Origin of the sequence: Sandaracinus amylolyticus (genome assembly GCF_000737325.1) — a bacterium.
In the GTDB taxonomy this organism is placed as follows: domain Bacteria; phylum Myxococcota_A; class Polyangia; order Polyangiales; family Sandaracinaceae; genus Sandaracinus; species Sandaracinus amylolyticus.
Genome location: NZ_CP011125.1, coordinates 2,875,028 through 2,990,370, shown reverse-complemented (window position 1 = coordinate 2,990,370; position 115,343 = coordinate 2,875,028). Strand labels below are relative to the sequence as shown.

Below are 115,343 nucleotides of genomic sequence, written 5' to 3'. Positions count from 1 at the left end.
TCCCACGGCCACACGAAGTCGTCGAAGGGCCCGTCGTCGAAGTGCGCGAGCGAGACGGTCGCGCCAGGCGGCGGCGGACGATCGAGCGTCGCGCGCGCGACGATGGTCGGCAGCCCGTCGGCGGTCTCCACGTCGATCCGCGCCTCGACGCGCGGCATCCACGCGCCGCGATGGCTCGCGCGCAGCGACGCGAGGCGCGCGTACCACGCCTCGATCAGCGCGCGCTCGTCGATCCCCGCGGCCTCGCGCAGCGTGCGCGAGAGCGGGTGCAGCCAGCCGTGCACCACCGCGCGGAAGTCGTCGGGCGGCTCGTGCCCGTAGAGCGCGCGCCCGAGCGCGAAGACCGCGTCGCGCCCGCGCTGCTCCTCGAGCACGTCGATGCCCACCGCGGCGAGCGCGCCCGCGACGCGCTCTCCCTCGCGCTGGATCGTGCGATCCCACGCGCGCAGCCGCGACGCGTCGGGCCCGCGCTCGCGCGTCGCCCACAGCGCGCGCAGCTCGATGGTCTCCGGAAGCTCGGGCTCGTCGCGACGCGGCCACCACGCGGCGATCCCATCGCGCGGCCACTCGATCGGCTCCCAGAGCGCGCGCCCGCCGGTCGCGTCGTCGATCACGAGCCCGACGAGCTCGGAGAGCAGCGCGTCCTCGTCCCACTCCGGGCCGCGGCGATAGTTCGCGCGCACGAGGATCCCGTCGTCCTCGCCGAGCGTCACGCGCTCGAACGTGGACCCGTCGAGCCGCTCCGAGAGCGCAACGCGCACCGTCGGCAGCTGCGCCCAGCCCATCGCGTCGCGCAGCGGCGGCAGCTCCCTCCTCAGGCGCGCCATGAGCGCCTCGGCATCGGGTCGCGCGTCCTCGAGGCCGTACATGATCTCGATCGGCGCATCGCCGGCGCGCAGCACGCCGCCGTCCTCCCACTCGTACGGCGGACGCTGGTTCGGCGGCGAGAGCCTCATCCACGCGATCAGGATCGCGATCACCACGATCACGAGCGTCACGCCTTCGCGCAAGCTCATGCGCTTCGCGAGCGTCTCCGCGACCGATCCCTCGCGCACCGTCGCGAGCCCGATGGCGAGGAGCGCCCATCCGGCCGCGAGCGCGAGCGTCACGAGCAGCGGCTCGACCGGCCAGCGCGTCCGCTCGAGCACGAAGTCGTCGGCGACCAGCGCGATCGGCCCGAAGCGCGACACCTCGAGCTCGGTCCCGTTGGCGACGAGCGCGAACGCGACGCCGATCGCGATGTAGAGCGGCACGCGCAGCCGGCCGAGCATGCCCATCGCGGTGAACCAGCACATGCCGAAGAGCGCGTACGTCGCGGTCCGCGCCGCGATGATCGCGACGAACCGCGCGTCGATCGCTTCGCGCGTGATGGCGAGCACGAGCGTCGCGCCGAGCGAGCCGAGCGCGAGCGCCTCGATCACGAGAACGCCGAGCGCGAGCTTCACGAGGATCACGTCGGCGCGCCCGAGCGGCAGCGACTCGAGGAAGCGCTGGGTGCGCCCGTGGTACTCGGCGACCACGAGCCGATTGCCGAGCGCGAGCCCCGCGACGGGCAGGAAGAAGCGCATCAGCGAGGCGTGCACCTCGAGGTACGTCACGGTCGCGGGCTGCGCGAGGACGATCAGCGAGAGCAGCGCCCACGCGACGCCCATGAAGAGCACGAGCATCGCGAGCGCGACCGCGTGCTCCGCGAGGTCCTTGAGCGCGAGCGCGGCGATGCGCTTCATGCGCGTCGCCGCACCATCGCGATGAACACCTCTTCGAGTGGCAGGAGCTCGATCACCGCGTCCGGGATCGTCGGCGCGAGCGCATCGAAGCGCGCGGGATCGTCGCTCTCGACGACGATGCGGCGCTCGCCCTCGCGCACCTCCTCGTGGCGCACCGCGAGCTGAAGCTCCGCGATCGCCGCGTGCAGCGGCGCGGGATCGGCGAGCTCGCTCGCGCGCACGACGCGCACGCGCTGCACGAGGTCGTCGATGGTGCCCTCGTAGCGCGTCCTGCCTTCGTCGACGACGCCGACGCGGTTGGCGACCAGCTCGATCTCGTCGACGAGGTGGCTCGAGAAGAACGTGGTGCGCCCGCTGTGCTCCGCCTCGTGCCGCACGATCTCGAGGAACTCGCGCCGCGCGACGGGATCGAGCCCCGCGGTCGGCTCGTCGAGCAGCAAGAGCGGCGGCCGGTGCGCGAGGGCGAGCGCGAGCGCGAGCTTCACCTTCGTGCCGCCCGAGAACGTGCCGATGCGTCGCGCGCTCGGCACGTCGAGCACGCGCAAGAGGCGCGTGTACTCGGCGTCGTCCCACCGCGGGAAGAACGCGCGCACGAACCGCGCGATCGAGACGGGCGTCATCCAGCCGTAGAACGACTGCTCCTGCGCGACGTACCCGATGCGCTGTCGCCACGACACGAGGTCGTGCCCGCCCGGCTCGCCGAACATCCGCACCGAGCCTCCGCTCGGCCGCGTGATGCCCATCAGGATCCGGATGGTCGTCGACTTCCCCGCGCCGTTGCGTCCGAGGAACCCGTAGACGTCACCGGGCCGCACCGTGAGATCCAGCCCGCGCAGCGCCTCGACGGCGCCGTAGCGCTTCGCCAGCCCGCGCACCTCGATCACGTCGGGATCCACGCGCCCGGCGTTCTACCACGGGCCGCTGCGTCACCTCTTGTTGTAGCGAGCGAGGTAGTGCGCGAACGCGTCGTCGAGCACGCGATCGAGCCGCGACTGCTCGCGCGGATCACGCAGCTGCTTGCCGACGATGTCGCGGAAGTGCTTCGCGATCTCGCGCGCGGCGGCGGCGCGTTTCTCGGGCGGCATCGCGCCGATGCTGTCGGCGGTCGTCGCGTGCTCGACCTGCCACGCGCGCACCGCCATGAGCCAGAAGCCGCGGCACGGGAACGGATCGAGCCCGATCTTCGGCCCGACCAGGTTCCCGAGATCCTTCACGAGCGCTTCCTGCGCGGGCTGGAGCTGGATGCTCTCGTAGGCCTTCGCTGCATCTCGAACGGCGCCGGAGTCGAACTCGAACATGCAGTGTCCCCTCTCTGCCGTCAGGATATCCGAGGCCGGCGTACCCGCGATACGGAGCCCGCGCACGTGCTACGCCGTGCGGTCATGCTCGACCGCCGCATCGCCCTCGGAGCCGCGCTCGCCCTCGCCGCGTGCGTGCCCGAGCCATCGCTCGCCACCGAGCCCGTCGTCTACGGCGAGGACGGCCGGCGCGAGGCCTACGAGGTCGACGCGACGCTGCGCGCGCTCGCGCTCGGGAGCTCGGCCGCGATCTTCGATCCCGAGAACCTCGACGTGCGCGACCCGAGCGCGATCGTCCCCTCGGGCCGGCGCCTCCAGAGCGACGAGGACCTCTGCGACGATCAGCGCTTCCTCGATCAGCCCACCGCCGCATCGTGCTCGGGCACGCTGATCGACGACGACCTGTACCTCACGGCCGGGCACTGCGTGGAGACCGAGGAGGAGTGCCGCGGGCTGCGCTTCGTCTTCGACTACGCGTACGCGAGCGACGGCGTGCTCGAGACGATCGGCGAGGACGACGTGTACGCGTGTCGCCGCCTCGTCGCGCATCGCGACCAGGACGCGCCGTGGCGCGATCACTCGATCATCCAGCTCGATCGTCCGGTGGTGGGACGTACGCCCGCCACGCTGCGCCGCGGCGCGCTCACGCCGGGCGAGCCGCTCGTGCTGATCGGGTACCCGGACACGATCCCGATGAAGATCGACGCGAGCGGGCACGTGAACGACGCGCGCGCCGAGGTGCTCGATCGCTTCTACGCGAGCGTCGACGCGTTCGGCGGCAACTCGGGCTCCGGCGTGCTCGACGCGGAGGGCCGCCTCGTCGGCGTGCTCTCGGGCGGCGAGGACGACTACGTGCGCCGCGGCGACTGCAGCGTGGTGAACGTGCTCGACGACGCGTGCCCCGGCGGCGACTGCACGCGCCACGGCGAGTACGTCGGCTACGCGCAGAACGCGATCGACGACCTCTGCGCGAGCGGCTGGCCCAGCGCGCGCTTGTGCGACCGCGCCGCGACGTGCGGCGACGGATTCTGCAGCGGCACCGAGACCAGCGAGACGTGCGCCGACGACTGCGACGCGCCGCGCTGCGGAGACGACGTGTGCGATCGCGGCGAGAGCGCGACGTGCGAGGCCGACTGCGGCCGCGTCGTGCCCGACGCGTGGACGTGCGAGGTCCGCTGGTACGCGGCGCTCGACGACTGCGACTGCGCGTGCGGCGCGCCCGATCCCGACTGCGAGAGCGGGCGCCTCCGCGTCGTGAACTGCGAGCGCGGCGAGACGTGCGTCGAGGGCGTGTGCGCGCCCGCGCCCGACGCCGGCACCACGCCGCGCGATGCCGGCGGCGCCGCGCGCGACGACGCATCGATCTCCACCGACGCCGCGACGACGCGCGACGCGGGCCCGGTGATCGTCCCGGCGCGCGACGAAGGCTGCGCGTGCGGTGTCGCGCCGCGCCGCGCGCCGTCGGCCGCGCTCGTCGCCCTGCTCGCGCTCGTCGCGCTCGCGATCCGCGCGCGCCGTTCCTGATCGCCCGGACCTTCACCCCTTGCGACCTGTGGTATGGAGCACGTCCGGCCCGGCTCGCGGCGCCGGAGGGGGATCGACATGACGCGCCATCTGCTCGCGATCGATCAGGGCACGACCGGCAGCACCGTCCTGGTGCTGGACACCGAGGCTCGCGTGCTGGGTCGAGCCACCCGCGAGTTCCCGCAACACTTCCCCACGCCGGGCCAGGTCGAGCACGACGCCGAGGAGATCTGGGCGTCGGTCGAGCACGCGATCGAAGGCGCGTATCGCGAGGCGGGCGTCGACCCGAAGCAGTGCGCGGGCATCGGCATCACGAACCAGCGCGAGACCACGATGCTGTGGGATCGCAAGACGGGCGCGGCCGTGCACCGCGCGATCGTCTGGCAGGATCGCCGCACCGCCGCGCGCTGTCGCGGAATGGAAGCGGAGGGCCTCCTCCCGCTCTACCGCAAGAAGACGGGCCTCGTCCTCGATCCGTACTTCAGCGGCACGAAGCTCGAGTGGCTGCTCGACAACGTCGACGGCGTACGGAAGCGCGCAGAGAGCGGCGAGCTCGCGTTCGGCACGGTCGACTCGTTCCTCGTGTGGCGCCTCAGCGGCGGCGCCGTGCACGTGACGGACGTGACCAACGCGTCGCGCACGCTGCTCTTCGACATCCATCGCCTCGCGTGGGACGACGAGCTCTGCCGTCACCTCCACGTGCCGCGCGCGGTGCTTCCCGCGGTGAAGAGCTCGAGCGAGGTCTACGCGCGCACCAAGGGCCTGCGCGTGCTCCCCGACGGCATCCCGATCGCGGGCATCGCCGGCGATCAGCAGGCCGCGCTCTTCGGCCAGACGTGCTTCGAGGTCGGCGACGCGAAGTGCACCTACGGCACCGGCGCGTTCCTCCTCGTCAACACCGGCGATCAGGCGCCCGAGTCGAAGAACGGCCTGGTCACCACGGTCGCGTGGAAGGTCGGCGATCAGGTCCGCTACGCGCTCGAGGGCTCGGCGTTCGTCGCGGGCGCCGCGGTGCAGTGGCTGCGCGATCAGCTGGGCATCATCAAGAACAGCGTCGAGATCGAGGCGCTCGCCGCGAAGGTCCCGACCAGCGGCGGCGTGGTGTTCGTGCCCGCGCTCTCGGGCCTCGGCGCGCCGCACTGGGACCCCGACGCGCGCGGCACGCTCTTCGGGCTCACCCGCGGCTCGAGCGCCGCGCACATCGCGCGCGCCACGCTCGAGGGCATCGCGTTCCAGGTCGCCGAGCTCGGCCGCGCGATGGAGGCCGACATGGGCCGCCGCATCGCGCGCCTGCGCGTCGACGGGGGCGCGTCGCAGAACGAGCTGCTGATGCAGTTCCAGTCCGACGTGCTCGACGTCGCGATCGAGCGCCCTGCGAACACCGAGACGACCGCGCTCGGCGCGGCGTACCTCGCGGGCCTCGCGGTGGGCGTGTTCCCCGATCTCTCGGCCATCGAGCGCGCGCATCGCATCGCGCGGCGCATCGAGCCGGCGATGCGCGACAGTGAGCGGCGCGAGCACCTCGCGCGCTGGACCGACGGCGTGCGACGCGCGCGCGGGAAGCTCGCATGAGCGCCGCGCGCACGCGAAACCGCCTCGCAGGTGGGGTTGTCCGAGCCCGCGGCGGGGACGAACAATTGAACGAGGGGCCGGACGCCACTCACCCGGCGGCCTCGTTCGGGGTACGATGCGGATCGAGCGCGTGATGAGCCGGGACGACCACGACACCCGAGACGAGAAACCCGCGACGGCCGTCGCGCCTGGTACGCCGATCCGTCAGGTCCCGATCGCGTGGGAAGCGCTGGAGGACGCGTTCGAGAACAACGCGCCCGAGGTCCACAGCTACCTGCACCTCGAGACCGGCGAGGTCATCCGCATCGTCGACGGCATCGCCGATCCGCAGATGCACCAGCGCGTGATGAACGACACGACCTATCTGCGGGTCGAGCCGGTGAGCTCGCGCGAGCAGTACCGCTGGATGGAGCGCTTCATCGCGACGGTCGAGGAGAGCGAGTTCCGCGACAAGCTCGTCCAGGCGATCGACGGCAAGGGCGCGTTCCGCCGCTTCAAGGACGTGCTGATGAGCTACCCGGTGGATCGCGAGCGCTGGTTCGCGTTCCGCAGCGAGCGCCTGCGCGCCTGCATGGAGGGCTGGCTCCAGGCGCACGCGATCGAAGCGGTGCAGCGCCAGCAGTGGCGCGTGCCCACGGCCGATGAGGTGCGTCCCGCGGCCGAGGAGAGCGACAAGCCCGCGCGCCGCAACCGTGCCGCGATCGCCGAAGCGCACCGCCGTCGTCTCCACGAGCTCGCGGATCAGCTCCCGGCGCGCGAGCTCGACGCGGCCGTCGCGTTCCTCGAGTTCCTGCGCGAGCGCAAGCACCTGCCGCGTCCGAAGGCGAAGGGCGAAGGCACGGTCGAGGCCGGCGCCGACACCACCGCGTCGAGCGAGACCTCGCTCGACCTCGCGTCCGAGCCGCCCCCTCGCGGGCCGAACGGCGCGAACGACGAACGTGCGGACGAGCCGCAGGCCTGACGCGATCCGCGCCCTCCTCGCCGCGAGCGCGCTGCTGCTGCACGCGCTCGCGGTCGTGCTCCCGGCGCGCGCGCAGAGCGGCGAGACCGCCCGCGCGATCGACGGCATCGTCGCGATCGTCGGCGGCCACGCGCCCTCGCCCACGACCGACGTCGTGCTGCGCAGCGACGTCGAGCTGCGCGCCGTGCTCGCGCTCGCCGCGCGCACCCACGATCCCGCGCCCGACGAGCTCCCGCCCGAGCTCCTCGCCGCGACGCTCCAGGAGATCGTCGGCGAGCTCGTCATCGCGCGCGAGGCCACGCGCCTTCACGCGCCCGAGCCCACCGAGACGCAGGTCGAGCGCCACCGCGAGGAGCTCGTGCGATCGGTCGGCGGCGAGGATCGCTTCGCGCGACTGCTCGAGCGCCACGCCGTCGCGGCCTCCGAGATCGACAGCATCGCGCGCCGCCGCGCGCTCGTCGACGCGTTCCTCCGCGCGAACCTCGAGGGCAGCACGCTGATCTCCGACGCGCGCGTCGAAGAGACCTACGCGAGCGGCGATCATCCGTTCACCGATCGCCCGCTCGACGAAGTGCGCGAGCCGCTCCGCGCGTGGCTCGCGCAGAGCGCGCTGCAGCGCGACGTGCGCCGCTGGGTCGAGGTCCTTCGCAGTCGCACGCCGGTGCGCGTCGTCGTACCTTTCGCCGCCCTCTTCGAAGAAGACGCTGCGGATCGCGGCGTCGAGGAGGCGGAGGAACGAGGAGATGTCGGCTCCGAGCGGTGAAGGCGACAGCCTTCGCGTGGTCATCGCAGCGCTGATCGGCAACCTGCTCATCGCGATCAGCAAATTCGTCGCGGCGTTCTTCTCGGGCAGCGCGGCGACGCTCGCGGAGGCGGTGCACAGCGTCGCCGACACCGTGAACCAAGTGCTGCTGATGGTCGGCCTGCGCCGCGCCGCGCGTCGCCCGACGTTGCTGCATCCGTTCGGGCACGCCGTCGAGAGCTACTTCTGGCCGTTCCTCGTCTCGATCATGATCTTCCTCCTCGGCGGCGCGTTCGCGATCTACGAGGGCATCGAGGATCTCCACGCGCTCTACGCGGGCCACCCCGAGGAGCCGCACGGCTCGCGCCTCTGGAGCTACGCGGTCCTCGGCACCTCCTTCGCGTTCGAGAGCTACTCGTGCTTCGTCGCGGCGCGCGAGTTCCAGAAGATGCGCAAGGGCCGCAGCGTGTGGGAGACGCTGATGCACGCGAAGGATCCGACGATCCCCGTCGTGCTCATGGAGGACACCGCCGCGCTCCTCGGCCTGGGCATCGCGCTCGCCGCGGTCGCGCTGAGCCACGTCACCGGCTGGACCGGCTTCGACGCGATCGGCTCCCTCCTGATCGGCTGCGTGCTCGGCGGCGTCGCGTGGGTGCTCGCTCGCCGCACGCACTCGCTGCTCCTCGGTGAAGCGGCGAGCCCCGAGGATCGCGAGCAGGTCGAGATCATCGCGCGCGAGGTCCCGGGCGTGAACGCGATCACGCAGATGCTCTCGATGCACCTCGGCCCGCAGCACGTGCTGCTCGCGCTGAAGGTCGACTTCGATCGCGGCCTCGCGATCGACGGAGTCGAGGCCGCGATCGATGCGCTCGAGTCGCGCATCCGCGAGGTGCTGCCGCACATGCGCTTCATCTTCGTCGAGCCCGACTCGGACTATCTGCTCGAGCGCGATCCCGAGCGCCCGGTGCCGGTCCGCGGCTTCACCAAGTGATCCTGCTCGAGGAGATGCGCGCGCGTGACCTCGACGAGGTCGCGGAGGTCGCGCGCAGCGGCTTCGAGCACGCGTGGACGCGCGACGCGTTCGCGGACGAGCTCGCGCGGGACGTCGCGCGCTGCCGGGTCGCGCGCACCGAGCACGGCGGTCCGATCCGCGCATACGCCGTCTGGTGGCTCGTCGCCGGCGAGCAGAGCTTGCTCACCGTCGCGACCGCGCCCGATGCGCGACGACACGGCCTCGCCCGCGCGCTGCTGCGCGAGATGCTCGACGAGGGACGCGCGCGCGGCGCCGATGCGTGCTTCCTCGAGGTGCGCCCTTCGAACGCGCCTGCGATCGCGCTGTATCGGAGCCTCGGCTTCGAGCGCTTCGACGTCCGAGCGCGCTACTACGACGACGGCGAGGACGCGTGGATCCTGCGCGCTCCGATCGCGGACCCGCGTTGAGCGGCGCGCGAGCGAGCGCGTGACGGCATGCCTCGCATGAGACGAATCGCCGCGACGCGGGACTCCGGTGGGGACACCAGGCAATCCGTCGCGGGCGTGAGATTCCGCCTTTGGTCAAAACGGCACATCCGTTGCTGAACGGGAGCCCGCGACCGCGATCGTCGCGTCTGCCGGGGGGCTGACGCGCGAGCGCGGGCCGCGCGTCGTGCTCGCGGAGCTCGCTCGTCCGAGCACGCGAGCACGACGCGCGCGCTCGCCGTGGGAGCCGCGGCGAGGCGCGGACCTCTGCGTCGCCCCTCGAAGGACCGAGCATGAACGCGAGCCTCGCCGTCCCCGATCATCCCGCGCGCATCGGGCCGTTCCCGGTCGTCGCGCGTCTCGCGTGCGGCGGCATGGCGGAGATCTTCCTGGCGCGCCGCACGTGCGTCGGCGGCTTCGAGCGACGCGTCGTGGTGAAGCGCATGCTCCCGCACCTCGCGCGCGATCCGTTCCTCGCGCACGCGCTCTCCGACGAGGCCCGCATCATGGCGCGGCTGCGTCATCCGAACGTCGTCGCGGTCGAAGAGCTCGGCCACGACGGTGCGTCGCTCTATCTCGTGATGGAGCACCTCGTCGGCGCGAGCCTCTCCGCGATCGCGCGCGCGCTGCGCGCCGAGAAGCAGCGCATGCACCCCGCGCTCGCGATGCACGTCGTCGCCGAGCTGTGCGCGGGCCTGCACGCCGCGCACGCGCTGCGCGACGAGCGCGGTCGCTGGCTCGGCCTCGTCCACCGCGACGTCTCGCCGCACAACGTGTTCGTCACGACGTTCGGCGAGGTGAAGCTGCTCGATTTCGGCATCGCGTACTCGAAGGAGTCGCGCCAGCACGCGCAGGGCGGCGTCGCGCCGGGCAAGCTCGGCTACATGGCGCCCGAGCAGCTCACGGAGGCGCGCCCCGATCGTCGCACCGACGTCTACGCGGCGGGCGTCGTGCTGCACGAGCTGCTGACCGGAGAGCGCCTCTTCGGGCGGTCCAGCGACGCGGAGATCGTGAACGCGGTGCTCGAGGAGCGCGTGCCTCGCCCGAGCGAGCGCGTGCCCGGCCTCGCGATCTCGCGCGAGGTCGAGGACATCTGCATGTGCGCGCTCGCGCGCGATCCCGCGCACCGCTTCGCGACCGCGGAGCAGATGCGCGACGCGCTGCGCGCGCACCTCGGTCCCGTCCCGCCCGAGCTGCGCGATGCGCTCGGGCAGCTCGCGATCGCGCACGGTCCGCCCGAGCTCGCGCGCACCGCACCGCGCGCGAAGGAGAGCGCGACGGTGCCCGCGGCGCGCAGCCGAGGCGACGCGCCGCCGCACTCGGGGATCCGCGCCGTGATGCGCGAGCCCGAAGCGGTCACCGTCCCGCCGGCGACGACGCGCGCGCCTCGTCGCGGTCGGTGGCTCGCCGCCGCGGTGGCGCTGGCCGCGCTGATCGCGGGCGCCGTCACGCTGCTCGCACCGCGGCCTGCGCCGGGGCGCGTGCACGTCGTGATCGAGAGCGTCCCTTCCGCGGTCGAGGTGCGCGTGGACGATCACGTCGTCGGTCGCACGCCGCTCGCGCTCGAGCTCGAGCGCGACGACGCGCCGCTCGTGCTCGCGCTGGAGAGCGCCGATCACCTCGTCGTGAGCACGCCGTTCGTGGCCGACGCCGATCGCACGATCCGCATCGAGATGCCGCGCGCGACGACGATCACGCCGCACTGATCAGAGCGGCGCTGATCACAGCGGCGCTGATCAGAGCGGTGCTTCGGGCGCGGGCGACATCAGCACCGCGACGACGAGCGCGAGGAACAGCGCGAGCAACACGCCCGCCGCGATCCCGAGCGGCCGGAAGCCGCGCACCCCGAGCTTGTCCGCGAGCGCCATCCCGCCGAACGCGCCGAGCAGGAACGCGACGAACGTCGTGGGCACCGTGGGATATCCCTCGCCGACCACGAGGAACCCGACGTAGTTGAGCAGCAGCCCGAGCGCGCCGCCCGCGATCCAGCCGAAGACGGTCGTCAGCCGCTTGCGCCGATCGTCCCCATCGTTCGCCGACATCGCGCCGACCCTAGCGCGCGCCGCGGGTCACGTCATCGCCGCTCGCGCCCATCGCGTGGGACGGAGCGTTCACGCACGCGGGGCGCGATGCACCACGTTCGTGCTTGCCACCAGAACGCGACGGGACCAGAAAGCGGGCTCCGATCCACCGTCGTCCAGCGTTTTTCCCCTCAGGGAGGTGATTCGATGACCGTTCGCGTGCAGAAGCCGGCGCCCGACTTCCAGGCAGAGGGCGTTCGCGGCCTCGAGTTCGTCGACGTGAAGCTCTCGGACTACAAGGCGGGCGGCAAGCTCGGCGGCAAGGACGGCAAGTACGTCGTCCTCTTCTTCTACCCGCTCGACTTCACGTTCGTGTGCCCCACCGAGATCATCTCGTTCGACGAGAAGCTCGAGGAGTACAAGAAGCGCAACGCCGAGGTCATCGGCGTGTCGGTGGACTCGAAGTTCTCGCACCTCGCGTGGCAGAAGGTTCCGCGCGCGCAGGGCGGTCTCGGCAACGTGCGCTACACGCTCGTCGCGGACATCACGAAGTCGATCTCGCGCGACTACGGCGTGCTCTTCGAGGACGGCGGCGACGCGGGCGTCGCGGCGCGCGGCACGTTCGTGATCGACAAGCAGGGCAACGTCCGCCACGTGACGATCAACGACCTGCCGCTCGGCCGCAACATCGACGAGCCGCTGCGCCTGATCGACGCCATCGAGTTCTTCGAGAAGCACGGCGAGGTGTGCCCCGCGAACTGGCAGGCCGGCCAGGAGGGCATGAAGGCCGACCCGACGGGCTCGCAGGAGTACTTCAAGAAGCACGGCTGAGCCGATCGGGCAGGGTCGAGCACACGGATCGGAGGGCGTCGGTGACGAGCCGACGCCCTCGTCGTTTCCGTCGGGTCGACTCATCGCTCTCCAAGGACTGGCGAGACCCCCGGGTCTTCTCACGGCGCGCGTGCTTTCCCGGCGCGGGCCTGTGCTAGGGTGCCGGCTTTCGTTGGGGATGGGCTTCCGCGCCGAGAGGTCGAGGACGTGAGCCAGAACAAGACCGAGGACCAGGACTTCGACGAGAGCGCGCTCGCCGCGCTCGTGCGCCCCTCGCTCGCCCCGTCGCCGACGAACGACGAGCAGGACGACGACGGGAAGATCGACCTTCGCGCGCTCGTCGCGTCGACGCCCCCGCCCGCGCCCGACGAGCCCGTCGTCGCCGCGGCCGAGCCGGCGAAGAAGAGCGAAGCGACGAAGGCGGCAGAGCCCGCGCCGGCGAAGGCCGCGAAGAGCGCCGCGCCGAAGAAGAAGGCGGCGAGCGTCGAGGCGGCCCCGGTCGCCGAGGTCGCGCAGCCGGTCGAGCCCGCGCCCGCGAAGAGCGGCGGCAACGGGCTGTGGATCGGCCTCGGCATCGGCGCCGCAGCGTGCGTCGGCCTCTACGTCTTCATGAGCTCGCAGACCGCGCAGCCCACCGCGCAGGCCGCGACGCCGTCGACGACGACGAGCATCGTCGAGACCGCCAGCGCGCCGAGCGCCGCGGAGCCCGACGAGCCCGCGCCGGCCGTCGAGCCCGCCGCCGAGCCCGAGGTCGCGGCCGCGGAGCCCACGCCCGCCGAGGTCGCGGCCGCGGAGCCCGCGCCCGCGGCCGAGCCCACGCCCGCCGCCGAGCCGACGCCCGCCGTCGCCGCCGCGGAGCCCGCGGCCGCCGCTCAGCCTGCCGACGATCGTCGCGGCGCCCGCACCCGTGAGCGCACCACCACGACGACCGCGACCGCGAGCGCCACGACGACCGCGAGCGCGCCCGTCGCCGCCGCGACCCCGACGCCCGCCCGCGAAGAGCGCACCGCGCCCGCGGCCGAGCCCGCCCCGACCGCCACCGCCACGGCGACCGCGTCGACCAGCGCCCGCGGCGGCGCCGCGCTCGACTCGGTGCTCGATCAGGCGCTCGGCGGTCGCCCCGACCGCAGCGGCACCCGCACCGTCCCGACGACGACCGCGAGCGCGCCGCCCACCGCGGCCGCCGCCGCGCCGCGCGGCGATCTCCCGGAGACGCCGAGCCAGACCGACGTGCGCCGCATCCTCGGCGGCCTGATGCCCCGCATCCGCGAGTGCGCGGGCGAGCAGGCGGGCATGGCGGTCGCGACGATCATGGTCCGCAACGACGGGACCGTGGCGAGCGTCGCGATCGGCGGCAGCCCGTTCGGCGGTACGCCCCAGGGTCAGTGCATGGAAGGCGCGCTCCGCGGCGCGCAGTTCCCCGCGTTCCGCCAGACGCAGTTCCGGGTGCAGTACCCGATGTCGATCCGTCCGACGCCCTGAGCCGTACGTTCGACGTGCATCCGCGACGACAGCCCGCGCGCGCTCCGGCGCCGCGGGCTGTTTCGTTCTTGGCGCCCGAGCGCCCACGTGCTCTACGTTCGCGCGACATGGCTCCGCGCGCCGCGCTCGCGCTCGTCCTCCTCGTCGCCGCGTGCAGCGGACCAGGCGCTGCGGCGCCGGCGCGCCCCACGACACCGCTCGTCATGCCGACCGAGATCGCGGCGCGCCACGCCGCGATGGACGCGTTCGGCGCGCGCCTCTTCGCCGCCCTCGCCGCCGGTCGCCCCGCGGACGTGATGCTCGGCGACGACGAGCTCCGCGTGCTCCTCGAGAGCGACGCCGCGACGCGCATCGGCGCCCACCGCGCGACCGTCGCGATGCGGCTCGGGGCCGACGTCGGGCGCGTCCCGCTCGGCCTCGACGGCTCGCACTACCTCGGCGTGTGCCTCCAGGACGCGCGTGACGAGCCCGCCGACGGCCCGCTCGGCCTGCGCGCCGACGGATGGACCTTCCGCCGCGTCCTCGTCGCCGCCGAGCGCCCGGGGGGCCGCCGCGTCGCGCTCTGGGTCGACGGCCTCTTCGTGTTCACCGACGCCGGCTTCGGCGCGCTCGACCTCGAGCGGGTCGAGAGCCCCCGCCCCGAGCACTCGGACCTCGAGATCGCCCCCTGCGACATGGCGACTCGCCTCCGGTAGCGGCTGCGGTAGCGACCGGGATCCACCACCACGGGTTGTGGTGGTCACCTAAGGACCCCCACCAGGAATCGCACAAGATAATTGCGATCGCCGAACCACGATCGTACAAGGGTCCGCCTCGGGCGATCACGCTCGACACCGGGGGTAGGGGCGGCGATGAAGATCAAGAAAGTCGAGATCTGCGGCTTCAAGTCGTTCGTGGACCGCACCGTCGTCCTCTTCGATCACGACGTCACCGCCATCGTCGGCCCGAACGGCTGCGGCAAGTCGAACGTCGTCGACGCCATCCGTTGGACGATGGGCGAGCAGTCCGCGAAGAACCTCCGCGGCAAGTCGATGGACGACGTCATCTTCAACGGCAGCGAGACGCGGGGGCCGCACTCGTTCGCCGAGGTGACGCTCACCTTCGACAACACCGACGGCCTCGCCTCCCCCGAGTACCGCGCGTACGCCGAGATCGCGGTCACGCGCCGCCTCGATCGCCAGGGCAACAGCGACTACTTCATCAACAAGACGCCGGTCCGCCTGATGGACGTGACCGAGCTCTTCCTCGGCACCGGCATCGGCGCGAAGGCCTACTCGATCATCGAGCAGGGCAAGATCGGCTACATCGTCAGCGCGAAGCCCGAGGACCGTCGTGGCCTCATCGAAGAGGCCGCGGGCATCACGAAGTTCAAGGCGAAGAAGAAGGCCGCCGAGCGCAAGATGGACGCGACGCGGCAGAACCTGCTGCGCATCGGCGACATCGTCGCGGAGATCGAGAAGAACCTCGCGAGCCTCAAGCGCCAGGCGCAGAAGGCCGAGCGCTACAAGGCGTACCGCGCCGAGATCCGCGACCTCGAGCTGCTCGTCGCGTCGCACCGCTGGATGGAGCTCACGGTCACGCGCCGCGTGATCGACGAGGAGCTCACCCAGGCGAGCGGCGCGCTCGAGGGTCATCGCTACGCGCTGCGCGTCCGCGAGGCCGAGCTCGAGGGCGAGCGGCTCGCGGTGCAGCGCGCGGAGAGCGAGGTCGAGCGCGCGCAGCGCGTCTCGTACGAGCTCGACAACTCGGTGCGCATGCTCGAGGGCAAGGTCGAGCAGCACAAGGAGCGCCTCCAGGGCCTGCGCGACAGCGAGCGCCTCGCCGAGCGCGAGCTCGAGGCGCTGAGCGCGCGGCGCGCGGTGCTCGCGCAGGAGCGCGATGGCCTCCTCTCGACCATCGCGGAGCTCGAGGAGATCGAGCGGACCGAGCAGGACGAGCTCGAGCGCGAGGTCGCGATCCTCGACGAGCGCAAGCTCGCGGCGCAGGAAGCGGAGCAGACCGTGAGCTCGGCGCGCTCGCGCGTGAGCGAGTCGGCGCAGCGCATCGCGCGCGCGGAGGCGGTGCTCAAGGGCTACGAGCGTCGCCGCGACGAGGCGCGCACGCGCCTCGATCGGATGCGCAGCGAGCGCGAGGAGCTCGAGGGCCGCCTCGTCGAGCTCGCGCAGGAAGCGGACGAGCTCCGCACGCGCCTCGAGGGCCTGCGCGAGGGCAAGAACACGACGGCCGAGCGCAAGGAGCAGCTCGAGACCGAGCTCAAGGATCTGCGCGCGCAGATCACCGAGAGCGAGCGCACCGTCGACAAGCTGCGCAGCGAGCTCGCCGAGAAGCGCTCGCGCCTGCGCTCGCTCGAGGAGATCACGAAGAAGTTCGAGGGCGTCGGCGCGGGCGTGCGCAGCGTGATGACGCGCTTCGGCAACACCGACGAGGAGCGCGCGCAGAAGGGCGTGCTCGGCCTCGTCGCCGATCGCATCGAGTGCCCCGAGGCGTACACCCAGGCGCTCGCGGGCGCGCTCGGCGAGCGCCTCCAGCACGTCGTGGTGAGCGACGTCGACGCGGGCCTTCGCGTGCTCGAGTTCCTCGAGCAGGGCGACCGTGGCCGCGCGACCGCGATCCCGCGCACGCCGCGTCGCGTGGTCGCGCCGCTCGCCGTGCTTCCGCAGGACGAAGGCATCGTCGGGTGGCTCGCCGATCTCGTGCGCGGTGAGCGCGAGACGCAGCAGGACGAGGCCCTGGTGCGCCACCTCCTCGAGGGCGTGCTCGTCGTGCGCGACCTCGCGTCGGCGAAGCGCCTCTACGACGCGGGCGTGCAGGCCTCGACGTTCGTGACCGAGCGCGGCGAGGTGCTCGGCGCCGGCGGTGTGATCACCGGCGGGCGCGGCGAGCAGGTCGGCGCGCACATGATCGCGGTGAAGCGCGAGATCCGTGACCTCCACGGCATCGTCGCCAAGCTCGACGCGGAGATGACCGCGGCGGTCGCGCGCCACGGCGAGCTGCGCAACGGCATCGCGTCGCGCCAGGCCGCGCTCGACTCCGCGCGCAACGAGGCGCACGACGCGGAGATCGCGATCGTGAAGGCGGACAAGGATCTCCGCCGCGCCGAGGACGAGCTGAATCGCACGCGCCAGCGCGTCGAGAAGGTCGCGATGGACGCGGACGACCTCGCGATGCAGCTCGCCGACGCGCAGGGCGAGGGCAACGACGCGCAGGCGGAGATCGAGTCGGCGAGCAAGGCGAAGCACGACGCCGAGGGCGCGCTCGAGTCGAACGAGATGATCTACGAGGAGCGCCGCTCGCTCGTCGAGGCGCAGAGCGCGCGCGTGACCGACGTGCGCGTCCGCGCGGCGCAGGCGCGCCAGCGCGCCGAGGGTGATCGCCAGGCGCTCGATCGCCTGGACAAGTCGGTGCAGGAGCTCGGCGAGCGCGAGAAGCGCCTGCGCGGCGACCTCGAGCGCGGCGCGAAGCAGCAGGGCGAGACGGCGGGCGCGCTCGTCGTCACGAAGGAAGAGCTCGTCGACAAGGTCGAGCGCGCGATGAAGGCGCACGAGGTGCTCGGCGCGGCCCGCGAGAAGTACGACGTCGCGAAGCTCGAGCTCGGCACGCGCGAGGCGGACCTCAAGGAGATCCGCAGCAAGATCGACGAGGGCTCGCGCCGCGTCTCGTCGCTCACGATCGAAGAGCGCGAGCTCGCGATGGCGATCGAGCACCTGCTCGATCAGGTCAACGAGCGCCACCGCGTCGACCTGCGGCGCGTGCTCGGCGACTACCACTTCCGCGACCTGCCCGACGACTCGGTGAAGACGCGCATCGACGAGCTGCTGCGCCTCGTCGAGCGCATGGGCGAGATCAACCTCACCGCGATCGAGGAGTACGAGGAGCAGAGCAAGCGCTTCGAGTACCTCAACGGCCAGAAGCTCGATCTCGAGCAGGCGCTCGATCAGCTCGACAAGGCGATCAAGCAGATGAACCGGGAGAGCAAGAAGCTCTTCCGCGAGGCGTTCGACGCGATCAACGAGCGCTTCCAGCAGGTCTTCCCGCGCCTCTTCGGCGGCGGTAAGGCGGAGCTGAAGCTCACGAACGCCGACGACCTGCTCGAGACCGGCATCGACATCCTCGCGCAGCCGCCGGGCAAGAAGATCGGCTCGATCGAGCTGATGAGCGGCGGTGAGAAGGCGCTGACCGCGGTCTCGCTGATCTTCTCGATCTTCCAGTACAAGCCGAGCCCGTTCTGTCTCCTCGACGAGGTCGACGCGCCGCTCGACGAGGCGAACATCGGCCGTTACTGCGAGGCCATCCGCGCGATGACCAAGCACTCGCAGTTCATCGTCATCACGCACAGCAAGAAGACCATGCAGATGGCCGACGTGCTGTACGGCGTGACGATGGAGACGCCCGGCATCTCGAAGCTCGTCAGCGTCGAGCTGCGCCAGAAGCAGCGCCAGGCCGCGCCCGACGCGTCGCACGCCGTGGCGTGATGGGTTCGTAGCGCCCTCGCCGTCGTCGATCGGCGCGGGCGCTGCGCAATCTCGACGGGCGCGCCGCGAGCACGCCGCGTGAGCGCGCGTTGCGCTCGCCGCCGCGCGTGACAGGTTCGGCGGTGCGCCGCTCGCGCGGCGCGATCATGGCTTGACGTCTCTCTCCACCCGTTCGCCGGCGCTGCGCCCTCCGCGTCGAGGGCGCGCGACCCCGTGTGCGTGAGATGAACGTCCGCCGCCGCGCGATGTGCGCGGCGCGCGCTTCCATTCGCCAGAGGAGCATCGACGATGCCCGAGCCCGGATCCATGCGCCCCGTTCGACATCCCGCCGCGCTCGTGAACGTCCTACCGACCCCGCCGCCCGGAACCGTGCTCGCCGACGTGTACGCGCACCTCGCGAGCGCCGGCGCGCCGCCGTACCGCTATCACCAGCTCGTCCTCGCGCTGCAGCGTGGCGCCCAGCGCTTCGACGACGTGAGCGAGCTGCCGCGATCGCTTCGCGACGCGCTCACCGCGCGCTTCGGCCCGACCGTGCTGCCGCTCGAGCTCGTCGCAGTGCGCTCCGCGGAGCAGGTGGAGAAGGTGCTGTTCGAGACGCGGTCGGGCGCGCGGCTCGAGACGGTGCGCTCGCGCTATCGCGCCGGGTGGTCCTCGGTCTGCGTGTCGACGCAGGCAGGCTGCGGGCTCGGCTGCTCGTTCTGCGCGACCGGCGCGATCGGCCTCGCGCGCAACCTCACCGCCGACGAGATCTGCGCGCAGGTCGTCCACCGTCGCTGGGCGGCGCCCGACAGCGTGGCGTTCATGGGGATGGGCGAGGCGCTCGCGAACCCGCACGTGTTCACCGCGCTCGAGCTGCTCACGACGCCCGGCTACGGCGGGCTCTCGCCGCGGCGGATCACCGTGTCGACCGTCGGGTTCGCGCCGAGCCTCGAGCGCCTCACCCGGGAGCATCCGCAGGTGACGATCACGCTCTCGGTGCACTCGCCCTTCCCCGCGCAGCGCGCCGAGCTCGTCCCGCTCGAGCGCCGGTTCTCGCTCGCCGAGAACCTCGCGATCCTCGATCGCCACGTCGTCGCGGTCCGGCGGAAGGTCTATCTCGCGTACCTGCTGATCGCGGGTGTGAACGACTCCGAGGATCACCTGCGCGCGCTCGCGCAGCTCGTGACGTCGCGCGCGCGGCCCGAGCTCTTCCACGTCAGCGTCATCCGCTACAACGACGCGTCCGGCGCCGACCCGTCGCATCGCGCGCCGAGCGCCCAGCGCGTGGACGACTTCGTCGCGCAGCTCCGCGCCCTCGGTGTTCGCGCGACGCGCCGGCAGCAGTTCGGCGCATCGATCGACGCCGCGTGCGGACAGCTCCACGCGCGCTCGCTGCTCCGCAATCGCCGGCCGAGCTGACTCGTCTCGAAGCGCGCTCGGATCGCTCGCCGGCGACTCCACGGGGAGCTCGGATGACCGAAGTCATCCGTTTCCGGATTTCAGGTCCAGGGCGACACGATTGCGATCGTCGTTCCTGGATTTCAAGTCCAGAGGAGCACGACCGAAGTTGTCGCGACTGGATTTGAAATCCAGAGGACGACAACTCCAGTTGCGGAACCGGATTTCAAATCCAGGGCAGGGCAATTCGAGTTGTCCGAGCTGGATTTCAAATCCAGGGCAGGACGATCGCGGTCACCGATCCTGGATTTCAGGTCCAGCTCCGATCATTCGAATCGTCCCGCTGTGCCGATTCGGCTCGTTTCGTCGTTGCACGTTCACATCCGCGCGCGTCGTCGGCACGAGATCGCATCGCAATCGCCGCGGCACGCTCTCTGCTGAGCCGGCCGCATCCCGCGCTTTGCTCCAGCCTCGTTCGCGTTGGTCGCGCTGCTCCTGACGGCGCCGGAGGCGCTCGCGCAGCGTGCGGAGCCTCCGCCGACCGAGCGCCGCGCCCTCCCCCACGTCCCAGGCGGCTCGATCGCGGTCGAGCTCGGCGAGGGCGAGGAGCTGCACGCCGCGACCTGCGGGCTCGCCGACGCCGCGTTCACCGGCGACACCACGCTCGCCCTGATCGCGCCGGACGGACAGCGCGTCGCGTTCAACGACGACGCGTGCTTCTCGCTCGGCTCGTCGCTGCGCTTCGTCGTCCCACCGGGGCGGAGCGGGCGCTACGTCCTCCAGACCGAGTGCTACGGCGGGAGCCAGGACTGTGGCGGGACGCTCGCCCTCCAGGTCGGCCCGCAGTCCGCCGAGACCCGCGTGCCGCGCGTCCGCGCCGCCGGGGCCATGCGCGGCGTGATCGGGCTCGAGGGCGAGCAGGGCGCGCTCGTGGGCGACGTGATGGCCGAAGCGCGCCCGCTCGGCCCGCTGCTCGTGCGGTTCGGCGGCACGCCGCTCGGCATCGGTGGCGGCGATCGAGGCGGCCTCGCGGGCGGCTCGCTCTCGCTCGCCGTCGGCTTCGACGAGGGCCTCGTCGCCGTCGCCGCCGGTGCGGGCATCTCGGTGCTCGCGACCCGCCTCGACGGCCAGCGCGCGCAGGAGACGCCGATCTTCGTCACGTTCGCGCGGCTCGGGCGGCTCCACATGTTCCACTTCGAGGCGCAGCTCGCGATCTGGTCGTTCGGCGACGCGCTCGAGGTGCTCTCGTTCCACGCGATCGCGCGCCTGCCGCTCGGGCCCGTCGAGCTCTTCGTGCGCGGCGCGGGCGGCCACGACGGCATCGCGCTCGGCGAGGTCGGCGCCGTCGTGTGGAGCGGCGACGACCGCACGGTCGGGATCTCGGTGCACGCGGGCGGAGCCGGCGTCTTCCATCAGCCGCTCTGCCGCTTCGACGTCCCGTGTCGGGACCAGCGCTGGATCGCGGGGCCCTCGCTCGGGCTCGGCGTCGAGCTCAGGCCGTGGTGAGCGTCTCTTCCCTTGGGAGCACAGAGGAGAGCCGGATGCGATCGATCGAACGACGACAGGCCAGGACGCGCGCCACGCTGGCGCTCGTCGCGACGTTCGGCACCGCCGCGTGCGGTCTCAACGCGAACGATCCGTACCGCGACGCGCCGGTGGTGAGCCTCGACGTCGCGCCTCCGCCGATCAGCGGCGGCACGCTCGCGGCGAGCGCCGACGGGCGCATCGCGGTCGCTGCCGATCCCGATCGCGATCGCGTGCTCGTGGTCGATCTCGAGACGCACGACGTCCGCGCGATCGACACCGCGCCCGGCGCGGATCCCGGGCGCGTCGCGCTCGCGCCCGAGGGGCGCGCGTTCGTCGCGCTGCGGCGCACCGGGGCCGTGCTCGAGATCGACGTCGAGCGCGCCGCGATCGTCGCAGAGCACGCCGTCTGCTCGAGCCCGCGCGGGCTCGCCGCCGCGCCCGGGCGTCTCCACGTCGCGTGCGCCGATGGCGCGCTGGTGACGCTCGAGCGCGCGCATTCGGGCGAGGTGCTCGGCGAGCTCGCGCGCGTACGGCTCGAGCCCGATCTGCGCGACGTCGTCGTCACGCACGAGGGCCTGCTCGTGAGCCGCTTCCGTCGCGCCGAGCTCGTCCTCCTCGACGACGCCGGCACCGCGCACGTGCGACCGCTGCCCGAGGCGCACCTCGAGGGCATCACCGCCGACGGCGCGCGCTCCGGCCTCGAGCAGCGCTACGAGCCGGGCGTCGCGGTGCGCACGACGAGCGCGCCGGGCGGGCGCGCGATCGTGCTCCACCAGCGCGCGCGCATCGGCACCGAGGCCGTCTTCGTCGACGCGCCGCGTCCGTCGACCGGCTACACGTACTCGAACGAGCCGGTCGAGAACGATCAGGGCGACGTCTGGCGCGACCCCTGCGGCAACGCGGTCGTGCACGCCGCCGCGACGCTCGTCGGCGCGGGCGGCATCGCGCTCCACACCGCGCCGTCGATCGCGCGCGGCGTGGTGCCGGTCGACGTCGCGGTCTCGGAGGGCGGTCGCGTCGCGATCGCGTTCGCGGGCGAGCCCGGCGGCGAGTTCCGGCTCGGGCCGCAGGTCGTGACGAGCTCGCTCGCGGTCGCCGAGCGTGACGACCCGCAGGGCTGCCTCGGTTCGAACGACGATCGACGCTACGCCGGCCAGGTGATCGCCGTCGCGTTCGCCGGCGAGCGCGAGGTGGTCCAGCTGCGCGAGCCCGCGCGCCTCGTCGTCGACGGGGCGGAGATCGAGCTCGGCGGCGCGAGCGTGCGCGACACCGGACACGACGTCTTCCACCTCGACACCGGCGGCGCGATCGCGTGCGCGTCGTGTCATCCCGAGGGCGGCGACGACGGCCACGTGTGGACGTTCTCCGCGACCGGCTCGGTGCGCACGCAGTCGCTCGAGGGCGCGGTCGGGCTCGCGCCGTACCACCGCCGCGGCGACATGCCGAGCTTCCCGGTGCTGATCGACAGGCTGCAGGAGCAGATGGCGGGACCGCGCCTCGCGCCCGAGGTCGTGAGCGCGGCCGAGCGCTGGCTCGCGCGCCTGCCCGCGCCTCCCGCGGGGCCCTCCTTCGATCACGACGCGGTCGAGCGCGGCCGCGCGATCTTCGAGCGCGCCGACGTCGGATGCGCGAGCTGTCACGCCGGCGACCTCGGCACCGACGGGCTCTCGCACACGATCGGCGCGGACGTCTGGCAGACCCCGCCCCTCCGCGGCGTCGCGCTCCGCGCGCCCTATCTCCACGACGGCCGCGCGAGCGATCTCCGCGCGGCGCTGGTCACCCACGCGCGCATCGAGCACCTCGAGGTCACCGAGCTCGACGACCTCGAGGCGTACGTCCGCGCGCGCTGATCACCCGCGGTGCTCGGAGACGATCTCGATCGCGCCGACGATCGCGTCGTTCAGCGCGTCGAGCTCCTCCGCGGGGATCCACAGCTCGGTGTGGTGCCGCGCGCCGACGGTCTGCACGTCGTACCTCGCGATCGCATCGGTGCGCACCGCGAAGCGCGTCACGAAGCCGCCGCCGCTCTCGGGCACGTTCCAGCGCTCCGCGATCTCGCGCGCGTAGCGCTCGTTCGTGACCGGGTAGAAGATCGGCTGCTCGGGCAGGCGCGGCGGCCAGCGCTTCATCCCGCTCGCGCGCACGAGCGCCATCTCCTTGGGCCCGGTGGGCCGATACAGCCAGACGACGTCCACTCCGTCGATCGATCCGTGCTCGAGCTGCATCACCCGCCTCGTTCGTGTCGTTGCCGCTCGCGCGCGCGCAGCACTACGGCGTGCACACCGGCGTCGGCTCGATCGACGTGATCTATCGCCGAACGGGGTCTCTTCGCGAGCTCCGCGTTGGCGCAGCATCACGCGGGGCCCAGATCGCGCCGCTCGTCCTCTTGACGATCGGGTGACCTGAGGTCACCTCATAACCGACCCACGGTCATCTAACACCGCCGGAGCGAGAGCCTCATGGACCAGTCGATCGATCACGAGATCCAGCGCGTCTTCTCCGCCCAGCGCGCGCGACGCTGGCACGTCGCGCAGACGAGCGCGGCCGACCGCATCGCGAAGCTCCGCACGCTCAAAGAGGCGATCCTCTCGCGCCGCGACGAGCTCGCGGCCGCCGTCCACAAGGACTTCCGCAAGAGCAAGGCGGAGTTCGAGCTCACCGAGATCCACCCGGTCGTCGACGAGATCAACCACGCGATCGAGCACCTCGCGGACTGGATGAAGCCCGAGAGCGTCACCACGCCGCTCGTGCTCGCCGGCGCGAAGAGCACCATCCGCTACGAGCCGCGCGGCGTCGTGCTGATCGTCTCGCCGTGGAACTACCCGTTCAACCTCCTCGCGGCGCCGCTCGTCGGCGCGATCGCCGCGGGCAACTGCGTCGTGCTCAAGCCGTCGAGCAAGACGGCGCACCTCGCCGAGGCGGTCGCGGAGCTGATCCGCTCCGTGTTCCGCGAGGACGAGGTCGCGATCTTCACCGGCAGCCACCAGGTCGCGGACTCGCTGCTCGCCCTGCCCTTCGATCACGTGCTCTTCACGGGCAGCACGAACGTCGGCAAGAAGGTGATGCACGCCGCCGCGGATCACCTCGCGACGATCACGCTCGAGCTCGGCGGCAAGTCGCCCGTGATCATCGATCGCTCGGCCGACGTCGAGGGCGCGGCCAAGCGGATCATGTGGGGCAAGTGCGTGAACGCGGGCCAGACCTGCATCGCGCCCGATCACGCGTTCGTGCACCGCGACGTCCTCGATCGCTTCGTCGCCGCGTCGCGCGCGACGGTCGAGCGCTTCTACGGCGCGACCGAGGACGCTCGGAAGGCGAGCGAGGACTTCCCGCGCCTCATCGACGACGCGGCGTTCCGCCGCGTGAGCACGCTGCTCGAGAAGAGCATCGCGATGGGCGCGAGGCCCGCCTTCGGCGGCGTCACCGACGCGAGCGAGCGCTACGTCGCGCCGACGCTGCTCACGAACGTCACGCACGACATGCCGATCATGGGCGAGGAGATCTTCGGGCCGATCCTGCCGGTGCTCCCGATCGACTCGGTCGAGGAGGCGTGCACGAAGATCCAGGCGGGCGACAAGCCGCTCGCGCTCTACCTCTTCGCGAGCGATCGCGCGGTGATCGATCGAGTGTTCTCGAGCACGACGTCGGGCGGCGCGGTGCTCAACGACGTGTTCCTCCACGTCGCGAACCCGTACCTGCCCTTCGGCGGCGTGGGCGCGAGCGGCATGGGCCACTACCACGGGCACCACGGCTTCAAGACGTTCTCGCACGCGCGCGCGGTCGTCGATCGCATCGCGTCGGCGCTCCCGCTCTTCTATCCGCCGTACGACGAGGCGCGCCCGAAGGTCGCCGCGCAGCTGCTGCGCGTCCTCGAGTAGAGAAACCCGAGCAGTCACCCGCGCGGCCACGTACGCTGCGCGGGTGACCACGATCCAACGCGTCCTCCTGATCGCCGCGATGGGCGGGCTCATGGAGGCGGTGCGCTCGGTCGCCGTCGCGGGCAGCGGCGATCGCGTTCGCGCCGCCGCCACCGTGCTCGGGATCGGCTTCGTGCTGATCGTCTCGCACCTCGTCGGCAAGCTCTTCGCGCAGATCCGGCTGCCCAAGCTGACCGGCTATCTCGCCGCGGGAATCGTCAGCGGCCCCGCGGTGCTCGCCTACCTCGACGGCGACGTCGTGGGCGACATGAAGCTCGTCAACGGCGTCGCGATCGCGCTCATCGCGCTCACCGCGGGCAGCGAGATCGACTTCCGCGCGATGCGCCCGCTCTTCCGATCGGTCGCGTGGATCAGCGCCATCGCGGTGTGCGGCACCGCGCTCGCGCTCTCGCTCGCGGCGCTGCTGCTGCGCCCGTTCCTGCCCTTCCTCGCCGCGATGCCGATCGACGCGACGATCGCGGTGTGCGCCGTGATCGGCGTGGTCGTCGTCGCGCAGTCGCCCGCGGTGGTCGTCGCGATCCGCTCGGAGACCGGCGCGGACGGACCGGTCGCGCAGACGGTGCTCGCGGTCGTCGTGCTCGCGGACCTGCTCGTGATCGTGCTCTTCGCGATCACGTCGTCGATCGCGACCGCGGTGATCGCGGGATCGTTCGACGCGGGCGCGGCGCTCACGCGGCTGCTCTGGGAGCTCTTCGGGTCGCTGGGGATCGGCGCGATGATCGGCGTGCTGCTCGCGCTGTGGCAGCGCGCGGTGAAGCGCGGGCTCGATCTGTTCGTGCTGACCGTGTGCTTCGTCGCCGCGGAGGTCGGGCAGCGGCTGCACCTCGACCCGCTGCTGATGATGCTCGCCGCCGGGATGTTCGTGGAGAACGTGATGCACTCGGGGCACGAGCTGCGTCGCGAGTTCGAGGCGGCGTCGCTGCCGGTCTACGTGCTCTTCTTCACGGTCGCGGGCGCGTCGATCCACCTCGACGCGATCCCGACGTTCCTCGTGCCGACCGCGGTGCTCGTGCTGGTGCGCGGCCTCGGGCTCCTCTTCGGGACGCGCGTCGCGGCGCGCGTGGCGGACGCGCCCGAGAAGGTGGTGAAGTGGGCGGGCTTCGGTCTGCTGCCGCAGGCAGGCCTCGCGATCGCGCTCGCGCTGCTCTTCGCGCGGACGTTCCCGACGTTCGGCGCGGAGGCGGGCACGCTGGTGCTCGGCATCGTCGCGATCAACGAGCTCGTCGCGCCGGCGCTGCTGCGCTGGGCGTACGTGCGCAGCGGCGAAGCCGAGAGCGAGCGGACCGCGAGCGAGGCGACCGCACCGCCCGTCCCCGCGACACGCTGAGCGACACGACCTGCGCGCGGCGCTCCCGAGCGCTTCGAGTGTGCGAAACGACTCGGGAATTCGCGCATGCCCGCGAACGTGGACGTTACGGGCCGATCAGGTCCCAGCGGCCGCCGTAGAGGTCCTCGAACACCGCGACGGTCCCGTAGGGCTCGTGCCGCGGCGCCTCGACGAACCGCACGCCGCGCGCGAGGAACGCCGCGTGGTCGCGCGCGAAGTCGTCGGTGTGGAGGAACCACGTCACGCGACCACCGCCCTGCTGGCCGACGGTCGCGCGCTGCGCGTCGGTCGTCGCGCGCGCGAGCAGGAGCTCGGTGCCTCCGCCCGGCGGCGCGACGCGCACCCAGCGCTTGCCGCCGCCGAGGTCGCGATCCTCGACGAGCACGAACCCGAGCGATCGAGTGAACCACTCGATCGCGCGGTCGTACTCGTCGACCAGGAACGCGACGTGCGCGAGGTGCGCGCCCACGTCAGCGGCCGACGATCGGCTCGAGGCAGCGCGCGTGCGCGTCGGCGAGCTGCGCGACCGGCACCTCGAGGCACTCCTCGATCCTCACCGTGTCGCCGCCGACCTCGCCGATCACCTCGAAGGGCACGCCGTGCTGCGCGCAGAGGCGCTCGACCTCGGCGCGCTGCTCCTTCGCGAAGCTCACGATCACGCGGGTCGGCTCCTCGGAGAAGAGGCGCGCCGCCTTCGCGATCGCCGCGTGGCCGGGGAGCGTGACGCGGCAGCCGCGGCCGCCCGCGATCGCGCTCTCGGTGAGCGCCACCGCGAAGCCGCCGTCGCTCAGGTCGTGCGCCGAGCGCAGCACGTGCGCGCGCGCCAGCGCGAGCACGCACTGCTGGAGCTTCACCTCGGCGTCGAGGTCGATCCCGACGGGATCACCGCCGACCACGCCGGTCTTGCGGGTGCGGAACTCCGAGCCGCCGAGCGCGCCGCGCGAGCCGGTGCCGAGGTGCGCGATCAGGTCGCCGTCGCTCGCGAACGCGAGGCGCAGCCGATCCTCGACCGACGCGAGCTGGCCGACGATCGCGACCGTCGGCGTCGGCAGGATCGGGCGTCCCTCGGTCTCGTTGTAGAGCGAGACGTTGCCGCTCACGACCGGCACGCCGAGCGCGGTGCACGCGTCGCGCAGGCCCTCGATCGCGCGCGCGAAGCGCCACATCGTCTGGGGCTTCTGGGGGCTCGCGAAGTTGAGGCAGTCGGTGAGGCCGAGCGGCTCGCCGCCCGAGCACACGATGTTGCGCGCGCACTCCGCGACCGCCATCGCCGCGCCGTCGTGCGGGTCGAGCAGCACGTGGCGCCCGTTGCAGTCGCTCGAGAGCGCGAGGTACTTCACCTTCGCGCCTTCGAACGACGGATCGCCGTCCTTGCCGCAGAAGACGCGGACCACCGCGGCGTCGCTCTCGCCCGGCCGGAAGACCGAGCCCGCGCGCACGATGTGATCGTACTGGCGCCAGATCCACGCGCGCGATCCGATGTTCGGCGAGCCCACGAGCTCGACGAGCTCGCGCGCGAGATCGAGCCCGCTGAGATCGCCGAGCGCGGGGCCGCCCGCATCACCCACCGGCGGCGGCGCTTCCTGCGGGCGATCGTAGAGCGGCGCCTCGTCGGCGAGCGGACCGATCGGGATGTCGACCACGACCTGCGGGCTCTTCGGCGCGCTCTTCGGATCGAGCGGGTCGTGCCCCGGCGTCGCCTTGCACACGAAGCGACCGGTGTCGGTCACGCGCCCGACGACCGCGAAGTCGAGATCCCACTTGCGGCAGATCTCGAAGACTTCTTCTTCGCGCCCCGCCTCCGAGACCATGAGCATGCGCTCCTGGGACTCGCTGAGGAGCATCTCGTACGGCGTGAGGCCGTAGGTGCGGCGCGGGATCGCGTCGAGGTCGAGCTCGAGCCCGTTGCCGGCGCGCGCCGCCATCTCGACGCTCGACGAGGTGAGCCCCGCCGCGCCCATGTCCTGGATGCCGACGAGGCAGCCCTTCGCGAAGATCTCGAGGCACGCCTCGAGCAGCAGCTTCTCGCGGAAGGGATCGCCGACCTGCACCGTCGGGAGCTTCTTCTCGCTCTCGGCGTCGAACTCGGCGCTCGCCATCGTCGCGCCGTGGATGCCGTCGCGACCGGTGCGCGAGCCCACGTAGATCACCGGGTTGCCCAGGCCCTCGGCCTTGCCGAAGAAGAGCCCCTCGCTGCGCGCGATGCCGACGGTGAACGCGTTGACGAGGATGTTCCCGTCGTAGCTCGCGTCGAACTGCACCTCGCCGCCGACCGTGGGCACGCCGATCGAGTTGCCGTACCCGCCGATGCCCGCGACGACGCCGCGCAGCAGCTCGGGGGTGCGCGGGTGATCGGGGCGACCGAAGCGAAGCGAGTTGAGGTTCGCGACCGGCCGCGCGCCCATCGTGAACACGTCGCGGAGGATGCCGCCGACGCCCGTCGCCGCGCCCTGGTAGGGCTCGATGTACGAGGGATGGTTGTGCGACTCCATCTTGAACACGGCGCAGTAGCCGTCGCCGATGTCGACCGCGCCCGCGTTCTCGCCGGGGCCCTGCACGACCTTCGGGCCCTTGGTGGGCAGCTTGCGGAGGTGGATGCGCGAGCTCTTGTACGAGCAGTGCTCGCTCCACATCACGCTGAACACGCCGAGCTCGGCGTACGTAGGCTCGCGCCCCAGCGCCTTCAGGATGCGCTGCCACTCGCTCTGATCGACGCCCATCGTCGCGGCGAGCTGCGCGCTCACCTGGGGCTCGCCGGGGAACGGCACGGGCGCGCCGGGCAGCGTCGTCTCGGATTGCGTGCTCACGCCGCCACCACCTTTCCGCCCTCGAGGTGCTGCTTCAGCGACTCGAAGATCCCGCGCCCATCGGCGTTGCCGAGGATCGCCTCCGACGCGCGCTCGGGGTGCGGCATCAGGCCCATCACGTTGCGCCGCGCGCTGTAGATGCCGGCGATGTCGTTCACCGAGCCGTTCGGCGTGGTCTCGCCGCAGGGCGCGCCGGTGGGATCGACGTAGCGCAGCGCGACGAGCCCCTCGCCCTCGAGGCGCGTCAGCGTCTCGGGATCGCACTCGTAGCGGCCCTCGCCGTGCGCGACCGGGAGGCGGATGACGTTGCCGGTCGGGATCGCGCCGGTCCACGCGCCGTGATTCTCGACCTTCAGCCACACGTCGCGGCACTCGAAGCGCAGGTGCGCGTTGCGCGAGAGCGCGCCCGGAAGAAGGTGCATCTCGGTGAGGATCTGGAAGCCGTTGCAGATGCCGAGCACCGGCCCGCCGCGCTCCGCGAACGCACGCAGCGCGTCGCTGATGGGCGAGAAGCGCGCGATCGCGCCGCACCGCAGGTAGTCGCCGTAGGAGAAGCCGCCGGGGACGATCACGGCGTCCACCGGGCCGAGCTCGCGCTCCTTGTGGAACACGTACTTCGCGTCCGCGCCGAGCACGTCGCGCGCGGCGTGCAGCGCGTCCCAGTCGGCGTTGCTGCCGGGGAAGACGACGACCGCGACCTTCATCCGCTCTCCCTTTCGTGCGCGCGAGCAGGCAGGGGGGCCCTCAGCGCGCGCGGAGGATACGGACGGAGGTGGGGTGCGGCAACGCCGCGAACGGGCGGGCGTGAGGTTAGGGAGTTCTTAGAATCGACAGCGCGTCACACGAGTGTCGGAATCGCCCTTCGAGGAGAACGCGAGCGATGGCCGACGGCAGTGGGACCCCTGCGCACAGGAGCGCGACGAGCCGCACGAGGAAGGTGCTGATCGCGATCGCCGTGGTGGTCGGCGCGCTGGTGGTGGGGGCCGCCGGGTTGGTCGGGTGGGCCTACACGAGCGTGGGATCGCGGCTCGAGCGCACGTGGGACGTCGCGGTGCCGGCGCTCGAGCTGCCGAGCGACGCGGCGTCGCTCGCGCGCGGCGAGCACCTGCTGCGTCACGTGTGCGCGTGCGTCGAGTGCCACGGGGACGACCTCGGGGGACGCGCGTTCGTCGACGAGCCCGCGCTCGGGCGCGTGATGGGCTCGAACCTGACGACGGGGCGCGGCGGCGTCGGCGGCGCGCTCGACGCGGACGACTGGGCGCGCGCGATCCTGCACGGCGTCGGGAGCGACCATCGCTCGCTCGTGATCATGCCCTCGGAGGACTACACGCACCTCTCGGCGCCCGACCTCGCGGCGCTGATCGCGTACGCGCGCACCGTGCCCCCGGTCGATCGCGAGACGACGATCGAGCTCACGCCCCTCGCGCAGGTGCTGATCGCGACGGGCGAGCTGCCGGCCGTGAGCGCGGAGCTGATCGATCACGACGTGACGCTGCCCGCGGCGGTCGCGCCCGGCCCGACGCTCGAGCACGGCGAGTACCTCGCGCGCATGTGCACCGGCTGCCACGGGCGCGACTTCCAGGGCCAGGTGATGGCAGCCGCGCCGCCGGGCACGCCGCCGGTGCCGGGGATCGGTCGTCGCGGCATGACGGGCTGGACGCAGGCGGACTTCGAGCGCGCGCTGCGCCGCGGGCAGAAGCCGGGCGGCGTCGCGATGCACCCGTTCATGCCGTCCCGCTACTACGCGGGCATGACCGACGACGAGGTCACGGCGCTCTGGACCTACCTGCAGACCGTGGAGTGACGCTCGCCAGCGACGGCCGATGTCGGGTACCGTCGAGGCGATCGGGGGGTCTCACCGTTTGAGCGAGAGCGGCACGCACGTACGCGCGCGCAGCGGCTCGGCGGCCGGCGAGCCGAGCCGCGATCAGGGCGATCCGTACCTGCGCGTGTCGAAGGCGCGGCTCGGCAAGACCGTGCGCCGCAAGTGGCGGCTCGATGCGCTGCTCGGCGTGGGCGGGATGGCCGCGGTGTACGCAGCGACGCACCGCAACGGGAGCCGCGTCGCGATCAAGATGCTGCACCCGCTGGTCGCGACCGAGGAGGCGAAGCGGCGCTTCCTGCGCGAGGGCTACCTCGCGAACTCGGTCGGGCACCCCGGCGTGGTGCGCGTGCTCGACGACGACGAGGCCGAGGACGGCGCGATCTTCCTGGTGATGGAGCTGCTCGACGGCGAGAGCCTCGAGAGCTTCGCGACGCGCCGCGTGCAGCTCGGCGCGCCGGAGACGCTCGCGGTCGCGGAGCAGGTGCTCGAGGTGCTCGCGGTCGCGCACGCGAAGGGGATCGTGCACCGCGACGTGAAGCCCGAGAACGTCTTCTTGTGCGTCGACGGGCGCGTGAAGCTGCTCGACTTCGGGATCGCGCGGCTGCTCGAGGTCTCGCGCGGATCGGCGGCGACGCACCACGGGTTCCTGCTCGGGACGCCGGCGTACATGGCGCCGGAGCAAGCGCGCGGAGACTGGGAGCTCGTCGACGCACGCACGGACGTGTGGGCCGCGGGCGCGTCGATGTTCCGCGTGCTCACCGGGCACACGGTGCACCGCGGGAGCACGCACCTCGAGCTCCTGATGAAGGCGACGCGCGAGCCCGCGCCGAAGGTGCGCGACGTCGCGCCCGCGGTGCCCGAGCTCGTCGCGTCGCTGGTCGATCGTGCGCTCGCGTTCCGCAAGGAGGATCGCTGGGCCTCGGCGGACGAGATGCTCGAGAGCCTGCGCGAGGTGCACCGCGCGCTGCGCTACACCGACGCGCCGAAGCTGCGCGCGCGCATCGCCGCGACGTCGACGGTGCGCATCGAGCTGCCCGCGCCGCCGGCCGTGTCGGCGGAGTTCGATCGCGCGTCCGCGCTCGAGAGCGATCCGATCGGCGACACGGACGACGACGCGCCGACGCAGATCGAAGCGATGAGCCTGACCCATCGCGAGCAGCTGCGGTCGATCGTCATCGAGGTGCCGATGGAGCCCGACGCGGCGACGCCGGTGCTGCCGTCCATCTTCGACGAGACCGGCGAGACGCGCGCGGGCGGGACGCCGCTCGCGCCCCCGACGCCGCGCGCGAAGCCCGAGCCGCCGCCTCGCACGATGCCGCTGACGCGCGGCGTCATCGCGTGGTGGATCGTCGCCGCGCTCGCCGTGCTGGTGTTCGCGATCACCCTCGCGACGCGCTGACGCATGGGGCGTAACTGCGCGCAATTACGCAGCTTCGGCGTCCGTGTGCCGCGCTCTTGACGCGTCGCGTCATGGCGCTTACGCATTGCGTCATCATGATTGCCGACCCGAACCTCTGGAGCCTGGCCGGGACTGGGATGCTGCTGATCGCGGCGAGCGTCGTCTGGCTCGCGCCGGTGCTGCTCGCCGGCCTGGTCACGTGGATCAGCGAGAGCCTCCGCGCGGCGCGCCGCGCGCGACGTTTCTCGCGACGGCTGGTGCCTCGTCGTGTGCCGCGCGGCCGGCTCGCGGCGCTCGGGGCGCGTCGAGCCGCGACCTCGACGGCGCCGTGACGTGCGTCTAGAACGCGGCGTCGTGACCTACGACGCGCTGCTCGTCCTCTCGTTCGGCGGCCCGGAGGGCGACGCCGACGTGATGCCCTTCCTCGAGAACGTCACGCGAGGTCGCGGCATCCCGCGCGAGCGCCTGCTCGAGGTCGCCGAGCACTACCATCACTTCGGCGGTGTCTCGCCCATCAACGGCCAGGTGCGCGCGCTGATCGACGCGCTCGAGCGCGAGCTCCGCGCGCACGGCATCACGCTCCCGGTCTACTGGGGCAACCGCAACTGGCACCCGATGCTCGAGGACACCGTGCGTCGCATGAAGGACGACGGAGTCCGGCGCGCGCTCGCGCTCGTCACTTCGGCGTTCGGCAGCTACTCGGGGTGCCGTCAGTATCGCGAGGACATCGAGCGCGCGCGGGCGAGCGTCGGCGAGGGCGCGCCGGAGATCGAGAAGCTGCGGCTCTACTTCGATCATCCGGGCTTCGCCGACGCGCAGATCGCGCGGGTGCGCGACGCGCTCGGGACGATCGACGGCGAGCGCGCGCGCCTGCTCTTCACCGCGCACTCGATCCCGATGTCGATGGCGCGCACGTCGCCGTACGAAGCGCAGCTGCGCGCGATGTGCGAGCTCGTCGCGCGCGGCGTGGCGCACGACACGTGGGAGCTGTGCTGGCAGAGCCGCAGCGGTCCGCCGCAGGTGCCGTGGCTCGAGCCCGACGTGCTCGACGTGCTGGCGCGTCTGGCGAGCGAGGATCGCGCGCAGCCGGTGGTGGTGATCCCGATCGGCTTCACGTCGGACCACATGGAGGTGGTCTGGGATCTCGATCACGAAGCGAAGGCGCGCGCCGGCGAGCTCGGTCTACGGCTCGTGCGCGCCGGGACGGTGGGCACGCATCCCGCGTTCGTCGCCGCGATGCGCGAGCTCGTGCAGGAGAAGCTCGCGGCCGCGCCGAAGCGCGCGCTGACGACGCTGGGGAACGATCACGATCCTTGCGCGGCGTCGTGTTGCCCCGCGCCCCAACGTCCCTCGCGCTGATCGCGCGCGCGGGCGCGATGGCGACGCGCGAGCGGCAGCGCGAACCACGTCCCGACCGCCGCGACCATCACGACGAGCGCGGCGATCGCACCGAGCGCGCGCTCGTACACGAACGAGCCGACGACGAACATCGACGCGGAGAGCGCGATCGCGAGGAGCCCCAGCGCCCCGATCGTCTGCCGGCTGGCGGTGCGGACGAGCCCGTGTTTGTCGTAGGGATGGCCGCGCAGGCGGTGGTACGCGCTGACTCCGACGAGCAGCACGATGGCGAGCCCCGACGTGAGGAACGCGCTGAAGAAGAACGCGCGCTCGAGCTGCGGCAGCTCGTCCCAGCGATCCGCGAACGGGACCGTGAGCAGGAACGCGAAGAGCACCGTGGCGCCGGGCAGCACGACGCGGAGCTCGCCGACGAGCTCGTGCAGCTCGCGGTCGTCGCGCTCCTGTCGGCTCTCGGTGCGCATGCCCGAGCACATAGTCACGCGAGCCGGCCGACGCCGGGCACGAAGCGTCCGACGCGGCGCGCGTAGGCGCGGTACGCCTCGCCGTGCACGCGCGCGAGGTAGGGCTCCTCGACGATGCGCACCTGGAGCTCGAGCGCGACGAGCAGCGCGATCGGCGCGACCAGCCCGAGCACGCTCGGGCACGCGAGCGCGAGGCCGACGCTCGCGAGGATCATCGCGGAGAAGATCGGGTTGCGCACGAGGCGGAACGGGCCGCGCGTGACGAGCTCGGTGCGCGCGCTCGGGTCGACGCCGATGCGCCACGACTCGCGCATGACGAGCTGCGCGTGCAGCGTCGCGACCGTGCCGAGCGCGATCAGCGCGCCGCCGGGGATCGCGATCGCGTCATCGCGGAGCAGCAGCACGTCCAGCGAGAGCGACACGGCGATCGGCGCGAGCAGCGACGCGAGGAACGCGAGCACCATCAGCACGCCCGCGAAGCGCTCGAGCGCGCTGGCGCCAGGACGAAGACCGACGAAGCCGCTCTCGCCGGTCGCGCGGATCTGCATCCACGTGCGCAGCCCGAACGCGATCCCGACGTAGACGATCCACCCGATCAGCGCGATCCCCGGCATGGCCACCTCCTCGACGAGAGGAAGAATCCGAGCAATTGCTCGGATCGACGACTCGGATCCGGAGGCACGATGACGCGCGCGCCCGCAGCACGATTTCGCCCGAGAAAAGCGCCGGTCCAGCGGCGCTCGACGCAGACCGTCGAGGCGATCCTCGGCGCGGCTGCTCGGATCCTGGTGAGCCGCGGGTGGAGCGAGCTGACGACGAACCACGTCGCGAAGCGCGCGGGCGTGTCGATCGGGACGCTCTACGAGTACTTCCCGGGCAAGGAAGCGCTGGTGACCGCGCTCGTCGAGCGTCACCTCGAGCGCGCGGAGGCGCTGCTCGCGTCGCGCGCGAGCGAGCTCGCGATGGGATGCCCGAGCGTCGACGCGCTCTCACGCGCGATCGTGGAGACGATGGTCGCGCTGCACGAGGACGCGCCGCGGCTCCATCGCGCGCTCTTCGAGGAGGTGCCGCACCCGCCCGCGATCCGCGCGCGGGTCCGCGCGATCGAAGCGCGGCACACCGACGCGCTCGCGATGCTGCTGACGTCGATGCGCGACGTCGACGTGCCCGACGCCCACGTCGCGGCGCGCATCGTCGTCGACGTGCTGGAGTCCGCGGTGCACCGCTGGGCGTGTGATCCCTCGGGCGATCCGATCCCGCGCGAGCAGCTGATCGACGAGCTCGCGCGGTTGGTGAAGCGGTATCTGTCGCGCGGCTGAGCGTCAGCTCAGCATGCGCCAGAGCGCGTCGAACCCCGCCTTCGAGTGCTCGTCCGCGTGGTCCGGATGCTGGAGCATGAAGTCCATGGTGGTCTCGGCGACCGCGGTCATGATGGCGGACACGAGCACCATCGGCGTGTCCTTCATCGGCCCCTTCGCTCGAGCGCGCTCGAGCAGCGCGGCGATGAACGCCATCTCCTTGTGCGATGCCGCGCGCGTCTCCGGCGTGATGTCGCCGGAGACCTGGAGCAGCATCAACGCGCGCCGCTTGTCGGGGTTGGACGTCGCCCAGTGGGTCCAGTTCGACCAGACGCGCGCGAACTGATCGCGCAGCGACTCCTTCGCCGAGAAGCCGTCGAGCGCCGCGGTCGCCATCCCGGCCTTCAGCTCGAGGTAGAGCTGATTGAAGAGCTCGGTCTTCGTCTCGAAGTACGTGAAGAGCGATCCGTTCGAGATGCCCGCCTCTCGCGCGATCGCGGCGGTCGGCGCGCTCAGGCCCTGGGCCACGATCACGCGCACCGCGGCCGCGAGGATCGCGTTGCGCCGGTCGTCGCTCTTCGGCCTCGCCACGTCGCGTATCTATCGGCGAGCGTCTAGACGGTCAACGTCGGGCCGAGCCGGGCGACGTCGGCGAACGTGATGCCCGAGAGCTGCTCGGACACGCGCCAGAGACGCTCGGCCGCAGCCCTGTCCTGCGCCTGCGGCGGGATCGCGGCGGGGGCCGGATAGCCGCGCATCTCGCGCAGCTTGTGGGGCCCGTAGTAGGCGCCGGGCGCAGCGTCCGGTGAGGTCGCGGCGAAGAGCGTCGGCAGTGCGCCCTGCGAGGCGGGCTGGAAGAGGAACCACAGGAGGCTCCGGACGACGCCGACGAGGCTCCAACGACCGGGCGCGTTGTGCAGGAGATCGGTGCGCGAGATGCCGGGATGCGCCGCGATGCTGGTGATCCCCCAGCGACCTGCGTCGCTGCGACGCTGCAGCTCGAGCGCGAACATCAGGCACGCGAGCTTCGACTGGCTGTACGCGCGCATCGGCACGTAGCGAGTCGTCTCCTGGAGATCGTCGAACGCGAGCTTGCCGTCGCGGCTCGCGACGCTCGACAGCGTGATCACGCGCGGCTGCTGGCCCTTGCGGAGGAGCGGCAGGAGGTGCGCGGTCAGCGCGAAGTGCCCGAGATAGTTGGTGCCGAACTGCAGCTCGAGCCCGTCGGAGGTCTCCTGACGCGTCGGCGGGACCATGACCGCCGCGTTGTTGACGAGCAGGTCGAGGCTGTCGCGCTGGCTCCGCAGTCGGGCCGCGAAGTCCGCGACCGACGCGAGGCTGGCGAGGTCGAGCACCTCGAACCGCACGTTCGCGGCGGGCACCTGCGCACGGATCTTCGCGACGGCGTCGGCGCCCTTCTGCGGGTTGCGTCCGGCGATGATGACCTCCCCACCCGCGCGCGCGAGCTCGAGCGCGTCCTCGAGCCCGAGCCCGCCGGTTCCGGTGATGACGGCCGAGCGGCCGTGCTGACGAGGCATGTCGGCGGTGGTCCAGTGAGCCATGTCGTCCTCCTTGCGCAGAATAACCAACTGTCTAGACGCTCATTGATTCGGGCACGCGATAATGTGCACGACCAACGAACGCAGCGACGTTAGCATGAGCGTCTAGTCAGTCAACTATTCGACGCACCGAGACGTCGCCCGGGCGCGTCGCCAGGAGCTCGGCTCGAGACCGGAGACGCCTCGTCCGCGGCGCCTTCTCAGCGCCAGGGCACGACGAGCGCGTCCGCGAGCGCGCGTGCTTCGACGATGTTGTCCTCGATGCTGCAGTAGGTCCACGACCCGTAGCGGCCGATCGAGTACACGCCGCGCGACTCGAGGATGCGCTTCTTCGCCGCGACGTCCTTCAGCGATGCGCGCGTGATGTGCACGTACGCGGGGTCCATCACGACCGAGTGCGACGCCACGAGGCGATGGTCGGTGACGATCCCCGCTTCGACGAGATCCTCGATCACGTGCGCGCGCGCGCTCTCGATCGCGGCCGCGTCGATCGTCGTGTCCTTCGGGTGACCGATCTCGACGTAGAGGCTCATGCGATCGGTGCCGAAGATGTTGTCGTAGAAGCCGATCCGATAGAACGAGAGCTCGCGCTGCGGGAAGTACATCCAGTGCACGCGCTCGGGGCCCTTGCGATCGAACCCGAGGTTGAACACGAGGACCTTGTTCCACGTGTACGTGCTCCGCTCGTGCGGCAGCCCGCTCATGTCGAGCAGCCTCACGAAGGGCGCCGAGCTCACGAGGTACTCGAACGCGATCTCGCGGCCCTTCGACGTGGTCGCGACCTTGCCCCGCAGATCGATGCGCTCGACGCGCTCCGAGAGTGCGATGCGCGCGGGATCGACGCCGCTCGCGATCGCGTGCACGTACTGGATCGCGCCGCCCTCGGGGTACGTGAACGTCGAGTTGTACGAGGCGTTGTCGGGCTGCGTGAAGTTGCGGAGGATCTCGTCCTCGTCGGCGTACGGGAAGAAGCGCCCCATCGCGTCGACGTCGAGCGTCGCGAGGTCCGTCGCGTAGAGCTTCTCGTTGTACGGAACGAGGAACTTCTCCGCGATGCCGCGCCCGAACTTCGCGTAGAGCATGTCGCGGAAGCTCGCGGGCTTGGCGCTGCAATCACGGAAGTGGAGATCGTGCAGGCACTCGAGGAACTCCTCGCGCGGCAGCTGGTGGATGTTCTTCTGGAACGGGAAGTCGATCCACGTGCCGTCCTTCCAGAAGATCCGCGAGTCCTTCTGCACGCGCAGGATGCGCTGGCCGTGCATGCGCGTGACGAGGTCGTGCTCGATGTCGGCGTGCTTGAAGTGGAAGAAGTGCCCGGAGTAGTCCCAGGTGAAGCCGTCCTGCACGACGGTCTTGCAGTAGCCGCCGATCTCCGCGTCGGCCTCGAGCACGAGGTAGTCCTCGTCCTTGCCGAGGCGATCGGCGTACGCGAGCCCCGACATCCCTGCGCCGACGATCAGATGACGAACGCGCTCCATGAGTTCTCCAGCGGAAAGGCCGAGAGAATAGCGCCTTGACGCACGCGCGGCTGCGCGGGAAATACCGCGCGCCCGCATGGCCAGCCCGCACGTCAGCATCGTCATCCCGGTCTACAACGAGGAGCCGATCCTCCAGTCCGCAGTGATCGACCTGATCGATCGCCTGCGCGAGTTCCCCTGGGACTACGAGCTGATCATCGCGGAGAACGGCTCGCGCGACGCGACCGTCGAGCTCGCGGAGAAGCTCTCGCAGCGCTTCCCCCAGGTGCGCTCGTTCAGCTTCGGGCAGCCGAATTACGGCGGCGCGCTCAAGCGCGGCATCCTCGAGGCGCGCGGCGAGTACGTCATCTGCGACGAGATCGATCTCTGCGACACCGACTTCTATCGTCGCGCGCTCGCGGTGCTCGACAGCGGCGAGGCGGACCTCGTCGTCGGCAGCAAGGCGATGCGCGGCGCGAGCGACGAGCGCCCGTTCGTGCGCCGGCTCGGCACCCAGGTGATCAACGGCATGCTGCGCGCGTCGCTCGGCTTCACCGGGACCGACACCCACGGCCTCAAGGCGTTCCGCCGCGAGAAGCTCGTCCCGATCGCGCGCGCGTGCATCGTCGACAAGGACCTCTTCGCGAGCGAGTTCGTCATCCGCGCGGAGCGCGCGAAGCTCGCGGTGGTGGAGATCCCGGTGCGCGTGCTCGAGAAGCGCGTGCCCACGATCGGCCTCTTCCGCCGCGTGCCGAACGTGATGAAGAACCTCGGCAAGCTGGTCTGGGCGATCCGCATCCAGGGCTGAGCGCGTGAAGCTCGCTGCGATCAGCGTCGATCTCGACGAGATCCCCTGTTACGCGGCGATCCACGGGCTCGACGTGCCCTCGGGCAGCGAGCACGCGATCTACGATCGCGCAGTGCCGCGCCTCGCCGCGCTCTTCGCGCGCGAGGACGTGCCCGCGACGTTCTTCGCGATCGGGCGCGACCTCGATCGCGAGGAGAACCGCGCGAAGGTGCGCTCGCTCGCGCAGTCGGGGCACGAGATCGCGAACCACTCGTGGCAGCACTTCTACGACCTCACGAAGCGCCCGCGCGGCGAGGTGCTCGAGGAGATCGCGAAGGGCGGCGAGGCGATCGTGCGCGCGACCGGCGTCGCGCCGGTCGGGTTCCGCGCGCCCGGCTACACGATCGACGACGACGTGTTCGAGGTGCTCGAGGAGCTCGGGTACGCGTACGACTCGAGCGTGTTCCCCTGCCCCGCGTACTACAGCGCGAAGACGCTCGCGATCGGCGCGATCCGCGCGCGCGGCCGGCAGAGCCACAGCATCGTCGACGATCCGCGCGTGCTGATCGCGCCCGCGGATCCGTATCGACGCGGCCATCCGTACTGGACGCGCGGCAAGGGCCTGCTCGAGCTGCCGATCGGCGTCACGCGCGACGGCACCGGGCGCATGCCGTACATCGGAACGAGTGTCGTGCTCAGCGGCGAAGCGGGCGCGCGCGTGCTCACCGAGATGATCGCGGGGCGCCCGTTCGTGAACCTCGAGCTCCACGGGATCGATCTCGCCGACGCCGACGAGGACGGGCTCACCTGGCTGAAGCCGCACCAGCCCGACGTGCGACGCACGGCGCGCGCGAAGGGAGCCGCGCTCGAGAGCGCGATCCGCACCCTGCGCCGGCACGGGTATCAGCTGGTCACGATCGCGGAAGCGGCGCGCCGCTTCGGATGAGACCGGGCGAGCTCGCGATCTTCGTGCGCACCTGATGGATGCGCGCGTCGAGCGCGCGTCGCTCGCGACGCACGTCGTGCGCCCACCGCAGCCCGGGCACCGCGAGGCCGACGCCCGCGGCCCCGAGCACCGCCGAGATCTCGAGGCAGCGCACCTCGACGAGCGGCGCCACGGACGCGACGATCAGCGCGACGACACCGAGCGCGATCAATACGCGCGGCGGGTGATCGTCGAGGCGTGCGCGGGTGCGCTGAAGGAGCTCGAGCGTCGCGCTCGGCGACGCGATCGGCATCGTCTCGTCGTCGGCGTCGCTGGGCCCGGCGCGGCGCGCCGAGTCGATCAACGCAGCGAGCGCGGTGGCGGCGAGCACGGACAGCGAGAGCAGCTCGAGACGCACCGAGTCCTCCTCGACGCGCCCTCGCAGCATCCCTCGTGCCCGCGCGAAAACCGCGCGTTCTCAGCGATCACGACGCGCCGTCGTGCAGCGCGCTGCACACCCGCTACGCGCCGACCTGCATGATCGGGCGGACCACGACCGCGCGCTTCACGTGCGTGAGCGGGATCGGCGTCGCGCGCGTCGCGTCCCAGCGCACGCGGCGCGGCACGAGCGGCAGCTCGCGCAGGTCGATCCCGAGGGCGAGCCGATCGCGACGATCGAACGCGACGAAGCGCAGCCCCGCGCAGTACCCGGGATCGCCCTCGCGCTCGCCGCGCACGATGCGCACGACCTCGGTCTCCGCGTCGAACACGAGCTCGCTGCGCGGCACCGGGTACGACACGAAGACGCGCTGCCCGAGCTCCACGCGCTCGTCGCACGCGACGAGCACGCCCTCGCCCGACGCATCGAGCACGCGATCGCCGATCAGCTGATGACCGTCGAGCGACATCGCGCGGCCGTGGGACCCGACGACGTAGCGATCCAGACGACGAAAGCGGCTCATCCGAGACCTCCGACGCGCATGGTAGGGCGATGTCCTACATGCGCGCCAGAATCGCGATCACGGCCGCTTCTTTTCCATCCATCCGCTCGTGCGGCGCCCGCTCACCGCGTCGCGCGCGAGCTCGTCGGCGCGCTCGTTCCCCGCGAACCCCGAGTGCCCGGGCACGTAGATGAGGTGCACGTCGGGCACGCCCGCGAGCGCCTTCTTCACCTGCGCGACGAGCTCGGTGTTCGCCTTCGCCTTCCAGCCCTTCGCGAGCACGCCGATCGAGTACTGGCTGTCGGTGCGGATCTCGACCGGCCGCGCGTCACCCTGGTAGCGCTCGGCGACGCGCAGGATCGCCGTGAGCTCGGCGACATTGTTGGTCGCCTGACCAAGATACTCGCTGAGCTCGCGACGCGTGCCGCCGTCGTCGATCACCACGCCGAGCCCCGCGGGCCCCGGATTGCCGCTGCACGCGCCGTCGGCGTACGCGACGACCGCACCATCGCGCGCCTTCTGCTCGCCGGCCGCGATCGCCGCGGTCTTGCGCGGTCCGGCCTTCGACGCACCGCCCGCGCTCTTCGTCGTCGTCGTCGTGGTCTTCGCCGCCGCACCGCTCTTCGGCGCGTCCTCGGCGGGCGCGCAGTGGTCGTCGGGCAGCACCTCGGCGTCGTCGATCGCCTCGAGGTTCGCGGGCAGCGCGCGGTACGCGCGGCCGTCGTTCGGCTTGTAGCGGATCTCGACGCGGCCGCTCTCGGCCTGCGGCGTGCCCGCCTCGTCGCACCGCACGAGCACCTTCTGCCCGCGCAGACGCATCGTCGTCCACGGCATGGCCGCGACGTGTAGCACAGGAGGTGGGTAGACTCGCCGGCCATGCGTGCTCAAGAGGTGTCTCGAAACCGGACCGAGCTCCGCCAGGAGACGGGCCCGAACGCAAGGCGCGACGACGAGTCGGGCCCGAGGCCCGGCGAGGAGGAGCAACGCCGCGATCGGGCCCGGATCTGCAGAGGAGCGACGGGAGGTTTCGAGACGCCTCTTCAGCTCTCGTGCTCGCTCGTGCTCGTGCTCGTGCTCTGTGTCGCGTGCGGTGACGACGACGCGGCTCCGCCCGACGCGGGCCAACCCGTCGTCGACGCCGGCCCGCCCGATGCGGGTCCACCGCCCGACGACTCGCCGCTCAAGGGACCGTGGACGCTGCGGCCCGACGTCGATCGCATCGTCGTGCGGTGGGAGTCGCGCCTCGCGCCCGAGCCCGCGGCAGTCGAGGTGCACGCCGAGGGCAGCGAGGAGATCACGACGCACGAGGGCACGTCGCGCGAGACGATCGTGCAGCTCTCGTACGGCGTCGGAAGCGCCGTGGTGCGCGAGCCCGACTACCCCGGCACGTACTTCGTCAACGACGTCGAGATCACCGGGCTGACCCCGGCGACCTGCTACGCGTACTCGATCGTCGGATATCCCGAGGAAGGCGGGCGCTTCTGCACGATGCACGCGCCCGACGATCACACGACGCCGATCACGTTCTACGCGATCGGCGACACGTCCCCCGCGGTGATGGGCACGGTGCGGCTGATCACGAGCGAAGATCCCGCGCAGGCCGAGTTCACCGTGCACGTCGGCGACATCCAGTACTACTCGACCGTGATCGAGACGCACCAGGCGTGGTTCCGCCTGATGCAGCCGCTGCTCCGCGCGAACGCGTTCCTGCCCTGCGTCGGCAACCACGAGGTCGACGAGGTCCCGCACGAGTACGACGACTACTACCTTCGTCTCTTCTCGCCCGCGGGGCGCGACGGAACGAACGAGTGGTACCACTACCAGACCGGCGGCGTTCACTTCTTCTCGCTCTCGAGCGAGCACGATCTCGATCTCGGATCGACGCAGATCGACTGGCTCGAGGAAGAGCTCGCCGAGGCCGAAGCGGACCCGAATTACCGCTTCTCGATCGTCTACCTGCATCGCCCGCTCTACTCGGTGGGCGACTACCGGCCGCGCGAGAACCAGCGCGCGTCGCTGCTGCCGATCATCGACGCGCACCGCGTCCCGCTCGTGCTCGCCGGGCACATGCACGGCTACGAGCGCTTCGAGGTCGGCGACGTCACGTACATCACGACGGGCGCGGGCGGGTTCGTCGACGGGAACATCGACGAGCTCGTGGAGGAGCTCCCCGAGGACGCCGCGCTGCGCGTCGCGTCGGGGTCGTTCCTGCAGGCGATGTTCGTCGAGATCGTGCAGGACGCGGAGGGCAACGACGTGATCCGCGGGCGCGTGGTCGACGACGTGGGCGTGGAGCGCGACACGTTCGAGCACGTGGTGGCGCCGTGAAGCGCGCGCTGGTGCTCGCCGCGCTGCTCGGCGCGTGCGGCGGACACGACGACGCGCCCCGGGATGCGTCGACGAGCTTCTTCGATCACCCGACGTTCGACGCCGGGCCCGCCGATGCGCCCGGTCGCGCGGTGTCGTGGACCGAGAGCGACGCGCCGCTGCTCGGCCCCGAGCGCGGCTTCTATCGCTACGTCGACATCGCGAGCGACCGCGACTTCGCGTTCGTGCGCGAGGGCGGCGACACGCTCGTCTACAGCTACGTGCGGCTCGACGCGTACCGCGACGGGCCGATCGCGGAGAGATCGCTCGACGACGTGCAGGACGGGCTCGATGCGGCGCGCGACGCAGGCATCAAGGTGATCCTCCGCTTCGCGTACAACGAGGGCCCCTACCCCGACTCCGAGCCCGACGCGCCGCTCGAGCGCGTGCTCGCGCACATCACGCAGGTCACGCCGCTGCTGCGCGCGAACGAAGACGTGATCGCGCTCGTGCAGGCAGGCTTCGTCGGCGCGTGGGGCGAGTGGCACACGTCGACGAACGGCCTCGACGACGATCCCGACGCGCGACGCGCGATCCTCGAAGCGCTGCTCGACGCGCTGCCCGCGAGCCGCAGCACGCAGCTTCGTTATCCCGCGTACAAAGAGGCGATCTACGGCGAGCCGCTCGAGGCGCGCGACGCGAGCGACGAGTCGCGCGTCGGGCACCACAACGACTGCTTCGTCGCCAGCGACAGCGACATGGGCACGTACCCCGAGGGCGAGCGCGATCGGTGGGTCGCGTACGTCGGCGCCGACACGCGCTTCGTGCCGATGGGCGGCGAGACGTGCGCGGTGTTCCCGTCGCGCTCGACGTGCGCGTTCGTGCCCGGCGAGATGGAGCGATTGCACTTCTCGTTCATCAACCGCGACTACCACCCCGAGGTCGTCGCGTCGTGGGCGAGCGGCGGGTGCGAGGACGAGATCGAGGCGCGCCTCGGCTATCGCTTCGTGCTCGTCGACGGCGAGCTGCCCGAGGCGGTGCGCCCCGGCGGCTCCTTCCGGCTGCGCGTGAGCGTGCGCAACGAGGGCTATGCCGCGCCCTTCAACCCGCGCCCGGTGTGGCTCGCCCTCGACGGGGTCGGCGCGGTCGCGATCCCGGAGAGCGACGTGCGCCGCTGGGCCGCGGGCGAGACCAGCGAGCTCGACGTGAGGGTCCGACTGCCCGCATCGGTGCCCGCGGGCGAGCACGCGATCGCGCTGTGGATGCCCGATGCGAGCGAGCGGATCGCGGCGCGCCCCGAGTACGCGATCCGCACCGCGAACGAAGGAACGTGGGACGCCGAGCACGGGTGGAACGTCCTCGGGACGATCCGGATCGACGATGGGGCGCAGGGCGGATCGGATGCTGGCGCGACGGCGCTCACGATCCTGGAGTGAACGACCGAACCGCCGTGCTCGTGCTCGGCGGTTTCCCGCTTCGTGAAATACGCCGCCCGGGGCCCCCGTAGGGACCCCGGACATGATCGCGCTCACCGCTCCCTTGCCCTCGCTCCCGCGCGCGGCAACCTCGGCTCGGTCGGGGAGAGGCACCATCGAAGACTCGCTCGAAGGCCGCGCGTCGCGCGGCGATCGTCGCGCGCTCGAGGCGCTCCTGCGCGAGCACGCGCGGGCGGTGCACGACCTCTGCCGCTACCTCGCCGGTCCGACCGAGGGGCGCGACGCCGCGCAGGAGTCGCTCGAGAAGATCGTCACCTCGATCGCGCGCTTCGATCCCACCAAGGGCTCGTTCCGCGGCTGGGCGCTCACCCTCGCGCGCAACGTGTGCCGCGATCGCCTGCGCCGCCGCGGGCTCGAGCGTCGCACCTTCGTCGGCGAGGGCGACGAGGTCACCGCGACCACCGCGAGCGAGGCGCCCGACGTCGAGCGCGTCGCGCTCGCGCGCATCGAGAGCCGCCGCCTCGCCGCCGCGCTCGAGACGCTTCCAGAGGGGATGAGGCTCGCGATCGTCCTCTTCCACGTGCACGATTCGACGTACGAGGAGATCGCGACGGCCCTCGAGATCCCGATCGGGACGGTGATGACCTGGCTCCATCGCGGCAGGAAGCGCTTGCGTGTCGCGCTCGAGAGCGACACCACGACGGGAGGCGAGCCGTGAGCGAAGATCGTCGTCCCACCGAGCTCGAGCTCGAAGCGCTCGCGCACGGCCGTCGTGATCTGGTGCGCGAGGAGATCGCGCGCACGGTGGACGAAGACGCGTCGCTCGCCGCGTGGATCGAGCGCGAGCGCGAGGACGCCCGCGAGACCTCGGTCGCGCTCAAGCGCGCGGCCCCCGAGATCGACGACTTCGACGCGCTGATCGCCGGCGCGATGAAGCACGCGCCCACCGAGGGCACGAGCCCGTCACGCGCGAGCCTCTGGACCGGCGCCGCGATCGGCACCGCGGTCGCGCTCGTCTCGGGCCTCGCGTCGGTGCTCGCGAGCGCGGAGCCCACCGTGGTCGCGCGCGAGGCGTGGTCCGACCTCACCGCGCTCGCGCGCCTCGGCGTGACGCTCGCGACCGCGCTCGATCGCATCGCCGCGATGCTGCCCGGTGGCTGGGCGGCGATCGCGGCGATCGGGCTCGCGCTCTTCGCCGTGCTCGCGCTGCCGCTGCGCGCGATCGCAGGGGGCGGATGGTCGCGCGCGCCGTCGTCGGCGGCGCTGGTGCTCGCGGTGCTCGGCGCCTCGAGCAGCGCGCACGCCTACGACCTCGAGGGCGCGTGGCCCGAGCCCGACGTCACGGTGTCGGTCGACGTCGAGCGCACGCCGCTCTCCGAGGCGCTGCGCCAGGCGCTCGCGTCCGCGCAGCTCGGGCTCGCGTACACGCTGCCCGAAGATCCGCTGATCACGCTCCACGTGCGCGACGCGCCGCTGCGCGAGGTGCTCGACGCGCTGCTCGCCGACATGCCGGCGCGCGTGCGCCACAGCGGTCACCTGCTCGTGGTGCGCCCCCCCGCGGCCGAGCCGCAGGCGATCGCCGCGACGGCACCTCCTGCGATCGACACCCCGCCGCCGCCCGTCGTGCTCCCGCCGCCGCCGCCGATGCCCGGCGCGCCTCCCGTGCCGCCTCCGCCCGGCGAAGCGCTGCGCGACCTCGTCACGTTCGGCGGCGACGCGCGCGTGCTGCCCGATCAGCGCGTGCGCGACGTGATCACGATGGGCGGCAACGCGCGCGTCGAGGGCCAGGCGTTCGGCAGCGTCGTCACGATGGGCGGCGACGCCGACGTGCGCGGCACCGTCGTGGGCGACGTGGTCACGATGGGCGGCAACATCCGCATCGCGCGGGGCGGTCACGTGCACGGCCAGCTCAACGCGATGGGCGGGAACATCGCGGTCGACGAGCCGACGCGCGATCAGGGGACCATCTCGGTCGCGGTGACGAGCACGCCGAGCCCGCCGCGCGCGTCCTCGCACCACGACGACGAGGACGAGGCACGCGGCTGGATCGGCGAGACGCTCGAGGCCGCGATGCGGCACGCGCTGCTCTTCCTGCTCGGCCTCGTGTTCATGGGGCTCGCGCCGGCGCGCCTCTCGCTGCTGCAGAGCACGCTCGTGAAGCAGCCGCTGCGCGTGCTCGCGTCGGGCTTCCTCGGCGTGATCGCGGGGGCGGTGCTGACGCTGGTGCTCGTGATCACGATCCTCGGCATCCCCGCGGCGATCGTGCTCGCGCTCGGGCTCTTCCTCGGCGCGTATCTCGGGCTCGCGACGACGGCGTCGGTCATCGGCGCGGCGCTGCCGATCCCGGCGCTGAAGGATCGACCGGTGATGCAGCTCGCGGTCGGCGTCGTGATCTTGTTCGTGGTCTCGCGCGTGCCGGTGATCGGCGGGCTGCTGGTCGTCGGCGCGACGCTCGCGGGGCTCGGGGCCGTGATCCTCACGCGCGGGGGAGCGCGCGCGATCGTCGGCGAGGCACCGATCGTGCGGTGAGGACCTGCGCTCGCCGGCCCTCGGAGGCCCGATCGCCGGGCGTCCGAGCTGGCCTCGCCGGGTCTCGGAGCCTCGGTCGGGGCCTTCGAGAGGCTCGGTCGGGGCCTTCGAGAGGCTCGATCCTGTACCCCAATCACGGACGCTCGCAGGTGCGCGATTTCGTTACTGTTTTCGCGGCGCCGGTCCGCGAATCGGCGTAGGAGCGATCGAAATCGCGGCGGATCGCGCGCGGCGCGCATCGAATTGCGTGCTCGACGGCGCGAGAGCGACGTGCGACGAGCGTCGCTGATGCCGAAGAAGGCCTCGAACGCTCCGGTTCTGTCGCGACGCGCGGTCGGTCGCGCGACGCTCGCGCGCCAGATGCTCCTCGCGCGCGAGAAGACGAGCTCGCTCGACGCGATCGAGCGCTTGATCGGCGTGCAGGCGCAGCTCCCGCGGCCGCCGTTCGTCGGGCTGTGGTCGCGCGTCGAGGGCTTTCGTCGCGAGGAGCTCGCCGAGCTGCTGCGACGACGTGAGGTGGTGCGCGCGACCTCGCTGCGCACGACGCTGCACCTGATGAGCGCGCGCGACTACGTCGCGCTGCGCGGCGTGCTCGCGCCGGTGCTCGCGCGCGCGCTCGCGTCGATCACGAAGGCGCGCGGCGCGACGCTCGACGTCGATCAGCTGGTCGCCGAGGCGCGCCCGTTCTTCGCGGCGCAGCCGCGCGACTTCGAGGCGGTGCGCGCGCACCTCGCGGCGCTGCATCCCGACGCCGACGATCGCGCGATGGGCTACGCGATCCGAACGTCGCTGCCGCTGGTGCAGGTGCCGACCGACGATGCGTGGTCGTTCCCGGCGCAGGCCGACTTCGCGCTCGCGGACGCGTGGCTCGGCACGACGATCGACGCGCGCGAGACCGCGCCGGACGCGCTGGTGCGCCGCTACCTCGCGGCGTACGGCCCGGCGAGCGTCGCCGACGCGCAGGCGTGGACGGGGCTCGGCGGTCTGCGCCCGACGTTCGACGCGATGCAGGACGAGCTGCGCGTCTTCGCCGACGAGCGCGGCCGCGAGCTCTTCGACCTCGAGGGCGCGCCGCACCCCGGCGAGGATGCGAGCGCGCCGCTGCGCTTCCTGCCCGAGTGGGACGGCGCGATCGTCGCGCGCGCCGACGAGCGCTTCGTCGCGGCGGAGCACCGCCAGCACGTCTTCCTGAGCGCGCTCCGCGTCGCGCCGACGGTGCTGATCGACGGCACGGTCGCGGCGACGTGGAAGATCGATCGCAAGAAGACCGGCGCGACGCTGACGGTCACGCCGTTCGACACGATCGCGAAGAAGGTGCGCGCGGAGCTCGAGCAGGAGGCCGACGCGCTCCTCGCGTTCCACGAGCCCGACGCGCCGAAGCGCGCGCTCAAGATCGCCGGCGCCTGAGGCGCGTCGCTCCGCTGAGGAGAGCAGGAGCCACGGGAGAGAAGCAGCGCTCTTCGAGAGTGCGGTGGGCCCGTTCGCATCGGGGCGAGGCCGAAGGCGAGCCCGGACCCGGTTCGTGCGATCCCGCTCTGCGGGATCGCGCGAACCGCTACGCCCCCAGCGAGAAGGGACGTTCTCTCTGCGTGCCGAAGCCGTGCCGCAGGGCGCGTGGCACCGTGTCCGAGCGATTCCGCAGCGACCCACCCGAGGCCGACCACGTTCGTGTCCGCTCGTCGCACGCGCGCGCAGCGCGCACGCGACGACGACCCCGCGTCCCGACGTCTCAGCGCCCGCGCGAGCCGGTCGCGAGGACTAGCGAGGACACGGTGCCACGCGCCCGCTGCCGAAGCGCCTCCGTCATTCCACCACCGAGATCGCCCAGAACGTCCCGACGCCCGTCCCCAGCCACCCGACGAGCTGCGCCGCGAGCAGCCACACGCAGAGCGCGAGCGTCGCCGCGACGAGCATCGACGAGCGACGCGCCCGCTCGGTGCGCACCAGCCCGAGCGCCTCGAGCGCCGCGGGGATCGACGTCACGAGCTGCAGCGCGATCACCGTGAGCCCGAGCGCGTGGAGCACGAGCACCTCGGGACGACCGAGCGCGTGCGTGAGCGTGACCCACTGCGCGACGAGATCCGCGCCCGCGAGCTTCGGCGCCCACATCGTCGCGACGTGGATCACGAGGAACACGATCGACGCGAGCGATGCGAACGGCGCGAGCCGTCCGATCGCGCGCACGATGCCCGCGTCGTCCTCGCGCGCCGCGCCGGGCAGCGGCTCGCGCCGCACCAATGCGCGCACGGTGAGCGCGGCCCACGCGACGAGCGCGGCGATCACGACGAGCTCGATCGCGATCGCGAGCGGTCCGCGCGACGTCGACGCCATGCGCGCGATCCACGCGTCGCGCCCGCCGAACACGCTCCACTGCTCCCAGAGATGGAAGACGAGCCACAGCGCGAGCGGCAGCGCGGCGACGAGAGCGTGAGCGCGCGGGGACGGACGCACGAAGGCCGCGCCGAGCATAGAGCTGGGCGCGGCCTCCGGTCGAGATCGGCGCGATCACTCGTCGAGCGTCGCGCGGAGCATCCAGGCGGTCTTCTCGTGCTCCTCGGCGCGCCCGATCAGCATGTCGTGGGTCACGCCGTCGCCGCTCTCCTCCGCGATCTCCGCGGCGCGTCGCGTGTCGCGCGCGAGGTGCTCGTGACCGCGGAGCAGGATCTCGACCATCCCGCGCGCACCGGGCGCGCCGTGATCGAGCGGGATGCGCGCGATGCTCGCGATCTGCCCGAGCGAGGTCGGCGCCAGCGCGCCGAGCGCGCGCACGCGCTCCGCGAGCTCGTCGACCGCCTCGGCGAGCTGGTCGTACTGCTCCTCGAACATCTTGTGGAGCGCGTGGAAGTGCGGGCCGCGCACGTTCCAGTGGAACGACTGGGTCTGGAAATAGAGCACGTAGGTGTCGGCCATCACGTGCGTGACGATCTCGCTGATCTCGCGGCGTCCGGTCTCCGCCGTGGAGCGGCGGCCGTCGTCGATACCGATTCGGGGTTCCATCGTTCGTCCTCCCTGTGCCGCGTGCGCGGCGTGTCGTGGGCTCGCCGACCCGGTGCTGCTGAGGCGGTGATCGCGTTCTCGAGCGGAGAGTACTTCGACCCGCGCCCCCTCGTCGTCGAGGGGGCTGCGGGCGAAAATCGCGATCACGTGGAGAGCGCGACCGCGACGCCGTGGACCGTCGCGGCGATGCGGACGGCGTCGTGGATCGCGGCCTCGGTGACGCCGCCCTTCGTCAGCACGTCCTCGTGCGAGCGGATGCACGTCTCGCAGTTGCCGATCGCAGAGACCGCGAGGCAGAAGAGCTCGAAGTCGAGCTTCGGTCCCTTCGTGCGCGCGATGCGCTGCATGCGCAGCCGCGCCGGCATCTGCGAGTACGACTCCTTCGCGACGAGGTGTCGGAAGCGGTAGTAGACGTTGTTCATGCCCATGAGCGCCGCGGCGGCGCGCGCGTCGTCGATCGCGGGATCGAGGAGCGCGGGCTCGACGTGGGCCCGAGCGGTGGTGATCAGCGCGCGCACGAGATCGCTCTCGCGCGATGCGTAGGCGCACGCGATCGCGACGCCGTAGCGCTGCACCGGCGTGAGCGCGCCGTCTCCGAGCACGCTCTGCAGGTTCAGGCGCAGATCCGAGGCGGCCTCGGGGAGCGCGTCACGGATGCGCTCCACGTCGATCGTCGCGGCCTCGGCGGTCGGCGAGAGCGGGCTCACGCGGCCTCCTTCTTCGGCGTGAGGGTCTCGTCGCCCTTCTTCCAGTTGCACGGGCAGAGCTCGTCGGTCTGCAGCGCGTCGAGCACGCGCAGCACCTCGTCGACGCTGCGGCCGACCGAGAGGTCGTTCACCGAGGCCCAGCGGATGATGCCGTCGGGATCGACGATGAACGTCGCGCGGAGCGGCACGCCGTCCTGCTTGTGCAGGATGCCGAGCGCCTGGCTGAGCTCGCGCTTGGTGTCGGCGAGCATCGGGAAGGGCAGCGCGCGCAGATCGGGGTGCTGCTTGCGCCACGCGAGGTGGACGTAGTGGGTGTCGGTGCTCGCGCCGAGGATCACCGCGTCGCGATCGGTGAAGTCGCGATGACGGCGACCGAACTCGGCGATCTCGGTCGGGCAGATGAACGTGAAGTCCATCGGCCAGAAGAAGAGCACCTGCCAGCGTCCGGCGTGGCTGCGCTCGCTGAGGGTCTCGAACTCGCGGCCCTCGTCGAGCGAGACGACGGACTGGAGCGAGAAGGCGGGAAGCTTGTCTCCGACGGTCAACATTTCGGGTCTCTCCTGTGTGGTTCGACCGGGGCTCATTGCGCGCCGCGTGCCAGGGAAAAACGCATCAAATTCTGCGATCGCGCACGACTGTCACCGATATCACGGTGCTCGGCCGCACCGACTGGCGGGTGACGCGCCAGGCATCGACATTTCGGTGGACCGGTGCCACAACTCTCGGCGTGCCGGACTCCACGCTCGATCTCACCCGCGATCTCGCCGACCTCGCGACCCTCGCCGCGAGCGAAGAGGCCGACGTCGACGACCTGCTGCGACGCGGGCTCGACTGGCTCGCGAAGCTCGCTCCGTACGACCTCGCGTGCGTGTTCGAGCTCGAGGGAGAGCAGCTCGTCGTGCGCGCGATGCGCGGTCCGCTGGCGCGCGCGGAGGTGCGCTCGCATCGCCTCGACCTCGACGCGTTCCCGACGATCCGCGAGGCGCTCGAGACGCGCCGCGCGCGCGCGTACACCGAGGACGATCACGCGCACGGCGACGGCGATCCCTTCGACGGCGTGATCGATCTGCCGGCGGGCCACGCCTGCATGGTCGTGCCGCTCGCGGCGGGGGAGCGCCCGTTCGGCGTGCTCTCGCTCGATCGGCGCGAGTGCGTGACCTACCCGCAGAGCGTCGTCGACCTCGTCGAGATCTACGGGCGCATCCTCGCGCTCGCGATCCGCAGCGCGGAGCAGAGCGCGTCGCTGGCGCGGCTGGGCGCGCAGAGCCGCGAGCACGCGCGCCTGCTCGAGGAACGGCTCGAGGGCGGCGAACAAGGCGGTGTGCTCGAGACGAGCGCGAGCCCCGCGGTGCGCGAGCTCGCCCGCAAGGCGCGACAGGTCGCGGGCACGAGCACGCCGGTGCTGATCCTCGGCGAGACCGGCACCGGCAAGGAGCGCCTCGCGCACGCGATCCATCGCTGGAGCGCGCGGCGCGAGCGGCCCTTCGTCGTGGTGAACTGCGCGGCGATCCCCGAGGGGCTGCTCGAGAGCGAGCTCTTCGGGCACGACCGCGGCGCGTTCACCGGCGCGACGCGCGAGCGCAGCGGGCGCTTCCGCACCGCGAACGGCGGGACGCTGTTCCTCGACGAGATCGGCGAGCTGCCGCTCGAGCTGCAGGCGAAGCTGCTGCGCGTGCTGCAGACCGGCGAGCTCCAGGCGGTCGGCAGCGATCGCACGATCAAGGTCGACGTGCGCATCGTCGCCGCGACGCACGTCGACCTCGCGCGCGCGGTGCAGGAAGGCCGCTTCCGCGAGGACCTGTACTACCGGCTGGACGTGTTCCCGCTGCGACTGCCCGCGCTGCGCGAGCGGCTCGAGGATCTGCCCGCGCTCTGCGACCACTTGCTCTCGGAGCAGCGTGCGCGCACCTCGCGTCGCGGCGTGCACGTGACGAGCGAGGGCATCGAGGCGCTCGCGCGGCATCGCTGGCCCGGCAACATCCGCGAGCTCGCGAACGTGCTCGAGCGCGCGGCGATCCTCAGCGCGAGCGGCGCGCTCGGGCCGGTCGATCTCGGGATGAGCGAGCGGGCGCCGGTGAGCACGAAGAAGACGCGCGGCGGCGACGGAGAGCTCGTGTCGCTCGCGGAGAACGAGCGGCGTCACATCGCCGCGGTGCTGCGCGCGACCGAAGGGCGCATCTACGGCGAGCGGGGCGCGGCGAAGATCCTCGGCGTGCCTCCGAGCACGCTGCAGTCGCGCATGAAGAAGCTCGGGATGGATCCGGCGAGCGCGCGTTAGGCGCGCTACAAGGGCCGGATGAGCTTCGGAAAGAACCCTCACGTCGCGAAGGCGGAGGCCGCTGAGCAGAAGGCGGAAGCGGCGCGCGACGGCGATGCGCGCAAGCGCGCGTACCTCGAGGCCGCGCACCTCTGGGAGCGGGCGGCAGAGCGCGAGAAACCGGGCAAGAAGCGCGACGAGTACCTCGCGAACGCGGAGCGCGATCGCGGTCTCGCGGAGGGCGCGGAGCAGGAGCGCGACGAGGCGGACGTCGAGACGGCGAAGGTGATCCCGTTCCGTCCGCGCTCGAGCGACTGAGCCCGGAGCGAGCTGCTAGCGCGCGGCCGAGAGCGCCCAGAGCGCGAGGCCGGTCGCGTGCGGATGGCAGCGCGTGTCGTGATCGGAGGGGAAGCAGCCTTCGGGCTGTTGCGCATCGAGCAGCGCGTCGATCCACGCCGGCTCGAGTGTGTCTCCGATCGCGACGAGCATCGCCAGGCGCTCGGCGTAGAGATCGTCGACCCGCGCCGCGGCGGCGAGCTCCGCGCGCAGCCGCGCGGCGAGCGCGGCGCGGCGAGCGTCCACGTCGATGTCGAGCGTGCACTCGCGCGCGTGCGCGACCACGAGGACGAACGCCTGGTGGGTGAGCGCGTAGCCGCGCTGGTCGTCGGCGGCGACGTAGGCGCGGCACGCGTCGTCGAGCCGGCACTCGCGCGCGTCGAGCGAGCAGCGCTGCGCGAGCTCGCCCGCCTCGTCGTCCGACGGTCCGCGCGATGCCGAGGCGATCGGAGCGCGCGGTGGCGCGGAGAACGGGCGGATCTCGAGATCGAGGAGCTCGCCGTATCGCTCGACCTCGCGGGCGGGCATGCGCGTCAGCCGGTGCTGCACCATCGGCTCGACGCGCGCGTCGCCGGTCCGCGCGCCGTACGCGCGCGCCGCGAGCAGCACGTCGACGCCGAGCTCGTGATCGGTGTCGTGCAGGTACACGAGCGCGCGGTCGATCGCGCGCGAGACGCGCTCGGCGCGAGGGACCTCTCCGCCCCCGCAGCCGACCGCGACGAGGAGCGCCGCCACGCCGGCGGCGCCGCGCGTCAGCAGTTGTGACCCTCGAGCGTCAGCGTCCAGTTCGAGCACGACGAGCCGCTGTGGTAGCGCACCTCGATCCAGTACGTGATGCCGTCGTCGCCGTTGCTGTCGTCGGACTCGCGGAACGTCACGGTGTCGGTCGCGCCGGTGCCCGCCGTCGAGCTCCCGATCAGCGCACCGCCGCACGCGCGATAGACGTAGAGGTCGTAGTCGACGCCCGCCGGCGAGACGAGCCTCACGCGGTGCTCGATGTCCGCGTCGCACGAGGAGTCCTCGACGCTGCGCGCGCGGAACCACGCGCTCGAGCGGCCGCTCTGCGACGAGAACTGATCCCACGAGCCGTTGCCGCCGCAGATCGTGCCGCACGAGAGATCGCCGTCGTACGCGCCGAGATCGATCGCGCCGCCGCAGCTCGCGGAGCCGCGGTGCGAGACCTCGCAGCCGTTCGCGCCGTTCGCGTCGCAGCTCGCGTAGCCGGAGTCGCAGGTGCCGAGCGTGCACGTGCCGGTGCTGCAGCTCTCGGAGGCGTTCGCGAGCGAGCAGGTCATGCCGCAGCCGCCGCAGTGCGCGAGCGAGCGGAGATCGGCCTCGCAGCCGTTCGCCGCGTTGCCGTCGCAGTTGCCGAAGTTGGGGTTGCAGGTGAGCACGCACGAGCCGGTCGCACAGCTCGCCGACGCGTTCGCGCCGCCGCACGCCACGCCGCACGCGCCGCAGTTCGCGAGCGTGTTGAGCTGCGCCTCGCAGCCGTCGGTCGCCGAGTCGTTGCAGTCGGCGTAGTTCGACTGGCAGCTGCTGACGCGACACGTCCCGGTCGAGCAGTCACCCGTGCCACGCGACGGCGCGCACGCGACGTTGCACCCGCCGCAGTGCGCGTTGGTCGTCGTCGACGTCTCGCAGCCGTTGGTCGGCTGGCTGTCGCAGTTGCCGAACGTCGGCTGGCACCCGACGACCGCGCACGTGCCCGTCGAGCACGAGGTCATCGCGTTCGGGCGCGCGCAGGTCACGCCGCACGCGCCGCACGAGTCGAGCGTGTTGAGCTCGGTCTCGCAGCCGTCCGCGTCCATCCCGTTGCAGTCGCCCCACCCCGCGTCGCACGCGCCGATCTCGCACGTGCCCGACGCGCACGTCGCGGTCGCGTGAGGCAACGCGCACGGCATGCCGCACGAGCCGCAGTCGGTCGTGGTGCGCACCGAGGTCTCGCAGCCGTCCGCGGCCGCGTCGCAGTCGTCCCAGCCCTCTTCGCACATCGCGATCTCGCACGTGCCCGTCGTGCAGATCGCGGTCGCGACGTGCGCGCCGCGCACGCAGAGCGCCGACGCATCGCCGTCGTCCGCGGTGCCGTCGCAGTCGTCGTCGGTCGCGTTGCACGTCTCGGTCGCGCCGGGGTTCGTCGTCGCGGTCGCGTCGTCGCAGTCGGCGCCGTCGCATCCGACGCCCTGACCGTAGTGATCGCCGTCGCCGTCGACGCAGCAGCGCTCACCGACGGGCACGCAGACGGGCTCGGGCAGCTCGGTGGTCAGGAGCTCTTCGACGCAGTCGAAGCCCGTCGCGCAGTCGGGCAGATCGGGCTCGCACACGCGGAGGCACACGCCCTCGCCGCCGCCGAGCTCGATGCAGTGGCTGCCGGGCGCGCAGTCGCCCTCGGCCTCGCACGCCTCGCACTCGAGGCCCTCGCCGGGGCCCGCGTCGCCCTCGGGCGGGCCCGCGTCGGTGCCCGCGTCGGCAGTGCTCCCGCCGCCGTCCTGGCCGGCATCGCCCGACCCCGAGGCGTCCATGCCTTGCCCTCTGCCGCCGTCGCCGGGACGACCGCTCGAGCCACCGTCGGCGCACCCCGCGGTGACCGAGCCGAAGACGAGAAGAAGCGAGCAGATGACTGGAGCCAAGCTGAGTGCGCGCACGAATCCTCCGCGGCCGGAAACGCGATGGTAACCGAAGCGGTCACGTTTTTCGCGCGAGAGCGGAACGTGGCTCAGCCGCGGGCGCGGCAGGGCACCGGGAGCAGCCAGATCGCGCGGCCCGCTGCGCCGTCGAGCGCGCGCTCGAAGGGACACGCGGCGTGCGCGAACGGGCACGCGAATCCGGCGGGGACGACGCCGGTGCGCGCGACCTCGCGGGCGATCGCGTGCGCGCGGCAGATGTGGAAGCTGCGATGCACGAGGAAGAAGCTCACGTCCTCGTGCGAGTTGACGTACTCGTTGAGATCGCGGGTCCACATCGCGTTCTCGCGGTGCGTCTCGGGATCGACGAAGTACCCGCGCAGCTGGATCGGCAGCTCGTGCCACTCGGTCTTCCCGCGCGCGTCGACGGTCGCGTAGTACGCGGTGTCGTCGGAGCGCGCGTCCCAGAGCCGCTCGAACTCGTCGCGCGCATCGTCGTCGAGATCGGCCCACCAGGCCTCGACGGTGTCGCGCTGCGGCGCGCTGAGCGTGGCAGTCACTCCGGAGGGCAGCGATCTCGTCGACATCGATCGCGAGCGTAGCGAGGGAGCGCGCGGCATGCTCGCACGATGGATTTCCTGCCACTTCCACGTGGCGCGACGGGCTTTCGCCACGTGCGCGACGAGCCGCTGCCCCGCGTCGCGCTCGATGATGCACGTCGTGCGATCGCGACGATGCTCGCGCGGTCGGGCTCGATCTCGTTCGAGCCCGCTCCCGATCCGTCGAGCATCAAGAGCTTCCACGATCTCCGGGTGCGGCTGCGCACGTCCACGCTGCGCGCGCTGGTCCACCGCACGCATCCGTGGATCGTGTTCGCGAAGCCGGCGCCCGATCGCGGGTCGATGGATCTACGCTTCGTCGCGCCGCCACCGGAGGCGCTCGACCCGCCCGAGCCCTTCGTCGTCGTGCCGCTCGGCGTGCTCGCGCATCCAGCGGATCCCGGAGCGCTCGAGCGTCTCGCTCGCGCCGAGATGGCTCAGATCCATTACTGGGCGCCGCGCACCATCGGCGAGGTCGTCTTCCAGCACTGGGACTGAGTCAGAGCGTGTGGAGCACGTGGTTCGCGGGGATCTCGAGCTGCGTCACCCGCTCGAGCGCTCCGGCGCCCGTGTGCTCGTCGACGTCGGCGCGCAGCACCTCGAGCACCTCGCCGTTGCGACGCACCACCACGATCGCGCCCTGCCCTGCCCACCAACAACGCGCGCGCAGCAGCGCGCCGTCGCTCGCCTCGTCGTTGAAGCACGCGCCGACCTCGGTGCCGATCGCGACGGTGCGGATGGGCTCGTCCTCGCAGATCAGCGCGAGCGCGATCGCGGTGCGCGGCATCTCCTCGTCGCTCGTCTGCGCCACCTCGGGCTCGGCGAAACGCAACGCCGCCGTGCACTCTCGTCGCGGCGCGTCGACGGGTGTCGTGCTGCCCGCGTTCGTCGCGCCGCCGCACGCCACGAGCAGCGCGGCGGACGCGATCACACACTTTCGCGCGATCACTCGTCCCCCGCGGCGATGCCGTAGCCGCGCAGCTTTCGCTGCAGCGTGCGACGATCGATGCCGAGGCTCGTCGCCGCCTTCGTGATGTTGCCGCCCATGCGCGCGAGCGTCCGCTCGATGTGCGTCCGCTCGAGCTCCGCGAGGCTCATCTCCTCGTCGCTCGACGACGGCGCGCTCGGCGCGAGCACGCGCGCGACCGGCGTCGATGCGCGCGCCATCGTCGCGCTGGGATGCGCGAAGACGCTCGCCGCGATCATCCGCCGCACGAGCTCTCCGTCGAGCACCTCGCCGGTCGCGAAGAGCGACGCGCGGCGCAGCACGTTGAGCAGCTCGCGCACGTTGCCCGGCCACTCGTAGCTCGTCAGCGCCTTGATCGCGTCGGGCGCGAGGCGACGCGGCGCGCCCCCGATGCGCTCGAGCAGGTGCACCGCGAGCTCGGGCACGTCCTCGACACGCTCGCGCAGCGGAGGCAGGCGCAGCGGGAACACCTGCAGGCGGAAGTAGAGGTCCTCGCGGAACCGTCCCGCCTGGACCTCGCTCCACAGATCGCGGTTCGTCGCGGCGACGATGCGCACGTCGACCGGGATCTCGCGCGCCTCGCCGACGCCGCGCACCTTCCGCTCCTCGAGCGCTCGCAGCAGCTTCGCTTGCGACTCGAGCGGCAGCTCGCCGAGCTCGTCGATGAAGAGCGTGCCGCCGTTCGCCTCGCGGAAGAGCCCGAGGCGATCGCCCGTCGCGCCGGTGAACGCGCCCTTCTTGTGCCCGAACAGCTCGCTCTCGAAGAGGTCGCGCGGCACGCACGCGGCGTTGAGCGCGACGAAGCGCCCGCTCTCGCGCGGCGAGCGCAGGTGCAGGTGACGCGCGACGACTTCCTTGCCGGTGCCAGTCTCGCCGTAGAGCGCGACCGTCTCGTCGGTCGGCCCGACGCGCGCGACGAACGAGCGCACCTCCTCCATCTCCGCGCTCGTGCCGACGAGCGGCGGCGCGAAGTCGCTCGCCGCGCTGCCCGCCGACGCCGCGCCGCGACCGCGACGCGCCTCGGCGATCGCCTGATCGAGCAGCGGCTGGAGGATGTCGGCGTCGACCGGCTTCTCGAGGAACGAGAACGCGCCGAGCTTCATCGCCTGCACGGCCGCGTCCACCGTGCCGTGCCCGGTGAGCACGACGAACTTCGTCGGCACGCGCGAGCACCGGCGCAGCACCTCGAGCCCGTCGAGATCGTCCATGCGCAGATCGAGCAGCGCCGCGTCCGGCGGATCGCCGACCTCGAGCTTGCGCACGCCCTCGTGCCCGCCCGCCGCTTCGTCGACGCGATAGCCGAGGCGACCGAGCGCCTTGCGCATCGCGAAGCGGAACGCCGCGTCGTCGTCGACGACCAGCACGCGCCCATCGCTCGTGCTCACGCCGAGACCTCCCGACCCGCGCCCTCGCGCGGCGCGCTGCTCGTCGTGCGGATCGCGCCGGCGCGCGCGGCGGGCAGCACCACGCGCGCCCGCGTACCGCCACCCTCGCGCGGCACGAGCTCGATGGTTCCCTGCATGGCGCGCACGAGCATGTACGAGGTGTAGAGCCCGAGACCCGTGCCCTGTCCAGGCGGCTTCGTCGTCGCGAACGGCTCGAACAAGCGCTGTCGGAATTCGTCGGAGATCCCGGGCCCGTCGTCGTCGATCGCGAGCTCGACGCGCGCCTCTTCTTCGTCGTAGCGGGCGGACACGTAGACGCGTCCGTCGTCCTGCTCGCGCACCGCGTCGTACGCGTTCTGCAGCAGGTTCACGATCACCTGCACCAGCCGATCGCGATCCGCGACCACGCCGAGCCGATCGACGCCCTCGCCGATCTCGACCGGCGGCGCGCGACGCATGCCCGCGAACACCAGCGCGCGCGCGCGCTCGACCACCGCGGCGAGCGGCACCTCGCCCTGCATCTCGGCGCGCACGACGTCACCGCCGGTCAGCAGGCCCTGCGTGATGCGGCCGAGCCGCCGCGTCTCGTCCTGCACGATCGCCGCGCTCTCCGCCGCGTCGGCGATCAAGCGCGAGCGCGTCTCGGCGGCGCTCTCGTGCTCGAGATCGCGCAGCACCTTCTGCATGTCCGCGGCGAGCGTCCGGATCGTCGCGAGCGGCGTGTTGAGCTCGTGCGCGACGCCGGTGGTCACCCGGCCGAGGCTCGCGAGGCGCTCCGCGAGGATCAGCCCGCGCTCGTCGATCACGCTGCTCGTGCGATCGAGGTAGAGGTTCATCGCGCGTCGCGGACCGCCCTTGCGCGCGCCCGCGCTCGCGAGCGGGAACACGAGCATCTCGTACACGTGCTCGACGCCCTCGACCGTCGCGGCGAAGCGACAGCGCCCGGGCTCGGACGCCGCGAGCGCGCGCCGCACCGGACACTCGCCCTCGATCTTGCCCTCGCACGGCCGGTGCTCGCCGGGACAGCTCCAGATGCCGCCCGCCTGCGCGTACGGAGAGAGCTCGGCCGCGCGCTTGTTGCGCCAGAGCACGGTGCCGTCTCCGTCGACGACCTCGAGGCCCGCGTCGAGCTCGCTGAGCGTGTTCGAGAGCACCTCGTACTCGAGCGCGACCGCGTCGCCGATGCGCGCCAGTGCGAGCTCGCGCTCGCGCAGCTCGCGCACCGCGTGCGACACGATGTACGCGACCGCGCCGAGCACGCCGCCGAACGCGACGAGCTCGCTGATCAGATCCCACGGCGCGACGGGATCCCACGTCGCGATGCGCAGCGCGGAGACGTGCTCGGTCGCCCACAGCGCACCGCTCGCGAGCAGCGCGACGCCGGCCGCGATGAACGTCGCGCGCGCGCCACCGAGGATGCCGACGATCGCGACGTGGAAGATGTAGTTCGCGATGAACGGCGTGTGGACGCCGCCCGAGGCCCACAGGACCGCGGTGAGGATCGCCATGTCGACGATCGCGTGCACGATGCCGGCGCGCGGATGATGGGTGCGGCGGATCGCGAGGATCGTGTTGTAGCCCGCGGCGACGATCGCGATGCACGCGAGCATCGGCCCGTGGAGCCCCGGGAAGAGCCCCGCCCACGAGAAGATCGCGCCCAGCGCGATGAACGTGATCGCGCCCCAGCGCAGGCGGATCAGCCAGCGCACGCGCGAGTCGCGGAAGTCGTCGGGCTCGGTGGCGAAGGCGCCGCTGTCGGCGCCGCCCTCGGCTCCGTGGAGCAGGGCATGCCACTGCGACGCGGACGACATCGCCGGGATCTCGGGCCGTTCGGCGGGGCCGAAAAGAGGGTTCGGCGAGGACGGCATTCTTCTTCCGAATCATGACACCGCGGGACGGGCGGCGCGCGCCGTGATGCACCGCGTGCATACCCGGGCCCACCTCCATGCACGGAGCGAATGGGAGCGTTGCGCCGGCGAGCGCGGCCCGGGCACGCTCGCGCGGTGAGTCGATGGGACCACGCCCGTGAGCGAGCGCGCTTCGCGATCGCGGTGGTGATCACCAGCGCGCTCGCGGCCGGCGTGGCGGTCGTGGTGCGCGGAGGCATCGAGCGCACGAGCGAGCTGCTCTTCGGAGAGCGCGAGGTCGTCGCGGCGTTCCGCACGCTGCCCGCGTGGGCGGCCCTCGTCGCGCCGGCGCTCGGCGCGCTGCTCGGTGGCCTGATCGCGTCGGCCGCGGCCGCGCGCCTCCCCGCGTCGCACGGCGTCGGCGACGTGATGGAGAGCGTGGTGCTCGGGCGCGGCCGCGTGTCGCTGCGCGCCGCGCTCGCGAAGACGATCTCGTCGATGTGCGCGATCGTCTCGGGCGGCTCGCTCGGTCGAGAAGGTCCGCTGATCCAGGTGGGCGCCGCGCTCGGCGGCGCATGCGGCGGCGTGCTCGGGATGTCGCCGTCGCGCACGCGCATCCTGCTCGCGACGGGCACCGCCGCGGGCTTCGCGGCCGCGTACAACACGCCGATCGCAGCGACGCTCTTCGTGATCGAGATCGTCACCGGCGTCGTCGCGCTCGAGGTCGTGGTGCCGGTCGTGGTCGGCGCCGCGCTCGCGACCGCGATCTCGCGCATCACGCTCGGCGAGATGCCGTTCTACGGGCTGCGCGATTACGCGCTCGTGACGCCCCAGCAGCTCGCGAGCTCGATCGTGCTCGGTCCGCTCGGCGGGCTCGCGGGCGTGCTCTTCATGCAGATGCTGAGCGGCGGCGAGGCGCTCTTCGCGCGCGTGAAGCTGCCGCGGGCGCTGCGCGCGGGGCTCGGTGGGCTGATCGTCGGCGTGATCGCGATCGAGCTGCCCGCGGTCACCGGCAACGGCGCGGAGGCGATCCGCGAGCTGCTCGACGGACGCGTCGTCGGGCTCGCGCTGCTCGCGCTGCTGGTCGCGAAGCCGCTCGCGACGACCGCGTCGGTGTCGTCGGGGAGCGCGGGCGGTGTGTTCACGCCGTCGATGTTCCTCGGCGCGTCGCTGGGCGCGGTGATCGCGTCGCTGCTCGCGACGGGCGGGATCGACGCGGAGCGCGAGGCGTTCGTGGGATCGTTCGCGCTGATCGGCATGGCCGCGGTGGTCGCCGCGACGACGCACGCGCCGCTGATGGCGACGGTGCTCGCGTTCGAGATGAGCGGCGACTACGCGCTCGTGCTCCCGCTGCTCGCAGCGACGTCGCTCGCGACCGCGACCGCGCGCGTGATGCGTCGCGAGTCGATCTACGCGGCGGAGATGCGGCGCAAGGGCGTGCCGTGGGACGGCTCGCTCGCACATCGGCTCGCGCGCGCCGTGCACGCGCGCGACGTGCTGGAGCAGGCGCTGGTGCTGCCGCGCGAGATGCCGCTCTCCGAGGTCCACGCCGAGCTCTCGGCGCGCGCGGCGCGCGTCGCGTACGCGACGGTCGACGAGGGGCACGTGGTCGCGGTCGACTTCCGCACGCTCGCGAGCGCCGACACGCGGAGCGGGACGCTCGGTGAAGCGGGCGCGAAGGTCGATCCGATCACGCCCGACGACGATCTGCCGCGCATGAGCGAGCGCCTCTGGGACGCGGAGTGGGGCGAGCTCCCGGTCGTCGACGCGCGCGGCGAGGTCCTCGGGATCGTGACGCGACGCGGCCTGCTCGGCGCGATGGATCGCGAGCTCTTGCAGCGCGATCTCTTGCTGACGCGCATGACGTGGTCCGACGCCGAGCCCGGGCGCCTGATCGAGCTGCCGCGCGGGCATCGGATCGGCGCGATCGACGCGCCCGAGGAGCTCGTGGGGCACGTGCTCGATCCGATCGCGGTGCGCCGCGACCTCGGCCTCTGGGTGGTCGCGGTGCGAACCGGCGGGGCGCGCGCGCCGTGGCGCGACTCGTACGAGAGCGGCGCGGTCGTGGCGGGCGACCGCTGGCTCGCGATGGGCCCGCGCGAGGCGTTCGAGCAGCTCGGTCAGCGCACGACGAGGCTCCCCGCGGCGTGAGGAGCGCGCGGATGTATCAAGCGCGACGAACACGCCCCGCTCGAGCCCTTCGAGCGCGTTTCGCACGACGAGAGAACGCCTCTCGAGATCCTCGCGAGCCTTCTGCACGACGAGAGAAAGCCTCTCGAGATCCCCGGGCGACCTTCCGCACGACGAGAGAAAGCCTCTCGAGATCCTCGCGACCCTTTCGCACGACGAGAGAAGGCCTCTCGAGATCCTCGCGAGCCTTCCGCACGACGAGAGAAAGCCTCTCGAGATGCTCGGGAGCTTTCTGCACGACGAGAGAAAACCTCTCGAGCTCCGCGACACCCTCGCGCACGACGAGAGAGAGCCTCTCGAGCTCCCGCCGCGGCGTTCCGCACGACGAGAGAGGCCCGCGCGCTCCTTCCGCCGTCGAAGCACGCCGGGGCCCGACACCGTGCGCCCGATCGCGTGGAAGACGGCAGAGCCGCGCGTCCATCGCGCGGCGGGAGACGGGGGCTCAGCGGCGTCCGGTGGCGAACACGGCGCGGAGCGGACTTCGGTCCGTGAGCACCGCGCGCAGACGGCGGGCGACGATCAGCCCCCGTATCGCGCCGCGTCCTTCCCGGTGGCTCCCCCGGCCTGCGTTCACCGCGAAGCGCTCAGGATGCGGGCGGCGCGGACGCTGAGCGAGTACGCGAGCTGCGCGCGGCTGTCGGTGCGGGGGTCGGTCACGCCCCACGCGTGCATGCGCGACAGCGCGTTGCGGTGCATCGAGAGCGCGGCGTAGGTGCGCTCCGAGCAGCTGCGCTCGGGGATCGGCGTCACCGACGACGAGTCCGCGGTGCCGATCGAGCGCCCACAGCGAGCCGTCGCGAGCTCCGCGATGGCGAGCGCGTCCGCCACGCGACCGGTCTGCTCGTAGGCGCGCGCCAGACGATGTGCGACAGCCGGGTCGGCCTGCACCGGCGCCGCGGCGGTGCTCAGGGTCGCGACGGCGAGGTCGGGGCGATCGAGATCGAGGTAGGCGTCGGCGAGGCGCTCGGCCAACGCGGGGTCCTCGCGATCGCGGGCGAAGCGATCCTCGATGTCCGCGAGATCACGGGTGAGCTCGTCGTGTGGATCCATCGCGGAGGAGGGCTCGGCCAGGGTCAGCGACGCCCACGCGAGCGCCAGCGTGCAGAGGATCCCGACGTTGAGCTTCGCCTCCATCCGCCCTCTCCTCCCGCGTTGGACTCCGACGTGCGAGGAGGCTTGGACACCGCTCCTCGGCGAAAGTTCCCGCCGGTTCTCGTACCCGGCTCGCTCTCGCGTTCTCCCTCGGGCCCGAACGGCGAGCGTGCCACGCGGAGCGGATGCGGTCATCCTCGGGGCGGCGTGGCGATCGTCTACTTCGTCGTGTTGGTCGGCGTGCTCATCTTCGTGCACGAGCTCGGCCACTTCGCGTGGGCGAAGTTCTTCGGGGTGAAGGTCCTGAAGTTCTCGCTGGGCTTCGGGCCGCGCATCGCCGGCATCCAGCGCGGCGACACCGAGTACGTCATCGCCGCGTTCCCGCTCGGCGGCTACGTCCGCATGCTCGGCGAGACGCCGAACGACACCGTCGCGCCCGAGGACGCAGGGCGCTCGTTCGCGGAGCAGCCGCTCTGGAAGCGCTTCGTGATCGTGCTCGCCGGGCCGGCGATGAACCTCGCGTTCCCGGTGCTGCTCTACTTCGTCGTCGCGTACGTCGGGCCCAACGAGCACATCCCCGCGACGATCGGCACCGTGTTCCCCGATCGCCCCGCGGCCGAGCACCTCCTGCCCGGCGATCGCATCGTCGCGATCGACGGCGACGAGATCTCGACGTGGATCGAGCTCAACGCGATCGTGACGCCGAGCGCGGGGCGTCCGCTGGTCTTCACCATCGAGCGCGACGGCCAGCAGATCGAGCGCTCGATCACGCCGACGTGGAGCGAGGAGGAGCGACCGCTCGATCTGCGCGCGCGCGTCGGGCGCATCGGCGTCTCGTACTCGCACCCGCTCGCGGTGATCGGCATCACGTCGCCCTCGCAGCCCGCCGCCGCGGCGGGGCTGCGCACGTTCGATCGCGTGGTCGCGGCGGGCGGTCGCCCGATCGAGCGATGGATCGATCTGCAGGCGGTGCTCGAGCGCAACCGCGGCTCGATGTTGCCCATCACGTACCTGCGCCCGCAGCGGCTCACGGACGCGCTCTCGGGCCTCGCCGATCTCGATCTCTACGAGCCGCACGTCGCGACGCTCACGCCCGAGGGCGGCTCGGGGAGCGGCATCGATCGCGCGGGGCTCGAGAGCAGCGATCTGTACGTCGCGCGTGTCGTCGCGGGCTCGGCCGAGCACCGCGCCGGGCTGCTCCCGGGGGATCGCCTGATCTCGATCGACGGCCAGCCCATCCTGCTGTGGCCGCAGTTCCTCGAGAACGTGCGCGCGCACGCGGGCGAAGAGCGCACGCTGGTCTGGAAGCGCAACGACCAGGAGATCGCGCGGCGGATCCAGCTGACCTGCGAGCGCACCGTCGAGGGCGGCGTCATCTCGTATCGCTACGGGTTCGAGCACTTCGCGCCGACGACGACGGACCCGCTGGTGCCGCACCCGGCGCCCTTCGGCTACGCGCTGCGCGAGTCGCTCAGCGCGACGTGGATGATGATCGAGCTGACCGGCGTGTCGCTGGTGCGTCTCTTCCAGGGACGCGTCTCGCCCACCGAGGTGGGCGGCCCGCTGGAGATCGCGCGTCAGGCGCAGATCGCGGCGCGCGGCGGCTCGCTCTCGTTCCTGCAGCTCATGGCGTTCATCTCGATCAACCTCGGGCTGCTCAACCTGCTGCCGATCCCGGTGCTCGACGGTGGGCACCTCTTCTTCTTCGCGGTCGAGGGCATCTCGCGCCGCCCGGTGAGCCGAAGGCTGCGCGAGCTCGCGTCGCTCACCGGGCTCGCGATGCTCGTCATCGTGATGGTGCTCGTGTTCACGAACGACGTCGCGCGGCAGTGGCCGGACATCGTGGCGGCGTTCGAAGCGCTGGAGTGATTCGGTGGTCGCGCCTGCTTCTCCTGCGCGCGTCGTGGCGACGCGCGTGCTGCACCGGATCGCCACCGAGGGCGCGTGGGCCTCGCCCGCGCTCGACGCGGAGATCGAGCGCGCCGGGCTCGACGCGCGCGACGCCGCGCTCGCGACCGAGATCGTCTACGGCACGCTGCGCACGCTGCCCTCGATCGATCGCGCGCTCGCGTCGAAGCAGACGAAGAAGGGCGAGCTCGAGCCGCTCACGCGCGCGACGCTGCGCGCGGCGCAGTACCAGCTCGCGCACCTCTCGGGGGCGCCCTCGCACGCGGTGGTCTCCGACGCGGTGTCGATCGTCCGCGCGCAGCGCGGCGAAGGGCTCTCGCGCTTCGCGAACGCGGTGCTGCGCGCCCTCGCGCGCGAGCGTCCGTCATCACCCGAGCGCGCGACGAGGCTCGAGGTCCCGAAGTGGCTCGAGGGCGAGATGACGCGCGGGCTCGGAGCCGAGCGCGCCGAGGCGTTCCTCCGCGCGCGCCCGCTCCCCCCGCCGATCGCGCTGCGCGTGGAGCTCACGCGCACGACGCGCGAGGCGCTCGCGACGCGCATCCGCGAGGCGCGCCCGAGCGGCACGGTGCGCGAGGGCGTGCTCTCTCCGCGCGCGCTGCTCGTCAGCGGGGTGGGCGATCCGCGCGCGCTGCCGGGATGGGACGAGGGGCTCTTCGCGGTGCAGGACGAGGGCTCGCAGGTCGTCGCCGCGCTGCTCGATGCGCGCGCGGGCGAGTCGATCGCGGACGCGTGCGCCGGCCGCGGCGGAAAGACCGCGCTGCTCGTGTCGCAGGTCGGCGCGAGCGGCAGCGTGACCGCGATCGATCTCCACGAGCGCAAGCTCGAGCAGATCGACGGCGAGCTCGCGCGCCTCGGCCTGCCGCGGGATCACGCGCGCATCGAGGCGCGTGATCTGTCGGTCGGCGTCGGCGGGCTCGAGCGCGCGTTCGATCGCGTGCTCGTCGACGCGCCGTGCACCGGGCTCGGCACGATCCACCGACGCCCCGAGCTGCTCCTGCGCCTCACGCCCGCCGATCCCGCGCGCATGGGCGCGCTGCAGCTCGCGATCGCGCGCAACGCCGCGAAGATGGTGAAGCCCGGCGGCGTGCTCGCGTTCGCGGTGTGCTCGCCGACGCGCGCCGAAGGGCCCGAGGTCGCGGCGCGGATGGAGCGCGAGATCCCCGGTCTCACGCGGCTCGTCGATCACGTCGAGGGCGTCCCGCTCGCGCCCGACGACGACGGCGTGTGGCGCATCGGTCCGTTCGGCATCGCGAGCGACGAAGGGCCCGACGCGTATCAGGTCGTGCGCTTCGGGATCACGTCCTGACGACGCCGCGCCCCTGGTTCTTCGCGCGGAACAGCGCTTCGTCCGCAGCGCGCAGCAGCGTGAACACCTCGTCGCCCTGCGCGGGCCCGAGCGCGACGCCCGCCGACGCGCCGACGCCGAGCCGCTCGCCCAGATGCATCACGCGCATCGCCGCGATCGCGTCGAGCACGCGCTGCGCGAGCGCCTCGATCGCCGGCAGATCCGCGCCCGGCAGCGCGACCGCGAATTCGTCGCCCCCGAGCCGGCACGCGAACGCGGGCGACACGACCGTCGCGCCGATCACGCGGCCGACCTCGGTGATCACGCGCGCGCCCACGAGGTGCCCGTGCAGGTCGTTGATCTGCTTGAGCCGATCGAGATCGATCACCGCGAGCCCGATCGCCGGGCCTGCGTTCGCGCGCGCTGCGTCGAGCCGCGCGCCCACCTCGAGCTCGAGCTTGCGGCGCGACATCAGCCCGGTGAGATCGTCGCGCCAGAGGCGCTCCTCGACCGCCGCGTCGAACGCCTGCTCCACCGCGCCGTGCAGCTCGAAGCGCAGCACGGTCGCGCCGATCTGGATGCGATCCGCGGCCGACAAGAGCAGCTTCGCCACGCGCATCCCGTCGACCTCGACGCCGTGCTGACCGAGGTCGACGACGCTCCAGCCGTCGGGCCCGGGCTCGATGCGCGCGTGCCGCCACGCGATGCCGGGATCGCGCAGCGGGAGATCACACGACGGGTCGCGGCCGATCTCGATCGCGGTCTCGTCGAGCGCGAGGCGATGACCGATCTGCGGCCCGTTGAGCACGACCAGCACCGGCCTCGGTGCCGCCCCGTCCGTGCCGTTCCGGGGTGCGCCATCGACGTCGGTCTCGGGCAGCGTCGCCCGACCTCGCGGCGGCAAGCTCACGGGCCGATCCTAGCAGGTCGCCTTCTCGCGCGACGCTTTCGTTCGGCGCGCGACACGCGCCCGACGCTGGCGGGACGGCACCGCGCGCCCCAGGATCGCCGGCTCCCGATGCACGACCCGCTCGCCGCACATCGCGCGCTCGTCGCGAAGGTCGACACGTTCGAGGCCGCGGTGCGCGCGCGCCGTGACGCGTCGATGGCGTGCCGCGCGGGCTGCAGCGCGTGCTGCCACACCGAGCTCTCGGTGTGCGACGTCGAGGCCGCGCTCGTGCGCGACGGTCTCGCCGTGCTCGACGCCGCCGGACGCGCGCGCGTCGCCTCGCGCGCCGACGTGCACGACGGTCGCTGCGTGATGCTCGACGACGAGGGTCGCTGCGCGATCTACGACGCACGTCCGCTGGTGTGCCGCACCCAGGGCCTGCCGCTGCGCTACCCCGACGGCGTGATCCCCGAGGCGGCGATCATGGCGCGCGGCAAGGGCCCGCGCGGCGGCGCGCTCACCTGGTGCCCGCTGAACTTCCAGGGCGAGGATCACGCACCGCGCGCCGAGGACGTGCTCGACGCGGAGCGCGTCGACGCGATGCTCGCGCTCTCGAACCGCGAGCACGTCGCACACACCGGAGGCGACCCGACGCGGCGCACGTCGCTGCGCGCGCTCGCGCGCGAGATCACGGCCGAATTGAACGAGGGAAACGCACTGTGCTAGCGTGCCGGCCCCGATGCGGATGGGCTCCGAGGAAGGCAGCGTGATGGCGAGCGAGGGCGATGCGGCACCTTCTTCCGGCCGCGCCCAGATGAGCGCCCCCCGCGCCGGAGCTGCGCGCGCCGAGCTCACGCTGCGCGACGGAGCGCGCGTCGCGATCGAGGTGCTCGACCACGACGACGCGGACCGCCTCGCGAACCGCGGGCTCGCGGCGGCGACCACGGAGATCGAGCGCGCGCTCGGTCACCGCGAGGAGCCGGTCACGCACCACCCGAAGATCGTCGGGCGCAGCGCGCCGATGCTCGCGCTCTTCCGCATGCTCGAGCGCATCCGGAACAGCGACGCGACGGTGCTCGTGCTCGGCGAGAACGGCACCGGCAAGGAGCTCGTCGCGCGCTCGATCCACGATCAGAGCCGCCGCGGCAACAAGCCCTTCGTCGCGACGAACTGCAGCGCGTTCAACGACAACCTGCTCGAGAGCGAGCTCTTCGGACACAAGCGCGGCGCGTTCACCGGCGCGGTGAACGACAAGCCGGGCCTCTTCGAGGTCGCGAACGGCGGCACGTTCTTCATGGACGAGGTCGGCGACATGTCGCCGGGCATGCAGGTGAAGCTCCTGCGCGTCCTCCAGGAGGGCGTGTTCATGCCCGTCGGCGGCACCGAGCCCAAGCACGTCGACGTGCGCATCATCGCGGCGACGAACCGCGATCTCGCGTCGATGGTGCGCCAGGGCACGTTCCGCGAGGACCTCTACTACCGCCTCCACGTCGTGTCGGTGCGCGTGCCGCCGCTGCGCGAGCGTCGCGACGACGTGCCGGTGCTCGTCACGCACTTCCTCACGAAGCTCGGCAAGCGCGACAAGCGCGAGAAGCTGCTCACGCCGCGCACCCTCGAGCGCCTCGTCGCGCACGAGTGGCCGGGCAACGTGCGCGAGCTCGAGAACGAGATGGAGCGCCTCTGGGTGCTCTCGGGCGACGACCGCGTCATCGACGAGGATCTGCTCAGCCCCGCGATCGGCAAGCGCCGCGCGCCCGTCGCGCCGCCGCCCAGCGCGGAGCCCACGACGCAGATCGCGACGAGCGCCGAGCCGGTGAGCGCCGGCCCGCCGCCCTCGCTGCCCGACGCGGTCGAGACGCTCGAGCGCCGCATGATCACCGAGGAGCTGCGCCGCGCGCGCGGCAACAAGACGAAGGCCGCGGAGGCGCTCGGCATCAGCCGCCGCAACCTGATCCGCAAGGTGCAGGCATACGGGCTCGAGGACGCGGGCAAGTCCCGCCCCGGCCCGCGCCCCTGAACGACGGAGAGGCGCTCGCCCGTGAACGCGCTCGTCCTCATCGCAGAGCCGGATCCCTTCAACCTCCGGCTCCTGCAGGAGGTCTGCGAGGCCGCGGGCCACGAGGTCGTCACCGCGCTCGAAGGCGGCGCCGCGCTCGATCTCGTCGCGCGCAAGCGCCCCGATCTCGCGCTGATCGACGTCGGCCTGCCGATGCACGCGCCGCTGCCGACGCCGGTCGTGCCCGGCGACGATTCGCTCGGTGGGCTCGAGGTGCTCCGCGTGCTGAAGGCGGATCCCGAGCTCAAGGCGATCCCGGTGCTCGTCACCACGCCCGCCGACGACGTCGAGAGCCGTCGCGCGTCGATCGTGCTCGGCGCCGAGGACTACGTCGCGCGCCCGTATCGCGTGTTCGAGATCCAGCAGCGCATCCGCAACGCGCTGCGGCGCGTGATCGCCGAGCGCCGTCTGCTCTCGCTCGGCGACGAGGAGCTGCTCGATCCGCTGACGCGCGCCGGCAGCGCGGCGCAGATGCAGATCAGCATCGAGTACGAGATGACGCGCGCGGTGCGCTACGGACATCCGCTCTCGTGCGTGAGCCTGCGCGTCGCGGGGCTCGGTCGCGTCATCGCGGAGCACGGGCGCGAGGCGGGCGACGGCGTGCTCGTGCAGCTCACGCAAGGCGTGCGCGGGTGCATCCGGGCGATCGATCACCTGTTCCGCGCGGATCGCGACGAGCTCGTCGTGCTGCTTCCCGAGACGAGCGCGGGCGACGCGAAGACCGTCGTGCGCCGGCTGCGCGAGCGCGAAGAGAGCGGCGGGCTCGCGGGCGCGGCGACCGGCGCGCCGCTCGGGCTCGAGATCGGCGTCGCGGGGCGGCCCGAGTCGCGCGCGACCGACGGCCCCGCGCTCCTCGCCGCCGCGCGGTCGAGCCGGCGTCCGCTCGCGAAGGTCTGACGGGCTACGGAGCTCGTCGCGCGCTCACGGGCACGTGAGCCCCATCCCCGCGAGCTGCTCGCGCACGCTCGAGATCGCCGGGTGATCGGGTGCGATCTGGCAGAAGCGCTGGTAGTCGCGGATCGCGTCGGCGCGCCGCCCGGCGCGCAGCTCGCAGTCGGCGCGGCGCTTGATCGCGAAGGGCGTCGCGCCGCGACCGATCAGCTCGTCGAGGATCGTGACGCAGAGGTTCGGATCACCCTCGGCGAGCGCGCGCGACGCGAGCTCGAGCGGATCGAGCACCGTCGGCTGCTCGGGCTCGGGCTCGGCGGGCTCGGGCTCCGCCGTCGCAGCACGCTCGCGACGCGCGCGACGCGACGTCGGGCGCGCGACCTCTTCGTCCTCCGGCACGTCGGGCGCGACGGGGAGCTCGCTCGCCTCCGGCTCGGGCGCTGCGGGCACAGCGGGCACGTCGGGCGCGGGCGTCGTCGGGCTCGGCGCGGGCGCGCTCGTCGTCGACGTCGTCGACGGAGCGGGCGGAGGCGGCGCCGACTCCGGCGTGCGCATGTAGTGGAGCGCCGCGACCGCGAGCGCCGCGCTGATCGCGCCCGCGAGCAGGCCCGCGACGATCAGCAGCACGCGCCCCAGCATCGGGCTCGACGGCGGCGGCGCGGGCGCGGGCGCGTCCCACCCGCTCGAGCTCGCGGGCGAGGGCGCCTGCTCGCGCCACGAGTCCGACGCGCCGCGCTGCGCTCGCGGCTCGCTCGGCGCGACCTCGGGCCGCGCCGCCGCCGGCGGCGGCACCGGCGCATCCGCGCTCGCCATCACCAGCGTCGCGGGCGCGGCTTTCGGAGGGCTCGGCAGCGACGCGCGCAGCTCCGTCTCGTCGATCACGCCGAACGCGCTGAACGTGCCCGGTCGCAGCGCGTCCGACGACGCACCGGCGCGCGGCGCCGGGCTCGGCACCATCGCGCTCGCGGGCGCGGGATGCGCGGGCTGCGGCGGCGGAGGCACGCTCCCTCCGCCCACGAGCCCGGCCCCGCCGAGCGCCTGCGTGCGCAGCACCTTCTTCGGCAGCGCGCGCGCCCGCGACGTCGCGCCCGCCGCGTCGAGGAACGCGTCGGCGAGATCGGTCGCGCTCGCCCAGCGCGCTTCTCTCGCGCGCGCCATCGCGCGCATCACCACCGCCTCGATCGCCGCCGTGAGATCGGGACGCAGCGAGCGCAGCGGCGCGACCTTCCCGTGCAGGATCGCGACGATCAGATCCGTCGGCGTCGACGCGAGGAACGGCGGCTTCGCCGCCATCGCCTCGTAGAGGATCACGCCCAGCGCGTAGACGTCGGCGCGCGCATCGATGTCGGGCTCCGCGCCGAGCTGCTCGGGCGACATGTAGCGCGGCGTCCCGAGCACCTCGCCCGTGTACGTCAGGCGATCGCCCCCGAACACCTTCGAGATGCCGAAGTCGAGCAGCTTCACCTGCGGCTCGCCCGCGGCGCCGCTCGCGAGCGGCACGAGGAACACGTTGTCCGGCTTGAGGTCGCGATGGACGATGCCCTTCGCGTGCGCCGCCGCCAGCGCCGCGCACGTGCCCGCGACGACCGGCGCGAGCTCGAGCGGCTGCATCGGCCCGCGCCGCATGCGGGCTCCGAGCGTCTCGCCCTCGAGCAGCTCCATGGCGACGAACACCGCGTCGTTGTCGAGCTGCCCGTACGTCTCGACGCGCACGATCGCGGGGTGCGAGAGCGCGCTCAGCACCTCGCCCTCGCGCTTCAGGCGCTGCATCGCCTCGGCGCTCGCCGCGATCTGCGGTCGCAGCAGCTTCAGCGCGACCGGGCGCTGCGTCGCGAGATCCTGCGCGCGCCACACGTCCGCCATGCCGCCCGATCCGAGCGGCAGCTCGAGGCGGAATCGGCCCGCGACCACCGCGCCCGGCGCGACGTTCACCACGGGGCCTTCGCGCGAGCGGGACGGACGTTCATCGACGAGCCGACATGATCGAAGCGACGCCCCACGCCGTCAACCGTGATGCGCCGAGCGCGCGCGCCCGGGCGAGCACCACGCGGTGCCGCCCGGGCGCGTCCCATCAGCCGCGGCGGCGCCGCATCGCGACCACGAGCCCGATCGCGGCGAGCAGCGCGATCGCGGCCGTTCCGTCGCGTCGACCCCGCGCGCCCGCAGCGCGGCAGTCGCAGCCGTCGTCGTCGCCGTCGGCGGGCCCACCGCCATCGGCTGCGCCTCCGTCGCGACGGCCCGCGTCGGTGCCCACCGCCGCGTCGTCGGTCACCGCCGCGTCCTCGTCGGTCGCCGCGTCGAGCGGGCCGGCGTCGCACGTGTCGTCGGGCGTGCCCACGCACATCCCCTCGGCGTCGCACGCGTCGCCGGTGGTGCAGCCGTTCCCGTCGTCGCACGCGACGCCCGCGGCGACCGGCTCGCTGGTGCAGCCCGTCGCGGCGTCACACGCGTTCGTCGTGCAGGGGTTCGCGTCCTCGCAGTCGAGCGGCGTCGCGTCGGCGCACGCGCCCGAGGCGTCGCACGTCTCCGCGCCGTCGCACACGTCCTCGTCCGCGCAGCTCGTGCCCGCTGCCGCGGGCGGGTTCGTGCACGCGCCCGTCGCCGCCGTGCACACGTCTTCGGTGCAGGGGTCGTCGTCGCTGCAGTCGACCGGCGTGCCCGTCGCGCACGCGCCCGCGGCGTCGCACGTCTCCGCGCCGTCGCAGAGATCGTCGTCGGCGCACGCCGTCCCCGCCGCGACCGGATCGTTCGCGCAGCCCGTCGCCGCGTCGCACGAGTCGGCGGTGCACGGGTTCGCGTCGTCGCAGTCGAGCGGCATCGCCGCCGCGAGGCAGTTCCCCGTCGCGTCGCAGGTCTCCTCGCCGTCGCAGAGATCCTCGTCGGGGCACGCCGTGCCCGCCGCCCTCACCTCGCAGGTGAAGAGCGCCGCGCACTCGTAGCAGCCCCCGCACGACGCGGGCTCCGCGCGATCACACGCGCCGACCAGCGCCGAGAAGTCCGCGTCGGCGTTGTCGGTGTCGCGCGTCGCGGGACCGCGGATCGCCACCTGGCCTTCGGCGGGCGCCGGGTCGAGCGCGGTCACGCCGAGCGCGCTCGACGTGCCCCACGTGACGACGTCGACGATCGTGTCGCGCGCGTCGACGATCAGGATCTCGTCCCCGCCGTTGCCGAGCCCCGCCTGTCCCGGCGTGCCGGTGAACCACGCGAGATAGGGCGTGAGCTCGGGGACCGCCGGATCGCTCGCCTCGAGCTCGTAGTCCGGCGACGCACCGAAGCTCATCGCGAACACCATCGCGCGCCGCGCGATGACGATCGTGTCCCCCGCCGCGATCATCGCGCCCGCCGGGAACGCCAGCATCCCCTCGGCGCCGGCGCCCGGGCGGATCGTCTCCTCGTCGCCGACCTTCACGCCCTCGAGCGAGAGCCCCGACGCGGTCTGGTTGTGGATCGCGAACCACTCGTCGGGCTCCGCCGAGCCCGCCGTGTTCGGCGCGATGCGCGCGACGAGCAGCGGCGCGATCACCTCGCCGCTCGTCGTGTCGAAGAACACGTCGACGTGATGATCGACGTCGCCGTCCATCACGTCGTCCCACGTGTTCCCCGCGCGCCCCGGCCCGCCGTAGTTCGTCAGCGCGTCGAGCGCGTTCGAGATCGACGGATCGCCCACCGCGCGCGTGTTGCCGTTGCTCGCGTCCTCGCGGAACGTCGCGACCGTCAGGCGCATCACCGCGGGCGGCCCGGTGCGCGAGAGCGCGGCCCACGGGATCGAGATCTCCATCGCGCCGGTCGCCGCCTGCGCGATCGTCCCGGTGCCGACCTGCGCGAACGCCGTGCTCAGCACGCGCACGCTCGGAGCGCCGCCGGTGTGCTGCGTCTGGACCAGGAATTCCCACTCCGCGTCGGCCGGGACCGTCGTGTCCGCGAACCCGCCGAGGTTCGCCTCGCCGCTGCCGCTCGTGCGATCGAGGTCGATCGCGATCTGCACCTGCGCGGGATCCCCGCCGATCGGCCTCGGCCCGAGCACCACGAGGAAGTGCAGCCCGCTCGCCGAGCTCGTCACCGCGAACCGCTGCAGATCCGCCGCGAGCTCGGGCCCCGGCGCCGACAGATCGGTGCGCGTGTCGCCCGCCGCGTCGCTCCACACGAGCTCGCCGGTCGGATCGATCGTGCGCACCACGAGCGCGACGTTCGTCGGGACCGTGCGCGACGACCACTCCGCCGGGCTGCCGTCGACCATCACGTCGTGGGCGCGCGCGGCCGCGGGGATCGCGGCCATCGCCGCGAGGATCGAGACGAAGCACGAGCAATCTCTGGCTCTCACGCAAGACCTCCCCGTGGGGCCTTCGCGAAGAGCGACGCGCGCCGTGATCGCGCGCCTACTTCGCCTCGCCCCAGCTCCGCCCGACGCCGATCTCCACCACCAGTGGAGCCCGCAGCTCGGACCACGGGCGCTGCATCTCGCCACGGATGACCTCGCTCGCAAGCTCCACCTCCGCGGGCGGCGCCTCGAACACGAGCTCGTCGTGCACCTGCAGCAGCATGCGCGTCCTCGGCGCGACCTCGGGCAGTCGCCGCGCGATCGCGAGCATCGCGAGCTTGCAGAGGTCCGCCGCCGAGCCCTGGATCGGCGTGTTCGCCGCGATGCGCTCGCCGGTCGCGCGATCCGTCGAGTTCAGGCTCGACAGCTCCGGGATGTAGCGGCGCCGACCGAGCAGCGTCTCGACGTAGCCGGTCTCGTGCGCCCTCGCGATGGTGCGATCGAGCCACGCGCGCACGCCCGCGTAGTGCTCGAAGTACTGCTCGATGTAGCGCTGCGCGTCCTTGCGCGGGATGCCGAGGATCTGGCCGAGCGCGGTCGCGCCCTGCCCGTAGATCGTCGCGAAGTTCACCGTCTTGCCGGTGTTGCGCTGCTCGGGCGTGACGTCCTCGGGCGCGACCGAGAAGAGCAGCGACGCGGTGCGGCGATGCAGGTCGAGGTTCTCGCGGAACGCCTCGAGCAGCCGCGCGTCGTCCGAGAAGTGCGCGAGCACGCGCAGCTCGATCTGGCTCCAGTCCGCGGCGATCAGCACCGTGCCTTCGGGCGCGACGAACGCCTTGCGGATGCGCTTGCCCTCGGGCGTGCGCACCGGCGTGCGCTGCAGATCGGGATCGGTCGTGATGAGCCGCCCCGACACGCCGGTCGTCTGCAGGAAGCTCGCGTGCACGCGCCCCGTCTCGGGCGACACCGCCTCGCGCAGCACGTCGGTGTACGTGTTGATCAGCTTCGCGAGCTCGCGCTGCTGGAGGATCAGCTGCGCGATCTCGTGCTTCGGCGCGAGCCGCTCGAGCACCTCGGCGTCGGTGCTGTACCCGGTCTTCGTCTTCTTCACGACGGGCAGCTTCAGCTCCTCGAAGAGCACGTCCGCGAGCTGCTTCGTCGAGCCGATGTTGAACTCGCGACCCGCGAGCGCGTAGATGCGCTGCTCGATCTCGGCCTTGCGCGCCTTGAACTCCTCGCTCATCGCGCCGAGGTCGTCCTGGTCGACGCGGATGCCCGCGATCTCCATCGACGCGAGCACGCTCGAGAGCGGGCGCTCCACGCCGTCGTACACGCCGCGTTGTCCTTCTTTCTCGAGCCGCTCGCGCAGCACCGGCGCGAGCGCGAGCACCACGTCGGCGAGCTGTCCCGCCCACGACGCGGCTTCCTCGCAGGTCGCCTCGCTCGGCTTGCGCTCCTTCTGCCCGCTGCCGACCAGCGACTTCAGCGGCGGCACGCCGCGCTGCACGTACTCCTTCGCGACCTGATCGAGCCGGTGCGGGATGCACTTGTTCGGCTCGACGAGGAACGACGCGAGCATCGTGTCGAACACGTCGCCGCGCAGCGTGATGTCGTCCTCGCTCGGACCAAACGCGCGGCGCAGCAGGATCTCGAGCTGCTTCGCGTCGTGCACCGCCTTGGGGCGCGACGCGTCCTCGAAGAACGCGCGCACCAGCGCGAGCCCTTCGTCGCCGAGGCAGTCGCCCTGCCCGGTCAGCGGCAGATAGAACGGATCGCCCGCGGTCGCGCCGAACGCGATGCCCACGAGATCGCCGCGCACGACGTGCGCGATCGGCTCGAACACCGGCACCACCGCGACGTCCCGATCGCGCGGCAGCGCGTCCATCGCGGCGCGCGCCGCGTCGATCGTCCCGAGGCAGCGCACCGCGCTCGTCGTGGTGTCGCTCGCGCGCGCCTCGTCGCCGCCCGAGAGCAGCGAGTAGAACTCGAGCTCGCGGTAGAGCGCGTCGAGCTCGGTGCGATCGGGCGGCGCGATGATCAGCGCGTCGAGCGACACGTCGAGCGGCACGTCGGGATCGATCGTCGCGAGCTCGCGATAGAGCTTCACCTCCTCGGCGTGCTCGATCAGCGCGGCCTTCTGCTTGCCCTTCAGCTGCTCGACGTTCGCGAGGATCCCGTCGAGCGACCCGTAGGTCTCGAGCAGCGTCGCCGCGCCCTTCTGACCGATCCCGGGCACGCCCGGGATGTTGTCGACGTTGTCGCCCATCAGCGCGAGCAGGTCGGGGATGCGCTGCGGGGGCACGCCCCACTTCTTCCGCACGAGCTCGGCGTCGTAGACGACGTCCTTCATCGTGTCCTGCATGCGGATCCCGTCGCGCACCATCTGGGCGAGGTCCTTGTCGCCCGCGACGATCACGACCTCCATGCCCATCTCGAGCCCGCGCTTCGCGAGCGTCGCGATGACGTCGTCGGCCTCGTAGCCGGGCACGCGCAGCATCGGGAAGTGGTTCGCGGAGACGACGCGATCGATCCACGCCAGCTGCTCGCGCAGCTCGCCCGCGATCGGCGGACGCTGCGCCTTGTACTGGGGGAACTTCTCCTCGCGCACCGTCGCGCCGGGCGCGTCGAACACCACGGCGCCGCGATCGGGCATGCGTCCCGAGAAGAGCTTCCGGAACATCGTCGCGAACCCGAAGGTCGCGTTGGTGTGGAGCCCGGTGCGCGTCGCGAGATTGGACGGGAGGCCGAAGAAGGCGCGGAAGACGAGCCAGCTGCCGTCGACGAGGACGAGGCGTTCTGTACGAGCCATTTGAGGCGCGAGTGTAGTCGAGTGGAGGGGGCCGAGGCCGCGCGCGGAGGAGGCTTCGGCAGGGGCGCGGTGCGGGGGTCCGTGCTCGGGCAGTCCTCGAGGATCGCGTGCGGTGCGCGATGAGGTAGCTGGCGAGGTGGTGTCGTGCGCGCGAGCGCTGCGCGCTCGCGTGCACTGTCTCGCGCTGCGCTCTGGATGGCGGGTGGGCCTCTGCGGAATCTGCGCGCGGACCCCCGCACCGCGCCCCGGCTGGTGAGGCTTCGGCCGCGCGGGGAGGGAGAGCGCGCCTTCTTTCTTTGGTGGGCGAAGAGCGAGACGCACGAGCCCGCTCTGCGGGCTCGTACGTCTCGCGGACCGGCTCGCGCTTCGCGCATCGCGCCGGATCGTTCGGGCTCGCGCTTCGCGCATCGCGCCGGATCGCTCGGCTTGCGCTTCGCGCTCCGCGCGATGCCGCGCGCTACCCGCCATCGCCGCCGCACCCGCCGCCGCACCCGCCGTCGCCGCCGCACCCGCCGTCGCCGCCGCACCCGCCGTCGCCGCCGCACCCGCCGTCGCCGCCGCACCCGCCGTCGCACGCTCACGCTCACGCTCACGCGCACGCTCACGCTCACGCGCACGCTCACGCTCACGCGCACGCTCACTCGCCTCAGCGCGGCGCCCGGATCGCCAGTCCCTTCTCCACGATCTCCACCTCGACCGGCGTCATCCCGATCACGTCGCCATCGACCAGCACGTGCTGCGGCGGGTCCGCGACGATCCTCGCCTTCCGGCATCGCGCCCATCCCACGTGCGGCCCCGTCGCCTCCGCGCCGACGATCGTCGACGCCACCAGCTCGATGCCCGCGGCCACCGCGCCGAGCGCGGTCTCGGCGCTCACCAGCGTCAGGTCGAGCCAGCCGTCGTCGGCGACCAGCTCGGGCGCGCCGCGCGCGAAGATCGTCTCGGGCGGCGCGATGTTCGCGACCGTCAGCGCCATCGCGCGCAGGCTCGCGCTGCCGAGCTCGGTCTCGATGCGCGCGTCGAAGCTCTCGAACTCGCCGAGGTGCGCGAGGCCGCGCATCACGTACGCGAGCTTGCCGAGCGCGCTCTTGGCCTCGCTGCTCGTCGACTCGATCGTGTTCGCGTGGAAGCCGATCGACGCGAGCAGCACCATCGCGTGCTCGCCCACGCGCGCCGCGTCGATCCACCGCGGCGCGCCGCTCGCGATCACCTCGCACGCGCCCTCGACGTCGGTCGGCAGTCCGAGCGCGCGCGCGATCGAGTTGCTGGTCCCGCACGGCACGATCGCGAGCTCGGCGCGCGTCCCGAGCACCGCGCTCGCGCAGCTCGAGACCGTCCCGTCTCCGCCCGCCGCGACGATCACGTCCACGCCGCGCGCGATCGCCTCGCGCGCGGCGGGCGTGGCCGACGCGCCCTCCTCCAGCTCGTGGATCTCGAGCTCGAGCGCGCGCCCGAGCAGCGACACGATCTCCTCGCGACGCGCGTCGTCCTGCGCGCCGGCGCGTGCGTTCCAGACCAAGAGGCCGCGCTGCATGCATCCCGGCACATAGTCACGGAAGGCACGGCGCATGCGGCAGCGGCTCGACGTCGCGCCGCAGCTCCTCCGCCGTCGGCAGCTCGTCGCAGGCCGGCATGCCGTACCCCGGCACCATGGGACAATCCTCGCGCGTGAGCGCCACGCTCGGCGCGACGTACTCGAGCTCCGGCCCCTCGGGCGCGCGCAGCCGCCGCGGCCCGAAGCTGCGCCCCTCGAAGCGCTCGGGCATCGCGACGCCGAGCGCCTCGAGCACGGTCGGCGCGAGGTCGCGCGTGCTCACCACGTCGTCGCTCGCGGGCGGCCGCGCCGGACCGACGAAGAGCAGCGGCACGTCGAGCAGCTCCTCGTGCTCTTCATTCAGCAGGACGCCGGTGCCCAGGAGCCCTCCCTCACCCAGCAGCGCGCCGTGGTCCGCGGTGATCACCACCAGCGTCGAGGCGCCCAGGCCCAGCGCGTCGAGCTGCTCGAAGAACCGCGCGAGCGCCGCGTCCACCGCACGCACGGCCTCCGCGTAGCGCGCCCGCAGCGTGGCGATCTCGGCCTCGATCGGCGGCCGGCCGCGCTCGAGGACCGACGACGCGAGCTCGACGACCGCGCGGTACGGATCGATCAGCTGCGCGTGCACGAAGAAGCGCCGCGTGGTGTGCAGGGCCATCCACGCCAGCGCGTCGTCGAGCACGCGATCCGCGGCGACCGACCCGCCGGCGCGCACGTAGTTGACGTGGCGGTCCCAGCCCTGATCGAAGCCGAAGGGATCGGACAGCAACCCGTTCGAGATGAAGCTCGCCGTCTCGAAGCCCTCGCAGCGCAGCACCTCGGGCAGGGTCCACGCCGCCGGTGACAAGGTCGCCGAGACGTCGGTCAGGTGGTGCCGGTCGGGGTCGAGCGAGGTCAGCATCGACGCGACCGCGGGCATGCACCACGTCGCGGCGCTGCGCGCGCGGAACACCGTGCCGCGCTCGGCGAGCCGCGCGAAGGTCGGCGTCTCGCGAGGATCGGCGACCGTGTCGGCGCGCAGCGAGTCGACCACGATCCACACGACGTTCTCGGCGCGCGTCGCTTCGCGCGGCGGCGGTGGAAGCGCGCGCATCGGCTCGTGCACCTGCTCCCCGCATGCGGCGAGCATCGCGGCGACGAGCACGAGCCGGATGCGCGCGGTGATCACTTCTTCTTCTTGCGCGGCGGTGCCTCCACTTCGAAGAGCGCGGCGTGCAGACCGGGCGCGCCGTCGTCCTCCGCGCTCTTGGCCCCGCGCTTCACCGCGCTGAACGCCTTCTCCCAGCGGGTGCCGATCGCGTCGCGCGCCGCGATCGCCGACGCCTTCGCGCGCTCCAACCCCGTCAGCGGCGCGATGGCCGCGAGCACCTTCTCCGCCGCCGCGCGCGCCGCAGCCGCGGCCTTCTTCACCCGCGCGTCGGGGTGCTTCGCGCACTTCCCGGCGAGCGCGATCACCGCGCGCGCCTGCTTCTCCTGGGGCAGCTTCGCCAGCGCCGCCGGCGTCAGGTCGGAGTAGCCCTGGAACGGCTTCGCGCGCGGCGCGCCCGCGCCCACCAGCGCGCTCGCGAGCGCCTCGACGCCGGCGTCCTGCGCGTCGTCGGCCTCGCCCACCTTGCGCTCCTGCGCGGTGTGCGAGGCGATCGCCTTCTGCGCTCCCGCGTGCGCCTTCGAGAGCTCGCGCTGCAGCTTCGCGAACGCGTCGAGGCGCTTCTTGACCGGCGTCGTCGGCGTCGCCTTGGCGCGGTCGAGAAGCAAGTCGCCCGCCTTCACACGCTGTCCGGGTGAGTCTCCACTCTGAAGTGTCGCCATCTGATCGTGTCCTCCGAGCCCGGGAGGGAACCACGAGCGCGCGAGGCGGCGCAACGACGGGGCTGGACGTTGCGACGCGCCCGCGCCGGCGTGAGCGTGGGCCGGAGCGTGAGCGTGCGCCGGAGCGTGAGCGTGCGCCGGAGCGTGAGCGTGCGCCGGAGCGTGCGCGTGCGCCGGAGCGTGCGCGTGCGCGGGAGCGTGGGCCGGAGCGTGAGCGTGAGCGTGGGCGGGAGCGTGGGCGGGAGCGTGGGCGGGAGCGCGGGCGGGAGCGTGCGCGTGCGCGGGAGCGTGGGCCGGAGCGTGGGCCGGAGCGGGAGCGTGAGGGTGTCGCGGAGCGGCAGCGGCAGCAGGAGCGGGAGCGGGAGCGAGCGCGCCGCACCGCGCCGCGGAAATGGCCCACCGGAACGTCCGGCGCCGCACCGCGCCGCGGAAATGGCCCACCGGAACGTCCGGCGCCGCACCGCGCCGCGGAAATGGCCCACCGGAACGTTCGGCGCGGCAGCGCGGCGCGGAAATGGCCCACCGGAACGTCCGGCGCGGCACCGCGCCGCGGAAATGGCCCACCGGAACGTCCGGCGCCGCACCGCGCCGCGGAAATGGCCCACCGGAACGTCCGGCGCCGCAGCGCCGCGCGGAAATGGCCCGCCGGAACGTCCGGCGCGGCGGCGCCGCGTGGAACTGGCGCACCGATCACCCGAGGTGCGGCGCGGCGGGCGTCGCGTCCGACGCCCGCCGCGCTCGTCTCACCGCGGTCCGCGCGCGACGCGCACGGTCACGCCGACCACGTGGCTCAGCTCCGCGCGCAGGCTCGGATCCACGTCGCGCACGTATCCGAGGTCTTCAGCGCAATCGAGGCAACCGAGCACCTCGTTCGCGCTGCCCGCGGCGTTCCAGTAGCGGGCGTTTCGGTTCCGCCCCTGCGACTGCGATCCTTCGCGCAGGTTGAGCAGCACCGACGTCGCGGCGCGTCGCATCTGTCGCGCGAGATCTCCGTCGTGCTTCTCGATCAGGCTCGCAATCGCGCCGATCCGCCGGAGTGCCTGTCGTGCGACCGTGTAGACCTTCAGCATCGTGACCTCCTCGCCCGTTCGGGCGCCCCACCCCCGCCACGGCGCGCAGGGCGGGTCGGGGACGCGGAGCGAGGACGAGCTCCGCTCGCCCGCAGCGCAGCGCCGCGCGGAGCAGCGCGCAGCCACGCGCAGCGCAGCGAGCATGGCGAGCACTGCGAGCACGGCGGTCGCGGAGCGACCGTCCTCGACGCGTCCGAGCACCGCGGCAAGCTGAGGATCCCGAGCGGCTCTCTCCCGCGCGCGTCGGAGGCGGCAGATCGCTCACGCCCACGCGACACGCTCACGCTCACGCCCACGCTCACGCGACACGCTCACGCTCACGCTCACGCGACACGCTCACGCTCACGCTCACGCTCACGCCCACGCTCACGCTCACGCTCACGCCCCCACGCCGACACGCTCACCCCGGCCCCGCCGCCCCCGCCCCCACCCGCGCCCGCACGCTCGCGAGCCACCCCGCGATCCTCCTCCGCGCCGCGATCCCCAGCCCAGCCACGAACATCCCCGACATCCCGACCGGCCCCCACGCGCTCGTCTCGAGCCACCCCAGCGCGACCGCCAACACCGCTGCGCCCAACACCGCGCTCGCCGCCAGCGCAGCCACGCCGCGCCTCGTCGTCGTCGCGCGCTGCGCGCTCGCGGCCACCCGATACGTCGCGAGCTCCACCATCCCCGCCTCGCCCTGCTCGGGCACCACGATCACGCCGCTCCGCGCCATCACGACGCCCAGCAGCCCGACCCACACGAGCAGCGCGCCGACGATCCCGAGCAGCCACCCGAGCGCGACGCCCGCGCCCGACGCGTACGCGATCGACACGCTCGGCGCGCGCCCTTCGCGCTCGACGAACAGCCCCTCGAGCACGATGCGCTCGCCGCCCTGCATCGCGATCCCGTGCACGAACGGCGCCTCGCCGACCGCCGGCTCGCGCGAGCGCACCGCGAGCTCGCTCGAGGGCGCGCTCCACCGCGCTCCGTCGGGCAGCAGCACCTCCCACCGCGTGCGCGCCGCGATCGCCTCGGGGCGCGCCAGCGGCAGCGCGAGGCGACCCAGCGCGCCGAGCCGCGCGATCGGCGTCGCGTAGACGATCTCCACCGGGAACGCGCCCTCCGCGCGCACCACGCCGATCATCAACACGTCGCCCGCGATCGCCGGCGTCTCGGCGCGGCCTCCGACCCGCGCCGACCACAGCTCGGATCCCGCGGGCAGCGCGACGCGCAGGAACTGCTCGCGCTCGTTGCGCACCATCCACGTCGCGACCGTCACCGCGAGCCCGTCGCTCGTGACCAGCGTGCGGTAGGTCGCGTCGTCGATCGCGGCCTCGCGCAGCTCGGCGCGGCGATGACGCGCGACGCGCAGCGCGAGGCGCGGCGCCGGCGACGCGTGGGCCCATCGATACGCGAGCAGCACCGGGCTCTCGCTGCGCACCACGAGCTCCTCGGGCAGCTCCGAGACCTCGACCGGCGAGAGCCCCTCGGCGCGCGCGGGCTCGACCTCGACCGCGGCGGTCGCCTCGATCGCGACGCGGCCCTGCTCGACGTCGGCGCCCTCGACGTGCGCCATCGGCGCGTCGAGCTCGGTCTCGCCCGCGGCGACGATGCGCTCCCAGCGCAGCTCGACGTGCACGTCGCCCTCCATCTCCTGGGTGAACGAGAGCCGCACCCGCGAGCCCTCGAGGCGGTGCTCGCGCAGCGAGGGCGCGACGACGTCGAGCAGGCTCGCCCCCTCGGGCAGCGCGACGACGAGCTCGGAGAGGCTGCCCGACTTCACGCGCACGTCGATCGCGGCCCACGCGGTCGTCGACGCGTCGCCGAGCGAGACCAGCGCGTCGAGGCGCGCGTCGAAGCGCGCGGCCTCGCGGGGGCGCGTCGCGGTGGTGGCGCGCAGCGCGGGCGGGGCGTCGGACCACCGGAACACGTGCGCGATCGTCGCGTCGATGCGGGCGCGGATCGCGGCGGGGAGCTGGTTCTCGCCGACCCGCACGAGGCCCTCCTCGGAGGCGGGCTCGAGCACGAGGTCGCGCGTCGCGAGCAGCGCCGCGAGCCCGCGCTGGCGCCGCACGCCGCGCGCCTCGAGCAGCGGCACCTCGAAGGGCCCGGCGCGACCGAGCAGCACCTCGTAGTCGATCTCGAGCGCGACGACGTCCTGCGCCAGCGTCGGTCCGAACGCGCGATCGAGGAACACGGTGAGCACGCGCTCGCGCTCGCCGGCGACGCGGAAGTCGGCGACCTCGGCGGCGTCGGCGCGCACCGCGTCGACCTCGACGCCGTGGGGCACGCGCAGCTCGAGGCGCGACGCGCTGCCGCGCGCGAGCTGGTACTCGACGTGCGCGGTCGCGCGCAGCAGGCCCTCCTCGGCGCGCACCACGTGCACCAGCGTCGCGGCGGCGCGCAGCTCGGGCGCGCCTTCCGCGGTCTCGGGCAGCGCCTCGGGCCAGGCGAGCTGCACCTCGCTGCGCATCGGCACGTGGAAGCTGACGAGCGTGCTCGCGCCGCGTCGAGTGCGATGGACCGCGACGGCGGGCTCGACGCGCACGTCCTTGTCGCCCGGGATCGCGAGCTCGAAGCGCGAGACCGGCACCTCGGGGATCGGCACGCGCGCGCCGGGCAGGCCGCGCTCCGAGGTGATGGGCACCTCGAACGTCGCGTGCAGCACGTGGCGCCCGCGGCCGCGCACCAGCGCGGCGAGGCGGCCGTCGTCGGTGGTGCGGATGGGCGCGGCGGTGCGATCGACCTCGAGCACCGCGAGCGCGACGTCGCGCGGGAAGAGCGGCACCAGCACGGCCTCGTCATGCGCGAGCTCGACGTCGAGCTCGGCCTCGAAGCGCACCGCGCCAGAGGCGAGCTCGCCGCGATAGAGCGCGCGGCTCGGCGCGGGGGTCGTCGTGGCCTCGAGGGTGCGCCACGCGAGCAGCGCGCCGCTGCCGCCGGGGACGATGGCTTCGAGCACACCGTCTTCGAAGTGCGGGTTGATCGCGGGGACGAAGCTGGCCGACGCGGCATCGGCGGGGAGCACGGCGCTCACCTGCACCGAGGGCGCGAGCGGGAGCGGGATGCCGATCGACGCGCCGTCATCGGCGCGGGCGCCGGGCACGTCGTAGACGAGCTCGAGCGAGTGCGACCCGGCGGTCTCGACGATCCACACCAGGCCGTCGCGGGTGGGCGCGAGATCGATCGGCGCGCCGTTCGCGCTGGCCTCGCGCAGCACGACGCCGGGTGGGAGCACGAGCGCCTCGGCGCCGGCCTCGCGGGCGCGGATCGCGACGCTCGCGCGCACCGTCGCGACGAGCTCGTCGTCGACGGAGATCATCACGCGGGTGACGCCGATGGACGCGCGGGGCGCGGTGGGCGCCGCGGACGCGAGCTGCTGCCACGTCGCGAGCGGCACGCGCACGGTGCCTTCCTGCGCGAGCGCCGTGCCGTGGTGGAAGAGCGACGACGAGAGGACGGACGCCGACAGCGCGGCGGCCGCGACGAAGCGGGCCAGCGACATGAGGACCTCGTGTTCGAAAGGGCTACAGCGCGTCGGGGACGACGACGTGGCGGCGCGACGCGTAGCGGAGCGACGCGGCGAGGAGCTCGGAGGGCGATGCGAGCGCGACGTCGACGCGATCGAGCAGCGCGCGCTCGGCGAGCAGCGCGGGCGCGAGCCCGGCGTGCGCGGTGGTAGCGTCGTCGAGGCGCGCGCGGGCCTGCGCGGCGCGGTCGCGCGCGGCAGCGTGGTCGCCGCGCTCGAGGTGATCGGCGACCTCGTCGAGCGCGCGCGCGATCTCGGTCGCGACGAGGCGCGCGAGGACGCGCAGCTCGGCGGGGCCGCGCTCGGGACGGCCGCGGGCGATCGAGAGCGCGCCGGTCGCGCGCCCGTTGCGGAGGCGGACGAGATCCTTGAACCGCACGTCCGCCTCGAGGAGCGGGCCCGGGCCGGAGACGAGGAGATCGAGGAGCACCGCGTGCGACGCGCCGGCGTGGAACGCGGGGACGTAGATCACGACGCCCTCGCCGGCGTCGTCGCGGTCGGCGGTGATGCCGAGGCTCGACGCGAGCTCGCGATCGACGGTGCGCTCGGACTCGCGGGCGCGCGCGGTGTGCTCGGCGTCGAGCGGTCGCGAGCCGACGACGTCGACGAGCTGCACGCCCTCGGCGAGGCGCAGCTCGATGCGCACCGCGCGCGCGACGACGCGCGAGGCGATCTCGAGCTCGTCGCGCACCGCGCGCTCGGCGTCGTCGGCGAGCGCGCGACGGCGGCCGTGCCCGGCGAGCGCGATGCGATCGAGCGCGGCGAGCGACGCGGCGTCGTCGATGGCGATGGCCGTGGTCGAGATGCCCGCGAGCGCGCCGGCGTGCACGACGGACTCGCTCTCGGCGTCGAGCGCGGCATCGGGGGTGAGGAGCAGGACGAGACCCGCGCCCTCGCCTCCGCCCGCGGCGCGCATCGCGGCGCCGAGCGCGTCGGCGAGCGAGACGTCGGGCTCGTCGGCGGTGAGCACGCCGAGAGCACGCAGCGCGACCTCGACCTCGCCGTGGCGCAGCGCGCCCAGCGCGACGAGCTCGCCGCCGCCCTCGCCCGCAGCGTGCAGCGCGACCCGATCGCGGGCGCCGCGCGCGGCGCCGAGCGCGCCGAGGAGCGCGCGGACGCGACGCTCCGCGTCCTCGTCGAGCCCGCGGCGCGCGTCGAGCACCACCGCGACGTTCATGGGATCGCGGCGCCCGGCGGGGCGCTCGATGCCGCGCAGCGCGACCTCGACGCGGACGCGTCGCTCGCCTTCGGTCGCGCGCACGTCGGCGTGGACCCCGAGCGCGAGCGCGGCGTCGCGGGGCGCGGCGAGCGCGGGCGTGGTGGGCGCGGCGAGCTCGGCGAGCGCGAGCGCGTCGGGGCGCGACGCGACGCGCGCGTGGAGGACCCGCAGCGCGGGATCGCCGGGCACGTACGTGTTCTCCCACCAGCCGGCGCGCGGCTGCGTCGGCACGTCGACCCGATCGAGCGAGGCGAGCCAATCGTCGTCGCGCGTCGTCGTGGTGGCCGTGAGGAGGTCCTGCGCGTCGTCGGCGACGAGCCCGGCGATCGGCGGCTGACCGACGACGACCGCGCTGGCGCGCGGTGCGCGCGTCACGACGGTCTGCTCTCGCGGCGCTGCGAGCGCGTCGCCCCCGCACGTCCCGCTGAAGTACCCGAGCGCTCGGAGCTGCGCGCAGGTCTCGGCGTCGATCGTCGCGGCCGCGCCGCGCGCCTCGTCGAGCATCGTGGCGAACCGTCCGTCGACGTCGCGATCGTTCCACGCCCGTTCGGTCTCGTCCCCGCCTTCGTCGAGCGGGCCACGAAGCGCCTCACCCTCTCCGCCGAGGTCGCCGTCGCTCACGATCCCGTCGTCGGCCTCGGGCAGCGCGGCGACCGTCGTGTCGGCGTGGGTCACGAGCTCCACGCGCGCGGTGCGCACGGTCAGGAGCGCGACCGCCGCCGCACCGAGCGCGCTCGCGCCGAGGGCCAGCCCTGCGCGCTTCGGGGTCGCGAGCCAGCGCAGCAGCGCGAACGGCGCCTGCACGAGCGCGATCAGCGCCGCGACGAGCGCCGCGATCGCGAGGCGCCCCGCGGGGAGCGGCGCATTCGCGCGATCGATGGTGGCGCGCACCAGCGCGGGCGGCGCGCTGCGCTCGGGCATCGCCGCGAGCGCGGCGTCGATCTCCACGAGCGAGGCCGCGATCGCGCGGCACGCGTCACACGTCGCGAGGTGCGCGGCGAGGTCGCCCTCGGCGAGCGGCTCGCCGTCGGCGATGCGGTCGCGCACGTCGTCGCACGGGAGGCTCATCGTGCGCCCTCCTCTCTCTCTTCGCGCAGCGCTCGGCGGGCGCGCGCTTCGGCGAGCGCGAGGCGCGCGCGGCGCACCCGCGTCTTCACGGTGTCGACCGGCACGCCGAGCGCTTCGGCGGCGTCGCGCAGCTCGAGCCCGTGCACGGTGCACAGGAGGAGCGCCTCGCGCTGCTCGAGCGGCAGGCGCGCGATCTGCGCCTCGACCCACGCGGTCGTCTCGCGCATCACGAGCGCGCCCTCGGGGCTCGGCGCGTGATCGGCGGTGGCGTCGCCCGCGTCGTCGCGCAGCGACACCACGGCGCGCACCTTCTGCTTGCGGAAGTGGCTGCGCACCGCGTTGACCGCGATCGCGAAGATCCACGGGCCGAGCGGGCCGCGCGGGAGCCCGTCGGTGCCCTCGGCGCCGCGGAGCGCGCCGTGCACGCGCAGGAAGACCTCTTGGAAGAGATCGTCGCGCTCCGGCGCGGCGACGCCGGAGCGCGCGAGGTAGCCGTGGATCGGCGCCTGCCAGGTCTCGATCAGCTCCGCGAACGCCGCGGGGTCGCCGCCGCGATGTCGCTCGAGGAGCGCCCGCTCGTGCGGGGATGGAGCAGAGAGCGCGACCACGCGCGCGCCCTGCTCGCCCTCGTCCAGGACTGCGTCCGTCCTCGCCAAAGCCCCCCGCATCGTCGCTCTCCCGGGTAGAACGCGCGACGCGAACCGGCGGGTTCACGATTTTTCGATCACGAGGCGCGGGCGTACGAGGCCGTGCTGGCCGGCAGCGCCTTCGACTGCTGCCAGGTGTCGACGGCCTGCTTCGCGGCGTCGAGGTTGCCGGGGATCTCGAGGAAGCCGCCGCGCACCGCGAGCGACAGGCGCACCTCGCCCGCCTCGAGCGTGAGCTTCTTCTTCGCGAAGAGCCCGCTCACCTTGAGCTGCTGCACCTGGCTCCACGCGACGCTCTTGACCTCTTCCATGCGGTCGCCGGTGACCCAGCCGCGCTTGTGTCGCACCAGGACCGCGCGCTGGTTGGTGACGAGCACGAGATAGTGGCTCGCGAGCATCGGGATGCCCATCGACCACCACGGCACGTCCAGGCCGCTGGCGCGCGCCACGAGGCGCTCACCGGGCGCGAGCAGCGCCTTCGAGAGGGTGTCGACGTAGAGATCGCTGAAGAAGATCGCCATGGGATGTCCGTCCTCGTTCGTGCGGGCGACGACGTGCCGCCCTCGTTGCGCGACGAAGTACCGGGCCCGTGCGATCGCCCCTCCCTCAAAGACGATCAAACGCGATCAAAGAACGGAAGTACGCTCGGCGCGCATGGAGGAGAGCGCTCCCACCTTCCCGGTCTGCACGTTCAAGCGCGTGTTCGACACCGAGCCGCTGTCGGAGGTGCTCACGCTGTCGGAGCTCGCGGCGTGCTTCCGGCGCTTCGAGCTCAAGCCGCAGCTGCACCAGAAGATCGCGCGCGAGATGGCGCGCATCGATCGCGCGCTCGATCAGGCCCTCGCGGGCGAGCCCGCGGTGGGCGAGCGGCTCGTCGCGATCCTCGAGGCGGGCGCGAAGGCGCGCGCCGGAGGCCACGACCCGATGCCCGCGATGCGCGCGCGCGCCGAGGAGATGCGCTTCCACGCGCGCGCATCGGCGAAGCGCGATCTGCGCCTGTGGTCGCCCGCGGTGTACCGCGAGGGATGGAAGGAGCGCGGCAGCGAGGGCGTGACGCACGTGTCCTGTCTGGTGCTCGACTACGACAAGGGCGTGCGCATCCCCGACGCGATCGCGCTCTGGCAGGACTGGTTCCACCTCGTGCACACGACGTGGTCGCACACGCCGGAGCACCCGAAGTTCCGCGTGATCCTGCCGCTCGCAGTGCCGGTGCCGGCGGCGAAGTGGGAGTCGGTCTGGGCGTGGGCGGAGCGCCAGGCGGCGGGCGAGATCGATCCGTCGATGAAGGGCGTCGCCGCGACGTACGCGCTGCCCGCGGTGCCGCACGTCGAGCACCCGCGCGAGGCGCTCACGCGTGCCGCGCCGCTGCTCGATCCGCGCGAGCTCGGCGTCGACGTCGGCGAGGTGCTGCGCCTTCCGGTCCGCCACGCGGCGATCTCTCCGATGCTCGGCGATCCCGAGAAGGAGTACGTCACGCACGAGACGACCGAGACGGTCTACGTCTACGACGATCCGACCGACGACGCGGCGTGGTACGGCGACGCGCAGCCCGCGCACGCGCACGAGGTCGAGCCGCCGCCCGCGTGGCTGCCCGAGCCGACGCCGCCCGAGCCGGCGAAGCGCGAGCGCAAGCCGCGCAAGAAGCGGAAGCGCGACACGGTGTGCGTTGACTTCGACGGCGTCCTGCACAGCTACACGTCGGGCTGGAAGGGCGGGACGGTGATCCCCGATCCGCCGGTGCCGGGCGCGATCGAGTGGCTCGCGAAGCTCTACGAGTCGTTCGAGATCGCGATCCTCTCGACGCGCACGCGCGAGCCGGGCGCGACCGACGCGATGCGCGAGTGGCTGCGCGCGCACGGGCTCGCGCCGGAGATCGTCGATCGCGTCTCGATCCCGCGCAGCAAGCCGCCGGCACGCGTCTACATCGACGATCGCGGCTGGCGCTTCGAGGGCACGTTCCCGAAGATCGAAGACATCGAGCGCTTCGAGCCGTGGAACAAGCGCACGCGCTGAGCGAGCCACGCGAGCGCGATCACGAGCAACCCCAGCGGCATCGCGCGCGGGCCGCGCCCGGCGGCCGAGCACGAGCAGCCCGGAGGCGCGTCCGCGCCGGCGCCGGCATCCGCGCCGATGCCCGCGTCGGGCCGGGGGTGCGCCGCGAGCAGCCGCTCGAGCGCCGCGCCCGGATCGACGACGCCGAAGCCGTAGATCGGATCGTGCCCGTTCTCGTCGGGCGTCGCGTAGGGCGCGCGGCGCGCGGTCGCGATGAGCGCGTCGTGCACCTCCTGCGCGCTCGCTTCCGGCGCCGCCGCGAAGAGGAGCGCGGCGACCCCCGAGACCACTGGCGCCGCCGCCGAAGTGCCGCCGAAGAGCGCGGTGTAGTCGCTCTCGTCGTTCCCGTCGGCGCCGGTCACGTCGGTCGTGACGGTGCCCGTCGGCGCGCTGAGATCGACGCTCGCGCCGCGGTTGGTGAACGACGTCGCCTCGTCACGGCTGCGCAGCGCGCCGACGGTGATCACGCCGCGCACCGCGGTGAGCTCCTCGTCGCCGAGCTCGCGATCGTCGTTGCCCGCGGCGAACACGACGAGCGCGCCGCGCCCGCCGCGCCCTTCGGTGAACGCGGCTTCCACGACCTCGGCGAGCGGCGCGGGCACCGGGATGCGCTCGACGAAGCCCCAGCTGTTCGACACGACGCTGTCGCCGCGATCGATCGCGAGCTGGAACGCCTCGACGTCCGCGGAGAGCGGGATCTCGCTCTCGTCCGGCGCGAGCAGGCGCACGCAGCGCAGCGAGCACTCGGGGCACGCGCCCGCGATCCCGATCCCGTCGTCGCCGCGCGCGCCCGCGATCCCTGCGCACGCGGTGCCGTGCTCGTTGCCCTGCGCGAGCGGCACGTGCGAGGGATCGTCGTCGCCGTCGAGCACGTCGCGACCGGGCAGGAGCTGCGGCGCGAGATCGGGGTGCGCGAGATCGCACCCGTTGTCGACGATCGTGATGGTGACGCTCGGATCGCCGGTCTCGATGCGCCACGCGCGCTCGATGTCGATGCGCCCGAGGTACCACTGCGCGCCGTAGCGCGGATCGTCGGGCGGCACGTCGATCGCGGCGACGCGACGGCGCAGATGCAGATCGGGCACCGCGTAGCGCAGCTCGCGACCGACGTGCGGGCCGAGGCGCGACGCGAGCGCGATCCCGTCCTCGTCGCGGCGCGAGCGCACGAGCGCGACGCCGCGTCGCTCGCTCAGCACGCGCACCACGTCGACGGCGAGCGCATCGAGCGACGAGAGCGCGCCCGCGACGATCGCCTCGGCGGAGGCACGCGCGACGAACGAGCGGCCCTCGGTGGTGACCGTCACCCTGCCATCGCCGCGCGGATGGGCGACCAGCACGCGCTCGCCGTCACGCCACGCGCGCGGCGCGCCGCCGTCGACCGCGGGATCGGGCGCGAGCTGCGCCGACGCGACGGGTGCGCCCGCGAAGCACGCGAGCGCGAGGACGAGCCGGACGATCGTGCGCATGCGCGGAGAATACCTCACGTTGACTTTGAGAACCGTTCTCGACAATCTGAGCCCGAGACGGAGCTCGAAGACGTGATGAAGTCGATCCAGATGTGCTCGTTCTTGCTCTCGATCCTGGCGCTCGCGGCCGGATGCGGTGACGACGACGGCGGACCCACTCCAGCGGACGACGACGGGGGCGTCGAGGACGCGGGCTCGGACGCCGGCGGACCGGCGCCCCAGTGCACCGCGCACGACGTGCGCTGCCAGGAGGCCTCGATCACCGAGCTGCGCCTCTTCGAGCCCCCGGCGACCGCGGGTCTGATCACCGAAGAAGGCACGACCGCGGGCGAGTTCACGACCCACGTCGACGCGACCGCGATGCCCGTGGGCGGCACCTCGCCGACGACCTCGTACGTCTACGCGCGCTTCACCGACGACGGGCTCGAGCAGGTCGACGTCGGCGACGAGGACGCGCTCCTCTCGACCGACTGGGACATCGCGTTCCGCCGCTACGTCATCCGCCTCAACAGCGGCATCTCGGGCCCGTCGTGCGTCACCGGCGCGCGACTTCCGCCGACCGCCGAGGGCGAGCCGCCGGCGTTCGAGAGCGTCACCGAGGTGCCCGCGGAGCTCGAGCTCTTCGAGGAGGAGTACTTCACCGAGGCGAGCCCTGGTGAGTGCACGCTCGTGAGCGACGGAAGCGGCCTTCCCGGCGCGCCCGACACGATCCTCGCGGGCTACTGGCGGTACTCTCCGACGATGTGCCTGCAGATGACGGGCAACGTCTACGTGCTGCAGCTGCGCGGAGGACGTCACGTGAAGCTCGAGGTCATCTCGTACTACTCGCCGGAGAACCAGGAAGCGTGCAACGCGGGCGGCAGCCCGACGTCGCCGACCGGCTCGGCGAACATGCGCGTGCGCTGGGCCTTCCTGGATTGATCATGCGCCTCCACGCGGTCGCGCTCGCGGTGATCGTCGCGTCGTGCGCTCCACCGATCGCGGGGAGCGCCGAGATCGCGCTGCGCCCCGACGACGTGCGCGCGACCGCGCCCCGCTTCGACGAGGGCGACGAGGTCGAGCGCTTCGACTCGCCGGGCGGCGCGTTCGCGATCCACTTCACGCGCGCGGGCACGCACACGGTGCCGCTCGCCGACGCAGACGCCGACGGCGTGCCCGACTTCGTGCAGGAGGTCGCGGCGACGTACGACGAGGCGCTCGCGTTCTACGTCTCGCTCGGGCTGCGCGCGCCGCTCGGCGACGAGGGCGTGCCCGAGGGCGACGGCGGCGACGGGCGCCTCGACGTGTACCTCGTGAACTTCGGCGGTGGCTCGACCGGCGCGTTCCGCCGCGACGTGTGCACGACGACGTGCATCGGGCACGTCGTGCAGGAGAACGACTTCGCGGGCTACGGGTTCGCGAGCCGCCGCAGCGCGGTCCGCATCCTCGCGAGCCACGAGCTCTTCCACGCGGTGCAGGCGGCGTACGACGCCGATCAGTCGGCGGTGCTCGGCGAAGGCAGCGCGGTGTGGGCGAGCGAGGCGTTCGATCCGACCCTCGAGGATCTCGAGGCGTTCTCCGACTCGTACCTCGGTGCGACCGATCGCTCGATCGAGCAGTCCGCGACCGGGCCCGTCGATCCGTACACGTACGGCGCGGGCGTGTTCTTCGAGTTCCTCGCGGAGCGCTACGGGCCCGAGCTGGTCGTGGGCGTGGTGCGCGACGTGGAGGACGGCGCGCGCGGGGTCGCGGATCCGCGGTGGATCGACGTGCTCTCGAGCGCGCTCGAGCGCGATCACGCGACGACGTTCGAGGCGGCGTGGCTCGACCACGCGCGATGGAACCTGCGCACCGGGCGCCGCGCCGATCCCGAGGCGAGCTACGAGCGCGGCGCGATGCTCGCGGAGCTCGCGATCGAGGCGCTCCCGGTGCCGTACGCCGACACGCGGGTGCGCATGCTGCGCGGCTCGTCGCGCTCGTATCGCGTGACGCTCGGATCGCGCGCGCGGGTCGGCGTCGACCTGCTCGAGCCGATGGGTCGCGAGGGCGCGACCGAGGGCTTGTTCGTGCTCGTCACGCCCGAGACCGATGGCGTGATCGGCGCGACGCGCACCGCACCCGCGAGCGAAGGCCCGCACTGGATCGACGCATCGGAGGGCGAGAGCGCGATCGTGACGATCGTGCGCGCGCTCGACGAGGACGACGGCGCGGGGCGCGCGCCCGCGATGTGCATCGGCAGCGAGGTCGAGCTCGCGGGGTGCCGCGACGTGATGACGATGGTCGATGCGGGCACGCCGGTCGACGACGCCGGCATGGTCACGGACGCGGGGATCGCGCCCCCGACGTCGAGCTCGGGATGCGACTGCACCGTCGCGCGCGGAGGCTCGTCGCGCGGGTGGCTCCTCGCGCTCGTGCTCGTCGCCGCGCTGCGCCGGCGCGTCTAGCCGATCGGGCGCACCAGCGTCGCGAGGTGCGGCTCGAGCTTCGTCGCGAGCTCGCGCACGATCTGCGCGGGATCGGGCGACTCGAGCGTCGGCAGGCGCACCTGCGGCACGCGCGCCAGCTCCTTGCCGAGCGCCGCGCTCAGGCGATCGCCCGCGCGCTTGCGCACCTGGAACTCGTGCTCGACCTGCGACATCGCCTCGGCGAGCGGAGGCCATCCCGGCGCCTCGGCGCGCAGCGCGGCGATCCACTCGGGCTCGCGCTCGTCGCTGCGGTTGAGCAGCAGCGCGGTGGGCTCGTGGTTCAGGCGCGCGAGCCGCTTGCCGAGGAACGACACGTCCGCCTGCGCCGAGCCCGTCGGCGCCGACACGAGCAAGTAGCGCGTGCGCTCGCCGAGCAGCATGCGCTCGCTCATCCGCGCGAAGCGCGCGAAGCGATCCTTGATCAGCGCGAGGTCCGCGAAGAGCTGCGCGAGATCCTTCAGCACGCGCGGGTTCAGGATGCGCCCGAACATCGCCTCGACGCGCTTCTCCATCGACGCGAAGAGCCCGGGGCCGCGATCGTTCTCCTCGGGCGAGCGCTGCGCCACGTTCGACGCGAGGTTCCCCAGCCACGCGACGGCGCGCCCCTCGAACAGCACCGCGAGCCGCCCCGGGTACGACACGAAGTCGAGCGCGTTCCGCGACGGCGCGGTGTCGATCACCAGGTAGTCGTAGTCGCCCTCGTCGACCGCCTTCGCGACGAGGATGAGCGACACGATCTCGTGCATGCCCGCCGCGGCGTCCGCCATCGTCAGGTACACCGGGTTCTTCATCACGCGCGCGAGATCGTCGGGGCGCCCTTCGTAGAGCACCTTCGCGAACGTCGGCGTCGAGCGACGCGGCTCGGGCATGAGCGCGAAGAGCTTGCCCTCGACCGCCGGCTCGACGTGCGCGGGCTGGATCTCCTCCGTGACCTCCACGCCCATCGCGTGCGCGAGGCGGCGCGCGGGATCGACGGTCACGATCAGCGTCTTCTTGCCGGTGCGCGCGAGCGCGACCGCGAGCGCCGCCGACGACGTGGTCTTCCCGACGCCGCCGCCGCCCGCGCAGACGATCGTCACCGGAACCTTGGTGGCCATCAGGCCGCGCCCTCGGACGTCAGCCACGCGGCGACGTCGGTCGCGCTCGGATCCTCCATCTGCTCGCGGAGGATCAGCGGGCGCGTGTGCAGGCTCGTCTTCACCGCGCTGCCGAGGATCTCGAGCGCCTCGCGCTGTGCCTCGCGACGCGCGTCGAGCATGCGCAGGAGCTGCTGCGCCGCGGGCGCGCTCTCGCCGCCGCGCGCCGCGATCGCGCGCGCCGAGTCCCACGCCTCCGCGGGCAGATCGCGCGGGAAGCGGTTCACCACGAGGCGCGCGGGCGGAAGGCCCACCTCGACCTCGAGCGCGCGGCAGAGCTCGATCGTCTCCGAGAGCACGAGCCGCTCCGGCAGCGTCACCACCACGACCGAGCAGCGCGACGGCGAGACCAGCCGATCGATCAAGCGCTGCGCGAGATCGTGGATCGGCCCCGACGCGAACATGTCGCGCATCTGCACGGGCAGGCGCAGCCACGCGAGCCCGTGCCCGGTCGCCGGCATGTCGACGACGACGCGCGCGCCCGGGTGCTCCTCCGCGTAGATGCGCACGACCTCGAGCATCGCGAGCTCGCGCATCGCGGGCGCGGCGCGCAGCATCGGGCGCACCGCGAAGTTGCCGATGAAGAGGCGCGCGAGGATCGTCGAGCCGAGGATGTTCGCGACCGCGCGCTCCATCGCGTCGCGCGGATCCACGACACGATGCGCGACCTTGCTGCGCGGACCGAGCACGCGCTTGCCGCTCTCGCCGTCGCCGAACTCGATCAGCACCGCGCGCCCTTCGCGCGCCGCCGCCGCTTCGGCGATGCCCGCTGCGAGCGTCGTCTTGCCGACTCCACCCTTGCCGGTGACGAGCACGACGGCCCCGAGGGGCGGGAGCGCGCCGCGAGGCGAGAGCGTGTCCGAGGGAGCCGAGGCCATGCGGGCGAGCTGGCTCGGAGTCGTAGCAGAATTGCGGTGACCGTCGAAAGTGCCGTCTTCTGCTCACGGGTGCGCGGCGCGCGGCTCGTGGTGCCGCACCAGGCGCTGCGCGGTCGCGATCAGCTCGTCGGGCTCGACCGGCTTCGCGAGGTACGCCTGGAACCCCGACGACAGCACGCGCAGTCGATCGGTCGCGCGCGCGTGCGCCGTGAGCGCGATCGCGGGCGTCGCGCCGCCCTGCGCGACCGGCAGCGCGCGCACGCGCGCGAGCAGCTCGTAGCCGTCGGCCTCCGGCATCGCGAGATCGGACACGAGCAAGCTCGGCCGGAACGCCTTCACGATCGGCAGCGCGGCCGCAGCCGACCCCGCGGTGCGGACCTCCGCGCCCGCGACGCTGAGCAGCTCGCGCAGCATCTCGAGGCTGTCCGCCTCGTCGTCGACGACGAGCACGCGCGCGCCGCGCAGCGGGCTGTCGTTCGCCGGGCGCGACGCCCGCGCGTCGCTCAGCGCGGGCGTGTCGCGCGCGGGCAGCTCGGCCACCGCGGCCTCGAGCGGCGGGAACCAACACGTGAAGCGCGAGCCCTTCCCCGGCCCCTCGCTGTGCGCCGCGATCGATCCGCCGTGCAGCTCGACGAGGTGACGCACGATCGCGAGGCCGAGCCCGAGCCCCGCGTGCTTGCGCGTCATGCCGCCGTCCTGCTGGCGGAACCGATCGAACACGTGCGGCAGGAACTCCGGCGCGATCCCCTGGCCCGTGTCCTCCACCTCGATCGCGAGCTGTCCCGCGCGCTGCTCCACCGACACGCGGATGCGCCCCGCGATCGGCGTGAACTTCACGGCGTTCGACAGCAGGTTGACGACGATCTGCTTGAGCCGCTCGGGATCGCCCGCGACGAGATCGGGCCCGGGATCGAAGCGCCGCTCGATGCGGATCTGCTTCTCCGCCGCGGTCGGCCCGACGGTGTCGATCGCGCTCTGCGCCACCGCGCCGAGCGACACGCGACGCCGCTCGAGCCGCAGCTTGCCCGAGATCATGCGCGAGACGTCGAGCAGATCCTCGATGAGCTTCGCCTGCGAGCGCGCGTTGCGCTCGATGATCGCGATCGCGCGCGCGGTCTTCGTCGCGTCGAGCGCGCCCGAGCGCAGCATCGTGAGCCAGCCGAGCATCGCGTTGAGCGGCGTGCGCAGCTCGTGCGAGACCGTCGCGAGGAACTCGTCCTTCGCGCGGTTCGCCGCCTCCGCCTCGGCGCGCGCCTTCTTCTCCGACTCGAGCAGCCGCTGCAGCTCGCTCTCCGCGTGCATGCGCGCCGTGACGTCGGTGAACATCGCGAGCGCGCCGACGACGCGGCCGCGCGCGTCGGGGATCGGCGCGGTCGACACGTGCGCCCAGATCTCGCGGCCGTCGGTGCGCCGCAGCCGCAGCTCGAACGCCGTGCGATCGCCCGCGAGGATCGCGCCGAAGCGCCGCACGTTCTCGCCGCGGTCCTCGAGGAAGACGAACTCGCGCGCGTTGCGACCGATCAGCTCGGGCAGCGGCACGCCGAGCATCTCCGACATGCTCGCGTTGGCGAACGTCACGCGGCCGCGCGCGTCGAGCGTCCAGATGCCCTCGGTGGCCGTCTCGAGGATCCGTCGGTGCGCCTCCTCGCGCTCCTTGAGCTCCGCGGCGTGGCGATCGGAGCGCCCGCGCGCCACGACGATCGCCTCGTTGAGCGCCGAGATCGCGACGCCGGTGCCGACGAAGATCCCGAGCTCGAGCCGATCGCGCGGCGCGTCGATCCACAGCGAGTGCGTGGGGTGCAGCCACAGGAAGTCGGCGCACAGCGCGCTCCACGCCGTCGCGACGAGCCCCGGCCCGATCCCGCCGTACCAGCCCGCCAGCATCACCGCGACGGTGAACGGCAGCAGCGGCGCGTTCACGCCGAGCAGCGGATCGAAGAGCAAGCGCGCCGCGACGACGATCCCGACGACGACCATCGCGACGCCGTATCGGAGCAGCGGCGACCTCGACGGCAGGACCGCGGTGTGCCGCGGGATGGCGCTCGCGCTGCGCACAGCTTCTCTCGGTCGACGTAGACGCCGCGGGGTCACCTTCGAGCCCCCCTTCCGAGCAGGTCCGGCCCGAGGCATTTCTCCTCATGAAATCCAAGCGACGGTGCGCAATGCTGCGCGGCGATGACTCGCTGGATCGTCGCGCTCGCGATCGTGCTCTCGACGTGCTCCGTGCTCGCTCCATCGCGCGTGCACGCGCAGGCCTACGACGACTCGTACCAGACGTGGCTCTCCGTCGCGGTGCAGGGGAACGTCACGCCCGACTGGACCCTCTACATCGATCTGAACTGGCGCTTCTGGGACGACTTCGGGCCCTACCAGCAGCTCTATCGCCCCGCGGTCGCGTATCGCGTCGCGCCGGGCATGCACGTCTGGCTCGGCTACGGGTGGACTCCGTCGTGGAGCCGCGACGAGGTGCTCACCGACGAGCATCGCATCTGGGAGCAATGGACGTGGGATCTGCAGGGCCTCGAGGGAGGGCTGAAGATCTTCTTCCGCTCGCGCCTCGAGCAGCGCTTCCGCCCCGAGATCTCGTCGGACGTGGGCATCCGCTTCCGTCAGTTCGCGCGCGTGCTCGTGCCGTTCGCGCGCGACTTCCCGGTGCACCTGTCGCTCTGGGACGAGGTGTTCATCGGCTTGAACGACGCAGGGCTCTCGGCGGGCGGGCTCTGGCAGCGGCTCGGCTTCGATCAGAACCGGCTCTTCGTCGGTGTCGGCTGGAACGTGGTGCCCGGCCAGCTGCGGCTCGAGGCGGGCTACATGAACCACTGGATCGTGCGGCCGACGCAGGACGAGGTGCACCACGTCGCGATGCTGAACGGCTTCGTGACGATCCAGTGATCGACCGACCGTGTGCTCGAGACGACACGAGGAGCCGGGCGCGAGCGCCGGCTCCTCGTCGGTCGTGCCGGGGTCAGGTCGCGGTCGGCTCGGTCGGGGCCGGCTCTTCGGGCTCGTCCGGCTCGTCCTCGTCCTCGGGGCGCGAGCCGGCGACCAGGCGCGCGAGCGCGCCGAGCGACGGCGCCGTGATCGCGGCGCCGTCCTGCTGCGCGTCGTGCAGCGGCCACCAGATCGCGCGCATGATCGCCAGCACGATGCCGTCCTGACGATCGAGCGCGCGCTGATCCGTGCGCTGCGGCGGGGTGAGGTCGGCGCCCGCGCGGTCGAGGCGCTCGGTCTCGTCGGCGATGCTCGTGAGCTCCGCGACGAAGGCCTCGTCGTAGCCGTAGCGCTCGAGCACCAGCGCGAGCGACGGATCCGCCCGGAGCTCGCCGAGGATGCGCGCGACGGTGCGCACGCTCGCCGCCGCCACCGCGGGCGTCGGCGCCTTGCTCGCGGCGCGCGCGAGCTCCGCGCGCACCTTCGAGCCGTGCGGGAGCACGTGGCGGTTGAGCGTCAGCACCACGCTGCGGCGCACCCGCAGCGCGCGCGAGGTCGCGGCCTTGAGCTGCTCGCGCCGCCCGGTGATCTCGCTCGCCACGTCGCGGCGCTGCTGCTCGAACGCGACGTTCACGCGCTGCAGCTCGCGCGTCTCGCGCACCAGCAACGGCAGCAGCTCGATCGCGAGCCCGGCGGGAGGCTTGCCGAGCGCGCGCACCGCGAACATCGCGCCCGCCGCGAACCCCGGCGCGACCGCGAGGATCTGCTCGGTGCGGAACCCCGCGCCGAGCGCGATCAGCCCCTCGTTGGACTGCGCGCGGATCAGCGACTCCTTGATCAGCGCGAGGTCCTCGTCGCGCACCGGAGGCAGGTGCGGATCGAGCTCCTCGAGCGACCAAGCGCGGCTCGTGTCGAGGGAGGTGGAGCCCGCCGCGGGGCGGCGAGGTGACGGTGTCTTCTTGGTGTGGTTCTTCTTGGCGGTCGCCATGCGGCGGACAGTAGGAGGGCCGAGATCGCGGTGTAAATCGTCCGCCGTCGAGCGTCCGCGCGCGAGGACGTAGTCGGGCGAGCCTGCGTCGCGACGCGGGAAGCGCTGCCTCGCGACGAGGTGGAGCGCTCTCGCGACGGGAATTCCGGTCTCGCGACGGGAATTCTCGTCTCGCGACGGGAATTCTCGTCTCGCGACGGGAATTCGGGTCTCGCGACGAGAATTCTGGTCTCGCGACGAGAATTTCGGTCTCGCGACGAGGTGGACCCGTCTCGTGACGAGAATTCTCGTCGCGAGACGCGCTGCGAGGTCTCGCGACGAGGTCGAACGGTCTCGCGACGGCTCCAGCGCTCTCGCGACGCGCTGCGAGGTCTCGTGACGCGCTGCGCGGTCTCGCGACGCGCCGCGAGGTCTCGTGACGCGCTGCGAGGCTTCGCGACGCGCAGGATCGGGTCAGCTCGTCGCGGACGCTTCCGCGTCCTCGCCGGGCCCTTCGCGCGTGAGCGTGAACGTGATCTCCGCGCCGCCGCGGCGCGACTCGCCGATCTCCAGCGTGCCGCCGTGCTCGCTCACGATGCGATCGACGATCGACAGGCCGAGCCCGGTGCCGCGCGCCTTCGTCGTGTAGTACGGCTCGAGCACGCGCGCGCGCTCTTCGAGCGGGATGCCCGGGCCGTCGTCGCTCACCGTGACGCGCACGCCGCCGTCGCTCGTCGGCGCGACCTCGACCTCGACGTGCCCTTGGTCGCCGCGCTTGCTCTGCGCCGCGTCGAGCGCGTTCTGCACGAGGTTCACCAGCACCTGCGTGAGCTGATCGCGATCCGCGCGCACGCGCGGCGCGTCGTCCGCGAGCGTCATCTTGATCGGCAGGCGCGGCGACGTGTCGGTGATCGTCGCGTCGCCGCCCGGCGCGTGGAGCTGCACGACCTGGGCGACGACCTCGCGCACGTCGAGCGCCGTCGGCTGCGGGCGCGGCAGGCGCGCGAAGCGCGAGAACTCGGTGACGATGCGCTCGAGGCGCTCGACCTCCTCGAGCACGGTGCGCGTCGACTCGTCGAAGATCTCGTCGAAGTCCGGATGCTGGCGCTGCTTGGTCCGCCGCATCGTCTCGATCGACATGCGGATCGGCGTGAGCGGGTTCTTGATCTCGTGCGCGATGCGTCGCGCGATGTCGCGCCACGCCGCGACGCGCTCGGCGCGCTTGGCGCGGCTCTGCGCGCTGCGCAGCTCCTCGGCCATGCGGTTGAACGCGGAGAACGTCGCGCCCGCGCTGCCCGACGCGCGATCGATCTTCACGTCGAGCTCGCCGCGCCCGATGCGCTGCGCCGCCTTCTCGAGCTCGCCGAGCGGACGCGTGAGGCGCCCGCCGATGAGCAAGCCGAGCAGCAGCGCGAGCACGACCGTCGCGAGCGCGAGCACCTGGACGTTGAGCTCGAGCGAGGCCTGCTCGCGATGGCCGACGGTCGCAGGCGGGATCGTCACCGCGACGACGAGCGCGTCGCGCCCCGAGGCGTCGCGGAACGTGCGCACGATGCGGCGATCCGCGCCCTCGGGCGGCGGCGCGTCGGGCGCGAGCAGCGAGATCTCTGCCGCGTCGCGGGTCGATGCACGGAGCAGGAACGCGCTCGCGTGGAACGCCCCGAGCACGTCGTGATCACCGCAGCGCCACGCGCGACCGAGGTACTCGCGACCGCGCGCGCCGGGCAGCTCGATGCGCGTCCAGTCGGCGCGCATCGCGGTGCGCGCGGCATCGGACAGCGCGAGCAACGGGCGCGCGCCCGCGCCCGCCCACGCGGGCGAGTCCAGCACGAACGCGACCTGCAGCGACGGCGCGCCGGTGGGCGCGTCGACGCGCGCCGCACGCAAGAGCCCCTCGGCGGCGGCGGCTTGATCACGGCACGCGATCTCGAGCGCGTGCGCGAGCTCGCCGAGCTCGTCGTCGACGTACGCGCGCGCCTCGTTCGCGATCGCGTCCGCGCGCTCCTCGCGCGCTTCGCGCGCGATCGCCTCGTTGGCCTCGCGGGTCCAGTCGACCACCAGCGCGAAGGGGACGAACGCGACGACCGCGAGCAGCAGCGCGAGCCCGAGGCGGAGCCTCACGGCGCGCTCCTCGTGCGCGCGACGGACGCGCCACGATCTCGGCGCTGATCGCCGGCCTCGGCCTGCGCGCGGTCCTCACGTGGATCCACCACGCTCCGGTCCGTGCTCGGCCTCGTCCGGCGCTGAGCACCGATCTCGCGGCGCGCACTCGCGGAGACGGTGGAGCGGCGCATCACGGCGCGAGCACCTGCTCGGGCGCCGGCGCGTCACCGCCGCCGAACTGCTCCATCAGGAACGCGCTGGGATCGAGCACGCCCGCCTCGCGCGCCACCTCGCTCGGCGCGGTGCCCTCGAGGAACACCTCGTCGATCGCGTCCTGCTGCCCTTCGTACGCGAGCTGTCCGCTGCGCGGATCGATGCGCACCGTGACGACGCCGGAGGGCACCGGGAAGTCGATCACCGGCCTGCCCTCCTCGGCGACCCGCATCACCTCCATCCAGATCGGCAGCGCCGCGCGCGCCCCGCTCTCGCGACGACCGAGCGAGCGATGATCGTCGTAGCCGACCCACACGACCGCGACGAGATCGGCGCTGTACCCCGCGAACCACGCGTCGCGCGCCTCGTTGCTCGTGCCGGTCTTGCCCGCGATGGGACGGCGCAGTCGCTGCGCGGCCTGCGCGGTGCCGCTCTGCACGACGCTCGTGAGCATGCTCGTCACGACGTACGCCTCGGCCTGCGTGAGCACGTCGCGCGGCGGCTCGGTCTCGGGCAGCGGCACGTCACGACCGTCCGGCCCGACGATCCGCGTCACGACGCGCGGCGCGGCCCAGCGCCCGCCCGCCGCGAACGTCGCGTACGCGTTCGCGAGCTCGATGGGGCGCACCTCGCTCGCACCGAGCGCGAGCGCGAGCGAAGGATCGAGCTCCGACGTGACCCCGAGGTGCTGCGCGAACGAGACGACCTCGGCCGGCGTGAGGTCCTCGATGAGCCGCACCGCGACCTGGTTCACCGAATTCGCGAGCGCGTCGCGCAGGCGCATCTCGCCCGCGAAGCTCCACGTCTCGAAGTTCTGCGGCATCCACTGGTCGTACACGCCGGGCGCGTCGATCACGATCGACGCGGGCGTGTAGCGGCGCGAGCGGATCCCGAGCGCGTACACGAACGGCTTGAACGTCGAGCCGGGCTGGCGCTGCGCGAGGCGCGCGCGATCGAACCCGCTCTCCGCCTCGTAGCCCCCGACGAGCGCGAGCACCTCGCGCGAGCGCGGGTCGATCAGCACCACCGCGCCCTGCGGACCGAGCTCGAGCCGCGCCCTCGCGCGCGCGCCCTCGACGCCTTCTTCCGCGAGCGCGACGATCGACGCGCGCAGCCGCGCGCCCTCGTCGACGAAGCGCGAGGGCGGGAGCTCCTCGGGGTTCCATCGCGCCAGATCGGCGATGCGCGCGGTCGCCGGATGGCCCGCGACCTCGAGCGCGATGGTGCCGGTCTCGTCGTCGCGGCTCGTGACCACTGCGTCGTAGGTGCCGCCGACGCGCAGCTCGGGCGCGCGATCGATCTCGGGCATGCGCTCGCCGCGACGCACCCGCGCGCGGCGGATCGGCGGGCGCATGCCCGAGCGCTGATCGATCGCGCGCAGCCCGGTGCGCAGCGCCTCGCGCGTGGCGAGCTGCAGCTCGCGATCGACGCTCGTGTGCACGACGTAGCCGCCGCGCTGCGCGGCCTCTTCGCCGACGCGCTCGGTGAGCACGCGGCGCGCGACGTCCATGATCTCCGGCGCGCTCTGGCGCGACTCGGGCAGCGGCGCGAGCTCGACGTGCGCCTCGCGCGCGGCGCGGATGTCCTCGACGGTGAGATCGGGCCAGTACTCCTCGCGCTTGCGCTCGAGCTGATCGAGCACGAAGCGCTGGCGCCGCCGCGACGCCTCGGGGTGGGTGCGCGGCGAGAGGTGCGTCGGCGACTGCGGGATCCCCGCGAGGAGCGACGCCTCGGCGAGCGTGAGCTCCGAGACGTCCTTGCCGAAGTAGAACTGCGACGCTTCCTGCACGCCGTAGCGGCCGTGCCCGAAGTTGATGTGGTTGAGGTAGAGCCCGAGGATCTCGTCCTTGCTGAGCTCCTCCTCGACGTGGCGCGCGAGGATCAGCTCGCGGATCTTCCGCTCCCAGCTGCGCTCGGGCCCGAGCAGCAGGTTCTTCACGAGCTGCTGCGTGATCGTGGAGGTGCCGCGGAAGTTCCCGCCGTCGAGCACGCCGCGCACGACGGCGCGGAAGAGCCCGGCGTAGTCGAGCCCTTCGTGGCGGTAGAAGTCCGCGTCCTCCGCGGCGAGCACCGAGAGCACGAGCACGCGCGGCACGCGCTCGAGCGGCACGACGGTGCGTCGCTCGGTGAAGATCTCGCCGACGAGCGCGCCGTCGCGATCGACGACGCGCGTCACCTGCGGCTCCTGGAACGTGCGCAGCGACGCGACGTCGGGCAGGTCGCGCGAGTAGTACGCGATGACGCTCGCGAACCCGAGCACCGCGACGATCACGAGCACGAGCAGCGCGATCAGCCCGCGACCGATCCAGCGCCACACGCCGGGCCGTCCACGCCGCGCGCGCGAGTGCTCGCGCACGCTCGCGAGCGGCCGGCGCGTGCGGAGGCTCGGGCTCGTGCGATCGCGCGACGCTTTGGGGCTCGTCACGACATCACCCGATCAGCGAGGGCGCCGCGGCGAGGAGGTGCTTCAGGTCCGCCATTCGAGGCCGCGACGACGATGCCCCGGGGCGGCCGATCGAGCAACGTTTCCGGACGGTCCCGCGATTCCTCGGGCGCAGCGCGCCGCCCGATTGGCGAGGGACGTGCGATGCTCCGCGCGCATGGCCGGACGTCGCACGCCTCAGATCGCGCCCGAGTGCTCGAAGGAGCTACTCGCACAGGTCCGCCGTGCGTTGCGCGGGATCCCCCCTGATGGCGCAACCGGCGTGAAGACGGTCCTCAGCGTGTACAGACGGCCCAGCGGTTACCAAGCGCACGCGGTCGTGGGATGGCTCCCGCCGCGCGCGAAACGGGTCCGTGCTCGACACGAGAGCGCCACTGGCGACAGCGCCGACGCGGCGCTGCGCCGCGTGCTCGAGGCGCTCGCGATCCGAGCACAATGATGCCCGACACCCGCTCTCACCGCGGCGCCGCGCCGAAAGACGAGTCGCTCTTCGACGAGCACGCGCTGCCCGCGCTGCGCGACGCGGTGGTCGAGCTCTCGTGGCTGCTCACGCGCGGGTACTCCGACACCAGCGCGCTCGCGCTCGTCGGCAACCGCCACTCGCTCACCGCGCGCCAGCGCACCGCGGTGATGCGCTGCGCGTGCACCGACGCGCAGCGGGAGCAGCGGCGCGCGCGCGCGCTCCCGCTCGACGCGATCCGCGATCGCGACGTCGAGATCGACGGCTTCAACGCGCTGATCGTCGGCGAGAGCGCGCTCTCGGGCGGGCTGGTGCTGGTCGGCCGTGATCGCGCGCACCGGGACCTCGCGAGCGTGCACGGCACGTGGCGTCGCGTGTCGGAGACGTCGCAGGTGATCGTCGCGATCGGCGAAGCGCTCGCGCGCGCCGCGCCGCGCTCGATCCGCTGGCACCTCGATCGCCCGGTGGGCAACAGCGGGCGGCTGCGCGCGCTGCTCGCCGAGATCGCGGAGGCGCACGGCTGGTCGTGGGCGACCGATCTCGACGACGCGCCCGATCGCGTGCTCGCCGCGTCCTCGTCGATCATCGCGACCGGCGACGGCTGGATCCTCGATCGCGCGAGCGGGTGGATCGATCTGCCCGCCGCGGTGATCGCCGCGCATCCCGGCGCGTGGATCGTCGATCTCGCGCCCTAGACGCGCTCTTTCACGACGCGCTCGGCGTCGCGCACCGTCGCGAGCAGGAAGCGCGCGCGGATCTCGTCGCGCGCGGCTTCGTCGAGATCGCCGTGCCGCCCGCGCGACGCGACGTAGAGCGTGATCGCCGACGCGACGCTCACGTTGAGGCTCTCGACGAAGCCTTCCATCGGGATGCGATACACGCCGTCGACGCGCGCGCGCACCTCGGGCGAGGCGCCCTTGTGCTCGTTGCCGAACACGATCGCGACCTTGGGCTTCTTCGCGAGCTCCTCGGGCCCGATGTCGCCGTCCATCGCCGCGACGAACACCTCGTACCCGCGCGCGTGCAGGTGATCCATGCACGCGACCGGGCCCTCGTGGCGCACGAGATCGAGCCAGCGGTGCGTGCCGCGCGTCACGCGGTGCGACACCGCGAAGCGATGACGGCCCTCGACGACGTGCACCTCCTGGCACCCGAACGCGTCGGCCGAGCGCATCACGGCCGCGCCGTTGTGCGGGTCCGCGAGATCCTCGAGCACCGGCACCAGCGAGCGCGTGCGCCGCGACACCACGGCCTCGATGCGCGCCCAGCGCTGCGGCGTCACGAGCGGCGAGAGCACGCGCACGATCTCCGCGGCCGGCTTGGGCAGCGGAGCGAGCCCGGCGAGCTCGATCACCTCGGGAAGGTCGCGCTTCATCGCGCGCAAAAATGACGGGGCGCGCGCGCGCCGCAACCGTCATCCACGCGATTTGCGGCCGGCGTCGATCTCCGAGTACTGGAAGCTGTCGCTGATCTCCGTCGGATCGTCGGGGCCCTGCACCACCGAGATCGTGAGATCGGAGAGCGTGTGATCCGAGGGCTGCGGCGCGAGCGGGGCGCGCGCGTCCGGCAGCGAGCGGAACGGGCGATCCGAGGAGCGCTGCGGCTTGCCGCGCACCGAGCGGATCGCGGCGAGCATCTCGTCCGCAGTCTGGAAGCGACGCAGCGGATCGAACGAGAGCGCCTTCAGGATCACGTTCTCGAGCGCGTCGGGCAGGTGCGGACGCAGCGAGCGCGGCGGCGCCGGGCGCGTGTTGAGGATCTTCGCCATCAGCGCGTTGTAGTTGTCGGCGCGGAACGGCAGCGATCCCGTGAGGGCCTCGTAGAGCACGATGCCCATCGCCCAGATGTCGACGCGGTGATCGACGCCGCGCTCGCCGCGCGCCTGCTCGGGCGCGAGGTAGTACGGCGTGCCCACGACGACGCCGGTCTGCGTGAGCGAGAGCGTGTGATCGTTGAGCAGCGACTTCGAGACGCCGAAGTCGAGCAGCTTCGCGATCACGGTGTGCGCGCGCTCGTGCAGGAAGACGTTCTCTGGCTTGAGGTCGCGGTGGACGATCCCGCGCTCGTGCGCGGCCTCCAGGGCGCTCAGCACCTGCTCGGCGTGATCGAGCACCTCGTCGATCGGCAGCGCGCCCTCGTGACGGATGCGCGCGGCGAGCGTCGCGCCCTCGAGCAGCTCCATCACCTGGTACGGCGCGCCGTTCTCGAGCGTCCCGAGGTCGAACACCTCGACGATGTTCGGGTGACCGATCGACCCCGCGATGCGCGCCTCGCGCAGGAAGCGACGCTCGCTCTCGCCGCCCTTGGCGTACCCGCGCAGCAAGATCTTGATCGCGACCTGCTTGCCGATGCGCGTGTTCTCGGCGCGATAGACGACGCCCATGCCGCCACGCCCGAGCGGCTCGGCGATGAGGTACTTGCCCTCGAGCACCTGCCCGGTGAGCGAGCCCATCGAGCGCGTCGCCTCGGGATCCGCGTCGCTGGGATCCGAGTACGGATGGACGCTGTGGGCCCACTGGTACCCCGGGCCCGCGACCTTCGGCGGCGGCGCGGAGACGCGCTTGCGCTGCTCCGGGACCAGCTGCTTGCCGGTCACGGGACACGAGGTGGCCTGCGCCTCGTGCGGCATGCCGCAGTGCTTGCAGCGGATGAAGCGTTGCGCGCTCACGATCGCCCGGCCGTCACGTTACCGGCATGCGAGTTCCCATACAAGCGCATCGAAGAGCGACCGTGGTGAGCGAACGCAGCCGCGCGCCGATCTCTCCGCGATCACCCGCGCTTAGCGCTCAGCGCGCCGCCGGACGCTGCCCGATGCGCACGCCGATCACGAGCGTCCCGCCCTGCCAGTTCTGCCCGGCGACGAAGAACGGATCGCCCGGCGACGCGACGATCTGGAGCAGGGGGAGGTAGTCCGTCTGGCCCGGCGTGTTGATCGAGACGCGCACGCGGTAGCGGCCGTCCTCGGTCGGCCGCTCGAGCTCGACGCGCAGCTGTCGCCCGTTGGGCAGGCGCACCTCGATCGGCTGCTCGGCCGAGAGATGCGACGTCGTGCGCGAGAGCACCTCCATCGTGTGGAAGGCGTTGAACGGCGGGCGCCGCAGCGCGGGGATCTCGGAGAGCGCGGGGTCGATCGTCCCCTCGGTCTCGCTCGCGAGCACCACGAAGACCTCGCTGCGAACCGCTGCCGCCGTCGCGCCGGTGCCGGCGTTCGGCGGCCCGGTGCGCGCCGTGGTCGCGCCCGCTTGAGCGAGCGCGCGCGGGCACACCGCGATCGAGAGCGCCGCGACGAGCGCGAGCGCGAAGAGCTTCGTCCCGCTGCTCATCATTGCTCCGGCGTGATCTCTTCGGGGGGCGGCTCGATCGCGTCGACCGGCGGCTTCGGCTGCACGTCCGCGAGCCACACCACCGCGTAGCGCTCTCCGTCGTCGCCCTCGACCGCGAACACCGCGCCCGAGTTCGATCCGAAGTCGACCTCGAGCACCTCGGTCTGGAACACGAGCTCTTCCGCGTCGGGCTCGCTCGCGCCGAGATCGATCGCGTCGTCCTCGCGGCCCGGCTGCTCGCCCTGCGCGATCGGCCGACCGTCGGTGCCCGGCGGCGGCTCACCCGGGCGCAGCACGAGCAGCAGCACCGCGGCAGCGAGCGCGAGCCCCGCGATCACCACGCCGGCGATGCGACGCTGGCGCGCGGGATCGTGCGCCTTCGGCGTGCGGGCGCGTTCCTCGGAGCGCCCGCCCTCGACCGCGCGCAGCGCGGGCTGCGGCGCCGCCGCCGGCTTCTCCGCGATCCGCGACTCGATGCGCGCCCAGAGGTCGTCGCTCGGCACGTCGTCGAGCTCGTCCGCGACCGACGCGCGCACCACCGCGCGCACCTCGCGGAGACCGTCGAGCTTCGCGCGCAGCGCGGGCTCGGTCTCGACGAGGCGGCGCACCTCGGACGCCTCCTCCGGCGAGAGCTCGCCGTCGAAGTACCGATGCAGCCGATCGTCTGCGAAACGCTGATCCCCCACGGCGTTCACTCCTCGACCTCGAGGTCGCCTCCTTCGACGAAGTCCTGGAGAGCCACCTGCATCTTCCGGCGCGCGTGGAAGAGGCGGCTCATGATCGTTCCCTTGGGCACCTCGAGGACCTCTGCCATCTCTTCGTAGCTGAGGCCTTCGATCTCGCGCAGGACGATCACCTGGCGGTGGTACTCGGGCAGCGTCGCGAGCGCCTCCTCGACGCGCTGCATGAGCTCGCGGCGGATCACCGTGCGGCGCGGGTTCGCGTCGAGCATGCGCGGCAGCACGTGCTCGTCGGCGAGCGCACCTTCGCGATCGATCGCGTCGTCGTACTCGACGGGGCGCGCCGTCTTCTTGCGGCGGAGCTGGTCGATCGCGAGGTTCATGACGATCCGGTAGAGCCAGGTGTAGAAGCTCGAGCTGCCCTGGAACCCGTCGAGGTGCCGGTGGACCTTGACGAACGACTCCTGCACGACGTCCAGCGCGTCGTGCTTGTTCTTGAGGACGCCGAACGCGACCGCGTACGCGCGCTTGTGATAGCGGTCGAAGAGCTCGCGGAAGGCGCGCTGATCGCCCTGCTGAGCACGCCGCACCAGCTCGCGATCGCGCTCGCGATCCTCGGGCGCGCGCGCAGCGGGAGGGAGCTCGTCGCCGAGCTTCTCCAGGGCTGCGGCATCGAGAGTCTCGGCGGCATCGCGATCGGGGCTCGCATCGTCCGGGTCAGACGCGCCCGATGCCTCGGGATTCACCGCCGCGTCGAGGTTCTCGTCGGCCGCGTTCTCGTCCGAAGCGAGGCGCGACGCCTCGGACTCGCCCGAGACGTCGTGATCGTCGTCGGACGCGCGCGGCCCGGCCGGAGACTTGGCCGCCGAGGGCCGCGTCCCCGCGCCGCTCGCAGGGAGCTCGGCGTCCCGCCTGGCGCGCGTCATCTCGCGGATCCGTAGCACGGACGCCCGCGGGGTTGGAACACGGCGTCGCCGTCGGGTATGAGCGACGGCTCGCATGGCCATCGACCTCTCGACCCTGAACCCGCCCCAGCGCGACGCGGTCCTGCACGGCGATGCGCCGCTCGTGGTCTTCGCGGGCGCGGGAAGCGGCAAGACGCGCGTGATCACGCACCGGGTCGCGAACCTCGTCGCGGAGCGGGGGATCCCGCCGTGGCGGATCCTGGCGGTCACGTTCACGAACAAGGCCGCGCAGGAGATGCGCGAGCGCCTCGAGCACCTCGTGCCGGGCGCCGCGCGCGATCTACAGGTCGGCACGTTCCACGCGACGTGCGCGCGCCTGCTCCGCCGCTACCACGATCGCATCGGCCTGCGGCGCGACTTCACGATCTACGACGAGGCCGATCAGCGCGCGATGATCACGCGCGTCCTGCGCGACCTGAAGATGGACGAGAAGCGCTTCCCGCCGAAGTCGATCGCGGGGCGCATCGAGCGCGCGAAGCAGGAGATGGTCGAGCCCTCGGAGATCGACGCCGGGGTCGTCGACACGCCGCACGTGCGCGCGATCGTGACCGAGTACGAGAAGCGCATGGCCGCGGCGAGCGCGCTCGACTTCGGCGATCTCATCTACCGCATGGTGCGCGCGCTCGAGAACGACGAGGTGCTGCGCAAAGAGCTCGCGACGCGCTTCCAGCACATCCTGGTCGACGAGTTCCAGGACACGAACCACTCGCAGCTGCGCATGGTGCTCGCGCTCGCGAGCGTGCACCGCGCGCTCTGCGTGGTCGGCGACGACGACCAGAGCATCTATCGATGGCGCGGCGCGGATCGCCGCAACATCCTCGATTTCCGGCGGCATTTCCCGGACGCGCACGTCGTCAAGCTCGAGCAGAACTACCGCTCGACCAAGCGCATCCTCCGCGCGTCGCACGCGGTGATCTCGCGCGCGTTCGATCGCGAGCCCAAGGAGCTCTGGACCGACAACGACGAGGGCGCGAAGGTCGAGGTGCACCGGCTCAACACCGAGCGTGAAGAGGCGAACCTCGTCGTCACCACCGCGCGCGCGCTGAAGAACGAGGGCAAGTCGCTCGCGGATCTCGCGATCTTCTATCGCATCCACGCGCAGTCGCGCGTGCTCGAAGAAGCGCTGCGCGCGGCGTCGCTGCCCTATCGCGTCGTCGGGGGCGTGCGCTTCTACGATCGCGCCGAGGTGAAGGATCTGCTCGCGTACCTGCGCGTGCTCTCGGTGCCCGAGGACGACGTCTCGCTGCTGCGCATCATCAACGTGCCGGCGCGCGGCATCGGCAAGACGACGATCGATCGACTGCTCGATCGCGCCGCGGCCGCGGGCAACGGCGTGTGGGAGGCGTGCAAGGCGCAGTCGGAGGAGCGCGGCGGGAACAAGCTCGGGGACTTCGTCGGGCTGATCGAGTCGCTGCGCGCGAAGGTCGCGGACCTCGACCTTCCGGGGCTCGCGCGCACGGTGCTCGACGAGACGGGATACGTGCAGGCGCTGCAGGCCGAGAACACGCCGGAAGCCGACGCACGCCTCGAGAACCTCGCCGAGCTCGTGGGCTCGATGGAGCAGTTCGTCGCGGAAGCGGAAGAGCCGACGCTCACCGCGTTCCTCGAGCGCGTGACGCTGCAGACCGACGCCGAGGGCGGCGACAGCAAGGGCGAGAACGAGATCGTCACGCTGATGACCGTGCACGCCGCGAAGGGGCTCGAGTTCCCGGTCGTGATCGTCGCGGGCATGGAGGAGCAGCTGTTCCCGTTCCGCGGGCTCGAGCAGGACGCGGATCCCGAGGAGCTCGAAGAAGAGCGTCGCCTCGCGTACGTCGCGTTCACACGCGCGCGAGAGCGGCTGATCCTCTCGTGGGCGAGCACGCGCTACTTCTTCGGCAACCTGCGCGACTGCACGCGCTCGCGCTTCATCGACGAGCTGCCCGGGTCCGACGTGAAGTTCGTCGGTGGCACCGGGGATCGCCCGAGCTTCGGGCGCGCGAACGCAGGGTGGATCGAGGATCGCGGCAGCACGCGCGTGGAGCGCTTCGATGCGCGCCCGTCGCGCGTGCTCTCGACCACCGCGGGCCCGATCGAGGCCAAGGTCACGCGCAAGAGCGGCGGCCAGGTCTCGCTGCGCGTCGGGCAGAGCGTCAAGCACGTGCGCTACGGCCAGGGCAAGGTGGTGCGCTTCGGCACCGGCGATCCGCCGAACGTCGACGTCGAGTTCCCCGGGCACGGGAAGAAGACGATCCGCGCCGACTTCCTCGACCCCGCGTGATCGGTCACGCGCGACGGCGCTCGGGCGGACAGCGCTGCCCGTACGCCTCGTAGAGCAGCACCGCCGATGCGACCGCGGCGTTGAGCGAGTCCATCGCGGTCGCCATCGGAATGCGCACCGCGAGATCACACGCGTCGATCATCGCGTCGCTCGCGCCTTGGCGCTCGGAGCCGAGCACGAGCGCGGTCGCGCCCCGATAGCTCACCGCGCGATAGTCGTGACGCGCGCGCGGCACGGCCGCGACGAGACGCGTCCCGGTGCGCGACGCGAACGCGCGCAGCGACGCGACGTCGGCGTCGATCACGGTCGTGCTCACGATCGCGCCCATCGACGCGCGAGCGCAGGCGGGATCGAACGGATCCGCCGCGCCCTCGCGACCTCCGCGCAGCATGACGACACCGTCGACGCCTGTCGCGTGGGCGGTCCGCAGCGCGGTGCCGAGGTTGCCCGGCGAGCGCACTCCGTCGATCACGAGCCACAGCGCGCGCGGTGGTGGGCGGATCGCCTCGATGCTCACGCGCCGCTGGCGCAACACGAGGAGCACGCCCTGCGGCTCGCGCGCGCTCGCGAGGTCCGCCGGCTCGCTCTCGCTCACGCGCAGCTCCGGCACGCCGCGCTGTCGCATTCGGCGCGTCATCATCTGCGCCATCGTCGTGCGCAGCGCACCGGGCGCGACGACGGTCGCGACGACCTCGGCGCGCGCATCCACGGCCGCGACCGCGAACCGCGCGCCTTCGACGACGTAGAGCCCGGTCGCCTCTCGTGTCGCGCGCTCGCGCAGGGCACGCACCAGGGCGACGTCGATCGGGCTCACGTCCGGGGGCGCCCTCGTCCTCTCCTCGAGTGGGCGCCCGACCCTACGAACACGTGATGGATCAATGGCTCGTCGCAGCGCGCACCGCAGCGTGGTGCGCGAGGACGAGCGCGAGCATGCGCCGCCGCGCTGCTCGCGTCCATCTCAGGGCGCCGGCGGGAACGTCCACCAGAGCACGAACGCCGCATCGGGCGGCGATGCGGGCCCGCAGATCGTGTGGTTCGCGCGCAGGAGCCGCGCCGTCGCGAACGAGCCGGGCACGCTCGCGGTCTCGCCCTCGCTCAGTCGAACCGTCCCGCCCTCGCCGTGATCCCAGCCCGCGGCGCGCGCGTCGACGGTCACCTGCCCCGTGTATCCGACCACGCGGCACCCGTCGTCCGCGAGCTCGTCGCACGAGGGCTCGGCGCTCCACGTCACGCCGTCGACGGCGAAGCTCGGTCCTTCGAGCGCACCGTCGTGCGCGTAGAGCGCGAGCTCGTAGTACGCGCCCGCCTCGCCGCCCTGATGCGTCGCGACGAGGACGATACTGCTCGCGCCGACGTGCGCCTCGAACGGTCCTCGGTCGAGCAGCGACACCGACGCGAGATCGGCACCGACACCGCCGACGTGGAGCACGCACCGGCAGTCCGCATCGGCGTCGGGGCACAGATCGAGCGCGAGCCGCACGCCGTCGATCTCGGGCGCGGCTTCGGGCGGCGCGCTCATGCTCCCGCGGAGCACCTGACCCTCGCAGGGATGCGTCCCGAGGGGCTCGCGCACCACCGTCACCCGCGCTGTCGATGCACCGCACAGCGCGCCCGCATCGCTCGGCCCCGCGTCGATCGCGAGCGTCGCGTCGCGGCGCATCGCTGCATCGCGTGGCAGCGACGCGTCCGGACCGCGCTCCAAGCCGTGATCGGCGTAACA

At 72.7% G+C, this 115,343-nt stretch carries 96 protein-coding genes (2 of these 96 running past the window's edge); 43 read left to right on the top strand and 53 right to left on the bottom strand.

Going from position 1 to position 115,343, the window contains the following annotated elements; genetic code table 11:
* The 3 genes in view from DB32_RS46650 to DB32_RS12500 are tightly spaced (at most 30 nt apart) and all read right to left on the bottom strand, a layout consistent with a single transcriptional unit that may run on beyond the window.
* On the bottom strand, positions 1–1,727 hold the 5' portion of the coding sequence (locus DB32_RS46650) for an ABC transporter permease (RefSeq protein WP_053232657.1). The gene continues 166 nt to the left of window position 1, outside the view; the window shows 1,727 of its 1,893 coding nt (coding positions 1–1,727); it begins with the start codon at positions 1,725–1,727; its stop codon lies beyond the left edge, outside the window.
* Positions 1,724–2,623, bottom strand: coding sequence for an ABC transporter ATP-binding protein (locus DB32_RS12505; RefSeq protein WP_053232656.1), 900 nt, complete (start codon positions 2,621–2,623; stop codon positions 1,724–1,726). Before DB32_RS12505 ends, DB32_RS46650 begins: the two co-directional genes overlap by 4 nt.
* Positions 2,624–2,653: 30 nt before the next feature.
* Positions 2,654–3,025 (bottom strand): hypothetical protein, encoded by a 372-nt coding sequence (locus tag DB32_RS12500; protein ID WP_053232655.1) that lies wholly within the window; start codon positions 3,023–3,025, stop codon positions 2,654–2,656.
* Positions 3,026–3,109: 84 nt separating this feature from the next.
* Here DB32_RS12500 and DB32_RS12495 point away from each other — a divergent pair, with 84 nt between their 5' ends.
* The 7 genes from DB32_RS12495 to DB32_RS12465 all read left to right on the top strand — a co-directional run bounded on the left by DB32_RS12495 (position 3,110) and on the right by DB32_RS12465 (position 10,988).
* Positions 3,110–4,549 (top strand): trypsin-like serine peptidase, encoded by a 1,440-nt coding sequence (locus tag DB32_RS12495; protein WP_053232654.1) that lies wholly within the window; start codon positions 3,110–3,112, stop codon positions 4,547–4,549.
* Between the two features lie 78 nt (positions 4,550–4,627).
* Positions 4,628–6,121, top strand: coding sequence for a glycerol kinase GlpK (gene glpK, locus DB32_RS12490; protein ID WP_053232653.1), 1,494 nt, complete (start codon positions 4,628–4,630; stop codon positions 6,119–6,121).
* Between the two features lie 133 nt (positions 6,122–6,254).
* Positions 6,255–7,082 (top strand): UPF0158 family protein, encoded by an 828-nt coding sequence (locus DB32_RS12485; protein ID WP_083458498.1) that lies wholly within the window; start codon positions 6,255–6,257, stop codon positions 7,080–7,082.
* A complete protein-coding gene (locus DB32_RS12480; protein ID WP_053232652.1) occupies positions 7,060–7,845 on the top strand; it encodes a hypothetical protein in 786 nt (261 codons plus the stop codon). The genes DB32_RS12485 and DB32_RS12480 overlap by 23 nt, the downstream gene beginning before the upstream one ends.
* Positions 7,826–8,815 (top strand): cation diffusion facilitator family transporter, encoded by a 990-nt coding sequence (locus DB32_RS12475; protein ID WP_053232651.1) that lies wholly within the window; start codon positions 7,826–7,828, stop codon positions 8,813–8,815. Before DB32_RS12480 ends, DB32_RS12475 begins: the two co-directional genes overlap by 20 nt.
* Entirely contained in the window at positions 8,812–9,264 is a 453-nt protein-coding gene (gene rimI / locus DB32_RS12470; RefSeq protein ID WP_083457342.1) for a ribosomal protein S18-alanine N-acetyltransferase, read from the top strand. The genes DB32_RS12475 and rimI overlap by 4 nt, the downstream gene beginning before the upstream one ends.
* Before the next feature lie 311 nt (positions 9,265–9,575).
* On the top strand, positions 9,576–10,988 hold the full coding sequence (locus DB32_RS12465) for a serine/threonine-protein kinase (RefSeq protein ID WP_053232650.1): 1,413 nt from the start codon (positions 9,576–9,578) through the stop codon (positions 10,986–10,988).
* A gap of 30 nt (positions 10,989–11,018) precedes the next feature.
* Here DB32_RS12465 and DB32_RS12460 read toward each other — a convergent pair whose 3' ends face one another.
* Positions 11,019–11,324: a hypothetical protein gene (locus DB32_RS12460; RefSeq protein ID WP_053232649.1), complete on the bottom strand. Its 306-nt coding sequence runs from the start codon at positions 11,322–11,324 to the stop codon at positions 11,019–11,021.
* 186 nt (positions 11,325–11,510) lie between these two features.
* On the opposite strand from DB32_RS12460, the gene DB32_RS12455 reads away from it, so the two are divergent.
* From DB32_RS12455 to DB32_RS12425, 7 genes are all read left to right on the top strand, one after another.
* On the top strand, positions 11,511–12,134 hold the full coding sequence (locus DB32_RS12455) for a peroxiredoxin (RefSeq protein WP_053232648.1): 624 nt from the start codon (positions 11,511–11,513) through the stop codon (positions 12,132–12,134).
* A 207-nt stretch (positions 12,135–12,341) separates the two neighbouring features.
* A complete protein-coding gene (locus DB32_RS12450; RefSeq protein WP_053232647.1) occupies positions 12,342–13,616 on the top strand; it encodes a hypothetical protein in 1,275 nt (424 codons plus the stop codon).
* A 107-nt stretch (positions 13,617–13,723) separates the two neighbouring features.
* Positions 13,724–14,311, top strand: coding sequence for a hypothetical protein (locus DB32_RS12445; protein WP_053232646.1), 588 nt, complete (start codon positions 13,724–13,726; stop codon positions 14,309–14,311).
* Between the two features lie 156 nt (positions 14,312–14,467).
* Positions 14,468–18,088 carry a chromosome segregation protein SMC gene (smc, locus tag DB32_RS12440; RefSeq protein ID WP_053232645.1) on the top strand — a complete coding sequence of 1,207 codons (3,621 nt, stop codon included), beginning with the start codon at positions 14,468–14,470 and terminating at the stop codon, positions 18,086–18,088.
* Positions 18,089–18,394: 306 nt separating this feature from the next.
* Complete coding sequence (locus DB32_RS12435; protein WP_053238783.1) at positions 18,395–19,486, top strand: radical SAM protein; 1,092 nt, start codon at positions 18,395–18,397, stop codon at positions 19,484–19,486.
* Between the two features lie 459 nt (positions 19,487–19,945).
* Positions 19,946–20,971, top strand: a complete 1,026-nt coding sequence (locus DB32_RS12430; RefSeq protein ID WP_053232644.1) for a hypothetical protein — start codon at positions 19,946–19,948, stop codon at positions 20,969–20,971.
* 35 nt (positions 20,972–21,006) lie between these two features.
* Positions 21,007–22,842: a hypothetical protein gene (locus DB32_RS12425; RefSeq protein ID WP_053232643.1), complete on the top strand. Its 1,836-nt coding sequence runs from the start codon at positions 21,007–21,009 to the stop codon at positions 22,840–22,842.
* Here the strand turns inward: DB32_RS12425 and DB32_RS12420 are convergent, their stop codons facing one another.
* Positions 22,843–23,217: a hypothetical protein gene (locus tag DB32_RS12420; RefSeq protein ID WP_053232642.1), complete on the bottom strand. Its 375-nt coding sequence runs from the start codon at positions 23,215–23,217 to the stop codon at positions 22,843–22,845. It lies immediately after the preceding gene.
* A 234-nt stretch (positions 23,218–23,451) separates the two neighbouring features.
* On the opposite strand from DB32_RS12420, the gene DB32_RS12415 reads away from it, so the two are divergent.
* A complete protein-coding gene (locus DB32_RS12415; protein WP_053232641.1) occupies positions 23,452–24,870 on the top strand; it encodes an aldehyde dehydrogenase family protein in 1,419 nt (472 codons plus the stop codon).
* 43 nt (positions 24,871–24,913) lie between these two features.
* Complete coding sequence (locus DB32_RS12410; RefSeq protein WP_053232640.1) at positions 24,914–26,257, top strand: cation:proton antiporter; 1,344 nt, start codon at positions 24,914–24,916, stop codon at positions 26,255–26,257.
* Positions 26,258–26,342: 85 nt separating this feature from the next.
* Here the strand turns inward: DB32_RS12410 and DB32_RS12405 are convergent, their stop codons facing one another.
* The 3 genes from DB32_RS12405 to purQ are packed head-to-tail and all read right to left on the bottom strand — an operon-like array spanning position 26,343 to position 29,768.
* Positions 26,343–26,726, bottom strand: a complete 384-nt coding sequence (locus DB32_RS12405) for a VOC family protein (RefSeq protein ID WP_053232639.1) — start codon at positions 26,724–26,726, stop codon at positions 26,343–26,345.
* 1 nt (position 26,727) lies between these two features.
* Positions 26,728–29,064: a phosphoribosylformylglycinamidine synthase subunit PurL gene (gene purL / locus DB32_RS12400; protein ID WP_240481191.1), complete on the bottom strand. Its 2,337-nt coding sequence runs from the start codon at positions 29,062–29,064 to the stop codon at positions 26,728–26,730.
* Positions 29,061–29,768 carry a phosphoribosylformylglycinamidine synthase subunit PurQ gene (gene purQ / locus DB32_RS12395; protein WP_053232638.1) on the bottom strand — a complete coding sequence of 236 codons (708 nt, stop codon included), beginning with the start codon at positions 29,766–29,768 and terminating at the stop codon, positions 29,061–29,063. Before purQ ends, purL begins: the two co-directional genes overlap by 4 nt.
* A gap of 176 nt (positions 29,769–29,944) precedes the next feature.
* On the opposite strand from purQ, the gene DB32_RS12390 reads away from it, so the two are divergent.
* The 4 genes from DB32_RS12390 to DB32_RS12375 all read left to right on the top strand — a co-directional run bounded on the left by DB32_RS12390 (position 29,945) and on the right by DB32_RS12375 (position 33,647).
* The gene (locus DB32_RS12390; protein ID WP_075097511.1) at positions 29,945–30,868 is read left to right on the top strand and encodes a c-type cytochrome; all 924 of its coding nucleotides are present in this window, start codon (positions 29,945–29,947) and stop codon (positions 30,866–30,868) included.
* A 58-nt stretch (positions 30,869–30,926) separates the two neighbouring features.
* The gene (locus DB32_RS12385) at positions 30,927–32,288 is read left to right on the top strand and encodes a serine/threonine-protein kinase (protein ID WP_053232636.1); all 1,362 of its coding nucleotides are present in this window, start codon (positions 30,927–30,929) and stop codon (positions 32,286–32,288) included.
* A gap of 95 nt (positions 32,289–32,383) precedes the next feature.
* Positions 32,384–32,620: a hypothetical protein gene (locus tag DB32_RS12380; RefSeq protein WP_157068992.1), complete on the top strand. Its 237-nt coding sequence runs from the start codon at positions 32,384–32,386 to the stop codon at positions 32,618–32,620.
* Positions 32,621–32,642: 22 nt separating this feature from the next.
* Positions 32,643–33,647, top strand: a complete 1,005-nt coding sequence (locus tag DB32_RS12375) for a ferrochelatase (RefSeq protein WP_053238781.1) — start codon at positions 32,643–32,645, stop codon at positions 33,645–33,647.
* On the opposite strand, the gene DB32_RS12370 is transcribed toward DB32_RS12375, so the two are convergent.
* Entirely contained in the window at positions 33,593–34,108 is a 516-nt protein-coding gene (locus DB32_RS12370) for a DUF6328 family protein (RefSeq protein ID WP_157068991.1), read from the bottom strand. The two genes, DB32_RS12375 and DB32_RS12370, sit on opposite strands and share 55 nt — an antisense overlap.
* A 14-nt stretch (positions 34,109–34,122) precedes the next feature.
* A complete protein-coding gene (locus tag DB32_RS12365) occupies positions 34,123–34,722 on the bottom strand; it encodes a methyltransferase family protein (protein ID WP_053232633.1) in 600 nt (199 codons plus the stop codon).
* A gap of 69 nt (positions 34,723–34,791) precedes the next feature.
* On the opposite strand from DB32_RS12365, the gene DB32_RS12360 reads away from it, so the two are divergent.
* On the top strand, positions 34,792–35,427 hold the full coding sequence (locus tag DB32_RS12360; RefSeq protein ID WP_075097510.1) for a TetR/AcrR family transcriptional regulator: 636 nt from the start codon (positions 34,792–34,794) through the stop codon (positions 35,425–35,427).
* Between the two features lie 3 nt (positions 35,428–35,430).
* Here the strand turns inward: DB32_RS12360 and DB32_RS12355 are convergent, their stop codons facing one another.
* The 3 genes from DB32_RS12355 to DB32_RS12345 form a co-directional block, all read right to left on the bottom strand.
* The gene (locus DB32_RS12355) at positions 35,431–35,997 is read right to left on the bottom strand and encodes a TetR/AcrR family transcriptional regulator (protein WP_053232632.1); all 567 of its coding nucleotides are present in this window, start codon (positions 35,995–35,997) and stop codon (positions 35,431–35,433) included.
* A gap of 23 nt (positions 35,998–36,020) precedes the next feature.
* Entirely contained in the window at positions 36,021–36,968 is a 948-nt protein-coding gene (locus DB32_RS12350; RefSeq protein WP_053232631.1) for an SDR family oxidoreductase, read from the bottom strand.
* A 197-nt stretch (positions 36,969–37,165) separates the two neighbouring features.
* On the bottom strand, positions 37,166–38,443 hold the full coding sequence (locus DB32_RS12345; protein WP_053232630.1) for a protoporphyrinogen/coproporphyrinogen oxidase: 1,278 nt from the start codon (positions 38,441–38,443) through the stop codon (positions 37,166–37,168).
* Positions 38,444–38,519: 76 nt separating this feature from the next.
* On the opposite strand from DB32_RS12345, the gene DB32_RS12340 reads away from it, so the two are divergent.
* Positions 38,520–39,230, top strand: coding sequence for a glycosyltransferase (locus tag DB32_RS12340; protein ID WP_053232629.1), 711 nt, complete (start codon positions 38,520–38,522; stop codon positions 39,228–39,230).
* Positions 39,231–39,234: 4 nt separating this feature from the next.
* On the top strand, positions 39,235–40,155 hold the full coding sequence (locus DB32_RS12335; protein ID WP_053232628.1) for a polysaccharide deacetylase family protein: 921 nt from the start codon (positions 39,235–39,237) through the stop codon (positions 40,153–40,155).
* Here the strand turns inward: DB32_RS12335 and DB32_RS12330 are convergent.
* The 3 genes from DB32_RS12330 to DB32_RS45220 form a co-directional block, all read right to left on the bottom strand.
* Positions 40,121–40,582: a hypothetical protein gene (locus DB32_RS12330; protein ID WP_053232627.1), complete on the bottom strand. Its 462-nt coding sequence runs from the start codon at positions 40,580–40,582 to the stop codon at positions 40,121–40,123. The genes DB32_RS12335 and DB32_RS12330 overlap by 35 nt on opposite strands.
* 73 nt (positions 40,583–40,655) lie before the next feature.
* On the bottom strand, positions 40,656–41,096 hold the full coding sequence (locus tag DB32_RS12325; RefSeq protein WP_053232626.1) for a PilZ domain-containing protein: 441 nt from the start codon (positions 41,094–41,096) through the stop codon (positions 40,656–40,658).
* A gap of 57 nt (positions 41,097–41,153) precedes the next feature.
* Entirely contained in the window at positions 41,154–41,909 is a 756-nt protein-coding gene (locus tag DB32_RS45220; RefSeq protein ID WP_053232625.1) for a ribonuclease HI, read from the bottom strand.
* 231 nt (positions 41,910–42,140) lie between these two features.
* Here DB32_RS45220 and DB32_RS12315 point away from each other — a divergent pair, with 231 nt between their 5' ends.
* The 5 genes from DB32_RS12315 (at position 42,141) to DB32_RS12295 (ending at position 48,754) form a co-directional block, all read left to right on the top strand.
* On the top strand, positions 42,141–43,403 hold the full coding sequence (locus tag DB32_RS12315; RefSeq protein WP_169791425.1) for a metallophosphoesterase: 1,263 nt from the start codon (positions 42,141–42,143) through the stop codon (positions 43,401–43,403).
* Entirely contained in the window at positions 43,400–44,818 is a 1,419-nt protein-coding gene (locus tag DB32_RS12310) for a DUF4832 domain-containing protein (RefSeq protein WP_053232623.1), read from the top strand. Before DB32_RS12315 ends, DB32_RS12310 begins: the two co-directional genes overlap by 4 nt.
* Before the next feature lie 82 nt (positions 44,819–44,900).
* Positions 44,901–45,536 (top strand): RNA polymerase sigma factor, encoded by a 636-nt coding sequence (locus DB32_RS12305; RefSeq protein WP_053232622.1) that lies wholly within the window; start codon positions 44,901–44,903, stop codon positions 45,534–45,536.
* The gene (locus DB32_RS12300; protein WP_053232621.1) at positions 45,533–47,347 is read left to right on the top strand and encodes a DUF8173 domain-containing protein; all 1,815 of its coding nucleotides are present in this window, start codon (positions 45,533–45,535) and stop codon (positions 47,345–47,347) included. The genes DB32_RS12305 and DB32_RS12300 overlap by 4 nt, the downstream gene beginning before the upstream one ends.
* 288 nt (positions 47,348–47,635) lie before the next feature.
* Entirely contained in the window at positions 47,636–48,754 is a 1,119-nt protein-coding gene (locus DB32_RS12295) for a winged helix DNA-binding domain-containing protein (protein ID WP_053238780.1), read from the top strand.
* Between the two features lie 396 nt (positions 48,755–49,150).
* Here DB32_RS12295 and DB32_RS12290 read toward each other — a convergent pair whose 3' ends face one another.
* The 4 genes from DB32_RS12290 to DB32_RS12275 all read right to left on the bottom strand — a co-directional run bounded on the left by DB32_RS12290 (position 49,151) and on the right by DB32_RS12275 (position 51,599).
* Positions 49,151–49,798 carry a hypothetical protein gene (locus tag DB32_RS12290; protein WP_157068990.1) on the bottom strand — a complete coding sequence of 216 codons (648 nt, stop codon included), beginning with the start codon at positions 49,796–49,798 and terminating at the stop codon, positions 49,151–49,153.
* Between the two features lie 54 nt (positions 49,799–49,852).
* Positions 49,853–50,344 (bottom strand): Dps family protein, encoded by a 492-nt coding sequence (locus DB32_RS12285; protein WP_053232619.1) that lies wholly within the window; start codon positions 50,342–50,344, stop codon positions 49,853–49,855.
* Between the two features lie 143 nt (positions 50,345–50,487).
* Positions 50,488–51,051, bottom strand: a complete 564-nt coding sequence (locus DB32_RS12280) for a carboxymuconolactone decarboxylase family protein (RefSeq protein WP_083457339.1) — start codon at positions 51,049–51,051, stop codon at positions 50,488–50,490.
* The gene (locus tag DB32_RS12275) at positions 51,048–51,599 is read right to left on the bottom strand and encodes a peroxiredoxin (protein ID WP_053232618.1); all 552 of its coding nucleotides are present in this window, start codon (positions 51,597–51,599) and stop codon (positions 51,048–51,050) included. Before DB32_RS12275 ends, DB32_RS12280 begins: the two co-directional genes overlap by 4 nt.
* Positions 51,600–51,778: 179 nt before the next feature.
* Between DB32_RS12275 and DB32_RS12270 the strand changes: the two genes are divergently transcribed.
* Together DB32_RS12270 and DB32_RS12265 are read left to right on the top strand one after the other, a co-directional pair.
* A complete protein-coding gene (locus tag DB32_RS12270) occupies positions 51,779–53,329 on the top strand; it encodes a sigma-54-dependent Fis family transcriptional regulator (RefSeq protein WP_053232617.1) in 1,551 nt (516 codons plus the stop codon).
* 18 nt (positions 53,330–53,347) lie between these two features.
* Positions 53,348–53,626 (top strand): hypothetical protein, encoded by a 279-nt coding sequence (locus tag DB32_RS12265; RefSeq protein ID WP_053232616.1) that lies wholly within the window; start codon positions 53,348–53,350, stop codon positions 53,624–53,626.
* Positions 53,627–53,641: 15 nt separating this feature from the next.
* On the opposite strand, the gene DB32_RS12260 is transcribed toward DB32_RS12265, so the two are convergent.
* The 3 genes from DB32_RS12260 to DB32_RS12250 all read right to left on the bottom strand — a co-directional run bounded on the left by DB32_RS12260 (position 53,642) and on the right by DB32_RS12250 (position 56,855).
* Entirely contained in the window at positions 53,642–54,379 is a 738-nt protein-coding gene (locus DB32_RS12260) for a DUF4735 domain-containing protein (RefSeq protein ID WP_053232615.1), read from the bottom strand.
* Between the two features lie 17 nt (positions 54,380–54,396).
* Positions 54,397–56,166 carry a MopE-related protein gene (locus tag DB32_RS12255; protein WP_053232614.1) on the bottom strand — a complete coding sequence of 590 codons (1,770 nt, stop codon included), beginning with the start codon at positions 56,164–56,166 and terminating at the stop codon, positions 54,397–54,399.
* Positions 56,167–56,360: 194 nt separating this feature from the next.
* Entirely contained in the window at positions 56,361–56,855 is a 495-nt protein-coding gene (locus DB32_RS12250) for a hypothetical protein (RefSeq protein ID WP_157068989.1), read from the bottom strand.
* A 42-nt stretch (positions 56,856–56,897) separates the two neighbouring features.
* Between DB32_RS12250 and DB32_RS12245 the strand changes: the two genes are divergently transcribed.
* Complete coding sequence (locus DB32_RS12245; protein WP_157068988.1) at positions 56,898–57,365, top strand: hypothetical protein; 468 nt, start codon at positions 56,898–56,900, stop codon at positions 57,363–57,365.
* A 1-nt stretch (position 57,366) separates the two neighbouring features.
* Here DB32_RS12245 and DB32_RS12240 read toward each other — a convergent pair whose 3' ends face one another.
* The 3 genes from DB32_RS12240 to DB32_RS12230 are packed head-to-tail and all read right to left on the bottom strand — an operon-like array spanning position 57,367 to position 61,030.
* On the bottom strand, positions 57,367–57,816 hold the full coding sequence (locus DB32_RS12240) for a hypothetical protein (protein WP_157068987.1): 450 nt from the start codon (positions 57,814–57,816) through the stop codon (positions 57,367–57,369).
* The gene (locus DB32_RS12235; RefSeq protein ID WP_053232610.1) at positions 57,813–59,219 is read right to left on the bottom strand and encodes a sigma-54-dependent transcriptional regulator; all 1,407 of its coding nucleotides are present in this window, start codon (positions 59,217–59,219) and stop codon (positions 57,813–57,815) included. Before DB32_RS12235 ends, DB32_RS12240 begins: the two co-directional genes overlap by 4 nt.
* A complete protein-coding gene (locus DB32_RS12230; RefSeq protein ID WP_053232609.1) occupies positions 59,216–61,030 on the bottom strand; it encodes a sensor histidine kinase in 1,815 nt (604 codons plus the stop codon). The genes DB32_RS12235 and DB32_RS12230 overlap by 4 nt, the downstream gene beginning before the upstream one ends.
* 192 nt (positions 61,031–61,222) lie before the next feature.
* Here DB32_RS12230 and DB32_RS12225 point away from each other — a divergent pair, with 192 nt between their 5' ends.
* Positions 61,223–63,217: a chloride channel protein gene (locus DB32_RS12225; protein ID WP_053232608.1), complete on the top strand. Its 1,995-nt coding sequence runs from the start codon at positions 61,223–61,225 to the stop codon at positions 63,215–63,217.
* Positions 63,218–63,826: 609 nt separating this feature from the next.
* On the opposite strand, the gene DB32_RS48150 is transcribed toward DB32_RS12225, so the two are convergent.
* Complete coding sequence (locus DB32_RS48150; RefSeq protein ID WP_053232607.1) at positions 63,827–64,390, bottom strand: hypothetical protein; 564 nt, start codon at positions 64,388–64,390, stop codon at positions 63,827–63,829.
* A gap of 165 nt (positions 64,391–64,555) precedes the next feature.
* Here DB32_RS48150 and rseP point away from each other — a divergent pair, with 165 nt between their 5' ends.
* Together rseP and DB32_RS12210 are read left to right on the top strand one after the other, a co-directional pair.
* Positions 64,556–66,217, top strand: a complete 1,662-nt coding sequence (gene rseP / locus DB32_RS12215) for an RIP metalloprotease RseP (RefSeq protein ID WP_053232606.1) — start codon at positions 64,556–64,558, stop codon at positions 66,215–66,217.
* A gap of 34 nt (positions 66,218–66,251) precedes the next feature.
* Positions 66,252–67,562: an RsmB/NOP family class I SAM-dependent RNA methyltransferase gene (locus DB32_RS12210; protein WP_053232605.1), complete on the top strand. Its 1,311-nt coding sequence runs from the start codon at positions 66,252–66,254 to the stop codon at positions 67,560–67,562.
* Here DB32_RS12210 and DB32_RS12205 read toward each other — a convergent pair.
* Positions 67,552–68,451, bottom strand: coding sequence for a diguanylate cyclase domain-containing protein (locus DB32_RS12205; RefSeq protein ID WP_053232604.1), 900 nt, complete (start codon positions 68,449–68,451; stop codon positions 67,552–67,554). The two genes, DB32_RS12210 and DB32_RS12205, sit on opposite strands and share 11 nt — an antisense overlap.
* 108 nt (positions 68,452–68,559) lie before the next feature.
* Between DB32_RS12205 and DB32_RS12200 the strand changes: the two genes are divergently transcribed.
* From DB32_RS12200 to DB32_RS12190, 3 genes are read left to right on the top strand one after another with little or no spacing between them, the layout of a single operon-like run.
* On the top strand, positions 68,560–69,156 hold the full coding sequence (locus DB32_RS12200) for a YkgJ family cysteine cluster protein (protein WP_053232603.1): 597 nt from the start codon (positions 68,560–68,562) through the stop codon (positions 69,154–69,156).
* Positions 69,157–69,169: 13 nt separating this feature from the next.
* Positions 69,170–70,447, top strand: coding sequence for a sigma-54 interaction domain-containing protein (locus tag DB32_RS12195; protein WP_083457333.1), 1,278 nt, complete (start codon positions 69,170–69,172; stop codon positions 70,445–70,447).
* Positions 70,448–70,468: 21 nt separating this feature from the next.
* On the top strand, positions 70,469–71,383 hold the full coding sequence (locus tag DB32_RS12190; protein ID WP_053232601.1) for a GGDEF domain-containing response regulator: 915 nt from the start codon (positions 70,469–70,471) through the stop codon (positions 71,381–71,383).
* 24 nt (positions 71,384–71,407) lie between these two features.
* Here DB32_RS12190 and DB32_RS12185 read toward each other — a convergent pair whose 3' ends face one another.
* The 11 genes from DB32_RS12185 to DB32_RS12130 form a co-directional block, all read right to left on the bottom strand.
* Positions 71,408–73,306: a serine/threonine-protein kinase gene (locus tag DB32_RS12185; RefSeq protein ID WP_157068986.1), complete on the bottom strand. Its 1,899-nt coding sequence runs from the start codon at positions 73,304–73,306 to the stop codon at positions 71,408–71,410.
* 139 nt (positions 73,307–73,445) lie between these two features.
* The gene (locus tag DB32_RS12180; RefSeq protein WP_157068985.1) at positions 73,446–75,695 is read right to left on the bottom strand and encodes a lamin tail domain-containing protein; all 2,250 of its coding nucleotides are present in this window, start codon (positions 75,693–75,695) and stop codon (positions 73,446–73,448) included.
* A gap of 55 nt (positions 75,696–75,750) precedes the next feature.
* A complete protein-coding gene (polA, locus tag DB32_RS12175) occupies positions 75,751–78,441 on the bottom strand; it encodes a DNA polymerase I (protein WP_053232598.1) in 2,691 nt (896 codons plus the stop codon).
* Between the two features lie 646 nt (positions 78,442–79,087).
* The gene (locus DB32_RS12170; protein WP_169791424.1) at positions 79,088–79,975 is read right to left on the bottom strand and encodes a diacylglycerol kinase family protein; all 888 of its coding nucleotides are present in this window, start codon (positions 79,973–79,975) and stop codon (positions 79,088–79,090) included.
* A gap of 16 nt (positions 79,976–79,991) precedes the next feature.
* On the bottom strand, positions 79,992–81,143 hold the full coding sequence (locus tag DB32_RS12165) for a sulfatase (RefSeq protein WP_053232596.1): 1,152 nt from the start codon (positions 81,141–81,143) through the stop codon (positions 79,992–79,994).
* Positions 81,140–81,730, bottom strand: coding sequence for a hypothetical protein (locus DB32_RS12160; protein WP_157068984.1), 591 nt, complete (start codon positions 81,728–81,730; stop codon positions 81,140–81,142). The genes DB32_RS12165 and DB32_RS12160 overlap by 4 nt, the downstream gene beginning before the upstream one ends.
* Before the next feature lie 797 nt (positions 81,731–82,527).
* Positions 82,528–82,854, bottom strand: coding sequence for a four helix bundle protein (locus tag DB32_RS48145; protein WP_169791423.1), 327 nt, complete (start codon positions 82,852–82,854; stop codon positions 82,528–82,530).
* A 400-nt stretch (positions 82,855–83,254) separates the two neighbouring features.
* Complete coding sequence (locus DB32_RS12145; protein WP_053232592.1) at positions 83,255–86,344, bottom strand: hypothetical protein; 3,090 nt, start codon at positions 86,342–86,344, stop codon at positions 83,255–83,257.
* 22 nt (positions 86,345–86,366) lie between these two features.
* Positions 86,367–88,655: a hypothetical protein gene (locus tag DB32_RS12140; RefSeq protein WP_053232591.1), complete on the bottom strand. Its 2,289-nt coding sequence runs from the start codon at positions 88,653–88,655 to the stop codon at positions 86,367–86,369.
* Positions 88,652–89,323, bottom strand: a complete 672-nt coding sequence (locus DB32_RS12135) for an RNA polymerase sigma factor (protein WP_083457330.1) — start codon at positions 89,321–89,323, stop codon at positions 88,652–88,654. Before DB32_RS12135 ends, DB32_RS12140 begins: the two co-directional genes overlap by 4 nt.
* Positions 89,324–89,379: 56 nt before the next feature.
* A complete protein-coding gene (locus DB32_RS12130) occupies positions 89,380–89,823 on the bottom strand; it encodes a hypothetical protein (RefSeq protein WP_053232589.1) in 444 nt (147 codons plus the stop codon).
* A 133-nt stretch (positions 89,824–89,956) separates the two neighbouring features.
* On the opposite strand from DB32_RS12130, the gene DB32_RS48140 reads away from it, so the two are divergent.
* A complete protein-coding gene (locus tag DB32_RS48140) occupies positions 89,957–91,315 on the top strand; it encodes an HAD domain-containing protein (protein WP_053232588.1) in 1,359 nt (452 codons plus the stop codon).
* On the opposite strand, the gene DB32_RS12120 is transcribed toward DB32_RS48140, so the two are convergent.
* Positions 91,222–92,820 (bottom strand): S8 family serine peptidase, encoded by a 1,599-nt coding sequence (locus tag DB32_RS12120; RefSeq protein WP_053232587.1) that lies wholly within the window; start codon positions 92,818–92,820, stop codon positions 91,222–91,224. The two genes, DB32_RS48140 and DB32_RS12120, sit on opposite strands and share 94 nt — an antisense overlap.
* 75 nt (positions 92,821–92,895) lie before the next feature.
* Between DB32_RS12120 and DB32_RS48135 the strand changes: the two genes are divergently transcribed.
* A complete protein-coding gene (locus tag DB32_RS48135; protein ID WP_053232586.1) occupies positions 92,896–93,741 on the top strand; it encodes an HmuY family protein in 846 nt (281 codons plus the stop codon).
* A 2-nt stretch (positions 93,742–93,743) separates the two neighbouring features.
* Positions 93,744–95,243: an MXAN_6640 family putative metalloprotease gene (locus tag DB32_RS12110; protein WP_053232585.1), complete on the top strand. Its 1,500-nt coding sequence runs from the start codon at positions 93,744–93,746 to the stop codon at positions 95,241–95,243.
* On the opposite strand, the gene DB32_RS12105 is transcribed toward DB32_RS12110, so the two are convergent.
* The 3 genes from DB32_RS12105 to DB32_RS12095 form a co-directional block, all read right to left on the bottom strand.
* Positions 95,240–96,361 (bottom strand): ArsA family ATPase, encoded by a 1,122-nt coding sequence (locus tag DB32_RS12105; protein WP_053232584.1) that lies wholly within the window; start codon positions 96,359–96,361, stop codon positions 95,240–95,242. The genes DB32_RS12110 and DB32_RS12105 overlap by 4 nt on opposite strands.
* Positions 96,361–97,278: an ArsA family ATPase gene (locus DB32_RS12100; RefSeq protein ID WP_053232583.1), complete on the bottom strand. Its 918-nt coding sequence runs from the start codon at positions 97,276–97,278 to the stop codon at positions 96,361–96,363. Before DB32_RS12100 ends, DB32_RS12105 begins: the two co-directional genes overlap by 1 nt.
* A 63-nt stretch (positions 97,279–97,341) precedes the next feature.
* Positions 97,342–99,333 (bottom strand): ATP-binding response regulator, encoded by a 1,992-nt coding sequence (locus tag DB32_RS12095; protein WP_053232582.1) that lies wholly within the window; start codon positions 99,331–99,333, stop codon positions 97,342–97,344.
* Positions 99,334–99,453: 120 nt separating this feature from the next.
* Here DB32_RS12095 and DB32_RS12090 point away from each other — a divergent pair, with 120 nt between their 5' ends.
* Positions 99,454–100,170 (top strand): DUF2490 domain-containing protein, encoded by a 717-nt coding sequence (locus DB32_RS12090; protein WP_053232581.1) that lies wholly within the window; start codon positions 99,454–99,456, stop codon positions 100,168–100,170.
* 73 nt (positions 100,171–100,243) lie between these two features.
* Here DB32_RS12090 and DB32_RS12085 read toward each other — a convergent pair whose 3' ends face one another.
* From DB32_RS12085 to DB32_RS12070, 3 genes are all read right to left on the bottom strand, one after another.
* Positions 100,244–101,197, bottom strand: a complete 954-nt coding sequence (locus DB32_RS12085) for a hypothetical protein (protein ID WP_053232580.1) — start codon at positions 101,195–101,197, stop codon at positions 100,244–100,246.
* Positions 101,198–101,650: 453 nt separating this feature from the next.
* Positions 101,651–103,297 (bottom strand): sensor histidine kinase, encoded by a 1,647-nt coding sequence (locus DB32_RS12080; protein WP_053232579.1) that lies wholly within the window; start codon positions 103,295–103,297, stop codon positions 101,651–101,653.
* Between the two features lie 172 nt (positions 103,298–103,469).
* Complete coding sequence (locus DB32_RS12070; protein WP_053232577.1) at positions 103,470–105,917, bottom strand: penicillin-binding protein 1A; 2,448 nt, start codon at positions 105,915–105,917, stop codon at positions 103,470–103,472.
* 456 nt (positions 105,918–106,373) lie between these two features.
* Between DB32_RS12070 and DB32_RS12065 the strand changes: the two genes are divergently transcribed.
* Positions 106,374–107,090, top strand: a complete 717-nt coding sequence (locus DB32_RS12065) for a DUF434 domain-containing protein (RefSeq protein WP_053238778.1) — start codon at positions 106,374–106,376, stop codon at positions 107,088–107,090.
* On the opposite strand, the gene DB32_RS12060 is transcribed toward DB32_RS12065, so the two are convergent.
* From DB32_RS12060 to DB32_RS49940, 5 genes are all read right to left on the bottom strand, one after another.
* Positions 107,087–107,770, bottom strand: coding sequence for a TrmH family RNA methyltransferase (locus tag DB32_RS12060; protein WP_053232576.1), 684 nt, complete (start codon positions 107,768–107,770; stop codon positions 107,087–107,089). The genes DB32_RS12065 and DB32_RS12060 overlap by 4 nt on opposite strands.
* Before the next feature lie 39 nt (positions 107,771–107,809).
* Positions 107,810–109,063 carry a serine/threonine-protein kinase gene (locus DB32_RS12055; protein ID WP_053232575.1) on the bottom strand — a complete coding sequence of 418 codons (1,254 nt, stop codon included), beginning with the start codon at positions 109,061–109,063 and terminating at the stop codon, positions 107,810–107,812.
* A gap of 118 nt (positions 109,064–109,181) precedes the next feature.
* Positions 109,182–109,718, bottom strand: coding sequence for a hypothetical protein (locus DB32_RS12050; protein WP_157068982.1), 537 nt, complete (start codon positions 109,716–109,718; stop codon positions 109,182–109,184).
* On the bottom strand, positions 109,718–110,404 hold the full coding sequence (locus tag DB32_RS12045; RefSeq protein WP_157068981.1) for an anti-sigma factor family protein: 687 nt from the start codon (positions 110,402–110,404) through the stop codon (positions 109,718–109,720). Before DB32_RS12045 ends, DB32_RS12050 begins: the two co-directional genes overlap by 1 nt.
* Before the next feature lie 5 nt (positions 110,405–110,409).
* The gene (locus DB32_RS49940) at positions 110,410–111,324 is read right to left on the bottom strand and encodes a sigma-70 family RNA polymerase sigma factor (RefSeq protein WP_083457327.1); all 915 of its coding nucleotides are present in this window, start codon (positions 111,322–111,324) and stop codon (positions 110,410–110,412) included.
* Between the two features lie 73 nt (positions 111,325–111,397).
* Here DB32_RS49940 and DB32_RS12035 point away from each other — a divergent pair, with 73 nt between their 5' ends.
* The gene (locus tag DB32_RS12035) at positions 111,398–113,623 is read left to right on the top strand and encodes an ATP-dependent helicase (RefSeq protein ID WP_053232572.1); all 2,226 of its coding nucleotides are present in this window, start codon (positions 111,398–111,400) and stop codon (positions 113,621–113,623) included.
* 4 nt (positions 113,624–113,627) lie between these two features.
* On the opposite strand, the gene DB32_RS12030 is transcribed toward DB32_RS12035, so the two are convergent.
* Positions 113,628–114,437, bottom strand: a complete 810-nt coding sequence (locus DB32_RS12030; RefSeq protein WP_053232571.1) for a TrmH family RNA methyltransferase — start codon at positions 114,435–114,437, stop codon at positions 113,628–113,630.
* Positions 114,438–114,581: 144 nt separating this feature from the next.
* Positions 114,582–115,343 carry the 3' portion of a hypothetical protein gene (locus DB32_RS12025; protein ID WP_053232570.1) on the bottom strand. It continues 48 nt past the right edge of the window, so 762 of the gene's 810 nt are visible here — the last part of the coding sequence; the start codon falls outside the window, past its right edge — the gene reads right to left on this strand; it ends in the stop codon at positions 114,582–114,584.

Coding starts and splice junctions, on each gene's coding strand:
- DB32_RS49940 (WP_083457327.1), bottom strand. CDS start 111,324: ATGACGCGCGCCAGGCGGGACGCCGAGCTCCCTGCGAGCGGCGCGGGG.
- DB32_RS12365 (WP_053232633.1), bottom strand. CDS start 34,722: ATGCCGGGGATCGCGCTGATCGGGTGGATCGTCTACGTCGGGATCGCG.
- DB32_RS48150 (WP_053232607.1), bottom strand. CDS start 64,390: ATGGAGGCGAAGCTCAACGTCGGGATCCTCTGCACGCTGGCGCTCGCG.
- DB32_RS48140 (WP_053232588.1), top strand. CDS start 89,957: ATGGAGGAGAGCGCTCCCACCTTCCCGGTCTGCACGTTCAAGCGCGTG.
- DB32_RS12445 (WP_053232646.1), top strand. CDS start 13,724: ATGGCTCCGCGCGCCGCGCTCGCGCTCGTCCTCCTCGTCGCCGCGTGC.
- DB32_RS12195 (WP_083457333.1), top strand. CDS start 69,170: ATGCGGATGGGCTCCGAGGAAGGCAGCGTGATGGCGAGCGAGGGCGAT.
- DB32_RS12345 (WP_053232630.1), bottom strand. CDS start 38,443: ATGGAGCGCGTTCGTCATCTGATCGTCGGCGCAGGGATGTCGGGGCTC.
- DB32_RS12120 (WP_053232587.1), bottom strand. CDS start 92,820: ATGCGCACGATCGTCCGGCTCGTCCTCGCGCTCGCGTGCTTCGCGGGC.
- DB32_RS12090 (WP_053232581.1), top strand. CDS start 99,454: ATGACTCGCTGGATCGTCGCGCTCGCGATCGTGCTCTCGACGTGCTCC.
- DB32_RS12350 (WP_053232631.1), bottom strand. CDS start 36,968: ATGGCTCACTGGACCACCGCCGACATGCCTCGTCAGCACGGCCGCTCG.
- DB32_RS12340 (WP_053232629.1), top strand. CDS start 38,520: ATGGCCAGCCCGCACGTCAGCATCGTCATCCCGGTCTACAACGAGGAG.
- DB32_RS12425 (WP_053232643.1), top strand. CDS start 21,007: ATGCGATCGATCGAACGACGACAGGCCAGGACGCGCGCCACGCTGGCG.
- polA (WP_053232598.1), bottom strand. CDS start 78,441: ATGGCTCGTACAGAACGCCTCGTCCTCGTCGACGGCAGCTGGCTCGTC.
- DB32_RS12200 (WP_053232603.1), top strand. CDS start 68,560: ATGCACGACCCGCTCGCCGCACATCGCGCGCTCGTCGCGAAGGTCGAC.
- purQ (WP_053232638.1), bottom strand. CDS start 29,768: ATGAAGGTCGCGGTCGTCGTCTTCCCCGGCAGCAACGCCGACTGGGAC.
- DB32_RS12455 (WP_053232648.1), top strand. CDS start 11,511: ATGACCGTTCGCGTGCAGAAGCCGGCGCCCGACTTCCAGGCAGAGGGC.
- DB32_RS12035 (WP_053232572.1), top strand. CDS start 111,398: ATGGCCATCGACCTCTCGACCCTGAACCCGCCCCAGCGCGACGCGGTC.
- DB32_RS12295 (WP_053238780.1), top strand. CDS start 47,636: ATGCCGAAGAAGGCCTCGAACGCTCCGGTTCTGTCGCGACGCGCGGTC.
- DB32_RS12380 (WP_157068992.1), top strand. CDS start 32,384: ATGATTGCCGACCCGAACCTCTGGAGCCTGGCCGGGACTGGGATGCTG.
- DB32_RS12435 (WP_053238783.1), top strand. CDS start 18,395: ATGCGCCCCGTTCGACATCCCGCCGCGCTCGTGAACGTCCTACCGACC.
- DB32_RS12420 (WP_053232642.1), bottom strand. CDS start 23,217: ATGCAGCTCGAGCACGGATCGATCGACGGAGTGGACGTCGTCTGGCTG.
- DB32_RS48135 (WP_053232586.1), top strand. CDS start 92,896: ATGAAGTCGATCCAGATGTGCTCGTTCTTGCTCTCGATCCTGGCGCTC.
- DB32_RS12495 (WP_053232654.1), top strand. CDS start 3,110: ATGCTCGACCGCCGCATCGCCCTCGGAGCCGCGCTCGCCCTCGCCGCG.
- DB32_RS12110 (WP_053232585.1), top strand. CDS start 93,744: ATGCGCCTCCACGCGGTCGCGCTCGCGGTGATCGTCGCGTCGTGCGCT.
- DB32_RS12135 (WP_083457330.1), bottom strand. CDS start 89,323: ATGCGGGGGGCTTTGGCGAGGACGGACGCAGTCCTGGACGAGGGCGAG.
- DB32_RS12060 (WP_053232576.1), bottom strand. CDS start 107,770: ATGAAGCGCGACCTTCCCGAGGTGATCGAGCTCGCCGGGCTCGCTCCG.
- DB32_RS12500 (WP_053232655.1), bottom strand. CDS start 3,025: ATGTTCGAGTTCGACTCCGGCGCCGTTCGAGATGCAGCGAAGGCCTAC.
- DB32_RS12275 (WP_053232618.1), bottom strand. CDS start 51,599: ATGTTGACCGTCGGAGACAAGCTTCCCGCCTTCTCGCTCCAGTCCGTC.
- DB32_RS12475 (WP_053232651.1), top strand. CDS start 7,826: ATGTCGGCTCCGAGCGGTGAAGGCGACAGCCTTCGCGTGGTCATCGCA.
- DB32_RS12390 (WP_075097511.1), top strand. CDS start 29,945: ATGGCCGACGGCAGTGGGACCCCTGCGCACAGGAGCGCGACGAGCCGC.
- DB32_RS12140 (WP_053232591.1), bottom strand. CDS start 88,655: ATGAGCCTCCCGTGCGACGACGTGCGCGACCGCATCGCCGACGGCGAG.
- DB32_RS12460 (WP_053232649.1), bottom strand. CDS start 11,324: ATGTCGGCGAACGATGGGGACGATCGGCGCAAGCGGCTGACGACCGTC.
- DB32_RS12285 (WP_053232619.1), bottom strand. CDS start 50,344: ATGGAACCCCGAATCGGTATCGACGACGGCCGCCGCTCCACGGCGGAG.
- glpK (WP_053232653.1), top strand. CDS start 4,628: ATGACGCGCCATCTGCTCGCGATCGATCAGGGCACGACCGGCAGCACC.
- DB32_RS12105 (WP_053232584.1), bottom strand. CDS start 96,361: ATGGCCACCAAGGTTCCGGTGACGATCGTCTGCGCGGGCGGCGGCGGC.
- DB32_RS12325 (WP_053232626.1), bottom strand. CDS start 41,096: ATGAGCCGCTTTCGTCGTCTGGATCGCTACGTCGTCGGGTCCCACGGC.
- DB32_RS12050 (WP_157068982.1), bottom strand. CDS start 109,718: ATGAGCAGCGGGACGAAGCTCTTCGCGCTCGCGCTCGTCGCGGCGCTC.
- DB32_RS12130 (WP_053232589.1), bottom strand. CDS start 89,823: ATGGCGATCTTCTTCAGCGATCTCTACGTCGACACCCTCTCGAAGGCG.
- DB32_RS12100 (WP_053232583.1), bottom strand. CDS start 97,278: ATGGCCTCGGCTCCCTCGGACACGCTCTCGCCTCGCGGCGCGCTCCCG.
- DB32_RS12370 (WP_157068991.1), bottom strand. CDS start 34,108: ATGCGCACCGAGAGCCGACAGGAGCGCGACGACCGCGAGCTGCACGAG.
- DB32_RS12415 (WP_053232641.1), top strand. CDS start 23,452: ATGGACCAGTCGATCGATCACGAGATCCAGCGCGTCTTCTCCGCCCAG.
- DB32_RS12255 (WP_053232614.1), bottom strand. CDS start 56,166: ATGGACGCCTCGGGGTCGGGCGATGCCGGCCAGGACGGCGGCGGGAGC.
- DB32_RS12245 (WP_157068988.1), top strand. CDS start 56,898: ATGGATTTCCTGCCACTTCCACGTGGCGCGACGGGCTTTCGCCACGTG.
- DB32_RS48145 (WP_169791423.1), bottom strand. CDS start 82,854: ATGCTGAAGGTCTACACGGTCGCACGACAGGCACTCCGGCGGATCGGC.
- DB32_RS12065 (WP_053238778.1), top strand. CDS start 106,374: ATGCCCGACACCCGCTCTCACCGCGGCGCCGCGCCGAAAGACGAGTCG.
- DB32_RS45220 (WP_053232625.1), bottom strand. CDS start 41,909: ATGCCGTGGACGACGATGCGTCTGCGCGGGCAGAAGGTGCTCGTGCGG.
- DB32_RS12305 (WP_053232622.1), top strand. CDS start 44,901: ATGATCGCGCTCACCGCTCCCTTGCCCTCGCTCCCGCGCGCGGCAACC.
- smc (WP_053232645.1), top strand. CDS start 14,468: ATGAAGATCAAGAAAGTCGAGATCTGCGGCTTCAAGTCGTTCGTGGAC.
- DB32_RS12085 (WP_053232580.1), bottom strand. CDS start 101,197: ATGGCGACCGCCAAGAAGAACCACACCAAGAAGACACCGTCACCTCGC.
- DB32_RS12230 (WP_053232609.1), bottom strand. CDS start 61,030: ATGTCGTCCGCGTCGCAGTGGCATGCCCTGCTCCACGGAGCCGAGGGC.
- DB32_RS12145 (WP_053232592.1), bottom strand. CDS start 86,344: ATGTCGCTGGCCCGCTTCGTCGCGGCCGCCGCGCTGTCGGCGTCCGTC.
- DB32_RS12360 (WP_075097510.1), top strand. CDS start 34,792: ATGACGCGCGCGCCCGCAGCACGATTTCGCCCGAGAAAAGCGCCGGTC.
- DB32_RS12465 (WP_053232650.1), top strand. CDS start 9,576: ATGAACGCGAGCCTCGCCGTCCCCGATCATCCCGCGCGCATCGGGCCG.
- DB32_RS12170 (WP_169791424.1), bottom strand. CDS start 79,975: ATGCAGCGCGGCCTCTTGGTCTGGAACGCACGCGCCGGCGCGCAGGAC.
- DB32_RS12265 (WP_053232616.1), top strand. CDS start 53,348: ATGAGCTTCGGAAAGAACCCTCACGTCGCGAAGGCGGAGGCCGCTGAG.
- DB32_RS12330 (WP_053232627.1), bottom strand. CDS start 40,582: ATGCTGCGAGGGCGCGTCGAGGAGGACTCGGTGCGTCTCGAGCTGCTC.
- DB32_RS12250 (WP_157068989.1), bottom strand. CDS start 56,855: ATGTCGACGAGATCGCTGCCCTCCGGAGTGACTGCCACGCTCAGCGCG.
- DB32_RS12485 (WP_083458498.1), top strand. CDS start 6,255: ATGAGCCGGGACGACCACGACACCCGAGACGAGAAACCCGCGACGGCC.